This is a genomic window from Oculatella sp. LEGE 06141 (assembly GCF_015207605.1).
GTDB lineage: Bacteria > Cyanobacteriota > Cyanobacteriia > Elainellales > Elainellaceae > Oculatella.
In genome coordinates, this window is record NZ_JADEWO010000001.1 from 57672 (window position 1) to 173014 (window position 115343).

Here is a 115343-nt window from a genome sequence, read left to right on the forward strand (position 1 = left end):
GGATACGCCAACGGGTTCCCGCTAGAGCTGTGGTACATGCCTGTTTCTCGCCCGTATTTCCCAACGCCAAAGCCGATCGCTGAAGCATTTGCGGCTGATTTGAGCGAAATCGGCATCACCATCACCTTCAACACGAAGGACTGGGCTACTTACATCGAAGACAGTAAGAAAGCGCCGGGATACCAATCCTTCATGCTGGGTTGGACAGGGGACTACGGCGATCCAGACAACTTCTATTACTACCACTTTGGCCCCGGTGGAACCTCTGACCTGGGCAATTGGAAGAACGATCGCGTCATTCAACTGCTCAACGAGGCGCGGGCAACAGATGACCAGGGCGAGCGAGAAACCATGTACGCTGAGGTCGATAAAATCCTCTACGACGAAGTCGTCCGGATTCCTATTGTCCATTCCCAGCCACTGCTGGCTCAGCGCACCAACATCAGCGGTTGGCAGCCTAGCCCCTTAGGGTCTGAGCCGTTCAACCTGATTAGCAAAGATTGAGGAGAACGAAGAGAAATAAAGAGGATGTTTCAAACGTCCTCTTGCGCTGGCAAAACGTTCTGATTCCATCAATTTCATGTCGCGCCACTAACTTAAAACGGGGAATCAACCCAATGGCAAGACCACAGCGAACGGCTACTTAAGCCAGTTCCGGGCGATCGCGGCACAACCTTGTCTGGGCGATTCGCGCTCCTGCGTCCCTTTTTCCATATCTCGTCCGTTCTTAGTGCCATGATTCGATATATATTCCAACGGTTGCTGGGTCTGCTACCCGTCCTTTTGGGCATTACGCTGCTGATTTTCGTTTTGCTCCGCTTGATTCCTGGCGATCCTGCCGTTGCTTTGATGGGAGAAAGAGCGACCCCCGCTCAACTAGACGCATTCCGCGAACAGATGGGGCTAAACGAACCGCTGCCGTTGCAATACCTTTCCTTTCTAGGAAATCTACTGCGGCTGGATTTTGGCTACAGCATCGTCACCGGCATTCCAATCGTGGCTGAAATTGGCCGACGCTGGGCTGCCAGCTTTGAGCTAGCAACCGCAGCGCTGCTGTTTGCCATCGTGGTTGGCATTCCTGCCGGAGTAATTGCTGCCGTCCGCAAAGATAAATGGGTCGATAATCTTGCCATGACCGGATCGTTAATCGGTGTCTCGATGCCCGTTTACTGGTTAGGGTTGCTGCTTATTTACCTGTTTGCCGTCAACCTGGGATGGCTGCCGCCCAGCGGACGGTTGGGCATCAGCGTTGGGTCAAATTTTCAGACATTCACAGGTCTGTATGTGCTGGATGCCATATTGCAGCTAAATTTCACAGCACTGATAGATGTGTTGGCGCATCTGGTCTTGCCAGCGATCGCTCTGGGTACCATTCCGTTGGCGATCGTGGCTCGTCTCACCCGTAGCGCCATGCTAGAGGTATTGTCGCAAGACTACATTCGCACGGCCAGAGCCAAAGGGCTGCTAGAGCGATGGGTTGTACTCAAACATGCGCTCAAAAATGCGCTGCTTCCGGTTATTACCATCATTGGTCTGCAATTTGGCGCGCTTTTAAGCAGCGCTATCTTAACCGAAATCATTTTTTCGTGGCCTGGAATTGGCTCCTGGGTTTACAAGGGCATCCTAGAGCGAGACTATCCGGTGGTTCAAGGCGGTGTATTTTTTGTGTCTGTCACCTTTGTGTTGATTAACTTGCTGGTCGATATTTCCTACGCCTTGTTTGACCCCAGAATTCAATACAAATAGGTTGCTCGTCAACATTGACCCTTGTCTCTATTCCTACAGTCACCCCAAGTCCTTAGATCAAGATGGATTCTCTTTCCCCTGAGAAAACAATTCAAGGCCAGGCACAAGCCACCACGTTGCGCCGCGTATATCAACAGTTTCTCAAATCGCTGTCTGGCAAAATTGGTCTCTTTTTAAGCGTTGCCTTAGGATTGCTTGCCCTTCTAGCGCCACTGATTCGCCCATACAATGCCGCAACTGCCAGGGATTTTAGCTCACGACTCGCCCCACCAGGGCTAGAACACTTGCTTGGTGCCGACGGTTTGGGGCGAGACATCTTGACGCTAATCATCTACGGACTCCGGATCTCGCTGGTAGTAAGCTTGGTGTCGGTTGGGTTAGGGCTAGTTGTGGGCACATCACTGGGACTGGTAGCTGGCTACTTTCGTGGCTGGCTCGATATTTTGATCGGTTGGTTGACCGACATTCTCCTGGCCTTTCCGCCCATTTTGTTGGCGATCGCGCTGGTCACTGTCGCAGGTTCCAGTTTACAAAGCGTTATTATTGCCGTTGGTGTAATTCAAATTCCCATCTTCATTCGCCTCACTCGCAGCATGGTGCTATCGTTGCGAGAGCAAGAGTTTATTCAAACCGTGAGAGCCTTTGGCGCAAAACCAGGACGCATTATTTTTTACCACATCCTGCCCGCCAGTCTGGCTCCCCTCATTGTGCAAGCAACCCTATCATTAGGAACAGCCACCCTGGAATCGGCTGGACTCGGTTTTTTGGGCTTAGGTGCCCAACCCCCAACCCCAGAATTAGGCACCATGCTGTCGGACTCATTCCGCAGCGGCTACTCGCTATCCTCACCCTGGACGATCGTCTTCCCCGGCTTAATGATTACCCTGGTTGTGCTGGCCTTTAATCTGCTGGGCGATGGTTTACGCGACAGTCTCGACCCACGCCTCAACCGTTAGGGTTTAGCCGTTAATGCTTGGCGATCGCGCCACCGTTCCACCACAGAACCTCGGTTCGGCCAATATTCAGCCGGAGCCATGCACGATCGCTCCATAGGTCGCTACAATTTGCTCTATTCGATCGCCCCAACCTGCAATGGCCTCAACCAAAATTTGGCTACTTCGCCTCCGCTCATCCCAGCGACTTAGCCTCTCCGTTCAAATGATGTGGGTAGGAATCGTGATCACCCTGCTGTTTGTGCTGGTTGCCCTTTTTGCCCCAACCCTGCAAGCGTGGGGATGGCTGCAAAACCCAATGACCACGCTAACAAACCCCATTCACGAACCACCCTCTGCCGCACATTGGTTTGGCACCAGTCGGCAGGGCTACGATGTTTTTTCCCGTACCCTGTTTGGCACCCGTGCTGCGCTGCAAGTCGTGGTTCTGGCAACCGCCTTAAGCCTGGTGGTGGGCGTGCCCCTGGGAATGCTCAGCGGCTACCTGGGCGGACGGCTCGATCGCCTCCTGCTCTTTTTGATGGACACGATCTACACGCTGCCAGGATTACTGCTGTCGGTGACGCTGGCGTTTGTGGTGGGGCGAGGAGTGCTGAATGCCGCGATCGCCCTTAGCATTGCCTATGTACCGCAATATTATCGAGTGGTTCGCAACCACACGGTCAGCGTTAAAACCGAGCTGTTCATTGAAGCTGCACAGGCAATGGGAGCATCAACCTGGACGGTACTATCCCGCTACCTGTTTCTCAACGTCATCCAGAGTGTTCCGGTGTTATTTACCCTAAACGCAGCAGATGCGGTGCTGGTGCTGGGGGGCTTGGGCTTTTTGGGGTTGGGTCTACCCGAACAAACGCCCGAATGGGGCATGGATTTGCGGCAAGCGCTGGATGCGCTGCCCACAGGCATTTGGTGGACAGCACTGTTTCCGGGTCTAGCTTTAACCTCGCTAGTAGTGGGGCTTTCTTTGGTGGGTGAAGGGTTAAACGAATTCGTCAACCCGCTGCTTCGGCGGGAGTAGATGCGGCATCGTAGCTGAATTGGAATGGACATTCCCCCATGCGGACTCTGGCCGAGATCAACGACAAAATTCAAGCGCGCAAGGCGGTAGTCTGGACGGTTGAGGAAGTAAAAGCTCGCGTTCAAGAGTCGAGTGTAGCTCGTGTAGCCAAAGAGGTTGATGTCATCACCACGGGCACCTTCGAGCCGATGGAGTCTTCTGGAGCCATTATTAACCTGGGACAAACCGACCCACCCATTAAAATCCGTCAGTGTTGGCTGGATGGAGTTTCAGCCTATTCTGGCTTCGGTGCGGTCGATTTGTATCTGGGCGCAACCCAGGTGGCGGAATACATCGGAGCCGGAGATGTGCCCGATGCAGAAGAGTTTCGCGATCGCGGTGGAGGCCATGTCATTGCCGATTTAATTGCTGGAAAACAGGTTCACCTGCGGGCGCTGGGGCACATTACAGACTGTTACTCGCGTGCGTCCTTTGAAACCACAATCACCTGCGACACCATCAACCAGTTTTATTTGTTCAATCCGCGCAATCTTTACCAAAACTTTATTGTCGGCGTGAATGGGGGCGATCGCCCTCTCTTTACCTACCTGGGGCCGCTTCAGCCCCGCCTGGGCAATGCGGTCTACTCCAACCCAGGGGCGCTTTCTCCGTTAATGAACGATCCTGATCTGGAGACGATAGGCATTGGCACGCGGATTTTTCTGGGGGGTGGCGTTGGCTACATCGCCTGGGAAGGAACCCAACACTTTCCCTTGCAAAAACGCTTACCCAACCGAACGCCGATTGGGCCAGCCGCTACTTTAGCCCTGGTGGGAGACGCAAAGCAAATGGATGCACGTTGGGTTAGGGGCTGCTATTTCAAAAGCTACGGCCCATCGCTAATGCTGGGCGTTGGCATTCCGTTACCGGTTTTGAATGAAGCAATCGTCGCCCGATGTGCCGTCACCGATCAGGACTTGGTGGCTCCGGTGGTTGATTTTTCCATTCCCCGACGAGTGCGGCCTACCTTTGGGTTAGTCAGCTACGCCCAACTCAAAACTGGACGGGTTCGCATTGATGGCAAAGCGGTGCGGGTCGCCCCTCTTGCCAGTCTATTTCTGTCGAAACAAGTAGCGATCGAGCTAAAACAATGGATCGAGGCCGGACAGTTTACCCTAACTGAACCCGTCGCCTCGATCCCAATGGACAGAGCATTCCTGGCACAAGACCGCTGGGGCAGTCAAATCACCATAGACTAAGTTGATTCCTTATCCTTGCGTTTAATTGGCTTGCTCAGGGGTTCGCGGCGCGGTTGAGATGCCTGTGGAGAAGGACTTGGCCGATCTCCCTGCCGACGGTTAGGAGGCCCAGGTCTTCTACCGCCACCACCGCCACCACCTGGCCTTCTGCGGTTACCAAATTTAGACTGCCGCTTCTTCGGCGGAACCGCCGCAATCATGGTGCCATCCTGTACAACCAGGGTGTTGTCTTGTCGTTGCACGTTGAGATCCCAGAAATAGCCCACCGCTTTTCCCTGCACCGTACCTTTTAGCGCCAGCTTAAACGCTTTAGGACTCTCGGTTGGCCGCCGGGGCGCTTGCTGAATTTTAATTAGCAACTGTTCCTGCTCGATCGACTGGAAAATGATTTCTCCCCGAACCGAAAAATAATTTTCGTCTGGTTCGGTTTCGTCCGCCGCAATCGATGGCTTCGTTTCCGCAGAAACAACCGCTGGCTCAGCCTCAGGGCTATCTGGTTCACCAGAGGATTCTTCAGCAGATTCAGCAGATTCAGCAGATTCAGCCAAAGCCACAAACGGTTCGTCGTCATCTATGTCTGCTTCTGTGTCTGTTTCTATGTCTGCTTCTGTGTCTGCTTCCGTTTCGGCCAACTCAGAAGCCAGTTCTTCCTCTGTCAAGTCTTCATCAGATTGAGCCGAAGTCCGGTTTAAATTCTCAGGCTCCCAAACCCCGACGATTTGCAAATGCAGATCATCAACATTGGCACGGGTACGCGGATACACGACCCACAAGTGCGGTTCAGCCAGGTCAAGATGTTTTTTCACTAAGCTCATAACACGACCCAGCAACACAGCGTTAATGACAACGCCCTCCTGGGTCAGAATCGTCCCCCGCGTGAACTGTTCATCCGATGGCGTATAAACACCACGGGTTAACCCAATGGCGCGATACTGCATCGGCTCACTCGCTGGAGGAATCGGTTGCTGGCGTGGAATGGCAGTCTGCTCGTCAGCAGCGATGTCTACGGTAGTAGCAGCATCTGGAGACGCAGACTCAGCGGGGGCAGAATTGGGCTGAGTAGGTGTAGATGACATTATCGGGTCAGAAGGAGGCGGAGAAGCGGGGGAGGTCATTGAGAGGGTGGAATCTGAATGCTGATCCATATCGGTTTCTGCTGAGGGCACAAGCTCAGAGTTTAGCTTTTCCTGAGCGTCAGGTTGAGCTTTGGTGGGCGAAGCCGACTCGGGCGGCTGAGGGGGTTGATTCTGAGCAGAACTCATAAATCCTCCTTGCAGCGGAAACCAATCCGCTCATTATTGACCACTGCAATGGCATGTCATTGCAGAATTAAACACTAGGTTAGCATTCACGCTAAATCAACTCAGCCATAGGCTCGGAGGAAGTTACGAGGACTACTCAGGTTGGATATTCTTTTTGTTTATACAACTGCGATCGCTCTCGTCAGGGATTTTACGGCAAGTTAACGTAATCCAAACAAATTGGAGATCAATCATTAGCCATTGGTTGAGCGTTCGTCACACCTCGACGATGGAATCAAGTTTAGGCACACAAGCCTGCTCCTGAATTGTGAACCATAATGCCAGGGTCGCCATCACGAAGTAAGGATTCTTAGACATTCTGGCGATCGTGTAACGATCTTGACCATCTTTAACGATTGATTTACAAAGCCTTCAAGACTGTACAGGCAACGCGTTGAAGCTACTTCATCCCCACTTTAAAATCCCCGATCATAGCTGAAAGATCCTGAAGGAGTGGAAGCTTCCAACTTGTAGAGTTGATAATGACATTAGAGTTTGGGACAGTTGTGTGTTTGATAAACGCAATCGTTGGATTGTCAATACGATTTTGATCATTGCGACGCTCGCCTTCGTCGGCTTGCTCATTCTTCCGTTTTTAGGAGCATTCCAAGAAAATTCACGGTTGGCGGGTTCTACACCGGCTTCTCCCAGTGCATCTCCGGCATCACGGCAGGCAGAGTTAGAAGCACAGGCACGCGGTTATGAAGCCGTATTGCAACGAGAGCCAGAGAACCAAACCGCACTGCGCGGGTTGCTAGATGCCCGTCTAGAACTGGGCGATTTGCAGGGGGTGACAGCACCGCTAGAAAAGCTGGCAGGTCTTAATCCTGACCAGCCAGACTATGCCATTTTGCTGGCTCAAGTCAGGCAGCGCACGGGCGATCGCGAAGGTGCCGTACAGGCCTATCGCACTATCTTATCGACTCAGCCCGGTAATCCAAGGGCATTGCAAGGGTTAGTCACCTTGATGCTCCAGCAAGACCGTCCCCAGGCAGCGATCGGGCTGCTGCAAGACACGCTTGAAACGGCAGATGAAGCGAATCAAGTCACCCCCAACAGTGTTGATGTCAATACGGTTAGAGTGCTGCTGGGAGGAGTGTATGCAGAAGAAGAGCGGTATGACGAGGCGATCGCGGTTTACGACCAGGTAATTGCCAGCGCTCAGCAAGATTTTCGCCCCGTTCTTGGCAAGGCGATGGTGCTACAAAAGCAAGGAAAAGACGCAGAGGCCGATCCGCTGTTTGCCTCAGCCGCATCCCTGGCACCCGCTGATTTTAGAGATCAGATCAATCAAATTGCAGCAGGTGAACCGCCAACCGCCGCACCTACGGTAATCGAGGGAACCAACGAACCCGCTACGTCGAGTGATGCAGCGGATGCCCCCACCGCCGAGCCATCCCCTGAATAAAGGGTGCCGTCACTATGATGGAAAATGGCAGCGGCCTCAGGCTGAAGCCTGTCTTCCCTGAGTTGATCCCATCTCTCAAAGGGTGTTTTAAAGCTAGCAAATGTGCTGCATTCACCCCTCAACTCCCCGATTCTGGCTTCGACGTGAGCGCTCAGCCGAACGGGGGCTTGGAAGCAGAATCGGCTCGGAAGTTCTGCAATGTTGGGGGCTTGGCGGCGGCAAGTCAGCAACGAGGGCGGTTCGAGAGCATTAGCCCTTTTCAAACACTTTAGATTCTGCCGTTAGGAGCCTGGATTTGAGGGATTGTTTCCAGGCTAGACCACCTGATGCTGTTTACATCCTCCCGACTGACTCATGAATTTTTCTAGTGACAATGTAACCGGGGTATCACCAGAAATTATGGCTGCGATCGTGGCGGCAAACGAGGGTGATGCCGTTTCCTATGGTGCAGATCAGTACACTCAGCGTCTTCAAGGTCAACTGGCAGAGATATTTGAAAAAGATGTGGCTGTTTTTCCGGTGGCTACGGGTTCGGCAGCAAATGCACTGGCGCTTTCCGTGGTCACACCACCGTTTGGAGCCATTTATTGCCACAGCGATTCTCATATCAATGTAGATGAATGCGGCGCGCCTGAGTTTTATGCCGGGGGCGCAAAGTTAGTTACGATCGCAGGCGATGGGGGCAAAATTCAAGCCGCAGAGTTAGGAGCAGTACTGACGGGGGCAGGGCAAGGGATTGTCCATCATGTACAGCCAGCGGCGGTTAGCATTACTCAGGCGACCGAAGCAGGTACCGTGTATCGCGTTGAAGAAGTGGAAGCGATCGCACAAGTCGCCCACCACTATGGGTTAAGTCTCCATATGGATGGCGCTCGCTTTGCCAATGCTCTGGTTCATTTGGGGTGTTCTCCTGCCAAAATCACCTGGCAAGCCGGAGTCGATGTGCTGTCGTTTGGAGCGACCAAAAACGGAGCAATGGCCGCCGAAGCGGTGATCTTCTTTAATCAAGAGTTGGTTCAGAGTTTTGAATATCGACGGAAGCGGGGCGGGCACCTGTTTTCCAAGATGCGATTTTTGTCAGCTCAGCTCAATGCATACCTCACTAATGAGGTGTGGTTGAGTAACGCGGCACACGCGAATCGCATGGCATCAAAGCTAGCCGCTGGCTTAAATACGATTCCAGCCGCCACGATTTGTTATCCCGTAGAAGCCAACGAGCTGTTTGTGCAAATGCCAGAAACCATGATTTCAGGTCTGCTGGCAGACGGCTTCCAGTTTTATCGCTGGGGAAACGAATCCGCCACGACCATTCGGCTAGTGACGGCCTTCAATACGAAAGAGGCAGACGTAGATACATTTCTTCAAGCGGCACAGCGTCACGCGGGGAAAACCCCGGCCTTTGTCGAAGCGGCTTGCTAGTCATCGGATCAAACCACTCCAATCCTCGGTTCTGGAGGCGGCGGTTGCGGTAGCCTTTCGTTTTTGTGAATCAGAGGCCACTTTCTTCCAGTGCAATTCCCCATCGAAGTGGTGGGCTAAGCTGAAAACCGTGCTTCAATAATCAAGATATAGCCACATCAGGAGTTATCGCCAGGGTAGATTGATGCTGGGGTTACATCCCTCGCTAACCCTGAAAAGACTAGCTCCTCGCCCTGCTAATCAAAGGTTTGAGATGGAGTACTGGGAATTTCTAATCCAGAAAGAGGGCGATCGCTCATGGTTGCCCATTGAACCCCCTGATGTTGAAATTCTGGAGGGGCGGTATCGAGTTGTCGCTCGCTCTAGCCGCATCAACACCGCTGTAGAAATCCGCATCAGCCACCAGGCGATCGCAGAAATTCCGCCCAAACGCCGAACGCAACGACGCTTTGGCAAAACCAATCGAGACGGTTTGCTCGTAGTCACCCCCTTTACACGGCTCCAACCTGGCCTATGGGAACTTCGCTGTGCGGGTGATTTGATGTCAGACATGATGGGCGAGGGATGGCAACGTACCATCAAGCTCCAGGTTCTTTCCCAGGAAGCCGGAGAAGAGGAATGGGAGACAACCTGGCAAGACGGTAGTGCAGAGCCAGAGTTGGACGATGCATCAGCCCTGTCCGAGTCGTCTTTGATTCCCTCTAGAGACGGCGTAGCTCTACCTGTGTCCATTTCAGAGCTATCCAATCCTACGGAATCGCCTCCAGAGCCAGATCAAACCGTTCCATTGGCTGCACCCTCAGTTTCCCCAGCAGCGGCAAATAGACCTGCGGATTCAGATCGAGAGAGCAACGCACCCGTTTCGCCAATGGCGGAGCGGCCTGAGCCAATAGCCGAGCCAGACATGCAGCCGTTAGAAACAGACGCAGATGTTCCTACTGCGCCAGAAGATGAGCCGATACCAGAACCGCTAATACGGTCAGCCACCCTGGCCAATGTGTCTTCTCTGTTTCACATGGCCGAAGAAACATCGGAACAGATGGTTGATTCGATCTTTGGCGAGTTAGACCCGCTCGAATTGCCGCTGGATGATCCAGATGCCTTGCCTGAACCGCCGAGCTTAGAACCAGAGGACGCTGCGGCTAACGATCGATTTCGGCTCATCCTTGACCAAGAAACCTATATGGCTCACCGAGGGCAGCCGTTCACCATCTTGGGGCAGGTGGAAGCCCTAGATGAACAAACCACTACAATCGACACCACCCTTGAGTTACGAGTACGGTTACTCGATCCTCAAACCGCACAAACTCTCAACGAAGTCAGGCAGGCACTGCCGAGCCAGAGCCTGCCAACGCCGTTTTCATGTACGATCGCCCTGCCAGACCACCGCGAAACGCACCTGGCTCTGGGTGAACTCATCCTGTACGACCTGGCCTCAAACACCGCCGAATTGCCCGTGCTGGCGACTCAGTCGTTTACGGTTACTACCGATTTAGAGGAACTGTTAGAGGCGATCGCAGATGAGTTTGCCGAAGAAGCAGACCTTGTTGCCACTGAACCGGAGCCAGTTGCCCCAGAGGAAGACAGGGTGCCGTCAGTTAGCCTGGGCTTAGAATTTCTCAATTTGCTGTCTGCCCCGCAACCCCAGCTTCAGTTTCGTTCGGCATCAACGCAACCGCTACCGCCTCAGATTCGTCGCCCTACTGCCGAAAAAATAGCCAATAGACCACCAGAGCTACCCGTTTTTGGCAGCAGTCGCACTGCTAGCAGCCCCGATTCTGCATCCCCAGTCGATGCAGCCGAGACCACAGCAGACTTGTCTTCTCTAACACCTGAGGGCGTAGAAGAGCAAGAACAACCCGCCGAGCCATTCCTGGAATCGGGCGATGCTGCGGTGTCTGGCGACGCTGCTAACCAGGAACTTCCCCCAATCACAGCCTTCGACCACAACGCTCCAGCCAGCCAATCTGCGGTTCGCGCATCGCTGCCGTCTCCAGAAGATGCAGCATTTAATGCACTGAAACTTCAGGATAAGTTCTGGGGAAGGCTGAACGCTTTAGCAACCGATCCTGAATTGTCCAACTGGCTCCGTCCGCTAGAGAGTGAAGCACCTGCCGCTGCTGAAGATGAGGCAGATAACCCACCATTCCTTGAGGCTCCAGACGCTGATATCGCTCCCCCTACTACCAAAGCCGAAGAGCCTCTGGAATACGTCGATAATTTCACTTCAGGGGGAACCAGCCCAGACGTTTCCAGCTCAACCGAAGCCGACCTTGTGGCACAAGAGTTTGTGGTTGATGATGAGATTGACCCGCAAACAAACCCGGTTGGCGATCGCACGGACTCGGTTCCCACGTCTGCCCAGCGGCTAGAGGACGAGGCTCCCGTGCCGACTCCGCATCTAGAAATTGATTTTGCAGAACTAACGGCAGGCAACCCGATTTATGTAACGGTTACCCTACCTGAAACGGCATCGCAAACCTATGTCAAGCTGTGGATGCACGATCGCCAAACGCGATCGCTGCTAGATGGCCCCCATTGGCTGGTAGACTTTCTGCCCGACGGCGATGGCAACCTTTTCAGCCAGATTCCAGTGACGGTTCCCTATGGCTGCCTGGAAGTACAGTTTGAGGCGATCGCGGTTGATGTCTCCACACAGCGCGAAAGCCACAAGGTCAATCTCGATCGTCCGGTGATTCCACCCAACCTGCCCAAGCTGGAGCCAGATGGGTTAAACGACATTGATGAACTAGACGTTTAAACTCAGTACGTTTCTCTACCTTTGTTAAAAATTCTTAGCAGTCAATTATTTGAACCCAATTCGCAGTAAATTTGGCACTAACGCTTGTAATCTCGCATAGGAAACCTGATTATGGCAGCCTCTTATTTGCCTTCCATTTTTGTTCCGCTAATTGGCTGGGTCTTTCCTGCCGTCACAATGGCTTTGTTGTTCATCTACATTGAGCGTGAAGATCCCAGCGGTCTTTAAGTTGAGCCATTGAAAAATAACCGTTTTGAGAGATAAACCAATATGACAAATGTACCCCCGGCACGCGCCAATCTAGAAGTAGTTCATCCGGCTGGAGATCCGCAGATTGGCAATTTGGCCACCCCAATCAATTCCTCTGACTTCACCAAGGCACTGATCAACAACCTGCCAGCTTACCGGGCTGGCCTATCTCCCCAGCGGCGGGGATTAGAAATTGGTATGGCTCATGGCTATTTGCTGTTTGGCCCATTTGCCTACACCAGCCAGTTTCGCAATTCCGCCATTTCTGACACCGTTGGTCTCATCGAAGCCGTCATCCTGATTGTCATTTTGACACTCTGTCTGTCGTTGTACAGCAGTGTCGGCGTTCCAAAACCGATTGCGACGGTGACGACTCCTAACCCACCAGAGGCACTGTCCCACTCGGAAGGGTGGAGCGAGTTTGCTGGGAGTTTCTTAGTGGGTGGGATTGGTGGAGCGGCCTTCGCCTACATCATCCTACAAATCTTCAGATCAGGCGTTTTGGAGAATGTTGGCAGTTTCCTGAACTAAGTTCAGTCAGCTCTCACGTTCTAGTTGGCTATCCTTAAGTTTTTCATTATGAAGGTCATCCAGTAACTGGATGGCCTTTATTTCTTTTGGGAGAGATCTGCCGTTCAGCTTGCCGTTTGCCTTCCGAAGTTCGAGACACATTCCCAACGCAAAAAGGGCACAACCGACGGTTGTACCCTTAATAGCCATTCCAAAAGAATGTTGATATGACTCTTTGTCTTATCCTGCCAGGTTGATCTGAGCTTAGAGCCTTATACCGACGAACCTAAGCCTGCATAGGCACCGTAAAAGAAAAGACCCAATACAGCAATTACGCCCAGGCCAGCGATCGTTGCTACTACCCACAAAGGAATTCTGCCAGTTCCAGACATTGCTTTAGCCTCCTAACACAATCAAACGAACGAATTTTATTAGCTAACCAGAAAAAGCCAACGTGAACTGCAACCAGCTTAAACCGCAGTAATGGTAGGTTGGAAACCCCCAATCAAGGAGTGGATGCCATCATTACAACGTCCAGTTTCAGTTAGTTGAAGAAGTAGCTAGAAAACAGGATACCCAGAACAAAAACTAACAACAGACCCAGGTAGAGTGATGTCCGATTTAACTCGACAGGCTGCTTGTTAGGGTTAGAACTTCTAGTAGGCACAATCTTTGCTCCTAACGCTGAATAAACTGCATTGAGGCGATCGCTCCCAAGAAGAAAACCGTGGGAACAGCCAGGGTGTGAACAGCCAGCCATCTGACCGTAAAAATTGGATAAGAAACAGGTTGATTTGGTGTATTGCTCGTCATAACTTAGCGGCTAATATGCTACCGATGAAACTACTTTGTAGAAAATTCTTGAATCTGGTCTTTTGATTCAAATCGATCGCTCACGATGGGCAACTCTACACGGGTTTGCGTGTAGTACTCGTTAGGTCTTGGCGTTCCAAACGCATCGTAAGCCAAGCCTGTGCTGACAAACAGCCAACCCGCAATAAATAACGCCGGGATGGTGATGCTATGAATTACCCAATAGCGCACGCTTGTAATAATGTCTGAAAACGGGCGCTCTCCTGTAGTACCAGCCATTAGAATCCTCTCAATAAAACAACTAAGCCCTTGTTTCCTATCATACGAGAGTGGGCAAATAGTCACAAGCAAAACCACATGGATCAACAGACTTAATGGATGCCTATTAGACCGAATGGTGAGCTTATTTCTAGTTGCGCCCCACTCAGATCATCCATTACGCTGCCTCAACATTTTTCTGATATTTCAGCAGTGTTCCTCGTTGACCCAAAATGAAGCCTTGCTCAGGCGTTACAAACACAATTCGGTACAAATTAGAAGGAACGTTCTCCACAGCCCGATCTTTCTCCCACGTCTGTCCGCCATCAAAGCTACAGAGCAAATTGCCGCTGCCTCCTGCCACCCAAATCTCATCGGGCGTGCGGTAGGCTACATCCAATAGGCCCCAACTCGTTGCAAACTCGGGGTTGATTGGGTCTTCCCAATTCTCCAAGTCGTCTACATTACTGGTAAATTGCAACAGGCCACCCCGTGCCAGTAGCCACAGTTTACCGTTCTTGCCAAAGCCCATGTTTTGCAAACGGCGGGAACTGGTGCGATTGTGCTGTTCCCACGCCACCTGTCCAGGTTCCCATGTGGAATAGAAGTTCCCTCGGGATGATACCGCCACATATTTGCCCTCTGGCGATCGCGAGATGTTACGCAACACCCCCAGCGACTCCTGCACCATTGCCTTCCAGGTACTGCCACCATCCGCCGTTTGATAAATTGCGCCGATATCCGTCGTCATTTCAGCCGACTGAGGCCCCAGCGCTGTAATCATGCGCGGAGAACCGGGCAGTTTGTCGCTCAGAGGAATCCGCAGCCACGATTGGCCACCGTCTGTCGTGTGCAGCAGAACGTTAGGTTCACCCGCCACCCAGCCCTCATCGCCCGAGAAGCTAACCGATGTAAACGTGTATCCCTGCTCAGTCCCCAGGTCAAGCGTGCGAGACTGCCATGATTCACCGCCATCCGTTGTCTCTAGCAGCGCAGATTTTGTACCCACCAGCCAGCCATGCTGTGGGTCATCTGTAAAGGCAATATCCGAAAGCGTTACGTCCGTTGGCAGCGTCACCGGCTGCCAGGGATTGTACCCAATCGAGGGCAAGTAAGCCTTGGTACAGCCGCTACAAAGTAAAACAGCCGCCAGAAGTATAACAATTTGTTTCAGAGGATTCAGAATAGAATGCATTGGATTTCAATCTGCGACTTCAGGCATTTCAAATAACGAGCGTCAAACTCACTCTGCCTCACCAGGCTCAGTCCTCACCATCAGTTAAGTTCTGGTTGCAGATCAAGCAGTTGGCAGTTAATCTGCCCTATTGCAAACCATACAGACTGAGGAAGAATAAGAAACCCAGCGCCAGAGCACCAAAAATGAGAAGGTTCTTTTGGGTTGGCGTTAACGTGTTGACCCCAAAGCCATACCCCAAGTTCTCCTTAAATCCAGACGGGTTGCCTACAGGCCCTAGATTGCTAAATTGGCGTTTACGAGCGCCACACACCGGACAGCGCCAATCATCAGACAACGACTCAAACGCAGTACCCGCAGGGACGCTGGCTCTATCATCACCTTTTAGCGGCTCATACACATAGCCACAGGCATTGCATTCAAAACGGTCAAGCTGATCGTGGGCATCAGCTTCAGAAGGTGCTTGCGTGTTCTTAGGATCGGTAGCTTCAGGACTCATTCTGAAGAATGACTTGATGTCATCAAAGATTAAAATATCTGTTAAAGATTATGACATAAGTGGGAAGTTAGATACGCCTCTTCTCACAAGATCATCAGCAATGAGACGTGTAAAGTCATTGAAACGGGTTGATTATCTTGAATTTGCCTTCGCTTGCGGCGGTTTATGAAACGCAGCAATGAGCAAGCAAACAATACCAACATTAATAAATACATCCGCCAGGTTGAAGACCGGAAACCGGATGAGCCGGAAATCGAGGAAATCGACCACCTCACCTGCAAAGAAGCGATCGATTCCATTTCCCAACGCCCCAGCCAGGATAAAGCCATATCCAGCCTGTTCCCAGCGGTTCATGGCAGGGCCAACCCAGGCCAGCAACACTAAGCCAACGCTAACGAGCAGTGATAGCCAGCGCAGCCACGTACCGCTCTCGCTGAATAAGCTAAAGGCCGCACCAGTATTGGTGACATAGGTAAAATGAAACACACCGTCCCAGATAGGGCGACTCTCGGTTAGCTCAAAGGTACGAACAATCCACTGCTTGGTGATTTGGTCGAGAACGACCCCTACAAAAGCAGCCACCCAAAATAATCGGTTCTTAATATCCATCGCTGACAAGTGAGGCTAGCTGTAACGGTTGAATATACCCACTACCCCAAGCCCGGAATTGGATCGTAGTCATAGTTCGAGGTTAGTAAAACATGAGGTGCCGTAGGACATACGACAAGACAGCCACAGCACAAACTACGGCGAGTTGTCCGGGCAGACGATCAACAGAATAACTAACAATCAGTTGCCCTAGAGGAGAGGCTGTTACATCCACCCAGTTGAATGAATACATCATTAGCAAATAGCTCAACCCGGTCAAGTGAATCGTTAGCAGCCCCATGACACAGCTAAAGGCCAGCGATTCTAACCGGGTGGGAACCCGAAATGCTAATAGCCCACAGACCCAGGCACCCGGAATAAATCCTAAAAGGTAGCCAAAGCTGGGGCGATAGATATAGTCTATGCCGTGCCCTTCAGTAAAAACGTTGAACCCAACCAGCCCTAACAGTATGTAGGCAATTTGAGAGATCGCTGCGGCATTTTTGCCCCCCAAGCAGCCCACCAACAAAACAGCTCCAATTTGGTAACTGACGCCCAGTGAAAGGACATGCATCCCACCACCGCCCCAACTCCAGGGAGGGCTGGTAATGAATGCCTCTAGCAGGGTGCCACCAATGGTCAGGATAAGGCCGATCAGTGCCCACAACAATTCCGTGGGAGCAAACACAGTCACGTGAGGTTAAAGGGTAAAAGAATGAGCTGGCACGTTGAAATCAAACTATTGAACCGTTTAGCTGTGCCAACCGGAAGCAATAAAGAGTTCAGCTTATCACCATAACTCAACAATTGAGAGTTTCATCCTTCATCTTTTACGTAAAAAGGGGACTAAGGCTCGGTACGATAGTGCCCCGGAATTGGAGCTTCGCCGCCGATCAACCCAAGCTGGTGCAGCATCGCTTGATCGTGTTCTGGTGGCTGCCCCAGGGTAGTGAGATAGTGACCAACCAGCATGGCGTTGATGCCTGCCTTCAAACCCAGGGCTTGCCATTCACCCATGACGGCTTCTCGTCCGCCAGCGTAACGAATGATTTGTTCAGGCAAGATGATGCGAAAGATGGCGATCGCTTTCAAGGCTTCGTAGGGATTAAGCTTAGGGCGATCGCCCAATGGCGTACCTTCCCTGGGGTTCAGCAAATTCAGCGGTACTGATTCAACGGCCAGGTCTCGCAGCGCCAATGCTAGATCAACCCGGTCTTCCCAGCTTTCGCCCATGCCAATAATGCCGCCTGTACACGCCTGAATCCCCGATGCTTTCAGGTTTTTGACCGTCTCAACGCGATCGCGCCAGCTATGGGTTGTGACGATACTGGGATAAAACTGCTCAGACGCTTCTAGGTTGTGGTTGTAGCGGGTTACGCCAGCCTCACGCAACGCCGCTGCCTGTTCAAGCGTGATTTCGCCTAACGCGCAACAAGGCTTGATATTCGTTTCCGCAATCACTTGACGGACAGTTGCTAAAATCTGTTCAAACTCACCCGATTTCGGGCTGCTGTATTTAGGGCCTCGTCCCTGGCTCACCAGACAAAACCGCTTTGCGCCAGCGGCTTCAGCCGCCCGTGCCTGCGCTAAAATTTCGTCTGCGGCTTTCAGCCCATAGGTCGGAGACGCATCTCCCGGATGATGCGCCGATTGAGAACAGAAACCACAGTTTTCGGAGCAGTTGCCCGATTTGACGTTAATAATGCTGCATAGATCAACCGTGTTGCCGCAACAAGCCTGACGAATGCGATCGGCAGCTTCGCACAGTTGCAAGATATGGGCTTCGCCTTCAACCTGGGTAAGCGCGATCGCCTCATCTCGACTGATGCGGTATCCAGCAATAATTCGATCGGCTAACGTTTGCAGTTGAACAGCGAACGATACGGGCGCATCATCGTTGATTTGTGTTTGCTCGCCAACGGGGGATAAGGGGGTTTGAACCACAGTCAACCTTCCAATTTGCCACACAAGGGATTTTCTAGAGATTGTCCCACACCGAGAGGAGCACTTTGAACATCAACGCTCAGACCGTTCAATTTGCTCAAGGCGTAATCCTTGCTGCCCTAGATGTGGCGATCGCGTTCCAGGTCAAACATTACTTTCTCCCAGTACCAATGCTCAGTCTGTCCAGGATGGTGCTGTCGAGCATGAGCAAGCAGCCGCTCAGCCGTTTTGCGATCGCCATTCAACAATTGAAACAGGCGATTCTGCACTTGAGGATGTACAGACCTTTGTAACGCTAATGGCAGCGCGGTGAGTTGTCGATTACCACGTTGAGAGACGTTAGAAACCCGTTTGTTTGACTGCACACAGGCTTGGCTTCTTAGAACGATGCAAACAATACCAAACGTTAGAACACTAAAAAATAGAAGGGTAACGACAATCGCTTGAGCCATAGTCTGGATCGACACATTTCACTATAAAGTGCCCAACCAGTAACGGAGATTAACGAGTTACATCCCGCAGAGAGGAAGCCAATTCCGCTGTAGCGATCGCCCACAGGTCAACGAATGGAGGTTAACGCTTCCGTCGTCCGTCGAGGGATTTCGTAGGTCAAAAAGTCGTGTGCCATGATAGTGTTCGGAAAAATGGCCTTTGCTTCGGTTAACAAATCCTCTAGCACGATCGCATTTCCGGGCGCATAACGAGGGCTAAAGTGAGTCAGTATCAGCCGCTTTGCTTGCGCCCCTAACGCCACCTGTGCCGCCATAGTTGACGTAGAATGCAACCGTTGATAGGCCAACTCTGCATCCTGATGCGAGAAGGTAGACTCATGCACCAAGGCATCGGCATCTTGCGCTAGTTCAACAGCATTGTCACAGTAAATCGTGTCCGTACAGTAGACAAACTTACGCCCAACCTGCGTTGGCCCACATAGCTCGGCACCGTTAACCACTCGCCCGTTGGGTAAGGTAACACGTTCACCCCGTTTCAACTGGCCGTACAGTGGCCCAGACGGAATCCCCAGCGCGATCGCCCGCTCAACATCAAATCGCCCTGGCTTGTCTTTTTCAACAACGCGATAGCCAAATGCAGGCACACGATGCGTTAAAGGGCTGCAACTCACTGTAAACTCATCGTCTTCAAACACCAGACCTGGCTGCACCGTATGAACTTTGACCGGATAGGAAAAATGCGTCTGAGAATAGCGACCGCAGGCTTTGAGGTACTCTTCAAGCTTCGGTGGCCCATACACATCAATGCGACTGGGATTACCCGCCAGACCGCAACTGGCTAACAACCCCATCAAGCCATAAACGTGATCGCCGTGCATGTGCGTCACAAAGATGCGGGTAATTTGGCTGACTTTTAAGTCGCTTCGCAAAATCTGGTGTTGAGTCCCTTCCCCACAGTCGAACAACCAAACCTCTGCTCGTTGCGGCAACCGCAACGCCAGGCTAGACACGTTGCGCGATCGCGTTGGTACGCCCGAACTGGTTCCTAAAAACGTGACTTGCAAAATTTAGCCAACCTGACCTTAAGCTCTCATCGTTCCACTTAATCTTTACACAAACCGACTTCGGCGTGAGCAGTTGACTCACTTGACACCGTTCTCAAGGTTCGACCAGTATGGAACGGCAAGAAACCTTCATCCAGATTCTACAGTCCATAAATACCTGAAGGGGAAACCACCTCTGCCTGAGTGTAGATCGATAGGCAGACTGCTGCATTGTGAATACTAATGTAAACACCAAGTTAATACTTCCAAAATTAAATTGGCTTATAGTGGGCAGAGTTAAGTTTTTCGTTCAAAATTGTCTTCTGTCCAGGAGATCCCTTTCCTTCTGTCCACCTTTCTAGACCCTGTGAGGAGAAAGCAAACATGACCTCTGGACTACGCCCCGCGTCCCAACTGTTACCGTGGATGAAACTCGCCAGGTTTGGGAAGAAATCGTGGTGGGCTGCGATGTTGCTGTGGTTTGTAGCGATCGCCGAGCTTACCGTTGGCACCGCTCCGGCTCGTGCCCAAGAAGAACTTGAAATGCGAGTTGCCGTTGAGCGAGGGGTTGAGCAAGTCACGGTTGGCAGCTCAACTGGCGCTATCTTGCGCAACGAATCGGGGCAGGTCTTAGCAGAGCTACCCGCCCAAAAGGCATTTGTTCTAGATGCTGATGTGGGTAGAGTCATTGTCAACACAGCGCAAAGTCAGCAACCCGCTGGATTGGTTTGGCTCGAACCCTCAGACGGCGGCTATGTTTACATTGGCGACAAATGGTATCGCGGACGAGCCTTAGTCGTCCCAACCGGGCAGGAAGAACTCACTGCCGTTAACTATGTCGATCTAGAAGAGTATCTTTATAGCGTCGTTGGGGCTGAAGTGCCCACTAGCTGGCCGATTGAAGCCTTAAAAGCGCAGGCCGTCGCTGCCCGCACCTATGCACTCCATCAGCGCCAAACCAGCGCGAATGAAGTGTTTGATGTCGGCGACACCACATCCTGGCAAGTCTATGGAGGGTTGTCGGAAGAAGCGGTTAGTACGCAAATGGCAGTCAACGCAACCAAGGGGCAGGTGTTAACCTACAGCGGTCGCATTATTGATGCGGTGTTCCATGCGTGCGCTGGCGGCCATACCGAAAACGTAGAAGATGTATGGAGAAACCCTCTCCCCTATTTGCGTGGGGTTCCTGCCTATGATGCAGACGTTCCTGCTTGCCAGTGGAGCAGGAACTTCACAGCAGCGGAGTTATCAAACAATTTACCGGGGTTAGGAAACATCATTGCGATCGTTCCCCAAAGCCAAACCGCCAGTGGACGAATTGTGAGGATGGAAGTGCGTGGAGACGCTGGCACACGGGTGATGACGGGTGAAGAAATTCGTCGAGCCTTGGGACTCAGAAGCAGTAAATTTAGAATTTCTGCTCCTCGTATGGCTCAAATTGCCAGTACAGGGGGAGGGCCTACCGTTCCCACCGATTTTTTATTTGAAGGAAGCGGTTATGGACATGGCCTGGGAATGAGTCAGTGGGGCGCTTATACGTTGGCGCTGCAAGGTAGCACTTATCAGCAAATTCTCAATCACTATTACACTGGAACCGCTTTAGCCAGAATTCAAATCCAGTAGCCTCAGGTTGAATATCACTTGATAGATACGGTGAGTGTGGAGTTGGCGATCGACGCTCATCCGCTTCAAATTGAACACAAAACAGGGGATGTAATCTACATCCCCTGCTTTTATTTTTATTGAGTGATGGGGCGATCGGTTAACGAACCGATTCTATGCCCCATCAGCCACGTCTCTATTTGGTTTCAGAGAACTCAGCATCGATCACTTCATCATCGCCACCGCTACCGCTACCGCCATCGGAAGGAGCACTTGCGCCACCAGCCCCATCGCTTGGAGGAGTCGGCCCGCCATCTCCACCACCCTGCTGATAGAGATTGCTGCTAATGCTATAAAGCGCTTGCTGCAATTCGCTGGTAAGAGCTTTGATCTTGTCAAAGTCTTCCGTGGTGATGGACTCGCGTAAGTCCTTAATTAAGCCGTCAACTCGGCTCTTGTCGGCAGCAGGAACCTTATCGCCAAGTTCGCTCATCTGCTTCTCGGCTTGATAAGACAACGAATCGGCCTGGTTTTTGAGGTCAATCCGTTCACGACGCTCACGGTCGTTCGCGGCGTTAGATTCCGCTTCATTCACCATCCGCTCAACCTCATCTTGAGGCAGAGTGGACGCGCCAGTGATGCTAATCGACTGCTCTTTACCCGTGCCTTTGTCCTTAGCACGAACATTGAGAATACCGTTGGCATCAATATCGAAGGTGACTTCAATCTGTGGAACGCCACGCGGAGCAGGTGGAATACCGTCCAAACGGAAGGTTCCCAGGCTCTTGTTATCGCCCGACATTTCACGCTCACCCTGGAGGACATGAATTTCAACGTTGGTCTGTCCATCCGCAGCCGTTGAGAACACTTCTGACTTCTTGGTCGGGATGGTGGTGTTGCGAGGAATAATCTTGGTCATGACACCACCCAGTGTCTCAACCCCCAACGATAGCGGCGTTACGTCTAGCAGCAGGATATCTTTAACTTCACCTGCCAATACACCCGCCTGAATCGCGGCACCGACTGCAACCACTTCGTCAGGGTTAACCGTCTGGTTGGGTTCCTTAGCTAAAACCCGCTTCACCAATTCTTTTACAGCAGGAATCCGGGTTGAACCACCCACCAATACCACTTCATCGATCGCGCTTTTATCAATCTTGGCATCGCGCAGAGCATTCTCGACAGGGATACGAGAGCGATCGATCAAATCAGAGCAAAGCTCCTCAAATTTAGCGCGGGTCAGCGTTGTGTCCAGGTGCTTGGGGCCGTCCTGGGTAGCCGTGATGAACGGCAGGTTTACTTCTGCCTGAGTGACGCTAGATAGCTCAATCTTGGCTTTCTCAGCGGCTTCAGTCAAACGCTGCAACGCCTGCTTATCCTTACGCAGATCGATGCCCTCTGCCTTTCTAAACTCCTCTGCCAGGTAGTCCACGATCTTCTTGTCGAAGTCGTCACCACCCAGGTGAGTGTCACCGGAGGTTGCCAATACTTCAAACACCCCGTCACCCACTTCCAGGATGGATACGTCAAACGTACCACCACCCAGGTCAAATACCAGGACGGTTTCGTTGGTTTTCTTATCAAGGCCGTAGGCCAGAGAAGCAGCCGTCGGCTCGTTGATAATCCGCAGTACTTCAATTCCGGCGATCTTACCGGCATCTTTGGTCGCTTGCCGCTGCGAGTCGTTGAAGTATGCAGGAACCGTAATAACAGCCTGGGTAACAGTTTCACCCAGATACTTACTGGCATCCTCGACTAGCTTGCGGAGCACCTGCGCCGAAATTTCCTCCGGTGCAAACTGCTTGCCTACGGAAGGACAGTCAATCTTGACGTTGCCGTTGACGTTGAGGACTTTATAAGAAACTTCGGTTGTTTCGTGCGTTACTTCGTCTTGACGGCGACCGATGAATCGTTTCACCGAGTAAAACGTATTCTCAGGGTTCATCACCGCCTGACGCTTTGCGATCTGCCCAACCAGGCGATCGCCGTTTTTTGCATAGGCAACAACCGAGGGAGTCGTGCGGAACCCCTCTGCATTAGCAATAACAGTAGGCTTTCCTCCCTCCATTACTGCGACGCATGAGTTGGTTGTTCCTAAGTCAATTCCAACAACTTTTGCCATACTACCTACTTGCTCCGGTTCTACTACAAAATCTGGCTCTCATCAGCCAGGCTGCTCGAGGTTTGCACGCCCCTCAGTTGGCAGGAAAACTTCCAAATCGCTCTAACGTTCCACATCGGCAGCCAGCACAGAACTGATACATACCGCGTTAGAACATCACTCAATCTCAATCTATATACTGCGTATCTTTCTCCCCTCCTATGAAGGGGTATTTACCGAACCAGATGTTGGACGGTCATAGATGAAAGAAGGCTCAGAATTAATGCGCTAGCATTGCGAATGAGATTGGGGGTTAGAAACTCATTGTTGCGTGTTGTTTCACTCAAAACGGTTTCAAATGACTCTCGTTGACTCCAGTGTAGAAACTTCACCGTCTAATAGAATTGGTGTGAACCGTAAACAAACAGGTGTATTTGCCGCCGTTCGAGCAACCTGGCTAACTATTTTGAGAGTGCAACTAGTCGCAAAAAGCAGTGAATACCGCTTTGGAGGGAGAAACAGAGGCTACGCTTCAGCGCTCACCCCAGCAACCTTCGTTGCTATCCTTCTTCTGGCGCGGTCATCAGACCTTGTAGCCTAGTCGTCAGATGTTTGGTCGATTTCCAGGGCATCCAACTGATGCTCGATCGATCGCAGCAAGTGGCTCAGAGCCGGTAGAGCATCAAGTTTAGACCCCAATAGGGTTGAGCCAGAACGAGCGCGATCGCGAATTTCGTTGATCTTCAACTGAAGCTGTTTTGCAATTCCCAGCGCATCTCGCTCTAAAGTTGAGAGCCGTTGCTGCTGATAAAATTTCAGCGCTGCTCCGCGCAGCACTTGCAGCGTGGCTTCTTCACCATGCTGCGTCGGCATGAACCGAAAGCGCAACAACAACCGAGTTTGATGGTAGAGTTGCTCGATCTCTGTATTCTTGGGCTGGCTGACCGGAAACAACGGCAGGTGCGTCATCCGTTTTAGTTCATTAATCACGCCTTGAAATACCGCTGGATCGAGCTTGTCAATGACCGATTGCAATACGCCATTCTGGCTCCACAACACTCGCCCATACTGCGCCTGTCGTTCAAAGTAAAGTCGTCCAATTCCACCCACCAGTACCCGTCCTAGCAATTCCTCCAATAATTCATTGGGCGGCAGCGTCGCTAATATCTCAATCGGGCTAGAGAGATGCTTGGCTTCAATATCCAGAGTCGGCAAAGAATTCATTAACGGAGAAGGCGCATGAGGAGGGTGCTTCTGCCGATGCATCAATGGCGCTTCATCGTCGTCTGGTGTCAAATCCTCCAGAATCTTGGTCGATGGCAAATCGGGTGTCGGTGCCGCAGGCGTGAATGAAAACGGAGGGGGTGGAGCCGGAGATGGCGGTTCAGGTTCGCTATTGGATTCAGCCTCTTCCAAATCATCAGGACTATCAACAATTAGAGTCTGTTGAATGTTGCGATCGATGGGTTGTTCTACCCGAGTTCTGACTGTATGACGTTGAACTCGGGTTGTAGAGGTTAGCTGCTGTCGCTGGGCGATCGCGGCTTGCTGGGTACCAATATGGTTGAGATAAGCCGTCAAAATGGCCTGGTGAACCTCCGACGAAATCGCCCGGGGAATCAAGGAGTAGTTGAGGTACGAAATAATGCGACGGACATACTCCAGAGCGCCCATGTCTTGTGGGCTAACCATACCCAAGCTCAAGCGGCTTCCTTCCAGAAATAAAGGAATCACCTGATAATACAAGCAAGCTTCAAACGGTAAGACACCGTCAATCAGCATGAACATCTGCTCAACGTTCAGCCGCTCGGCCCATTCATCTTGAAACTGGGCTAAAATTCGCTGGTGGCTTGGGTTAGATGGGTTAGGTTCAGGCTGGCTGCTCAAGGGAGATGTCATAGGAAGTGACTAAGCTGAAATTCTGAAAATTTGCGGCTATGAGCTGCGCCCTTAACGTAGAGCAGCCCAGCTAGCAGTCACAGTTTTGGTAACGATCGCACCAGGGCGATCGCTCAGAGGAACGTTAAAAACTAATCCTACACGCTGAATTGTTGGGTATCCACCTCGGTTGAACTCTGTTGGAGAGAACAGAGGGAATTAGACAGCCTGTAGCCCTTCTCAACCATCCTCTAGATGACGGTACACCTTACCCTAGAACCAACACTAGGACACACTTCGCAGTGACTGAGCCGCTAGATAAAGTCTAATCCATTCTCCGGTAACCTGATGAACCTTTAGGTTGAGGTCTTTGGCAACAGCCTCAACACTTTGCCCCGACTTCAGGTATTCTATCAACTGCCGCTGCTCGGGAGTCAGCGTCTCTAAATACTGCTGCCATTGCTCCAGAGTCAGCCCAAGCCTATGTTCTTGTAAGGATGTGCCTAACCAGGTTGTTACTAACTCAGGCTGAACCTTGAGCGTAAATACACGGGTAGCGTGATAACTAATTTTCTCTCGCAGCCGATACACCTGCTTGATGGGCATATTAAGCGATTGGGCAATCATCTCTTGAGACTGTCCCTGCAAATGCAGTTCCAGCCATCGCGCCGCCAGGGGATCAACCTCTTGTTCGAGGTACGTCATAAACTCTTGCTTAACAGAAGTGCGTAACGACTGCTGCTCTTCCCATACCTGATCATCTTGATATTGAGCGATCGCCTGGGAGTCGAGCAAGCTTACCGCACTATCGCTCTCATCTTGAGTAATCTCTTCCGAAACCAGCCGCACCAGGTCGCCTGTTGGCACCTGGGTCATTCCCCCTCGCTGCGATCGGCGCAGATAGTTGACAAATCGATAAACCAGCAGCGGCTGATTTCGAATAGGCCGAAGACAATACTCTTCAATGCTGGTGAGCAGCAATGCATTGCGAAGCCGTGGATTATCAGTACATTGCCCAATCCAGGCGACCTGCTGCCGAATGTAGCTGTCACCCTGAATTAGCTCTTGAATGACTTCTTGCAGAACGTCCATCACCGTTCGCCGACGATCGCGCGAAAGAGCAACCCAGGTTCGAATCTTGCTTCGGATCAAAAACAAACTGCTCAGTCGTTGAATCAGTTGGCGGTAGGCTTGCTCCGGGCCGGCCTTTAGATACCGTTGCTGCAAAATACGGTAACGGTAATCCATGGCTTGCTTGGCGATCGCAAGCTGATCGGGCAGAAGCTGATCGAAATGCTCTGGATCATTTCCCAAAAGCCAGCGGACGACACTTTCTCGCACCGATGACGGTTGGTCTGGGTAGTCCGCCTGAAGCCTTGACTGCCAGTCTTGCCGAAGTTCTTCAGCCAGCACCATTGGAGAATAACCCTTGATTGCCAATGTCTTCAGCCATATATCTACACGCCTACTACTGTTTGTCTCACATTATTGGTTTTCCTAACTCACCCAGATGGGTCAACTGGAACAAATCGAACGTCGTGTTTACAACCACCTCAAGGATGGGGTTCATCAGTCTCTTCGATCGCCGCGACTAAACGCTGCAATGCTTCTGTCAACCGTCCAATTCGTTCAAGAGCGCTATCTTGATTTTCTGCCAGGGTTTGTACAGCATCACTAAGGGCAAAAATCTGATAGCCCTGCTGCTGCACCTGGGCAGCCAATGCATCAACCTGGGCAGAAAGCCGATCAACCGTGTCGGTTGTAGCCAGAACAGCTTCACCAATTTGCTGTACAACAGCCTCTAAACGACTTGATTGTACTTCCACTCTTAAGAGCCTTACTTACACTAATTTGCGTTCAACCTGATGCGTTGCATTGTCATGAAGTCAAACTTCACTCCGCTTGGCAACATGGCTAAGACGTATCCCTAACGGCTTTACCACAAGGGCAAAACGCACCTTAGAGAAAACTAACGATATCATAATCTGACCGTTTTTTTCGGCCATTTAGCAAATCGTACCGCACGCACGGCAGAATCGAGCTTACTGCTTGAGGTTCGGTTGTGCTGGAAAGCGATCGCCGTTTGTCGCACCTAGATAAGTTTGCAAGTAGGGCGAAAACACCTCGTAAATCAGGGTAATGGGCTGTCCATGATGCCAAAACAAATAGTGCCGTCCCCAAAATGGCCCTGCTTGCTCAAACGCCAGTTCAAGCGCCTCAGAATGTCCGTAGTGAATTCCTTGCACATCTCGATATAGCTCGGTTCGCAAGCGAGTCAGGTTAGCCCAAATTGGCAGCGATCGATTTTGCAGGTATTCATCGACATGACTCGCCTCCCACCAGGATGTGGCGTAGGCCAGTCGCTGCCCGGAAGGGGTTCTTAGCCATACCTGCCGCCTCAGGCGAGGGCCTGGAACCACCTGAATCACCTCAGGTGCCCCATCCAGATCGTTGCCGACCAACGACATATCGATGACATCTACCTCTGTTTGCTCTCCAGTCAACAACTGGAGATGGCGAGTAGGTGAACCATCTCCCAACAGCAACATCTGCCATGCAGGAGAGAGCTGGCTGTGCGGCAGCCCGCGTTGAACATCCGCTTCTGCACCCTGCCAAAGCGGATACAGCGCATACCAGGCCGTTGGAAGCGATAGACTGTGAGTTGATTGAAACGCTGGAGTCAATGGATTTACAAAACTTTATCCTTCTACATGCATCATAGTACGATGCCGAGCCGTCTGCCCATCTTAATTGACAGACTCGAAGAACAGTTTTGCTAAATGAGTGGTGCTGAATAAGTTAATGCGGATGGCGAGACTCGAACTCGCAAGGCGTGAGCCACACGCCCCTCAAGCGTGCGTGTCTACCGATTCCACCACATCCGCGAACTAAAAAGAGCAGGCTTAAACGGAGCCTTGCACTTCAGATTCTAAGCATAAACCATAACGGAGCGCCTTGTACACTGAAGCTAATGCTGGGTCAGCAAATTCTAAACGAATGAGCACAGGATCTCAACGCATTCAAAACCTGTTCATTACAAAATAAGGCGACCTGAGGAATGAACAAGGGGCAACGATGGCTGCGTTATTTCTATTTGCGGTTTATCCGGCTGCGTGCCACTCCGAGTGAAATCTCTCTGGGCTTTGCATTGGGCATTTTCTGGGGCATGTTCCCACTACCGGGACTGCAAATGGCGATCGCTGTGCTCTCAGCCGCTCTCATTCGCGGCAACAAGTTTGCGGCAGCGGCAGGCACGTGGTTCAGCAATCCACTCACAACGCTGCCGCTGACCGCATTTAACTTTCACGTTGGGCAAGTGGTGTTGGGTAGTCAAATTAGCGACTTCCCGATTAAAGATGTTCGATCGCTCAGCAATGTTATGCAGTTGGGCAAAAAGTTTTTAGTCAGCTATCTTCTGGGCTGTTTGATTGTGGGATGCGGTAGCGGCGTTCTCAGCTATTTCCTCAGTCTTCCCATCATTCTTGCCATTCAGAAACGAACTCTAGCACGACGCATTAAGAAAAAACATCGTTAATCGTTGTCCTGCGTCAAGGTATCAACGTCGTATCGCAGGTCTTGCAACGCTTGACGCTGAGCGCGGCGAGAAGGACGGCGATATTTCTTGGGAGCCAACTTCGGTTCATACTGAATCTGTCCTTCATCGCCAGTTTTTGCTTTTGTTGCCGATTCAGCATCAGTAGATTGATCAATTGACTCCTGACGAGCCACAACATCTGCCAAAAAGCTGGAATAATGCTCGTACCGTTCCCACTCCGCAGAAACAGCACAATTGGGTTCGTCTTGATGCAAACAGTCACTGAATTGACAGGCTGCTTCTGCCAACTGTTGCCGAATTTCGGGAAAATAGCCCGCCAGCTCATGGGGAGCATAATTCAAGTCAGGCTGGTTGAACCCTGGAGTATCAGCCAATAAGCCACCCGTCGGCAATTCAAATAGCTCCACATGACGGGTCGTGTGCCGTCCTCTGCCCAACTTGCCTGAAACAGCACCAATACGCAGGTCAATCGTGGGAATCAGGTTGTTAATTAAACTAGATTTACCCACTCCAGACGGCCCAGAAACAACTGTGATTTTTTGATCAAGCTGGTCTTGCAGACTCATGAGGCCGCTTCGGGTTTGCACACTAACGACAAGCGGCGAGTAGCCCCACTTGCTAATGCGATCGCACCAGTACTGCTGCTCGTTAAGCGACACCAAATCGCTTTTGTTGAAACAGAGACAAATCTCTAACCCCGTTGATTCAGCTTTGACTAAAAAGCGGCTTAACTGAAAGGGATCTAAGGATGGCTCCGCTAACGAAAAGATGAGCAGAATTTGATCAACATTGGCAATGGGTGGGCGATCGAGCTGGCTTCTGCGAGGAAAAACCTGGGCGATAGCACCTCGGCCATCGGTCCAATCAGGTTCTTCAACCCGGACGCGATCGCCTACAATCACCTGCTGCCCAATTTTCTTGAGACGAGCACGACGTGTACACAGCAGGGTCGTTTTCTCAACCGACAGAGGAATGCCCGTGTCCAGCTTGACCCAATAATAGTTAGCCTGAACAGCCAACACCGTTCCTAAAAGCGTACCCACTTCCAGGGAATGAACCTTGAGCCGATTAGCTGACTCAGCATTCATAAGTCAACATGCAGAATGTTCTAATTGGGGCCGCCGGATGCTGATCGCAAAAAAATCAGAGCGATCTTCGATCTGTTCAACGGTATACCCCTCCATCGTCAGGCTATCAGGCACCTGTTCAATCGGTTCTCCAGGGTCTAGCCACACCTCCAGCAACGACCCTGGAGCCATTCGCTCTAGTTGAAGTTTCGTCCGTACGAAGTTGATTGGGCAGGGGGTACCACGCAGGTCGAGATGGGCATCCGGCAGGAGGTTAGAAACGGTAGCACCACTCATCCTCGAAATAGCCCTCCTAAAAACCCTTCAATTCCGCCTCCCTTACTGAGGCGATCGCCACGAATCTTAGCCAACTTTTCCAACAGTTCTCGTTCTTCAGCATTGATCTTGGTTGGAATCTCAATCAGCACTGTAATTAAATGGTCGCCTCGACTAACAGGATTCCCTAGACGGGGTACGCCTCTGTTTTCCAGTGTGATCACCGTGTTGGGTTGAGTCCCAGGGGCGATCGTTACCTCAACAGGGCCATCAACAGTATTAACCTCAATGCGATCCCCTAAAACGGCCTGAAGGTAGCTGATTTTCACCTCAGACAGAATGTTGATGCCATCTCGCTGGAATTCGGAATCGTCGTTGACAAACAGGTAGACGTACAAGTCGCCGGGTGGGCCAGCACGCAGACCCGCATCTCCTTCAGAGGAAACCCGCAACCGAGTACCATTATCAACCCCCGCTGGGATTGTAATTTTCAACTTTTTGGCTTCTTGCTTTTGCCCACTACCGCCACAAACCTCGCACTTTTCCTCAATCACCTGCCCATTGCCATTACACGTTGGGCAAACCGAGACCTGAGTAAAACTGCCAAAGGGAGTACGCGTAGCTCGACGCACCTGTCCCGAGCCAGAACAGGTAGGACATGTACGGGGACGAGTACCTGGCTTAGCTCCGGAGCCTGTACAGGTTATGCAGGTTTCCAGGTGGCTAATTCGAATTTCCTTTTCACCACCAAAAACGGCTTCCCGGAAATCTAGCGTTAAATCAAGCCGCAGATCGTCGCCACGTACCGGGCCACCCCGACGGCGAGTTTGCTGTCCCATGCCCCCCGAGAAACCGCTGAAGAAACTCTCGAAAATATCCGCAAAGCCGCCAAAGTCACCAAAATCTTGGAACCCAGCACCCGCACCAGACCCCACTCCGGCTTCGCCGAAGCGATCGTAGCGTGCTCGCATCTCTGGTTCGGACAGCACTTCATAGGCGCGATTAATCTCCTTGAAGCGCTCCTCTGCCCCTGATTCTTTATTTACATCAGGATGATACTTTCGAGCAAGCCGTCGATAAGCTCGCTTGATTTCCTCTTTGTCCGCGTCACGAGAGACACCGAGAATTTCATAGTAATCACCAGCCATAGGGCGCTGCTTAAGAAGTAGGAGAAACGATAATACAATAAGCGTCGAGCATTAGGCCACGATCACACCATCATAACCAAGAACCTAACACCCTACACCTATTACCCTACACTCTAAACTAATCAACTGCCTCGTAATCGGCTGTAACCGTGTCATCATTTTCAAAACCATACTCTTCAACTTCATCTGAAACAGGCTCAGCGTTCCCATTCGTCCACGGTGCTGCATGGTTATCAGCGGGGCTAAAGCCGTTCAGGTCATCTTGACCTGCCTGCTGGTAAACCGAGGCACCAATCGTCAGCAACATCTGTTGGAGAGCGTCGATTTTCTGCTGCATCACCTCCACTGAGATAGAGCGATCGGCGATCGCTGCCCGCAATTCTGCCATTTTCGTGTTAGCTTGCTCCTTCAGGTCATCGCTGATGAAGCTAGCGTTGTCTCTAATGGTCGATTCGTAACTGTACAGCAAACTGTCGGCCTGATTGCGGAGTTCAATCAGCTTCTTGCGCCGCAGATCATCCTCAGCAAAGAGTTCGGCTTCCTGGCGCATACGCTGCACTTCTGTGTCATTCAAGCCACCCGTGTTGGTAATCCGCACACTTTGCTCACGTCCTGTTCCTTTGTCCCGTGCAGACACCTGTAGAATACCGTTTGCATCAATCTCAAACGAAACCTCAATCTGAGGAACGCCTCTCGGAGCAGGAGGAATACCCGTCAGTTGAAACTTACCCAGGCTCTTGTTGTCCTTTGCCATTGCCCGTTCACCTTGAAGGGCATGAATCTCAACCGACGTTTGTCCATCAGTAGCAGTTGAGAAGGTTTGAGTCTTGCTGGTTGGAATAGTAGTGTTCCGCTCAATAATTTTAGTAAACACCTCACCCAGGGTTTCAATGCCGAGCGACAGGGGAGTTACATCTAGCAACAGTAAATCTTTAACTTCTCCACCCAGCACCCCTGCTTGAATGGCAGCTCCTAACGCCACCGCTTCATCGGGGTTAACCGAGCGGTCGGGCACTTTACCGCTAAAGTGAGTTTGAATCGCTTCTTGAACCGCTGGAATTCGGGTTGACCCTCCAACCAGAATAATTCGATCGATATCTTGAGCTGTTAAATCACAATCTTTCAAAGATTGAGTAACCGGTTCAATAGTATCTTGGATCAACTGATGAACCAGTTCTTCAAAAGTAGCGCGGGTAAATTCAGTTTCAAGATGCTTAGGCCCTGATTCGTCTGCTGTAATAAACGGCAGATTGATCGTAGTCGTCAGCATACTAGAAAGCTCGATTTTTGCCTTCTCAGCCGCTTCTCGGAGTCGCTGAAGCGCCATTTTGTCAACGGAGAGATCAATCCCTTCTTGTTCACGAAAATTATCGATGAGCCAACGAACCAGAACGTTATCAAAATCATCGCCACCCAGGTGGTTATTTCCAGACGTGGCTTTAACTTCGAAAACACCGTCTCCTAACTGCAATACTGACACGTCAAACGTGCCGCCACCGAGGTCAAACACTAAAACGGTTTGGTCTTGATCTTGCTTATCCAAGCCATAGGAGAGGGCTGCCGCTGTGGGTTCATTGATAATACGCAGCACTTCTAAGCCAGCGATCGTTCCAGCGTCTTTTGTAGCTTGCCGCTGAGCATCCGTAAAATAAGCAGGCACAGTAATAACAGCCTGCGTCACTGGTTCTCCTAAGTAATTTTCGGCATCCTGCTTCAGCTTTTGCAGAATCATTGCCGAAACTTCTTGTGGAGTATAGGTACGACCGCGAATTTGAACGTCAACGGTATCGTCTTTGCCTTTAACGCAATTATAGGGAACGCGACCCCGCTCATCGGAGGTATCGTCCCAACGGCGACCAATAAATCGCTTGATGCTGAAGACCGTATTTTCCGCATTAGTCACCGCTTGTCGCTTTGCTAGCTGGCCAACAAGGCGTTCACCGGTTTTTCCAAATCCAACAATACTCGGAGTCGTCCGCCCACCCTCAGAGTTTGAGATGACAACAGGATGACCGCCCTCTAGTACAGCAACACAGCTATTTGTTGTGCCTAGGTCGATGCCAATGACTTTTCCCATAATTTGCGGCTACTAACGTGTTCAATTGAATGAGTACGCGAAGCAATCAAGTTGGACTCATTTCCAGCAAGTATTCCGCAATCTTTCGGGAATCTAATCAGTACAGGCCAAAAATATTTGCAAAGCGACGTAAAGTTTAGGAAATAGCGGTGAAATGAGGATGGGCAACCGTGCAATTAGCTCTCTGAACTACTCGGATTTTCGTCATCTGGAGCAGATGCGGGTTCTGGAGCCGCAGCCACTTTAACCATTGCGTGGCGTAGCACCCGTTCTCCTAGTAAATACCCTCGTACTAGCTCTTCAATGACGGTTCCCTCAGGATATTCGTCCGTAGCTTCACGCATGATAGCCTCATGCAAGTTAGGGTCAAACTCCTTGCCTTCCGATCGCATCGGCCCAACACCTATACGCTTAAGACAATCGACTAACTGCTTGTAGATGCCCTGGTAGCTCTTGTGAATATTCATCTCCGCATCAGTTTGCGGTTTGATTTGCGATCGCGCTCGTTCAAAGTTGTCAACAACCGGGAGTAACTCTACAATCGTTGAGCACTTAACCTGCTGCTCTAGATCTTCTTTTTCTTTCTGGGTTCGCTTGCGGAAGTTATCGAAATCTGCGGCAATACGTACGTACTGACCCGTTCGATCTTCAAGCTGAGCTTTCAGCGACTCAACCATCTGAGACATCTCACTCAACGCCGCCTGGTTAGTAACCGTTTCTGACCCGCTATCTGCACCATCGGGGGCAGCAACCGTATCATCAGCCTCTGCATCTAAAGCTTTCCACGCGTCAGAAAAGTCTGCACCTGCTGATTCCCCAGAAATACCAACGTCGCTAGATGGTGTGGTTTCACTCATCGTCTCCTCCACAGTCTCCGAAGTAGCTTCAACCACTGGTTCTTGAGTATTCTCTAACTGCTTCTCTTCTTCAGTCATCGTGCGTCAATCCAGATCAGAAATTGTTCAATCTAACCGCTTATTGCGTTTCTACAACATTAAAGCTCCCCAATCGATGGACAGCTTCATTCTAGGTATAGCGTATCCGTATACGGATACTGCAATTATTGCTTCTCCTCCGGGGCATCTTAGCATTTAGTGGCGATCGCAATTAACGCCAGGTCTCCACTCAAAGCCCCCTTCTGCAATGGCACAGCCTGAAACGTCGATTCAAATCAGTACTTTTGTCCAGGCAAATTATCGACATTATTCGCCTTTAAAGCAAATGCTCCATGCAGCAAAGCCACGTGATTTGCAACTGTAATTCACGATTCTGTTAAACCACCCGCATCGGGTTACCATTTGAGCGCTACTACCTCGTTCAAACTCCAATCGACTTCTACAGGAGAGTTACGGTCGGCCAATCCATTCAACAGTTGCCATTGGCCTTACGACTTGCCCACAACTTGCATGGATTTGCATGGGTTTCGGTGACTTCTAGCCGAAAAATCTGGGAACACTTTATAAGGAAATCTTTCTGCATCAGCTATGGCTAACTCCTCGTCTCAGCGGCGTGCCCTGGTCGTACAACATAACTTCTCACCCTTTAGCAACAAGCTAGTTCAAGCTGGCTACGTTGACACTGAACAGATGCAGCAGGCTCTAGTCGAGAGCCGTAAGTCCGGGAAACCCCTGACTGAGGTTCTAGAAACGCTGACAGGTCGCCAGCTTCCTGCGGATCTGCTCCGTCAATACAAGAAACAGCAACTATTTGAGCTAAAGATTCTCTATGGTGTCGAGTCGCTTGACCCAGAGCTTAACCAGATCAGCAACAACCAGCTGAGCCAGTTAATCGATACGCTGATTCCAGTAGATATCTGTCGTCGTTACCGACTCATTCCTTTATCTCGCAGCAATACTGAACCTCCGTTTGTTCTAGTAGCGATGGTCAATCCTGATGACCTCGCGGCTCAAGACGATCTCAATCGTATTCTCCGGCCACAGGGGTTGGGATTGCAGCGGATGGTCATCACTGCTGAAGATTACCAACGATTAATTTCCCAGTATTTAGATGAACAGGTTGAGCGCCAGAAGATTCTGGAACTGCAATCTAAGGTAGATGTCAAGGCAGATTTAGAAGGGCTGGAATACCTCGACTTAGAGGAGCCTGAAGACGATTCAGAAGCCAACCTGGATGCTGCACTTCAAGATCCAGAAGCGGCTCCTGTCATTGCTTTAGTAAATAAAATCCTGGTCAAAGCATTGCAGGAAGGTGTCTCAGACATTCACATTGAGCCGCAAGAAGAGTCGCTACGAATTCGCTTCCGCAAAGATGGCGTACTTCGAGAGGCGTTTGATCCGCTCCCCAAGAAGATTGTGCCTTCTGTTACAGCCCGCTTTAAAATTATCGCCAGTTTAGACATTGCTGAACGGCGGCAACCTCAGGATGGCCGCATCCGTCGAATTTTTGACGGTCGTAAAGTTGACTTTCGGGTTAGTACTCTACCCAGTCGATACGGCGAAAAGGTCGTTCTCCGAATCTTAGACAACTCAGCGACCCAGCTAGGACTGGATAAACTGATCGCAGATCCTGAAACGTTGTCTATCGTTCAGGACATGGTTAAACGGCCTTTTGGGCTGATTTTGGTAACAGGGCCAACGGGATCAGGTAAAACAACAACCCTTTATTCAGCTCTATCAGAACGTAACGATCCGGGGGTTAACATCAGCACGGCAGAAGATCCGATTGAGTATTCTCTGCCGGGCATCACCCAAGTTCAGGTGATTCGTGAAAAGGGGATGGACTTTGCTTCTATCCTCCGTGCCTTTCTCCGACAAGACCCCGATGTGATTCTGGTGGGTGAAACGCGAGACAGAGAAACTGCCAAAACAGCGATCGAAGCAGCTTTAACTGGACACCTTGTCTTAACAACGCTCCACACCAACGATGCGGCCAGTGCGATCGCTCGTCTGGAAGAAATGGGTGTTGAGTCCTTCATGGTATCCAGTTCGTTGATTGGCGTATTGGCTCAACGTCTGATGCGGCGGGTTTGTCAAACATGCCGCATTCCCTATACTCCAACCGCAGAGGAACTCGCTAGATTTGGGCTTTCCACCTCTAGAGATAGCGATATCAGTATCTACAAAGCGAATACTTTGCATCAAGATGAGTTTCAAGCGCAAAAAGAGGCAGGCACCCTCTGCCCCGCATGCAAAGGGGTTGGTTATAAAGGACGTTGCGGCGTTTACGAAGTGATGCGGGTGACTGAACGGCTACAAACCCTGATTACTGAAGGGGCACCCACTGAGCGCATCAAAGAAGTAGCAGTAGAGGAAGGGATGAAGACACTGCTGGCATACAGCTTAAACCTGGTACATGAAGGGATGACCACCTTAGAAGAAGTAGAACGGGTCACGTTCACTGACACCGGGTTAGAAGCAGAGCTAAAAGCCAAACGCAAGAGTTCGCTCACATGTCGAGTTTGTGCGGCAGAACATAAACCAGAGTGGCTCGATTGCCCCTACTGCATGACTCCTCGCTTCCAAGATTAATTATTTTGGAGGAGCCATCGTTCAGACGCTATTCAAGGTTACTAGTGATTGGTATCACCCTAAATTTCCATACTGCCAAGTCGTCCAACCGCTATAAGGAGTGCTCAACATGGAGTTAATGATTGAAGACCTGATGGAACAGCTCATCGAGATGGGCGGTTCCGATCTACATTTATCCGCAGGAGTACCGCCCTATTTCCGGATTAGCGGCCATTTAACCCCCATCGGGGATGAACCGATGACAGCGGATCAGTGTCAACGGCTGATCTTCAGCATGCTCAACAACACTCAGCGCAAAAACCTGGAGCAAAACTGGGAGCTTGACTGTTCGTACGGCGTAAAAGGGTTAGCCCGATTCCGGGTCAACGTCTACAAAGACCGAGGCACATATGCTGCATGTTTGCGGGCATTAAGCTCTAAAATTCCTAACTTCGACAAGCTAGGGTTACCAGATGTGGTTCGAGAGATGGCTGAAAAGCCAAGAGGGTTGATTTTGGTGACTGGGCCGACCGGTTCCGGCAAAACGACCACCCTGGCCGCCATGATTGACCTGATTAACCGTACCCGCGCAGAACACATTCTGACCATTGAAGACCCGATTGAATTTGTCTATGAGCCAATCAAAAGCTTGATTCACCAGCGACAGTTAGGCGAAGATACCAAGAGTTTTGCTAACGCACTAAAAGCAGCTCTGCGGGAAGATCCGGATATTGTGCTGGTTGGTGAAATGCGTGATCTAGAAACTATCTCCCTAGCAATTTCTGCCGCAGAGACAGGGCACCTGGTTTTTGGAACCCTGCACACCAGTTCAGCCGCACAAACCGTTGACCGGATGATCGACGTTTTCCCATCTGAACGACAAACTCAAGTACGTGTGCAACTCTCTAACTCCCTCGTTGCGGTGTTTAGCCAAACTCTCGTGTCCAAGAAAAATCCGAAGCCAGGTGAATTTGGCCGGGTGATGGCGCAGGAGATCATGGTAATTACACCTGCCATTTCTAACCTGATCCGTGAAGGTAAGACCTCACAAATCTATTCCGCTATCCAAACTGGCGGTAAGTTAGGTATGCAGACATTGGAGAAGGTCTTAGCCGACCTTTATAAGTCAGGAGGGATCTCGTTTGAGGCAGCGATGTCCAAAACCTCTCGACCAGACGAGTTGCAGCGTTTGATTGGTGCAGTACCAGGGGCTGCTAAACCTGGAACCGCTGCAGCGGCAAAACATTAGACCCCTAAGAAGTCACGCAGACGATGCTGGTCACTAATTTTGCTGTGCCTAACGGTAGCGATCGGAACCTGCAACAGAAACTCATTGCATCTTTGATTCTTTTACAGTATCTATTCAGAGAGGTTAGGCCAAGCACGGCAACCTAATCTTCTCTTCGATCAAGTTTCTAACTATCCCTTCATGAAAGTGTGAGCTATGCCTACCTATGTTGTTCGCGCCCGCGATACAAAGGGAAACCCTAGACGGCAAAAAATAACAGCAGACTCTCCTGCTGAAGCCCGCTCCACCCTGAGAGAGCAGGGGCTATTTGTCCAAGAATTGACAGAAGACCGAGGATTATTCGATAAGCTCAGCAGCTTTGATTTGAAAGATATCCAGGGTGCAATGACCAGCGTTACGGTCAAAGACAAGGCTATCTTCTCGCGACAGTTTGCCGTACTGATTAACGCAGGTGTAGCACTGGTCAGAGGTCTTGGCGTGCTGTCCGACCAGTGCGCCAACCCGAAGCTGAAGAAAGCGCTTCAGGAGATCAGTTCTGATGTACAGCAAGGCACCAACTTGTCTGACTCCATGCGGAAGCATCCTAAGTGCTTCGACGGACTTTATACGAGCATGGTTCAGGCTGGAGAAGTTGGAGGTGTGCTAGACGAAGTCATGAACCGTTTAGCCAAATTGTTGGAAGATACAGCACGATTGCAAAACCAGATTAAATCAGCCATGACGTACCCCATGGCGGTTGGCTTCATTGCGGTCAGCGTCTTTGTGGGTATGACGGTCTTTCTACTGCCTATTTTTGCCAACATCTTTGAAGAGCTAGATGCGGAACTGCCTCCTTTCACGGCTTTCATGATGCTGATTAGTCAAGTTCTGAGGACTCCAATTTACTCAGTTACCATCATCGTTCTCATCATCGTTCTGGCGTTTGCTTACAAGCAGTACTACAAAACGGCAGTAGGAAGGGAAACGATGGATCGGTTCTTTTTGAAGATGCCGCTGTTTGGTGATTTGATCCAGAAGACGGCTACCGCTCGATTCTGTCGTACATTTGGGGCACTGTCCCGCTCTGGAGTACCAATTCTAACGGCTCTAGAAATTGTTAGAGATACGGCTGGCAATCAAGTTATTGCCAATGCTGTGGACGAAGCACGACGAGAAGTCCAAACCGGAGGCATGATCAGCCTTGCACTTCAGCGTGAGCAGGTGTTTCCAGTGATGGCGATTCAGATGATCAGTATTGGTGAGGAAACCGGAGAAATCGATACCATGCTGATGAAAGTTGCCGACTTTTATGAAGATGAAGTTGAACAGGCGGTAAAAGGACTGACAAGCATTATGGAACCCATCATGATTGTCGTCATCGGCGGTATGGTAGGCTCCATTCTTGTGGCAATGTACTTACCTATGTTTAAGGTAATGGACGCTATCAAGTAAGGACGATTCAGTCATCCCTTTGGTAGCTCGACATCGATAGGGCATGGCATTTGGGCGATACGTCTGTTTTTTTTCAAGGAATATCTGCCGAATGTTATGTCCTTGCAGGAGACATTTAACGCTTTTCAAATTAGACAAGCTCTAAACACTACTTAAGAGCGATCGCTTGTTGCTGCGGTTAGCGTCTAGCTTGTTTTCTATGCTGACGCTGACCGCTTACTTATGACGTGACGAAACAGCACAGGCTTTGCCTTGCTAACATTTTAAAGTCAAGTACAGCTTTCAGCAGGTTCGCAAACTATGACTGTTGAGCAGTCTCAGTACGAAGAGCTACTGGCACAGTACAGTGACCATTTTGGTGCGATCGCACTCCTGCAACAGTTTCGACCCTATTTGGAACTGATTCCAAGTATGCGTCGGCCTCAGGAGAGCATTATTACGATTCCGCTACCGCTGATTCGAATTCGTCACTATGCCGCATCGGCAGGAGCAAATCATCTTGCATCTGACGCTAAAGCGTTAGTTCAATTGCCGTGCGATGTTGCTATTTTGATGTGTGACCCAGAGTGGAAGGTCAAGACTGGTGTTGAAATCTTCGTTTTTATCCATCGTCCCCAGGAAGACTTCTCTGAGTTGCTTAATCGCTGGAGACAAACGCAAACTTGCCTGGATAAAGGATACGAGTGGCTCATGCCAGCCCGTTATCGCCATGTGATCAGCGAAAGCGCAGACGAAACCTATCCACTGTTTGTGATTTTTCCAGAAACACCGGAACGAATTGCACGGGGCTTACGAGGAGCCGGGCTGCCGTTTGTCACTCAAGCCGTTTTCGACCCTGAAGCGGATACAAAATCTGAGATTGAAGCGATCGAACCAAAAATTTCAGCTATGGATGACTTGACTGACTCATAAAGCCGTTAGGAGCTGACGTAGGCTGCTGCTAGAAACAGGCAGCAGGACAAAGATCGCTACAGATCACTGGCCTGCCGCCTATCTGGGAGTTGGTGAACTACTGAGTTAACGCTACATCTAGCGAGTAGGGGCCAGAACCGGCAACTCGGATGAGATAATTGCCATCGGCTGAAATGGTGCCGCTCCAGTTCAAAGTTTGACGAGCAACTACATCAACTTGCTGGTGACTGGGTTGCAAAAGCGTCATTGCGACATCTGCACCCCGCACCAGAACGGTTAACGTCTGCCCTTTAACAACTTGAACAACATAGGTTTCTACCACGGCGTCTTGCAGTTGCCCTTGCATCGTGGCGTTGGATGCGTTTGCAGCAAACTCTACCGTTTGCAGATGCGGACTGCCTTGGAATAAAGCAAGGGTTCGCGACGGTAGGTTCGCTACAGAAGCCGATGGCTGGAGATTGCTTTCAACTTCTGACGATTCTTTACCCGGCGGCTCGTGGTCAGCCCCCGCAAGAATTTTAGACGCTTCTAACTGTGAAACTTGAATACCAGAAACCCATACCTGACTGCTTGAATCGGCGGGAGACAGATGAGAAGCTAATATCCCAATGACCCCCAACACAACTGTGACGGTACCAAGGCTAAAGTGAGCCAAACTGCGATCGCTCTTACGACTGGATCCAACCCGGTCAACACCGCAAGGCACACTGACTAGATGAGAATCAGGACGGTCTCCAGACGATTCAAGGGATTCCCCTGGCTGCAACTGGAATGCTGCTCGAATTCTGTGAAGAGAGGACATCATGACTAATGCAATGGACTAAACAACGATTGCACGGCAGCAAGGTAGAGATTGGTTACAACTTGCTCATGTAATAATCATCACAAAACCACAGCGACGTTGCCACGGACTATAACCCCTCACAGTAATAACACGGTGAGGGATTGTAGCCTGTTGGTTAAGCTGGCTCTCCTAACTAGAGAAAAGTCCGGATTGAAACGTTCCTGATTAGAAAAACAGGGCAGATAGGGTAGCCGTCAGGGGTTTGACTCCTACGGAGTCGTCTCAGTGATATCACGGCGATCGCAAAATAATCAGCCAAAATATACCGACATACACGTAGGTTCTTAGTCGCGCTAATTTCGTCTTAGACCCTTTCCCTCAATGGAATGAGAGCTTTACTTGACAAACTGAGGCATTACTTCTGCTGCCGTAAATAAACCGTGTACGCCACGTTGTTGCAGTTTCGCACCCGCTTTGAGATAGCCAAAGGCAGGCCCACAGACATTAGCTGCCATGCTTGTTTCGTCCCCCAAGGTAAAGGTATGGGTAGAGATTTTGCCTTCGAAGGTGCGTCCTGTGACCTGGACATTAGTGCTGAGAGGTTTTTTAGAATGCCGTGTATCCACAACTCCGCCGACCGTGACGCGATCGCGGGAGCAGATTCCAGCTAGCTCCAGCATCAAATCGTCAGCATGTTCCATATTTTCTAGCGTCAACAACCCGTTCGTTTGATTGAGTAACGCTTCAACCTCAGCATCGGTCATTTTTCTAGCCCGTTCGACATCGTATCCCGGCAGGTGGGCAATGTCTTCTCGAATAGTGGCTCGGTAGGCTTCCCAATTCGCAATGCCAACGCCAAAGGTGATGTTGACGCTATGAATTTCGGTATAGCTCTGCGCTGCGATTGCAGCGGCAGCGGTTAACAAGCCAGGGGTTGCACCACACCCCGTCAGGTAAGTAATGCCAGATGCCTTTAGCTCATCTTCCATTTGAAATAAATGTTCCATTGCGGTAGTGCGTTTGATGGCATCTACCACAACGCCCTGCCATCCCAGGTCAATTAACTGGCGCACAACAGTTGCCATGAACGTGTTGGGGAGATTGGGTAACGCCAGAAATAACCCTTGCACCTGAACCGTTTGAGCAAGCAAATCGTGAATGCTGTTGTTGCTGAGAACTCCAAAAGGTTCCAGATAGCCCAGCGAACCTTGCGTCTGATAGGTTTTGACACAGTCTTCCACGCTCAGGCCGGATGGGGCAAATACATATCCTTTGTGATCGGCAGCGGCTACCCATTGCATTTCTTGCTTCAGCGCAAGTACCCGCGCCGCCGCCTGCCCCAACCCACCAAACCCTAAAACACCGACTCGAATGGGAGAGTGTTGCAGTGAATTAGCGTTACGGCCATCTTCGATCGCGTCTCTGTTCATATGTGGTATGCCAAATGGAACAACCTCTCATTATCGAGGGTTGTCTTGCCGACAACACACCGAACCAAAAAACTCTATTTGCTGGATCTCTGTTCGTTTGACTCACAAACAACGGCATGTTTTCTGTTTGTCTGTGACTTGACGGCATCCGGAAGTTAAGCGACACTGACTTAACAAAAGCAACGACTCACAGAATTAATAACTTTTTTTACGTTTTAAGCCTGCTTAGTTAACTTCGAGTGGGAGAGTTTAATAAAATCACTCTGTAGGTCGAGTATCACGCCATCCACTCTCAATTAAGTTGTTAACAACATTAAGTGTTTTTTAATATTTAGCCGATAGCGGTTGGTTAGCTAGTTCACAGGATCATCGAACGCATGGAAACGCTAGAGTTCGTCATTCATCCAGACGGTCGAGTAGAAGAAAAGGTTACAGGAATCGTAGGCGCAACCTGTGCCGAAGTAACGGCTGCGATCGAAGCTCAGCTAGGTCGAGTTGTTGCTCAGGAAACCACTTCTGACTTTTACGCTCAGGCAGTCGTGCAGGCTGAGTCCACCGTCGTTCAGTCTGCTCATAGCCGCTGGTAATTTTAACGGCTGTTTTCAGCCAGTTGCCCTTTTTGTTCCACATCCACTTTAAGCCAAAGCCCATGTCACACTTTAGCCAGATTAAAACTCAAATTCGCGATCTTACTTCGTTGCAATCCGCTTTAACCGATCTAGGCGTTGATTGGAAGCCCGGACCTCAAGCCGTTAGAGGATACCGTGGTCAAACCCAGACTGCTGAAGTAGCCATCGAACAGGACAATGGTTACGACATCGGCTTTAAGTGGAATGGTCAAGAATATGAACTGGTTGCCGACCTGCAATATTGGAAGCAGACTCTCACCGTGGATGGATTCATCAGCCAAGTGACCCAGCGCTATGCTTACTGTACTGTTCTAAACGAAACAGCCAAGCAAGGATTCCAGGTTTCTGAGCAGCAGCAGAATCAGGATGGCTCTATTCGTGTGGTCTTGCAGCGTTGGAATGGATAATGGCTGATTTTTTCACGTCTTCCCCGCATTGGTCAGTGGAGTATTCCGCAACTACACCCGTAACCGGCCTAGAGCCAGAGCTAGGGGGCTATCTAAGAGATGCTCCAGAGCGGAGTGGGCTAGAGCCAGAGTTGGGCGGCTTTAACCGCCAAAAAGGGGTTTACGTTGATGAAGTGACTTGCATTGGCTGTAAGCATTGCGCTCATGTTGCGCGCAATACGTTTTACATTGAGCCTGACTATGGGCGATCGCGGGTGGTTCGCCAGGATGGTGACACGGAAGAGGTGATTCAAGAAGCGATCGATACCTGCCCGGTAGATTGCATCCACTGGGTTGAATACACTGAGCTAAAGACCTTAGAGGAAAACCGCAAGTATCAAGTTATTCCGGTAGCTGGATTCCCGGTTGACCGGGCGATTGCCGCTGCTGCCGAGCGCCGACAAAAGCGAAAGGTTCGGTCTAAGCCGCATTTGACAGAGTGAGGCAGCGCGGTTGGGTTGCATTAAAGCCCAACCAAGGGCATAACCCCATCCCCCGGCAGCGATCGCTGCCGGGGGATAAATTTTATCTAAAGTTACATCAGAGTCAGCGGATCAATGTCGATCGTCAGGCTGACCGAGCTGGGGCAAACGGTGCGGAGGGATTCAAGCGCAGGCAGCTTACCTGGTGATTGCAGCGATCGCTTCAGCAAGATTTGCCAACGGTAGCGCCGCGAGACTCGAATGACTGCCGCAGGGGCAGGTCCCAACAATTCATAGCCTGCATCGTCAATAGTCGGACGCAACCGCTCGGCTATCTGTTCTGCCGCTTGCTGCACGGCATCGGCGTTAATGCTGCTGAGCCGAATTAACACCAACTGACCATAGGGCGGATAACTAAGTGCTGCTCGCTTGTCTAATTCAGCTTCGACAAACGATTGATAATCATGCTGCTGTACGGCCTGAATGACCGTGTGTTGAGGCGAGTAGGTTTGCAAAATGACCTGCCCTGGCTCCTCTCCCCGACCTGAGCGTCCAGCAACTTGCAGCAGCGTTTGGAACGCCCGCTCGCTGGCGCGATAATCGGCAAGATGAAGCAAACCATCTGCCGCCACAACGCCAACCAACGTCACCTGGGGTAAGTCAATCCCTTTGGTGAGCATCTGCGTTCCAACCAGCAGATCGGCTTCTCCTTGGGCAAACTGAGTCAGCAAGGTTCGATGTGCCCCTTTAGTACGGGTTGTATCGCTATCAAACCGGATACTTTTCAACTCTGGAAACTGCTCAGCCAGCTCTTGCATCACTCGCTGAGTACCGCTACCAAAATGTTTTAGATAAGGAGAACCGCAGTCTGGGCATTGGCGAGGGTGCGATCGGCTGTAGCCGCAATAGTGGCATCGTAACGAATCAAAGCCGCCAGAGTGGATTTGGTGATAGGACAGCGAAACATCACAGTTTGGGCATTCGACGACATAGCCACAACTGCGGCAGGAAACAAAGGTGCTGTGCCCCCGCCGATGGATAAAAAGTAAGCCCTGCTGCCCTCGTTCCTTAAGCTGCTTTAGCGCCAGTTGAAGCGATCGACTAAAAATAGAGCGATTTCCCTGCTGCAATTCTTGCCGCATATCAACCACCTGGATCGGCGGCATTGGGCGAGCCTGAACACGCTCGGGCAGGGAAAGATAAAGGGCCGCAGGCGCAGTTGATTCAGAAACACACTGCTCATTACCTGTTTGCACCAGATCAGGCGGGTTAACCTTGATCCAACTCTCCAGGGACGGAGTGGCAGACCCTAAAACCAATGGACACTGAGCCAATGTCGCTCGCCATTCAGCCACCATTCGGGCGTGATAGCAGGGAGCGGGTTGGTCTTGCTTAAAACTGCTGTCGTGTTCCTCATCTAAAATGATCAACCCTAAATGATGCAACGGCGCAAAGATAGCCGAGCGAGTGCCAATTACCACTTGAGGGGTACCGCTGAGCATCTGCCGCCAGGTGTCATAGCGCTCGCCATCGGATAAAGCGCTATGATACACCCGCACATTAGAACCAAAGCGTGCCCGAAATCGATCGGTGAGCTGAGGGGTCAAGCCGATTTCGGGAACCAGCACCAGAGCAGATTTTCCCTGTTGCAATATTGGCGTAATTGCCTGGAGGTACACTTCCGTTTTTCCAGAGCCAGTTACGCCATGCAGCAAAACGGAGCTGTATCCTGTCAGCGCGGTAATGGTGGCTAATGCGGTGGACTGAGCGGAGGTCAGGCGTTTGGGGCGATCGCTACCCATCTCTAGCCCTGCTTCAAAGCGCAACACCTCTCGCGGTTGAATCACCACATATCCTTTCTGAGCCAGGGCTTTTACAACGGACGAACTCACATGACAGACTTGCAATAGCTCTTGCAACCAGAGGTCACCCCCTCGTCGCTTTAACACATCTAAAATTTCTTGTTGCCGGGGACTCAGCGAGGCAAGAGGTGGCTCGGCAACCAACGTTACAGCCTGCTGCTGCTTGGGGCGAATGGTGGCAGGAGGCTCTAAATAGCTCTCGACCCAGCCACGTGCCAGCAAATCTCGCAATCCTCGGTTAGCATTGCGGACTTGACGCTGTAAGTAGTGCCAGGTGTAATCTCCCTGTTTTTGTTCCCTGAGGCAAGATAACAGGTGTTGAGCCGCCGCAGGTAAAAATACATCGGCTCCGGGGGGAATGGTTTCGGGCTTGAGCCGGATACGCCGCTGCGATCGCCCCAGCAAACCAGGCGGCAGGGCAACGCGCACCACCTGCATGAACGACGTGCAGTAATAGTCAGCAACCTGGTGCAGTAATGCCCAATAAGAGGGCGGGAAAAAGCCCGAACTAACAATGTCCTCAACCCAGCGAATCGAGCTACGGTCGAGATCGGCAGGAAGCTGATGCACAACCCGAATGGCGATCGCTCCCACCTGCTGAGTACCAAATGGAACAGTGAGAATATCACCCGGATGAACCGATAGGTTTAAGGGCACCTGATACGTGTAAAGTCCCTGGACACCAGAGCAATCTACCAGGACTTCCACCCACCGAGATGTTGGCACTGTAGCCTCATAGATGCCGTTCGACTCAGCTACATCGGCTAACACAGAGCGAGTTCCAGATACAAGCTGACGATCAGGATCAAACTGCATTGAGAGACTTAGACCATAACCATAGACATAAAACAGACGAAATAAAACAGAACCGCTCTTAAACACCCAGGCACTCAGGATAGAGCCAGAACTAGATTTAGGGGGTTCGAGTGACACTCTACCCTTCTAAAACCATCCTTCAAAAACGGTGTGCCCTGTCTCAACAGTTTAATCCAGGAATTGAACGAGTAGCGGAGGAGGCTATTTCAGTTCACCTGTAATTCAGTTCACCTGTAAACTTTTATTCGACAGAAACGGAATCCTTTAAAGAATGTTCAAAAAGATGACTCAACTCAGACCAACAACAAACCAACAACAAGGGGCACTGGCATATTCATAAAGCTCTTTTTTTCAGCAAAGTTAATTATTTCTAAAGACTATTTTAGTCTCATTTTTTCTACAAACGCAAATTGCACTCTGCACGCACTGCAATTTTAACAACAACGAACTCCGTAAAATTGACTAATGCCCTGAACAAATAATTAATACCAAACAAATCGTCAGGCCGCCTGAAATGGCCTGGAATCAGGGAAAACGGCATCAATGTTGATTATGAGCCGATAGAGGCTGTAGTGTAACACTTAGCAATGTTAACCTCAAAAAACTAGCGTGACTAAATTTTATTTTGCAATCAATGTAAATCTAAATCTGTAATTATCTGCTTTAAATTTCACCAAAATGAGTGATTGCCAATCCCTGCCGTTAAACCGAATCTCTAGGGTGAGTGCAAAAACCAACTAACAGCTAACAGCTCAGACAGACTAAAACGATTGACCTTTTCATTCCATTGGTAGATAGAAACTCTCTTACGGTCATGCAAAGCTATTCTTGGGTCAGGTTGGTGTAGTAAATTCAACTTGAATATGCTAACTGTCTCAACGAACGAATCGTTCCTCTGCTGATGTTCAGCAGCGTTTAAACAACCGAGAAGTGCCTCAATAACCTCTATCAACTAACTTACAGTTGATGTTTTTTGTTTTCAATTTCTGCCAGCGACGCACTGCCACTCCGCTTTTTAGAACTGGGAGGAGTTGGATTGCAGCGTCGTGTACGCCGAAAGTTTGAATTTTGTAGTTAGAAGAACAATCGTAAGTTCAATATCAGGTAGTTTTAGCAAAAGACGTTTCATCTGCCTCTGTTCTGTCTCTTAGTAGCTTGTCGTTCGCAACTTCGCGTGTTAGCAACTTGAATAGTTTGCTTCCCTGAGAAGAGCCATCTACTTTGCTGTTGACTGTGAGAAGAGCTGAGAAGCAAGCCTGGATTTTATTCAACGACACCAAAGCAAGACTCATTGTGATAGTCCATTTGGCGCTATCGCTGCTTTAGATATACAAACAACGGAACCACCAACGTTAGAACAGCGACTTTAAACATGACAACGGTATTCAATCACAATTCCAAACAAGCAACGGACGATCGCAGAGATAACTCCGCTGACTTACTTCAACTGGATTTACCCTCTGAAGACGATTTTCTAAACACAGGTATTAGCGAACCTGAACTGGATGTTTCTCCGGATCAAATCGATCCACCTGATGCAGGAGTAACGGTTGAGTTTGATTCAGATTCTGACGATATTAATGCCTTATTTGGCGATGCTTCTCCTGGCTACCGCAAATCTGTTTCGGATGATGCGGTAGGTGCCTTTTTTAAAGAGATGGCACGGTATCCATTACTGAAAGCAAACGAAGAGATAGAGTTGGCGCGGAGCGTTAAGCTGCTGGCCGAAATGGAAGAGTTGCGCGATCGCCTCACTGAAGAACTGGGACACAAACCCAGCAAAGCAGAAATCGCTGCAACCTTGGAGCTAACCGAGCGGCAGTTGGAGCACCGGCTTTACCAGAGCCGGGTTGCCAAGCGCAAGATGATTCGGTCTAATCTGCGCTTAGTGGTTTCAATTGCAAAACGCTATCTTAATCGCGGTGTGCCGTTTCTAGATCTGATTCAGGAGGGCGCTTTAGGACTTAACCGGGCAACCGAAAAGTTTGACCCAGATAAAGGCTACAAGTTCTCAACGTATGCCTACTGGTGGATTCGGCAGGGCATTACCCGCACGATCGCCAACGATGCCCGCACTATCCGGTTGCCCATTCACATTGTTGAGAAGCTTAACAAGCTGAAAAAAGCCCACCGCGACCTGCGAAAAGAGTTAAACCGCAACCCAACAGAAGAGGAACTGGCTGAAGTGTTAGAAGTAACACCCGACCAGCTTCGCAACTTACAGCAGGTGCGGCGGCGATCGCTCTCGCTGAACCACCGGGTAGGCAAGGGTGAAGACACCGAGCTAATGGAACTGTTGGAAGACAACAGCACCCAGTCGCCCGAAGCGCAAATGAGCGAATCGATGATGCGGCAGGAGATTTACAACGTTTTAGGAGAAGTCTTAACCGAGCGCGAGAAGGATATCATTGCCCTGCGTTATGGCCTAACCACTGGCGAACCTCACACGCTTGAAGAAGTAGGTGGCCTATTCAATCTCTCGCGTGAACGGGTACGGCAAATTCAAACCAAAGCCATGCGAAAACTTCGGCGTCCTCAGGTTGCAGCTCGATTAAAGGGCTGGCTGAGATAAGGCTGCCTCTAATTCCTGTGGTACGCTCAGGTCAGTTGACCTGAGATTGCCATGTCTGATGCTGTGACCCAGATCCATCAGCAAATCAGCATACGAGTTGCTGAGCCTGCGGATGCTGCTACCCTGTTCCAGTTGGTTTGCTCATTAGCCGAGTATGAAAACCTGCTACATGAAGTGACTGGTAGCGCAGAGGCATTAAAGGAGCATCTGTTTGGGGCACATCCTTACGCTGAAGCGCTGTTAGCTGAAGTGGATGGAACGACCGCTGGCTTTGCCCTGTTTTTCCCAACCTACTCACCGATCCTGGGGAAACCCAGTTTTTATCTCGAAGATTTGTTTGTGCAGTCAAGGTATCGAGGCCAGGGAGTCGGCAAAGCGCTACTTCAGCATCTGGCAACGCTGGCTCGCGATCGCCACTGTGGGCAATTAGAGTGGAGCGTTTTGGACTGGAACGAACCTGCGATCGCCTTCTATCGCCGCATAGGCGCTAAACTGTTGGACACCGTGCGTGTCTGCCGAGTCGCCGGAGCTAGTTTATCTAACCTGGCAAGCGGCACAGCCCAATCAGTTCGGTTCGCTACGGTAGCAGACGTACCAGAGTTATTCGCTTTAGTTAGAGCCAACGCAGACTATCACCACATGTCGGCTAATTTCACTGCTACACCCGAACGGTTAACCCAGGCTCTATTTGGCTCCCATCCGTTTGCAGAAGCCGTTGTAGCAGAACGCAACGGTGAAATGGCCGGAGGTGCGTTGTTTTTCCATAACTACTCTACGTTTTTGATTAAACCAGGCATCTGTATGGAAGACCTGTTTGTTCAGCCAAACTATAGGCGGCAGGGAGTTGGACGGGAACTGCTGACATATCTGGCTCAACAGGCGCTCAGCCGCCAATGTGGCCGGTTGGAATGGCTGGTTCAACAGTGGAACAGTGACGCGGTGGCATTTTATCAGCATCTGGGAGCCGTTATCTTAGTAGACTGGCGGATTTGTTGTCTCGATCAAGAAGCGATCGCAGCGCTAGCCGCATCCCGTTAATCAACCGTTGCTCACGGCAATGTCTGGCTGAACCGCTGGTCGTCACCGAGCCAATCCATCTAGCAAACCGCCCCTTCACGACCACCAGGAGTTTAGTGTGATTATTTGGGTCAACGAACAGATCGATCCGTCTGGAATCATATATTCCTGCATTGCCTGCTGTGACGAAACCCAGGCGCAGGAATGCCACGATTCATTTAAAGCCAACCTCACTTCCGAGCAAAAAGCCGCCGGTTGGGTTGCTCGTCTCCGCACCGTTGAATCCTGGGATGACGTGCCTGTGAGCGCTCTCAAACTGAACTAACGAAACGAACGGAACGAACAGTTCTCTGGCTCAGCTCAAGCAAACTAGCGCCAAACCGCTGTTTCGGCATGGGCATGAGCCGCTTTCCGTCCAAACCACGTCTTGAGGATAGTCAAATTGCTCGATCGGCGGTTAAAAAGTCCGCTGTGGGTGTTTATGACGCAACCACCCCAATCACCACATTTGTGGCCAGTTCAGTTAAATCGGCACGGTAGAGCGGCTTGCGCCTGGAACCTGTAGTGGAGTAGAGATGGTGGAGTAGAGGAAGTAGAGACAAGCTGACAAATTTCTATCTATAGAGCGGTGTCAGACAAAGCAAGTGACTGACTGGATAGTCCGATCGGTCAGTTTTGGGCAAAAGGTTTTACTTTTATAAATCTTAACCACTACATTAATGAGTAAGAGCCTCCCCGTTCATCTCTACCTGGCAGAACAGCACCATGCAATCTACTTTTTCTACTCCCCCAGCTAATCGGCGTTTATCTACCGCCGCCCGTCAGTTGCTGTTGGTTGGATTGCTTATCACTACGACCGGATGTGGCTGGTTGCCCAAGCAGGAAGCCCAGGCACAATCCTCTGGTGAACGAGGGGAAAGAGACCAATCTGCCGCTGTTGAAACCGCGATCGCCCAGGCGGGAAGCATCGAAGAAACGCTCGAATATACCGGCACCACCGAACCTGTGAGCCAGGTCGTTGTGCGCCCCCAGGTAGAAGGGCAGCTTTTGGCACTGAATGTAGACGTGGGCGATCGCATTCAACGGGGACAAACGATTGCGCGTCTGGATGATGGCTTGCTGGTGGCCGCTGTGCGCGAAGCCGAAGCCGAACTTGCCGCCAGAAGGTCGGAAGTAGCGCAAGCCCAGGCTCAGGTTAGCGATGCTCAAACGCTGGTTGAACAAGCCCGGTTGCAATATCAGCAAGCCACTGCCGATGCCCGCCGTTTACAGTCGCTAGCTGGGGAGGGTGCCATTTCGATACAAGAAGCTGAAACGGCTCAAACCGCCATGCAAACCGCAGAGCAAGCTGTTCGATCAGCGCAGGAACAAGTTCGAACACGCCAGCAAGCGATCGTGGCTGCTCAGGGTCGGGTTAATGCCCAGGAAGCAATTGTGGACGAGGCATCACGGCGGCGCTCTTATACACAGTTGTCCTCGCCTATTACTGGATTGGTACTAGAACGAGCGGCAGAACCGGGCAATCTAATCCAACCGGGAGACAGCCTGTTGCAGCTTGGCGATTTCAGCTCGGTTAAGGTGATTGTGCAGGTGTCCGATCGCGCCGTGTCCAGTGTGCAGGTAGGGCAATCTGCCACCGTTCGGCTGGATGCGTTTGCCAATCAAGCATTTGACGGCAGAATTACTCGCATTTCTCCAGCAGCCAACCCAGTAGCGCGTCTTATACCGATTGAAGTCACCATTCCCAACCCGGACGGGCGCATTGGCAGTGGGATGTTAGCTCGCGTCAGCTTTGAATCCAGTAATGCCGATCGCGTTGTTGTACCCGAAGCCGCACTCAATGCCAGCGAAGGTGAAACCCCTTCGACCCTATTTGTGGTGGAAGGCGAAGGCGAAAACGCCAGAGCGATCGCCCGTCGCGTCCAGGTTGGCGAGAGAGCCAATGGTCAGGTTGAAATTTTGTCGGGGTTAGAACCGGGTGAAGCCTTCATTGCCCGTAGCAGTGATTCACTGACCGATGGGCAATCGGTACGGCTGAGCATTCTTTCTGAAACGCAGACAAACGAGGCCGCCAATGCGGTCAACTAAGCGCTTCAGTGACAGAGCCAGCGATCGCTCTCTTCCAGAGTTGCGCTGGTTTTGAGATAGTCGGACAGGCGATCGCATCCCCGTTCAACTAACTGATCTAAATCTAAATCCCAAAGTAATGCTCCAGACGCTTCGCTAGTGCTGAGTAACGTTTTGCCATCCGGACTAAAGCTAAGGCTAAGCACCGTATCTGATTCTCCGAGCAAGGTTTTTAGCAGCTTGCCATTGGCCGCGTTCCACAGCTTCACTGTCCGGTCAGCACTACCAGACGCTAACACCCTACCGTTGGGGCTAAAGTCGATGCTGGTGACCCCATCTAAATGTCCGGTCAACGTTTGCAGCAGGGCACCATCCCGGACTCGCCATAGTTTGATGGTGTTGTCCCAACTGGCAGATGCCAGCAACTTACCGTCTGGACTAAAGCTCAGGGCGGCAATGCTTAAACGGTGACCTGTGAGCGATCGCTGTAATGTTCCATCGAGGTGCCACAGTTTAATGGTGGTGTCGTGGCTACCCGATGCCAGCACACCACCAGCAGGGCTGAATGCCACACTGGTGACGCCATCTTGATGACCGCTCAATGTCGCCAACAGGCGATCGTCCGCTACATTCCACAGGCGAACGGTGCGATCGTCACTTCCCGACGCTAAGAGGGTTGCGTCTGGACTGAGGCTCAGGCTGGTAATGCTGTCTTGATGAGCATCCCAGCGATGCCGTTGCGTTCCTGTTGCAGTATCCCAGAGGGCAATCGACGAGTCAGCACCTGCCGCTGCCAGCCAGTCGCCCCTGGCGTTGAACCGTACAGAGGCGATCGGTGCGTCGCTGGCCTGGATCGTCTGCACAAGCTGGTTTTGTCCGGCTCCGTTCCGGTACCATAGCCGAATTTGTCCATCCCATCCCGCTACTGCAAAGCGGTTCCCATCTGGACTAAAGCTGGCAGCGATCGCCGGGGTGGATTCATCTATCGATGGTGAAACCGCTGACGAAACGTCCCAAACGTGAATTAACTTATCCGCTCCAGCCGAGATTAGTTGCTGTCCATCTGGGCTAAAGGTCGTATTGTTCATGGCCGAGCCTGAACTGCTCAGCGTTTCGATGGGTGACCATTGAGCCGTTGACCAGAGCTGAATCGTTCCATCGGCACTGGTTGAGGCTAACATCTGCCCATCTGGACTAAAGTGAACGCTAGTAACGCGATCGCCATGACTGTGCTGATCTGCAAACTCCTGCTGTAGCACCTCTGAAGTGCCCCTCGCCAGATTCCATACCCGCACCGTGCGATCGTCACTGGCCGAGGCTAGAGTGTCACCGCTGGGGCTAAACGCAATACTGTTGACGCGATCGCTATGTCCTGCCAGGGTACGAATCAACGTACCGCTGCTCAGGTTCCACAGGGCAATCGTACCGTCTTCGCCCACTGCGGCCAGCCATTGTCCATCGGCGCGGATGCTGATGCCGTTCACCCAGCTATTCTGAACAAGCGTGCGGAGCAACTTGCCGTTCGTCGCATTCCAGAGTTTCACGGTGCGATCGCGACTGGCCGTTGCCACGATGCGGCTATCAGGACTAAAGGCGATCGCCGTTGCCCAATCGCTGTGTTGTAAGGTCAACGGCAAGCGATCGTCCGTTGAACGACCCACATAAACGGCACCATCCGCACTGGCGGCAGCAAGCAATAAGCCATCCGGACTAAATACCACCGAGGTGACGCGATCGGGCAAGTCTAGCTGCTTTACAACAGTGCCATCCGGTAGCCACAATCGCACCGTTGCGTCATCACTTCCCGATGCCAACCGTTGTCCGTCTGGACTCAGGCTCACACTATTTACCGCCTGGCTGTGCCCTGCCAAACGATTGCGTTCATATGCGTTCTCAACCGCTTGCTGCAAGGTACCTGCTGTTTGGGTTTGAATTGCCGTTAAACGGGTTGACCCAACTCCAAAGCCGCTCATCTGCTGCAACTGCTGGCTGGCTTTTACACTGGTCACTAATGCGTCAAGCGATTGGTGCGACAGCAGTTGCGCTTCAGACAAGGCATTGAGGGCTGCAATTTCGTTCAGTTGCGCTTGCTGACGTTGCAGATAGGCCAGTCCTGCAAAACTCGCAGCAGTTAGTCCCAGTGTGCTAATTAAGGCGATCGCCCGTTGCGCTTGCTTCAGGCGACGTTTTGCCTGTTGTTGGTCGCGATCGCGCTGATGTAACCCCGCTTCAATAAACTGCTGCACCTCCGGCGACAGTTCGTCAGTGTACTTAACGTAAAGTTCTTCTGCCGCATCAAGCCGCACCCCACGCAGCAAAAAGTCGGAGTGATGTCCGCTTTGCTTCCATTGAGCCGTAGCCTGTTCGATCTGCCGTTGGGCGCGTAACCGGGCGCGGTTTTCCTCTAACCACCAGCGCAGAGTTGACCAGTGACGAATCAAAATTTCGTGAGCCACTTCCACCGTGACATCGTGCTGGAGCAGATGCAGCAATGGATCGGGTGCAGACCGAGCGGGTGCAACCTCGTTTCCCTTACTGCGGCGATCGCCCTCTGGTAATGGCTGCGGCTCGTCATCCACGCTCACAATCACCAACTTAGCCGCCGTGAGAGCTTGCAGCGTGTGTTCCACCAACGCCAGGGGATATCTGGCAACCACCAGGTCTGATTTAGAGACACGACGACGCGTATCTTCTGTGCCTTCCCCCAGTTGCGTTAACGCCAGAAAAATCCAACGGGCACAGGCTTGAGTATCCGGATCTAGACCTTCGTAAACCGCCTGCGCTTTCCGTTCCAGTGCCCCTTTTAATCCCCTAATTTGCTGCTGGTAGACGGCAAGCGACAGTTTTCCAGGCTGGCGATGTTCCCAAAGCTGCTCCAACACAAACTCTAATAGCGGCAAGTCGCCCGCCAGGTGGCTGAGTTCCTGTAACAGTACCTCAACCAGTTCAGGATCAACCGTTAATCCTACCTTCTCAGCAGGTTTCGTGATGACTTGACGATAATCCGTTTCGTTCAGCCGAGGTGGCACCAAAACGCTGGATTGCTGCAATTCTCGAGCCAGTGCCGGATAGTTTAAACAGGGGGCAATAAAGTCTGTTCGCAGCGTTAAAACTAGCTTGAAGCGATCGCCCGCATGTTCCACCCCCCCCAGAACGAGATCCAGGAATCGTTGGCGTTCCTCTGCGGCGGCCAGCGTAAACAGTTCTTCAAACTGGTCGATCACAAGAACGAGCATGGGTTCAGGACGCGATCGCAACCAGTGAACCCAACCCTCAACCCCTTGATAAAGCAACCCTTCTAGCTGAAGCTGCTGATACTTCCGCTCCGATTCTGTGCCGCCATCGACCCATTGTTGCACGAGTGCTTCTAGCGGTCGCTCACCAGGACGAAAGCTGCGAATCCACCAGTGTTCGCTTCCCGGAAGCTGTTTGCCCTGTCGCAGTTGAGCCATTAACCCAGCCTGCACCACCGACGATTTGCCGCTGCCCGATGCACCCACCATGGCTAAAAGCGATCGCTGTCTCAGTTGATTAACCAATTGCTGCGTTAACCCGTCCCGCCCAAAGAAAAACGGCGCATCATCTTCAGTAAAGGCACGCAGTCCGCGATAGGGGCACAACCCTAAATCAAAGTCATTCGCTTCCTCGCCCCGTGAACCAACCCGTCCGGGCAACACTTCGATCACCCCTTGAGTTCCCGAAAGCCAGAGATGAGGAGTCATGCCGGCGGTGGCACAGCTTGCCTGAATTTGAGCTATCCATCCGGCGATCGGCAATCCCACTTGAGGGTCAGCCGCCGCTAGCGTTTCCAGTAAAATCTCAGCAAACCCGTCTGGCCGATCCGGTGGTGATGATGAGGCGATGAGACACTGGCCTCGCCCTGTATTCAACTGCAAGTCTTCCACCCACTCGGCGAGGTCGGTAGCGCCGGGGCAATCGAGAATAACCACCTGATGAGCGATCGGCGATCGCCGCAACTCCTGCCGCAGCCACGATCGGCTGATGGCAACGCCGTCTTTTAAGGCAATCTGCGCTTCTCCGGTATCGGTTTGCAGCGATCGCCCCCGCAAATACAGTAGCGCCGTTGCCGTATCCGGAATGAGAGGAGCCGACGATCCTACAGAGCGAAGGCAAGTTTGAATCGTTTCTCGCACGCAGTCCCATTCTTTACCCGGTTGAGGAACATAGCTCAGTTGAAATCCACCCGCTCCGCGCAGCAGTTTACAGAGAGATAACGTTGTTGGATTGCTGACTAATCCTTCAACCACCAATGCCTGACGAGGATGGCGCGGTAGACTCGCAGCAGGCATGATGCCAAGAATCAGTTCTCCAATGCCTTCGACAATTCGTTTCGGCGTTTGCAGCGGATATTCTGGCTGAAGTTGAGTGTCACCGCGTCCTCGCTGCTGTTGGTTAATCAGCCGTAACTGTTGATTGGTTTTGTCGATATAGCGAAGCGTTTGATAATAGACGTATTTGTAAAGCGCATCGGCTTCAATTAAGCCCTGAGCATCCGCCGCTTCACCCATCAGCCCCCGCATTAAGTAGTAGGTAAAGACACCATGTCCCAGTTCTGGAAACTCCCAGGATTGCTGGGTTTGGTCGCAGGAAAGCAGTGCATAAAAGCCATTACTTTGGGCGGCTCGTTGCCGCAGCAGGTTAACCAGTTGCAGCGTGGGATTGGGTAAAGCCGTTGCAGCCTCATCTTTACTGCCGCGAAAGGTCATGCCGCCGCTATGGCACGCATCCAGCCAGACAATCTGCTGGCGAGCCGCCGACTGGCTCAGAAGTTGGAGCAGGTCTTGAACGCCTAGCCCGGTATGCAGCAAATCAGCCTTGCAGGTATCGGCCAGGCACAGCACCGCCTGTTGACGGTCGGGAGCTAAAACTCCATGCCCTGAGAAATAAAATAGCACCGTATCCTGAGCCGCCGCTTCTGCAACAATGTGCTTTAGACTATGCCACACCTGCGCCCGTTGCGGCGGCTGTACCGGAAAGCACTGCCGTCTGGCGTGGTCGAGTGATCGGCTGGTTGCCGCCACTTGAGCCGCCACTTGAGCCGATAGCGATCGCCCCTCTTCGGCATTCGTACACGGGGTTACTGTTGCCGTATCCTGTCCAGCAACATCGTGATGCATCACCACAGAGCGCTGGGGAAAAACCTGGGTTGCTGCTGCGATCGCCTCGCCTAAGCCCTGGCAGTCCACTGCCGAAAAGGCCAAATTGGGCAATTGCTCGTCGTGATATTGGTTCACGCCAACCAGCAACACCCACAGCTTAGCGTCGCCTGTTTCAAGGGCACGACTGGCACGACTGGTACCCACACTGGCTGGACACATAGGTCTGACTCACAGGGATGAACTGAATTCTATAACCAGAGGAATGAATGTAGCGAATAGCCTCAGCCTCAAATCACCACCCGATCTCTCTAACTTCAGCAAACTGACCGATCATTTCGTTCGCTGCCGTCTGCTTGCTTACCGTTGCTTATCACCGAGCCGCCAGCACAACAGGGGCTTGCAGCGAGAGAACATAAACACTGCCCTGAGGAATTTGGACAATACGAGTGTTTTCCGGATTGCGTAATCCCGCCAAAGCTCCCACAGCACTACCCAGCATCGCGCCTCGATCGAACTGATCGGGATTCCCCTGATTCATGAATCCAAACCCGCTTCCCAAAATTCTGCCCCAAACAGCACCATTTTCAACGGCGCGATCGTTGGCCCGCATGTGCGTTACGGTTGTTCCCGGAATCATAGGACTAGCCGCATCAATGGGCACAATTTGACCTGCCACCACCAACGACTGCGCCGCAATTTCTACCCCGCCGTCTACTGGCTTCAGCAGTACGCTCACAGGTGTGTTCTCTGGCACAACCAGATTACCCTGATCATCAAAAATAGCTTGAGCCAGGGGCAGAGTCAGCGGATAATCCTGGTCTTGCCCAACATCTACCACTACACTGGCCGGAAATGAAACAATCACTGCCGTTGACTGCGGAATGGTGCGGGGCTGCTGCACTACTTCATTCAATTGCTGCTGGGGTAGCAGGGCTTCTGGCTGGCCTGGTAGTTGCTGTGCGGATGCAGATGCCATTACGCTACCCACCACCGAAATAGAAACAGCAAAACTCAACCACATCGACTTATTCATATTTTGTCTCCTGATGAAGCAACGAGGGGTACGGTGAATGTCTTCCCTCTCTTCATAGGAGCAACATGAAGCATTTATGCATGTCTCAGTATCTCAGTAGTACTGAGGCAGCCAGTATCAATCATCCACTGGGGCGGATCGGTCAGGTGAAGTGCGATCGCGCCGCGTTAAAGAAAAATTAAAGATACAGCCATTTTCATTTTCATTCACCACGCCTTAAACCCTATACCCCACACCCATCTTGGCGAGACTGTGGCTTACTCGACTAAGAACTGCTGTAAATTTGAATAGAACAAGTGTACGCTTTAGGCTACAAATTGCTATAAGGGAAGAAGATCCATCATCAATCCTCCACCCAGTTTTTATCCCTCCAGTGGCTCATCCGCTACGTTCATCCTCTAACTCGCCTCGCAGTACCGATCGGCTACTGTCAGTTGCGCGATCGCCACAGCACGTACCGCAGCCTGTCTCCGAACCCAAAAACGTTCAGCCAGATCCACCAGCCGATGCATCCTCCTCGCCCGATTCCGAATGGCTAGACGAGTCGAGCCTTAATACAGTGTTGGATATGCTGGCTGCCATGAAAACCGCAGAAGAGCTAGATATTTTAGAGTCATTAACAGAGGCTCAGAAGCGGCAAATCTGGGCAGCAACGCCACGAGACATCAAGGCAAAGCTATGGAACCTTCGGCAGGCCGCGATCGCGGAGGCCTCCCCACCAACCATTGAGCTGGCTTCTAAACCGTTAGAGTCTTCACCTTCCGTATCATATTTGCCCGATCCAATCAACACGGTTGGCAGCCAAACTCCTATTGGTGTGGGCGATCGCGTTGTGCTTAAAGCGAAACCAGACCTCACGGTTGCAGAGCTAAAAGCCATTTTTGAGGTTGTCGCTATTGAAGCGGAGCAGGTTCGGGTCAAAACAGTGGGTGTTGAACCCAAAGCTTATCCGCTCGACTGGCTTGTACTCTATGCAAAGCACTCGAACTAACTCGTTCGAGCGCAAATAAGGGACGGAAACAGTGTTTCCGTCCCTTATTTTTTAGGTCTGTTTTCTTAGAGCTGTTTTTTGCAGGCCAGGTCTCTTCTCTACCACCAACGCAGTTCTAAATAGCCCTGTTCGGGACGATTCAGTTCATCTTCCGTCAGCCAGTCTACCGACTTGTAGGTGCCAAATACATGATCCCACCAATCGACCCCCAACCCGAAATTGTGATGCCACATGCCGTACTTATGATGTACATAATGAACGGGCATCTTCATCCAAAAGCACTTTCTAGGGTTGTCGTGCTGAAGCTGATGGGCATAGGCAGAAAAGGCTGCATACGTAAACGCCCCTACTACCCAGCCTAAACCTGCTTCAAGCGAAATTAAGAACATTGGAAATAGCGCGATCGCACCCCCAAGGATGTAATCTCGAAACTCCCAAAGCACTCCTTGCCCTACATTCCGGCGATGGTGATCTCGGTGGCGTGCGCCAATCGTCGGCGAAACATGCATTAACCGATGCAACCAGTACTCCACAAAGCTGCCGAAAATAGCTGCACCAACGCAGCAGGCAACGAAAATCATGGCAAACTCTCTCCCGACACACCAAAAGCAATACGTCTTCTATTGTGACATTACCCAGTCGTCTCGTAGTGTGGCACGTATGACAGTTAAGCCATCCTGCTAGCGACAGATTAACGGGCACTAAACAGTACAATTTGACAACGTTCTAGAGTATGATTTTCAGTATTGTGTAGACACGTTCCAAAGCATTAAGAATATTAAGTAATTTATAGTTTTACGCAGGACGACTCTTCGTCATCCTTTACAGCTAAAGTCTCTACATTCACTTTTCTCTCTATGCAGCCATCAATCCCGACCCGTGGGCAACTGGAGCGCACTCTTTCACAACAAGTTGAGGCGTTATATGCCAGCGAACTAGGTCACCGTCCTGGAAAGGTGACTTGTCATATCTTTGGCGAACAAATCACTGTGATCGTCGAAGAAGCCATTACTCAGCCTGAACAACTCTTGACCAACTCTGGACAAGAGGACTTAGCTGAAAAAGTTCGTATGGATTTAGACAAAGCGCTGCAACCCAAAATGGCTGAGTTAATTGCAGAGGTAACCGGTATTCGGGTCAGCGATTTGTTGAGCGATGCCAAGCTTGAGACCGGTCGCAACGGTATCATTGCTATTTTAGAAACGGCACCAAAACTACGTGAACCCGCTAGCCGTGCTTCGAGTCGAAAACAGATGGCAGCAGGCTCAAGCAATTTAGATGGTAGCAGTGAATCAGTTTAGTTACGAAACGCCGACCGGGCTGTAATAAGAGCGCTACCCACGTTACAATGCCGTGCTGTTTACGGCACAATCAACACGCCACCTCAGATGCAGACAGCACTGGGTGAAGGTAGTGTTCTAGCAGTACTTGTAAAGCATTGATGTCGTAGGGCTTAGACAAACAATCGTTACAACCAATATCTAACATCTGCCTTCGATCTTCGACGCTGGCTAGCGCTGTCACCGCCACGATCGGAATTTGTTCCGTTCGTAAATTCCGCCTCAACTGCTGCACGATATCGATTCCGTTGGAATCAACCATCACAATATCCAGCAAGATCAGATCGGGCTGATGGGTTTCTGCTAAGGCTAAGACGGCTTGTCCTTCTAGCGTGCTAATACTAGCGAACCCAAACAGTTCCAGGGCATGAACCAACATCAACAGATTATCTTCGTTGTCGTCTACCGCCAACACAAGGGGGCGACGAACAACCGATTTTGAGCCAATCAAACGTGACACCGACATGTCCATACTCTTTCAGGGAAAGCTGCTACAAGTGGGACGCCCTTCGAGAAGAATAGACGAGGCATTCACGTGGCGGCGATCTGGCACCATACGTGCAAATGGCTCGAACCGTTTAACCCATGCAACGGCTACATACTGGCGTTGCTGCTTGTGTCCTCAAAGCTGAGTTGACAAGCTTTATATTATCTTAAGGTTTTACTTAAGGCTTTGCAATCTAGCGTAACAGTTTAACTCGCAACTGTAAGTCTGCATCATACCCCAAAGTTTTGGGCTTTTTTTCATATTCTGTTGGGTTTACGACTCAAACAAGAGCCTGTGACGGTGTTTACATCATAGCCACGATAGCAAAAGCCGATCGCCTCTGACAGCGATCGGCTTTTGCCCCAATCAAATCCCTAATCAAATTAGATGTTGATGCTATTCGGGATCTGAGACGGTAATAGATACGGGTAGTCAATCCCATCGCGATCGAGTCGTTGGCGATTGCGCTGTTGAATCGTTTGCTCAACGGATTGTAATTCGGCCTGAAACTGTTGTAGCACCTGGCGATCGCCTGCTTCCGTAAATCCAATCAAGTCATCGTTGCCAAGTTGTCCCCACTTGATGCCGCTCAAGGCAAACGTTAACTCCATCTGTTTTATGTCTTGCTCACGGGGTGGCAGCATATCCGTTGCTGTAGCAGCAATGTCAGGTTTGATGTAGGTGGACAGGGGCATGTTGGGCGTGTAGCCAGCGTAATCAAATTGGGCAAAGTTGACGGCAGCATGTTGCGCGGTGCAGGTAAAGATAATTTGGGTCGCCACATCAACCAACTGCTGCACGCTACTGAGAGTACCCGCTGCATGGTTAGCGCTCAGCACCGGGAACTCAGGCACACGCGGATAATCGGGTAACTCTTTCACATCAATGTTCGTCTGCGCTACCAGATCTGCCGGGAGCCAGTGGGGCAGTTGCGGAAACTCATGGGTCGATCGCAAATTCAGCGGTTGCCCTAATTCTGCTGCCCAGGCTTGCAGGTAGGGGTCGTGCTGCACAGCTTGATCGCTGGAGTAATACCGACGCAGATAGGCAGCCGTATAGTTGGCGATCGCCGTCCACACGAGCTGGGCATCGTCTCGATAGGGAAATTCTGGCAAAAACTCCGCTTCTAATCCTCGACTAGCAATATTATGAGGCAATGCATAGTCAGCAAACGGACGGCGGCGGTATGCCTGGTTAATCAACCCCACCGAGACTTCCCGCGTGGGAGCCAGTAACACTTCGATTGCTGCATCGTCTGCCAGCAAAATCTGATTACCACGGGTATTAATCGCCAACAAAAACCGAAAATGCGGGTAGAGCAGGCGGTAAAACGGATGAGCTGTGGGCAACTGGCGCGGTGTGGCGATCGCAAATGCCTCCATCGCCAGGTGCGTGTTGCCGAGATGGTCGATTAACTCATGGTGAGTAATATCAGCCGTTTGGGTGTAAAGTTTAGCCCGCATCCAGTCGTCTGGGGCGCTGTCGGGAGTGAATACTTTGCCACCGGGTTCTAGCTGTACCAGCACCGGCAGCAATCCACGAGCCGCCCGATAAAACAACGCCTGTGGACTGCCCACATACCGACCCACTTGCAAATCAGCGGTGGTTAGATCCCGCAGTTGCGGGTAGTCTACGATGAACAGGCGATTTTGAGCAGCGGCTTCTGGCAGGTTAATTGTTTCACCCTCCACAGCGTACGGCTGATACGCCCACGATTCGATCTGGTCGCGTTCTGTCTCGCGCGCCCGACGCACCATCATCGGATTGGTGCCAGCAATTCGTTGCCGACCAAACTCACGATCGCTTAACATCCCATCGCGTTCAATAATCTGGCTCACCTTGGGACGTGAGCGACCCCGCGCTTCTAGCACCGCGTAGAAGTTTGCACGTGCATCCTTGGCAGTCATCCCAGTCAGAGCCGCTTCCCGTGCCGCTAACAAAATTTGACCCATGTTGCGGCGATCGCCCACGTAAACGCTGTTGAACTGTTCCCCTGGAGGCAACGTGAGATTAAACCAACCCGACTGAAACACCTGCCAATCGGCTAGCAACGTTCCAACTTGATTCCACAGGTTGTCTAACGTATCAGAGGCCATCATCAGTTGATGCAGGATGAGATCCAGCGGTTCAGACACGCGCCCATGCTCTTTTACCATCCGAAACCATTGCAGCAAACCGTAGCGCAACCACCCATCTTCACCGCTAAACGGGAATAGACGAGCTGGGCCTTGCTGCTCTAAGCCAGCAGACTCATAGCGGTACGCTCCTTGAGCCTGGGTGGGAGGAAAATAAAAAGCCATAGTTTCAAGCCTTGCTTTAGCGTGAGGTAAGGTTGACTCGATTGATGCTCAACAGATCGTTCCTAGTCCAGGGCAAATTTAGACGCTAACTCTAACAGGGTAAATCCCATTTGATCGACCGACTGATCGCCTGCAAACACATCACCATAGTTCGACAGCACAACAACGCCAGTTTGATTCATTTTATTGAAGCCAACAAAGCTGACATACCCGCCTGTGCCGCCGTTGTGCCAGTACACTAAACCGCCTGGGGTATCAAAAATTTGCCACGCCAGGCCAATTCCAGCCGTATCTTGCTGAAACTGAGGCTGCTGAGACAACTCGATCGCCTCTGCTAACTCCCCATCCCCATCGCTCAGGTTGGCTTCCAGTAACGTCAACAAATCAGCCGCCGTAGAGCGAAATGCCGCAGCGGGGGCTAGCACGTCAAACTCCCAAGGGGTCGCCAGTTCTCCCTCCGGAGTGTGTCCTGCACTCAAACGATGCATCTGGTGATCAGAGAGGGTAATAGTGGTATCTGGCATCGCCAACGGTTCTGCGATCGTAGCCTTAACCAACCGTTCGTAGGGGGTTCCTGTCTTGAGTTCCAATAGGTGCCCCAATAGCCCCATGCCAAAGTTTGAGTACTCCATCTGTTCACCAGGATTGTGGCTCAGTTGCACGTCCGCAAGCGCCTGATACAAATCGTCTGCTTTGTACTTCGCATAGGGATTAGCCGGATCAGCCACGCTTAACAAATTGTCAGGCAAGCGGGGCAACCCAGAGGTATGGGTTGCCAAATGACGCAAGGTAATAGCTTGTACTGGCTCAGACAGACGCAGTTCTTCCGGCAAATAGCGGCAAATTGGATCATCCAACCGAACGGTTCCATCTACCACCCGTTGGGCGAGCGTCAGGCCAGTCAGCACCTTGGTCACCGAACCAATTTCAAATAGGGTGTTGCCATCAGGCACTTCGCCCGATGCAGAATGAACCTGACCAAATCCCTTCACGTCATAGTGCCCCTGGTGCAGAACACCAATCGCTAACCCCGCATTGTCGCGCTTCGCCACATAGGCGGCAGCCAGTTCCTCAATCTGAGGCATAAGAGGAGTCTCTACTATTGGAGCATCCTGATAGGCATGGGAACGCTGGTGCAGAGGAACGACACCCAGAGCGATCGCCATTCCTAAAATAACCAAAGCGCCATAGCACAGAGTTTTGAGCGTTTGGAAAAGCATAAGCATGACTTCGATCTACACATCACAGCCACACGGCTTCGGAAATTTACACTATCGTCCAGAAAGCTGTTGACCTGGCATGACTAACGGATATTACCAAACGGGTAGCAGAGCCAGCCTTACTATCCTGGCGGTAGGCGGTACTTTAGGGGTGAACTGTGTTGTATCTGTTCTAACAAAACTGCACCCAGCCACATCGCCCACAACTAACAACAACACCGTCCTGCACGGTTCGCCGTTCCAACGCAGTTGAACCAGGGCTGGATCGGGTTTCAAAGGATGATTTCATACAAAAACGGTGAGTGCAAAACACTCACCGAGTCAGTACCAACTTTGTTAGAAACGCTATTCTTGAGGATTCGTGGGAGGAGTCGCGATCGCATCTTTCGCTTTAGCGCGTTCCTCTTTCTTTTTGCGATCGGCTTTCAGGATATCTTCCATCACTATTTGCGCCTGAGCCATTTTTTCCAGATTGCTGCGGTATAGTTCCAAATCTTTTTGCACCTTATCCTGGGGCAAATTCAACGCCTCAGCCACCTGCTGAAGCGCACTATTACGCTGCTTCTCATCCTTAACGACATCCGCATTCATCCGCTCTAGTAACGTATATAGCCCAATAGCAAACAGGCGGCTGTACTTAAACTGCGCGTTCTCAGCAACCGGACGGAAATGGGCGGCAATTCCCTGCCCATCTGAGGCTTGCAACTGCTTCAGTTGAGAAACAAATTCATCAACCGAAAGACCATTTGCATCAACACACAATTGCTCGGCGTTTTGTCGGTAAGTGTGCGGGTCTTTCTCAATCGCTCGACAGAGTGCATCAAAAACAGAGTCTTTGTCGCCCTCCGGACGATAGCCCTGCATAAAGCGGTCGAACGCAGTTACAACACCCAACGCATAGATCGCGTCGTAGCGGAAGTCTGCGTTAACAGACAGCAAATGCATCTCTACCATCAACTCTTCCACAACGCGACGGTAGATAGAGTTAATGGGGCGAGTGTGCAAGTTGTAGAAGGCTCGCTTCGTGTCGGAGACAGTGCGGACGTTGTTCACAAGAGACTCTAAAAATACTGTGATCTTTATTGTCTCGCTTAGGTGCTAGTTTGCCAACCCGATCTGGTTTGATCTAGCTTGCAATACCACGAGGAACTCCTTCCAATGCCTCTGATTCAGTATTGAAGATTTCAAATACAGAATCCATCATGGTCACCTCAAACACCAGTTTGGCTTCGGGATGAACATTGCAAATTCGAAAGCTGCCTTTCACTTTGTCGGCATCTCGCATTCCAGCGACTAAGGATGTCAAACCAGAACTGTCAATAAAGTTTACCTGACCCAAATTAACCACAACGTGCGGACTCAACCGAGAAATACACTCTTGCAGCTTAAGGCGAAACTGCCAGGCTGTCGTGATGTCTAATCTCCCGGTTGGGGTTAGAACAATGACCGTTTTGCCATCCTGGGTCGTGTGCGCTATTTGCTCCATGTGGATTCCCCTTCCTGGGATTGACGGTGCTTAAACAACAATTAGCAAGAGTAAGCGTGCAGCCAATGATTTAACACGGCGTAACTTACCCGTTTTTAGGTTGCCCAATGTCAGCATCGTTCTCACATCTACAGCAGGAGTTCTATCCATTGAGGCTGAAGGTCATTCGCCGTTAATTTCTCTCAGCAGAGACACAATTACTCGCGTTCTTGCAGGCTCTCGTAGCAGAAAGTGGATCGTGAACGAGCCGTCAGAGACCAAACCCTGTCCGCAAGAGTGAAGCAGCCTTATACGGTTTAACCGTGGCAATTGCAACATGCCACGGTCGATATTAAAGGAGCTGTCGCAGCCGTTAAGCCCTCAATATTGGGACGACTTTGAAACAGAACTGGCTCAGTCTCCCAAAAGTAGGGAATTGCGCCGCGGCGTTGCCCCTGCAATCAGAATGAACACAGACGTAACCCCGCCTCCTAGTTATACCTAGGAGGCATCTGGCCGCCAATTGACCCAATCTTGCGGTTTGAGAAACACCTCGTACAGCTCTGCCTCGGGAGTTCCGGGTTCTGGCGCGTAGCTGTATTCCCAACGCACCAGTGGCGGTAACGACATCAGAATAGATTCTGTCCGTCCGTTCGTTTGCAGACCAAAGATGGTACCCCGGTCGTAGATTAAGTTGAACTCGACATAGCGCCCACGACGGTAGAGTTGGAAGTCTCGCTGGCGATCGCCATACTCCATGTCCTTCCGGCGCTCGACAATGGGCAAATAGGCTGGCAAAAAAGCTTGTCCACACGACTGCACCAGCCCAAACAGGTCATCCCAGGTACGCGGTTCGACATCCCCGACAGCATTGCTGTAAGCCGCTGCTGCCCCGTTTTCATCAGAACCGTGATAGAGCTTACCCCGGCCATCTTGATAGTCAAAGAACAGCCCGCCCACACCACGAGTTTCCTGACGGTGCTTGAGATAAAAGTACTCGTCACACCAGCGTTTGAATGTAGGGTAATACTCGGAATGATGGCGATCGCACGCCTGCTTCAGCGTCTGATGAAAATGGGCTGCATCTTCTGCAAACGGATAATAGGGAGTCAGGTCGGCTCCTCCACCAAACCACCACACCGGGCCAGCCTCGAAATAGCGGTAGTTTAAGTGAACAGTGGGCACATAAGGATTTCGAGGGTGCAACACCATTGAAGTTCCCGTCGCAAAAAATCGATGCCCAGCCGCCTCTGGCCGCTGCACCAAGATTGAAGGAGGCAGATCATTCCCCCATACCTCTGAGAAATTGACACCGCCTTGCTCAAACACGCCTCCCGACTTAAGCACCCGTGACCGACCACCCCCGCCTTCATCACGCACCCAACTGTCTTCCTGAAACGTTGCTTGACCATCCAGTTGTTCTAACGTCTGACAGATCTGGTCTTGCAGACTCTTCATGAACTGACGAACCCGCTCCCGTGAATCAGCAGGGGGAAGGGCACTTGAAGACGCGATGGTAGGGGTTGAAAAATTTGTCATGGTCGTTTCTAAAAAGTCAATACTGAACCGTCTGGGATACTGGGTTGAGGTTTGATCTAGCCTGTCCTGAGATGAACTTAGCAAGGAATGGGCAACACAAGTGTGAAGAACCCTAAAGAATGCTTTCAAATTGAAAGTTCATCGTTATCGATGCAACATCTATGCAACAGTTGTTTACCCTGATTCTGTCCTCAAAGTGACTTAGACTACAATGAGAAGCTTAGAGGTTATTTGGAACGTAGCAAAGGAGCGGCATTTGCTCACCAGATCTCCCAACCTGGAGAACTTTCAGCTCAGTTCTGTTTCAAAATCCCCGCTTGGTTGAGCGCTCAGGTCGAAGCCCAGAATTGGCAGCTTAGCGACTGCGGCAGACCAGAAAAGGGCGGTTCGAGTCACAATCAACACATTTTAGAGAAAGTTACTTTATTAGAGAAAAGTAGAAGTAGATATGCAGAGAATGTCAGCCGTTTCAGTCTTCTTCTAACTTAAGGTTTAGCAATAACGATAGCATCTGCTATCTAAGTACGACGGCAAGAGTACGACGGCAAAAGAGGAGTGATTTGATGCTGGGCTTTTGGTCTAGATTTGTCCACCGAGACTTGGGCTGGTTTCGTCCACTGGTAGAGACGTATCAAGTTATCAGTTCAGCATCTGTTGATGATTTGTGGCGAAAAGTAGTCAACATCGCTGATGTATCCTGGCATCCACTCCTGGCTAGCACTAACGTCCCTAAGGGGTTGCTGCCAAAGCCAGGGCTAATTTATCGAGCAGTTACTCGGCTGTTTCCGTTTCCAATTCGAATTTTTGTGGAGCGAGTCACCCCTCGAGAATTGCTCAGCGTCAGAATTTTGGCTCTCCCTGGGATTGAAGAGCGAGTGACTTATCGAGTCGAATCGACGGTTTGGGGAACGCGTGTATCCTATTCTGTGACGCTTAGAGGCTGGTTATCTCCGTTAATTTGGTCGATCATTCGCCCTTATGCCGCCAGAGTGGCAAGCGAACTAGCCAGCGCCGCAGAGCAAGAACGGTCTGAAATGGGTTCAACGAAACCGAAGACGACGAAACGAAACTCGCACGGATTGTTGGGGGTTGTGCTGATAGCCTTTAGCATCGGCAATAGCATTAGTGGTTTGATAGTCGTGCCCAGATAATCCTTCCCTGGAGAGTTTTCAAATCGTTACGGCTGTTGACGAACGGTTAAGATCAAAATAGCGGTTAATACCTAGCATTTCCCCAAGTTGTGATGGCTGGGATTGGAGAACACATGGCTAAAAATCTGGAAACCAGCACTGTCCTAGAGGTGTTGCGACCTGTGCAAGATCCCGAACTTCAAAAGAGTTTGGTGGAACTGAACATGATTCGCGATGTCAAGATTGATGACGGCGATGTCAGGTTTACGTTGGTGCTAACCACACCAGCCTGTCCCTTACGCGAGTTCATTGTTGAAGAATGCCAACAGGTGGTTAAAACCATCCCTGGCGTGAAGACAGTATCGGTCGAGGTAACCGCCGAAACGCCTCAGCAAAAAGCGTTGCCCGATCGCACAGGCATTGCTGGTGTGAAAAATATTTTGGCTGTTTCCAGTGGGAAGGGGGGCGTGGGTAAAAGCACGATCGCCGTTAATGTTGCCGTAGCCCTGGCACAATCGGGAGCCAAAGTGGGACTCATTGATGCCGATATTTATGGCCCCAACACACCCACAATGTTGGGTTTGGCAGATGCTAAAGTAACCGTGCAGAAAGGAGCCAACGGCGATGTGTTGGAACCCGCATTCAACTATGGAGTTAAGCTCGTGTCGATGGGTTTTCTGATTGACCCCGACCAGCCCGTGATTTGGCGAGGGCCAATGCTAAACGGCATCATTCGCCAGTTTCTGTATCAAGCAAACTGGGGCGAGTTAGATTACCTGATTGTAGATATGCCCCCCGGCACCGGAGATGCCCAACTAACGCTGGCGCAGGCCGTTCCAATGGCGGGAGCCGTGATTGTGACTACACCGCAAACAGTGGCGCTGCAAGATGCTCGACGGGGACTGCGAATGTTCCAGCAGATGCAAGTGCCCGTGCTGGGGATTGTCGAGAATATGAGCTATTTCATTCCGCCGGATAGACCCGATCAGCAGTACGACATTTTTGGGTCCGGTGGTGGTGAAAGAACCTCCAAGGAGTTGGGGTTACCGCTGCTGGGCTGTGTACCGCTCGAAATTTCATTACGACAAGGGGGCGATCGCGGCATCCCGATGGTGATTGATGACCCTGATTCCGCTTCGGCAAAAGCGCTAACGGCGATCGCCAAACAAATTGCCGCTAGAGTATCTGTAGCAGCTCTGGCATAAACCTTTGACTGACTCTACCTTAATTGGTCGTTCCATTGTCTCTCCTACTGGCTCCTGTGTATGTTGCAACGCTCCTTTGGTCGCATTAGCTGGAAGTCCCTCTTTCAACCCTGGCAAGAAGTAGATTGGCTGCTGCTGCTGTTAGCCATTGGCTTAACGGCTGTGGGAGGAGTTGCTATTCGCAGTGCTGAACTGCATTTGGGGTTAACCGACTGGCGACTGCACTGGATTACGGGTGGGGCAGGGCTGGTGTTAGCAATGGCGATCGCCCGCTGGCGCTACGAAATCCTAATTCAGTGGCAGTGGATTATCTACGGCCTGACCAACGTGGTACTGCTCTCAGTTATTTTCTTAGGAACAACGGCCAACGGTGCCCAGAGCTGGATTACCCTGGGGGATTTCAACGTTCAGCCCTCTGAATTTGCCAAAGTAGGGGTCATTATTACACTGGCAGCATCGTTACAGGAGCGTGCCGCTGCTACCATTCCAAGCGTGATTCGAACGATCGCCATTACCGCCGTTCCCTGGACGTTAATCATGCTCCAACCCGATTTGGGTACCTCCCTCGTCTTTGGAGCCATTACCCTGGGGATGCTGTACTGGAGCAACACCAATCCGGGTTGGCTGGTTCTCTTACTGTCGCCGTTGGTATCTGCCATTCTGTTTGGTGTCTTTCTACCGGGTTGGTTTGCCTGGGCAGCATTGATGATTGTCATTGCCTGGCGCACGCTGCCGTGGAGTTGGTATGGGGCACTGGGAGTCGCTACGGTTAACCTGATCTCAGGCGGCTTAGGACGGGTCATGTGGGGATTGCTGCAAGACTACCAGAAGGATCGGTTGACCTTATTTCTCAACCCCGATCAAGACCCCTTGGGTGGGGGTTATCACCTGATCCAGTCTCGAATTGCGATTGGGGCAGGTCAGCTTTTAGGGCGAGGATTGAATCAAGGAACCCAAACCCAACTCAATTTCATTCCAGAGCAGCACACTGACTTTATTTTTTCGGCAGTAGGTGAAGAATTTGGCTTCGTTGGCTGTTTAGTGGTGCTGGTGCTGTTTTGGCTAGTCTGTCTGCGATTGGTGATTATTGCCCAAAACGCCAAAGATAATTTTGGTTCCTTGCTGGCGATCGGCGTTTTGTCGATGATTGTCTTTCAGGTTCTCGTCAATATTGGCATGACAATTGGTCTGGCTCCCATTACGGGCATTCCGTTACCCTGGCTGAGCTATGGGCGATCGGCGCTTCTCACTAACTTCATTGCCCTTGGGTTAGCCGAATCGGTTAATAATCATCGCCATCGCCTCCGCTTTTAACCCAATCTCCAGGCCGCGAATTTAAGCCGCTATTTGTTGATCGCGATTTAATGGGGATGCTCTAAGCTAAATTGAAAGACGACTGTTGTTACTTTTCTCTAACACTATGATTCTGCCAGGTTCAGCCGTTCGCGTCAAAAATGAGAACGATACTTACTACGCCTTCCAGGGGTTAGTGCAACGGGTTAGTGATGGTAAAGCTGCCGTGCTGTTTGAAGGCGGCAACTGGGACAAGCTGGTGACGTTTAATTTGTCAGAGCTAGAGCTAGTGGATGCGAAGGCCGGACGGGTCAAAAAGTAGCGTATTGCCTGACTTAGTTCACTCTTTAAAGACAACATGCGCTTACCTTTGCCGCAATTTGGCACGCAAAATCGCCCTCCCAACTACATTGCCGAGGTGATTGAAACGTCTACGACCGAGTTTTTGGCGCAGTGTCTAGAACCCGACGACCTCAATTTTGCCGTGATGCCCCCATTTGGCAGTTGGGTTAAAGCGGCAGATGAGGAATCGGGAAACCAGATCTATGCCGTGGTATATCACGCCACGACTAGCCCCATTGACTCGGTTCATCGGGCACGGGCGCTGGGGCTATCGCTCCACGATCTGCGGGAACAGCAGCCACAAATTTTTGCGATGCTGAAGACCGAATTTCGAGCGGCGATCGTCGGTTTCCAGCCGCGTCAGTCCACGACAAACGGTTCTAGCCGCCTCACTACCGTTTATCAGCATCTTCCTCCACGTCCGCCTCAAATTCATCAGGCCGTTTACTACTGCGCTCCAGCCGAAGTCATTCACTTCAGCGAACAGCTCGATTTTTTGCGAACGCTGTTACAGGTGAACGGTGCCCCCATCGATAGCCTGGTCGCCGCTGCCATTCGAGAGATTTACCAACTTCGGAAAGCCGATCGCGCCTGGTTAGTAGCAGCAGGGCGATCGCTTAGCGTGCTATTGAAAGATGACTACGATCGCCTCCGCATGGTCTTAAGTCAGATCCATCTTTAGATATCTTTTTAAGCTGGCGGCTTGCAAACCCCGTAGATTTGATCTAAAGCTTTGTAAGCAACACTCATGCTTTTGAAATTCTCTACGTTCAAAGCCTGAGATCCTTTCGCTCAATGTTGGTGGCATCTGCCGTTTTTAGCCCTTCACAAACTATATGCACATCGAACCGATTGTCTCCTTTGCGATTCTGCTGGCAGTCATTCTAATCGTCCCGCTTTGCTTTGAACGACTAAGATTACCTGGATTGTTGGGTCTATTACTAGCAGGGGTTGCGTTAGGGCCAAACGGTCTAAACGTGTTTGAGACCGAGAGCGAAACCATTCGGCTCCTATCCGATATTGGCCTGGTCTATCTGCTGTTTATGTCTGGTCTAGAAATTGACATTGAACAGTTTCAGGCCACCAAACACCGTTCCGCAAGTTTCGGTTTCTTCACCTTTATTGTTCCGTTGATAACTGGAACTATAGTTGGGCGGCTTTTTGGATTTGACTGGAATGCTTCAATCCTGATCGGTTCCCTATTCGCCTCCCATACGCTCCTGGCTTATCCGATTGTCAGCCGCTTGGGAGTGGTCAACAACGAGGCGGTTTTAATTACAATCGGCGCAACAATTTTCACAGACATTGGAGCACTGTTGGTGCTTGCCATCTGTATTGGAGTAAATCAGGGAGAATTCACCGTGTTCAGCCTGGTCAGGCTGTTACTGTCGCTTATAATTTACTCCGCCATTGTTCTGTTTGGCTTCAACTGGCTCGGTAAAGAATTCTTCCGCCGTTCTGGAGATGAAGAGGGCAACCAATTTCTGTTCGTCTTGCTGGCTGTGTTTGTTGCTGCCCTGGGAGCTGAGGTTATCGGCATTGAAAAGATTGTGGGTGCCTTCCTGGCCGGGCTGGCTGTCAATAGCGTCGTGGGAGATGGGCCTGTCAAAGAAAAAGTGCTGTTTGTCGGCAGCGTTCTCTTCGTCCCTGTTTTCTTTATTGATTTAGGATTGCTAATTGACGTTCCAGCGTTTATCAGCAGTCTTGGCGCTATTTGGCTAACACTGGCTATCCTGGTGGGCTTAATTAGCAGTAAGTTTGTAGCGGCTTTATTGGCAAAGTTAGCCTTTCGCTATAGCTGGCGCGAAATGGTGACCATGTGGTCATTGTCGATTCCGCAAGTAGCGGCAACGCTGGCGGCAACGCTCGTTGGGTATCGAGCCGGAATTTTGTCGGAGGGAGTGCTAAACGGCGTGATTGTTCTCATGCTGGTCACTGCCACCCTTGGCCCGGTGATTACGGCTCGTAGTGCAATAGGGTTGACGGTTCCCGAAACCAATATTGTTGAGCCGGAAGAACCGATTCTAGACACTGAAAGCACGGTAGAGAAGCGATCGCTTTCCATTGTGGTTCCAGTTTATAACCCTCAGACAGAGCGTTATTTGATTGAAATGGCAGCCATGCTGGTGCGCTATGAAACAGGTAAAATTGTCCCCCTCTCGGTTACTACCGCCCATGCCCACATGGATGCACCGCAATTGCAAGTAGCGCTGGCTAGAAGCACAACACTACTGCAACGAGCTACCGAAATGAGCCAGAGCTTAGGGGTCAAAGCTGAGCCGCTTTACCGCATTGATGACAGTACCGCTCAGGGGATTAGTCGCGCTAGCCGCGAACAAAATGCTGACCTGATTATCATGGGGTGGGGAAAGACAACCGGGTTACGCGCTCGCCTGTTTGGAAATGTAATTGATAGCGTACTGTGGGCATCGCACTGTCCGGTTGCGGTTACCCGGTTGCTCGATCCGCCCGCGAATATCCGCCGAATTTTGGTACCGATCGAAAACTTATCGCAACGGGCGGGTGGCGTCATTCGGTTTGCCGATATTTTAGCCGCGGCGAGCAACGCCCAGGTCACGCTGCTACACATCTGCGATACGCGCACCACGTCCAACCGAATTGAGTGGATTGAGTCTCAGCTCAAGCTACTGGTTTCGCGGTACTCCCCAGACAGCAATTCGGAGATTCAGATTGTTAAAGACGACCACATTGCAGGCGCAATCTTGAACGAGGCCAAGTCCTATGACCTGGTGGTGCTGCGATCGGTGCGGCGACGGATGAGCTTCGGCGAACTCGCCATTAGCGATGTCACGACCGAGGTAGTCAAGCAGCTCAATTGCTCTATTGTCATGCTGGGAGAACCGCAGCGGTTTGGCACGTTGCTGCCCAGAACGCGTGATGGTGCGATGCACAATTTTCCAGAGCAAGCCTCTGAACAAGGGGCGATCGTAGAATAGGCACCCGTAACGCTCAGGCTCTCACCTGGCTCTGCTGAATCTGCTCCTGTAGCTGAACGAAGCTGCGGGCAGGTTCTTTGCAGCTTAACCCCTGGCAAACCAAACCAACCGTGTCGGGCGGCAGGTTGGGTTCAATGGTGCAAACAACCGATGGCAAGTATTGCTGGCTGAGTCCGTTAAACGTCTCAGCCGTCGTTCGCAGCAGCGTATGGTTGCGGTACCAATCCAACGCGCCAAACAGGGTAGGGCATGATTGCGGCGATCGCTCCATCACCCCGCTAAACGACTGCAAGGCTCGTTCAGCCCGATCGAGATGCTGGAGGTCTTCAGTTCGGAGAGCCAAACGCACCAGATTAGCGATCGCTACCCCATTGGCAGACGGGGTGGCGTTGTCCTCGTAACTGCGCTCGCGAATCACCAAATCCTGGCTAACATCCCCAGGCGTATTGAAATAACCGCCCAAATCGACGCTCCATAGCCAGTCATCAAATTCATCTTGCAGGGCGATCGCTCGTTCTAGCCACTGAGAAGGAGCGGTTGGTGTTGTCAAACTCATCGTGGCCTGATCCAGATCAAGCAACGCTTTAATGAACAGGGCATAATCTTCCGACTGAGCCAATACCGAAGCCTGCCCGTCATAATTGAGCCGATGGAATCGTTTATCTATCCACTTGTGTTCCACAATGAACCTTGCAGCTTGAGCCGCTAGCTCCAAATAATCTGCCTTTTGGAGTGCGATCGCAGCCCTGGCTAAACCCGAGATCATCAGGCTGTTCCAGGCAACAATCATTTTGGTATCCGTCACGGGTGGAATCCGCCCAGGCCAAGGGTGTGTCTTAGCGTCCTGGTTGCTGCGGGCGGGCGGAAAGGTTGACCCTTGAGATGGAAGTGTCCCATAGCGAAGCTTAAACAGTTTTGCCAGTGCCGTTTCCAGGGCATCAGTGAGTTGTCCTGCATGGCGACGCTGCAACACAATCTGTCCCTCAAAGTTGCCTCGCTCTGCCACCATAAACTGGTCTGCCAGTTCTGCCAGCTCTGCGTCAGCCAAAACCCCAGCCAGTTGGCTGTATTTCCACACATAAAACGCGCCCTCTTCAGGCTCAAGCTCATCTGGAGTGACAAAACTATCGGCATCTTGCGCGGCGTAAAAGTAGCCCTCAGGCGCAGTCATTTCCCGTTGCAACCAGGCTACGGTTCCGGCGATCGCCCGTTCAAAGGCAGGGTCTTGCATTCCGGCACAGCACAGATCGGCTAAGAACTCGACAATCTGTCCGTTGTCGTAAAGCATCTTCTCAAAATGCGGCACCGTCCAGGTAGGGTCAACGGTGTAACGATGGAAGCCACCCCCCACATGATCATAAATGCCGCCTAAAGCCAGGTTTAAACCTCGTTGCTGGCAGACCTGTGCCGGATTGTACATGGCCTCATCTGGCTTAAACCGCATGCCTCGCAGTGCCGTCATCGCGTAGGGAATCATCGGAAAACTCTGCCCCATGCCTCTAGCAGAAATGACTCCAGCACTGTACTGCAACCCCTGTCCTAACAGCGCATCGTCCAGCGTTTCAACAGCCTGCAACACTGTGGATTGTTGCAGACGGCTCAAGATTTTGCCCTTCACCGCTTCAACCTGATTCATTTCGGTATCATAGAGCCGCCGAATACCTTGCAGAATTTGCAAAAATCCCGGTCGCCCATATTTAGGCTCAACCGGAAAATAGGTACCGCCATAGAACGGCACCAAATCCCCTGGCGTTAGAAACACGTTGAGCGGCCACCCACCCTGCCCGGTCATCAATTGCAGCGCCTGCATATAGATGCTGTCTAAATCTGGGCGTTCTTCCCGGTCTACCTTGATTGGTAAAAAGTGGGCGTTCATGTAATCGGCGATCGCCTCATTTGAGAAAGCCTCACCTTCCATGACGGTGCACCAATGGCAGCTAGAGTAACCAATGGAAAGAAAAATAGGTTTGTTGGCGTGTGCGGCAGCCTTTAACGCTTCCTCCGACCACGGCCACCAGTCAATCGGATTCTCGGCATGTTTACGCAAATAGAGGCTTTGGGTGTGGGCAAGGCGGTTGGTCATGGGGCAATGGTAAAACTCGGTAGACAAATGTCTATACTCTGAGTCTATCGAAGTCAGCGGTTACTGTGCCGCTCCTCGTACCAGGGCGCGATCGCCAGAAAACTCAATCTCACTGATGTCAACGCCACCAACGCCCAGACCCACAGTGATGCCGTGCCGTAATTCCTGTTCAGAAATCCCCAATCGATTCGCAACCTCTGCCAGTGGGAACTTCAGTTCCCCAATCTGAATCGTCGTGCTGTCGTCTAGCATGAGCACATCGTTGGCAACGGTAGGCTGCCCCTCAAGTCCGACATAAATTTCCCGATCGACCAGATCGGGAAAGGTGTCTGTCAAGCGTTGCAAAAACTCGCGCTCACGGGGTTGCAGTTGGTTGGGTGAAATATCAGCCAGATTCACCACTGCTCCTGTCCGGAGTTGATCGCCTTCAATGGTAGTATTGAATCCTTTTGCCCCAGCCAACAAAGGACTGTAGGAAGAGTTATCTGCGATCGCCGTCATCATCAGTTCATTAAACTCGGCGCTATCTAATGCTTCATCCACTTCCGCCCGGTCAGAGGCGATCGTCAATCGTTGAGTAACCCTGTCTCTGGCCGCTTCAATTGTCTCTTCCGTTGGCACCACAACGTCCTGCGTGCTGTACCAGGCGGGCAAGCGAGTCGCTTGGCTCCAGTAATAATAAACGGCAGTAGCCGCGCCAACAATGCCTCCTGAAATGATTAGCGCAATGACTAGTCCTATGTTTTTCACGGCAGTTTCAAATCGACTCTCCTTGGACTAGTATGGCCGATCAACAGAAAAAGCTGGAAGCTTAACGCTTCCAGCTTTTTACAAAAAGGGAGAGATCATGTATCTGCTAACTTTAGGCTAGACCTAACCAATGGAAGAAGCCCTGACCGGTCGTTAACTCAACAATCAACGCAGCCAGGAAGCCAATCATCGCTAGACGACCGTTCCAGATTTCAGCGCTTGGATTAGAGCCAAACTGGAACTTTGTAGCAAACTCGCCGTACTTACGCTCAGACTGCTGCTCGTAATAGTCCTGATTGTTCGGTGTGTTTTGCATGGTTAAAGTCTCTGGTAGCTGTGCTTGGTTTGTGATGCCATAAAATGTAACGAAATGTTACTGTGCCTTGTCTCTCTCTAAAGATAGAGATAAGAACGGTGGTGCAGATTCAGAAGGTCAAATTGGCTCAATCGTCAAGCAGGCTCAACAAACTAAGGTGCTGCAACACAAAAACAAGATTGCAGCACCGCAGCATGCTGTCCAGGTGGCTTTAGCCATTGATGTCGCTTGGTACTAGAGGCTCCGGCAGAAATCCACCCGCCATGGGTCAATTCGACCCAAAACGGAATGACCCATGACCCATGATGAATGATGGAGCAAGAACAGTATGCTCACTGCCGCCTTAGCGGACTAGGGCTTTAGTTGATTAGAGTAACGGCGATGTTCCAGCCAATAGGAAAATCCTACCCAGGCCACCACGATCGCCAGCGCCACAAAAGCAAACTGGGCGACCCAGGTAATCAACTGCTCTAGTGCAACCAATCGTCCGGCAAAATAAGCAAGGCTCACCATCACCGAAGCCCAAATACTAGCGCCGGCCAGATTGCAAAGAATGAACTTGGAATAGGGCATTCCGGCAATGCCAGCCAGTGGCCCCGCAAAGATGCGTAGCAATGCCACAAAACGCCCAAAAAATACCGCTTTTGCGGCATTTTGACTGAACTGTTCTCGCAGTTCTAACAGCCGCTCATCATCAATACGGAAGATCTGCCCAATCCGAATTAGCAACGACCAACCGCCATAAAAACCGAGCCAGTAGCCAAAGTTGTCTCCGATTACGGCTCCAGCGATCGCGCAACCCAACACAACCCAATAGTCCAGTTCACCGCTACCGGCCAAAAATCCACCCACAAGCGTGATTGTCTCACCTGGAATGGGAACCCCTGCATTCTCCAGCATGATTCCCACGAAGACTGCCCAGTAGCCATACTGTCGCGCAATTTCCTGGATCGTTTCAAGGGATACTAGCTCTATCGACATGTATGTGTCTTTACAAAGTTTAATGAAGCTCTCTCATGATCTTGGCGCACTTTCAGGAAAAGTGTCAATCTGTATACCTACACAGATCGTAAAAATTCGGTTCAATGCCGCCCAATACCGCCCAACAACAGCCGCTATGGATTACCAGAGGTCAACGCCGAGGACACAGGTTGATAAACCTGATAGTTAGATGAGGTAATCACCAAATCCAGGATGGGCTGATGAGCCAAACACCGCCAATAGCAGGTAAACAAATCTGGGGTTTGAATTCCCAGACTGGCGATCGCAGGCTCTGCCGGAAACGGTAACAGCCGATCAAAACAAACGGCTTCCCCCTCAAATCCAAATTGAACAAGATACACTGAAGGCAACAGTTTGAGCGATCGCGACAGCCATTGTCCTAAACGATACAGGGGTTGCCGCCAACGGTCGGGTAAATGCACAGGTTGATAGTAACCAGACGGGTATAGTTCAGTTTTATCCGGGTCGTGTTGAACCGCGATCACCTCACCATAGAGCGGTCCCTTCCGTGTCAGCACCAGTGGCAACCATAAACACCCAGTTCCAGTAGCATAGCCTAAAGAATCAGCCACCCGCCGTCTCAGACTGGTTATATCCCGACATGCCTGGTAAATGGCTCGGTAGGGAAACGGAAGATGTTCCGGCAACTCTAATGTGAGTGGACACAGCACGCCTTCAGGTTCCCAACGAGAAGCCGGAAGGGCAGCCAACGCTTGTGCAGAGATAACGTTAACCGCATCAACCTGACCTGAATTGTCCTGCTGGGTTGAACTGATGCTAAATCCTGGCGATGCCAAAATAGATTGATTGAGTGCAGCCACGCCTGGTGAAAACGATGCAGGTGTCAAGCAGTCTTGTCCATGCCGTTCGCCATCCACCACAATAAAAGCAGTAGTCACTATACGCTGCCGAAAGTAGGAACCGGAGCTGGAGCCGCCGCCATACGCGGAAAGGTGGGCAAATCAATCTGGGTCGTTCGTCGGGTTCTCACGGCTAGCCGATAACTCACGCTTTGCAACTCGGCATGAAGCTGACGATTCTCGCGCTGAATCCTGGCGATCTTCTCCTTGACCGGAACCATGCGCTCTGCAAATTTTTCGCGATAGATCCGGGGCAGTTCTTGAACGACCTGCTCTAACATGCGAGAGCGATCGGTTAACTCTTGAACAGATTGCCGCAACTGATAAATTTCAGTATCTCGCGCAGAAATTTGCTGTTGATAGAACTGCACTTGCTGCTCTACACCTTGGAGCTGTTCGCGCAATGCCCGCACTTCTGCCAGGTGCCGCTCAGACGCTTCCGGGCTAGGCATGAAGTTGGCATTGCCTTTCACCAGTCGAAACAACTCTTGAGATAGCTGTTGAACTAGCTGATCTCGTATTTGCAACTCTTCGCGTAAACGAGCAACTTCTGCTTGAAGCTCAGGGATTCTAAGGACGTCAGCGTTGGTCACGGCATTACAGCTCCAATAAGGTTACTTTCCCAACGACGGGGAGGGGAAGCACGACGGATATCTTTCCATATTGCGGTTGCAGCTAATGTACCATCTGCAACCGCAATTGACACTTGATTTATTCCCTCTTTTAAATCTCCTACGGCAAAAAGTCGAGGATGAGAGGTGCGACACATGGAATCTGTCGCTAGGTTGCCCCCTTTCCACTCCAAATCCAACCCCTGAAGATACTCATTGTAATAATGCGACCCCATGGCTATTAAACCCGTTTCCAGCGGAATGGTTGAACCGTCGGCCAGTTCAACTCCTGTCATTTCGTGGTTTTCTCCCACAAATCGCTGAATCGGCGTTTCGATCAGAGGATAGCCATAATCCTCCAGTTTCTGCCGCATCTCTTTGCCCACCTCTGCCAGCCCGTGAGTAAAGACCGTAATGTACGGCGTAAACCAATTCAAGACAAACGCTGTATTGATGGCTTTTTCTGAATTGACAAACAAACCACACCGTTTGTTGGCGATCTCATAGCCATCGCAAATCATGCAGACATGCAGGTTATATCCTGCGTAGTCAAACACGTTTTGCATATCCGGTAAGCTGGGCAGATGGTCGATCACGCCACTGGCGGCAATCACATATTTGGAACGGAAGACGGGCTGGATACTGTCTTGCTTGCCAACTTTGACCTTAACAGCGAACGTCTCTCCTTCATCTTCGACGTTCTCAACATAGCCTCGCAGGTAGTCACCTCCGAGCGAGAGAACATGCTCTTGACCTTGCTGTAGTAGATCTCGACCCGGTGTATCTGGTGGCAATCCCAGATAATTTCGCAGGTCTTGCATCCAAAAAGAACGTCCCCGTCCTTTCTCAATGACCAAGCACGACAAAAGATAGCGCTGCAAATATAGTGCGGCTGACAGCCCACCTGCTCCCCCCCCCACGATGATGACATCATAGACGTGATCCAGACGTTGCTCCAGGTTTTTCTTCGTGAGCTTCATGGACTCTATTGGGTAAGTGACTACAAAACGACCGCAACAGGGCAGCAGGTGTCAGCATCAGCCATTGGCAGATTAGGCTTCGACTACCGCTTCCTCTGCTTGCATTTTAGGCACGTCTTGCTTAACTGTGAGATAGCGAATCACATCTTCGCTCAAACGCATCGCCCGCTCTAAAACAGCAACAGCAGCAGCACCATTGGTGTAGTTCATTTGAACATAAATTCCTTCGCGATGCTTCTTAATTTCGTAAGCCAGCCTGCGTCTACCGCGATGCTGCGTGTCGATATCTTGTGCGCCATGCTCTTGCAAGATATTTTGGTATTTCTCGATCGCCTGATCGGTTAGTTCGTCACCCAAATCAGCACGAAGGATATACATGGTCTCGTAAATAAAATTCACAGTAGTTCTCTCCTTATGGACGTCAGTCCTCTATTGTCAACCGCTTCAATCCGAAGAAAATGAGAACAGTCTGACGACTGAGGCATCTTCTGGCAGAAATCTAGACTTAGAGGCAAGGAATTACAATCATATACCAGGTTAAACTGAATCTACTATGGCGCAACGCTACGTCCGAGTTGAAACTACGACAGGGCAGCTTCACTATGGCTTGCTGCACCTGGATCGACGAGTGCAGGTTTTAGATGCTCCCCCCTGGTTGAAAGGGCAGCTAACCAATTTAGAGCTACCGTCTGACAGCTATCGATTGCTGGCTCCATGCGCTCCTTCAAAGATTGTGGCGGTTGGTAAAAACTATGCGAAGCATGCGGCTGAAATGGGAGGCGATGTCCCCAAGGAACCGTTGCTGTTTATCAAGCCTTCCACTAGTGTGATTGCAGCAGAAACAGAAATCCACTACCCGCCGCAATCTCAGCGCATCGACTATGAGGGCGAATTGGCTCTGGTCATCGGTGACCATTGTGTTGACTGCACTCCTGAACAAGCCCAAACAAAAATTTGGGGATACACGATCGCCAACGATGTCACAGCACGCGATTTACAGAAACGGGATGGACAATGGACACGGGCCAAGGGATTCGACACGTTTTGCCCGTTAGGCCCGTGGATTGTGCGGGAGCTGAGTCCGGGAGCACGACTGCAAACATTCATCAACCACGAGGCGCATCCAACTCAATCGGCAACGATTGACGAGATGATATTTTCGCCAGACCTGCTGGTGTCGTTTATTAGTCAGGCGATGACACTGTTACCAGGGGACGTGGTACTGACAGGAACACCAGACGGAATAGGGCCGCTTCAGGTGGGCGATCGCGTTCGCATTGAAATCGAGGGCATTGGCTCGCTCGAAAACTCAGTGGTACTCAGGCAACCCCTGGAAGAAGCGATTCCCGAACATCTGTAGCCCTATCTAGCTGGGATCAGGATTTTGATTGCGGGTTCACGGTTACAGATCCCCCTTTCCAAGCCCGTCTTCCGTTCCGGTCTAGCGAACCTGCATATGTACTGCGTCTGACAGCGTTGGAATTTCAGCATAGCGACCCAGAATTGACTGCACCACCGAATAAACGACTGCGGCGATCGCACCCAGGAAGATCACGTTGTATAGCGTTTCTACAATTAACCCTCCACCCAACGCAGACCCAAGCAAACCCAGAATCAGGTTGCACAAAATTAGCAGAATATCGAGCAAGATTGCCTGCATCGCGTTGAAACGAATGAAACGGTTGATACTCTCGTTTCTAACCACCAGCAAGAATAGAGCAAAGAAGACGATCAGCCCAACAAAAGGAATGCTGTTGTAGAGTGCAACAATCGGCAGTATAGGGAGAAAAACAACGCCGAATTGAGGAAACTGATTAAAGAGAAACACGCCAAACGCTAGGGCATCGATTAGAGGCAGCAAATACGGGAGACAAGCAAATGTTCGATCTAAAGGAGTAATGGAGCCTCGCCAAGTCATTAGTATTTCTCCGAATCAAAATGTTATGTCGTTGAATGTCCTGCTAAGCCCAGAATAACGTACTCATCCAGAAGGACATTGCATCCAACGTTTAAAGAAGACTTTTTATGAAGTTATGAAGCCAGGGGTTTAACGAGCTGAATGCCTGAGGCTGTGGTCATTCATTCGATATTGGCGATTCTAAACCCCATTTGACACTCAAACTGCTCTGGCAAGTTTTCGGCTGAGCTGTGGAGCACCCGACCGCAGCGAAGTTGCCCGCCGCGCCAGCGAGGCTGGCCGCTTTGGTCGGCCATCAAGCAGCTTTGACAGACATGCTGCGGTGAAAGAAGCTGGTTGTCCATCAGGATGACTAACATAAAAACACCTCGTGGCGAGCCCGCGATCCTGCTAGACCTATTCTATGTCAACCGTTTTGAGCGATCGCTTAACCAACACATAGTGTAACGGGTCAATCTATGCTTGAAAGTATCCATTGCATCAGTCCGATTCGCGACAGCGCGAACCAGAGTTATGATCAGTAATCCATGCCTATAGTAAAAAATTGGTGCTGTAGGTTAACCGCCATAGACAAACCATAGAGAAATCGATTTTCTATAGGTGAATGGGTCAATGGGTAGGGTGAGTGATTCACCAGCGTCTGCGCTTAATTGTTGATAGTTATTGGGGGTTGTTGTGACTAAACAAAATCTAGATTTTCTGGCGAACACCGATCCTGTCGTAGCAGACCTCCTCCAGCAGGAATTAAAGCGGCAGCAGGATCACTTAGAACTTATCGCCAGCGAGAACTTTACCTCATCGTCTGTGTTAGCCGCTCAAGGCTCGGTTCTCACGAACAAGTATGCTGAGGGGTTGCCTGGGAAGCGATATTACGGGGGCTGCGAGGTCATCGACCGAGTTGAGCAGTTGGCGATCGATCGAGCCAAACAGCTATTTGGTGCCGCCCATGCTAACGTACAGCCCCATTCTGGCGCTCAAGCCAATTTTGCCGTTTTTCTATCCCTGTTAGAGCCAGGTGACACCATCATGGGTATGGATTTGTCCCACGGCGGACACCTGACCCACGGTTCTCCGGTGAATGTATCTGGCAAATGGTTCAAGGTTTCCCATTACGGAGTCAACCCTGAAACCGAACAAATTGACTTTGCTCAGGTGCGAGAGTTGGCGCGGCAGCATCGACCAAAGCTCATGATTTGTGGCTATTCTGCCTACCCTAGAGTGATTGATTTTGAGCAGTTTCGGGCGATCGCCGACGAAGTTGGGGCGTATCTGTTGGCAGACATTGCACATATTGCTGGCCTGGTTGCCACTGGGCATCATCCCAACCCCATCCCCTACTGTGATGTGGTGACGACCACCACCCATAAAACGTTGCGGGGGCCCCGCGGTGGTCTTATTCTTACCCGCGATGCTGAGTTAGGTAAGAAGCTAGACAAGGGAGTATTTCCGGGCACCCAGGGCGGCCCGCTAGAGCATGTCATTGCAGCAAAAGCCGTGGCCTTTGGTGAAGCGCTACAACCCGATTTCAAAACGTATTCGGGTCAAGTTATAGAGAACGCTCAGGCTATGGCAGCTCAACTACAAAAGCGGGGTCTTAAGCTGGTTTCCAACGGCACAGATAACCATCTGATGCTCGTAGACTTACGCTCCATTAGCATGACTGGCAAGCGCGCCGACCAGCTCGTGAGCGGGGTCAACATTACGGCAAATAAGAACACGGTTCCCTTTGACCCAGAATCGCCGTTTGTAACCAGCGGATTGCGGCTCGGCTCGCCTGCAATGACCACACGCGGCATGGGAATACCGGAGTTCACCGAAATAGCCAACATTATTGCCGATCGCCTGCTGCATCCAGAAGATGACACCGTGGCGCAAGAGTGCCGCAAGAGAGTGGCGGCGTTGTGCGATCGCTTCCCCCTATACCCTCATTTAACCACTCCAGTTCCAGTGCTGGCTTAGGCGACCTCGCTTAGTCAACCGTCAGTCTAATTTACTGCTCATCGCTACTTGCAGAGTCTATCTCCAAGCGGTGAGTTTTTTTTGGCGATCGCTCAGAAATTGAACGGACGGCTATCAGGGTCAGCCATAAACCTTTCTTTAAGAAAAACTACGTAATATAAAGGAGTGTAAACCAAAAGGAATCAAGCAATTCATGGTCGGATTCATTCGGGGTTTTCTTAGATCCAAATCTCAGAAGCAAGACGAAACAACGCCAGATGCTAAGGAGCCTGCTGCTAAACTTCAGAAGAAAGCGGCAGCCTTCTTTTTGGAGCCAGATGATGCCAAAACCTTTGGCGACATTGAATACATGCGGACAACAAAATCCATCAGGCGCACCTTTCCAAAGCTTGGCAACAGTAGCGAAGCCTTTGAAACCATCAGCCAGGTTTCGGCTTTGCAGGATGGTAACGGCAATCTATCAGAACAGTTGCCAGTAATTATTGAATCGGTTGAGCCCGACTTAAAAGCCGATTTGTCGCCGTCTGGTTCGGCTCAACAGCAAGAGCAGCAAAAACGCCCTGAGACGCGACGGGCAGACAGCAGTATGGACATGTTCCGCAGCATGGCAAAAGAGATCAGGAAGCGTTAACTCTTCCCATCTCTATAATCTGGTCATGTCAGGGGTAGAGCATTGGTCTGGAAGGTGCCCTATCTCACAACCAATGCTTCACTCCCTGAGTCAATCGGTGCGATCGCACCCAGCTTCCCCCGGTAGGCTCCGGCAAACATCCACACACCATTGGTTAAGTTGAACAAAAGTACGACCAGTGACGGGGCAGGAATAGCAGGCTCACTCGCGCCTCAGCAGACTAGAGTAGCTGATTTAGGATCATGAATTGATCAGGATACGAGTGTTTGGATAAAAATATGGCAGTGCCATATCCCACCGGTGTCTTACAGTTGACAGGTATCTAATTCACAATTCTTGGAATGTGACGGTCAGCAATCAAGAATGGATAGCTGTAGGAATCGGCAACACCTGGTTTAACTTGCCGCTACGATATCCCTCTAAATCCAAAGAAACGTACAGAAAACCATAGGATTGCAGGGCTGTAACCAGGGTTGGTAAATCGGTCGTCTGCACAAACTCTTTGATTTGTTCAGAGGGTAGCTCAATCCGTGCAGTATCACCCTCGGAACGAACACGAAGGTTCTTTAGTCCCAGGCTGCGAAGATACCGTTCGGCTCGGCCTACTCGTTGAAGTTTGCCGACGGTAATTTCTTCCCCATACGGGAATCGGGAACTTAAGCAGGGCTGGGCTGGTTTGTCCCACCAGGGCAACCCTAAATGTCTGGATAACTCACGCACTTCTGCTTTTGTCACCCCGACTTCAGCTAGAGGAGAACGGGCACCACGCTCTTTTGCAGCTTGAATACCGGGTCGATAATCATGCAAATCGTCTGCATTCACTCCATCTACAACATAGGGGTAACCTCGCTGCAGGGCGAGGGGTTTTAGCGTGTCGTGCAGTTCACTTTTGCAGAAGTAGCAACGGTTAACCGGATTCGACGTGTAATTGGGATTGTCCATTTCATGGGTTTGCACGACCTCATGGGCTATTTCAATCTCCGCAGCCTGGATGCGAGCATCCTCCAAATCTTCGGGCAGGAGGGACGGAGAGTCTGCCGTGACAGCCAGTGCCCGATCGCCCAACACATCGTACGCTACTTTCGCCACCAGGGTGCTATCGATACCGCCAGAATAGGCAATCAATGCCCGATCCATCTCAGTAAAGAGGTGTTTTAACTGCTCCAACTTCTCTATCACCATATCCATAGCCACCATCCAGCATGTGTCTGCTTCAACCATAACAAAAAGCCCGAAATCTAATGATTTCAGGCTCAAGCTTTTCCAACGCAAGCAGTTTTTGACGGTGCACTATGGCTCTCTAAGGTAGTTAACCAGTGCGTTTAACCCAAGCCGATAGCTGTCAATGCCAAAACCACTAATCTGCCCAATGGCGACTGGTGCAATGAAGGAGTGATGTCTAAACGCTTCGCGCTTATAGATATTGCTGAGATGAACTTCGACGGTTGGCAGGTTAACGGCTGCGATCGCATCATGCAAAGCAATACTGGTGTGCGTATAGGCTCCAGCGTTAATTAAAACGCCTTCGTGCTGCCCTAACGCTGCATGGATTGCATCAACTAGAACGCCTTCGTGGTTAGACTGCAAACAAGAAACCTTGACTCTTAAGCTCTTTGCCTCTTGCTCTAGAGTGTGATCAATGTCTGCTAAAGACGCACGACCATAAATCCCAGGCTCTCTTTGACCCAGAAGATTAAGGTTCGGCCCGTGCAGGATCAGAACACTAATTAACGGCGATGATTCTGTCAACCTGCAACTACCGACGACGACGCTCAGGATCGTTAACGGGTACTGGAATTGGCTCTGGTTCAGCCTGCGGCTCTGGCCCTAATAGTGCATCTATTAACTTGCGAGTCCACTCTTTCAGCTTTTCCACTACCTTTTCGATGTAATCCATTAATCGGATAGCTCCTTCAATGCAACCAAAAAACGAGAGCCGATCGAGGCAAGCCCGACTCAGCCAAAGTAGCTATGTGATCTTATATGTATTGATCATAACCAATTGATAGAAATGATCAAGTGTCTTTGGGGGCTAATTAAAGATTCAGTGAATTCAATTCAGCGTCACCCGGTAGATTCCGCCATTTTATAGAGAATATTAAATTTAATCTGCTGGCAGTTGCACCATCGAGTTGGCCAATTCGATATTCCGTCGCACCGCATCTGCGGATTGATGTAACGCCCCCAGTTCTTCATCCGTCAAATCTAGCGACAGAACGCTTTCAACCCCCCCACAGCCCAACCGGGATGGCACGCCGATGAAGATATCATTCAGTTGATATTCGCCCTGAAGGTACGCCGCGATCGGCAACCAGCGGGTCTGATTCAACAAGATAGTCTTAACCATGAGATAGGTGGATGAGGCAGGCGCATAAAAAGCCCCGCCCGTTTGCATCAACTCAACAATTTCGGCTCCACCATTACGCGTCCGATCAACCAGTCGGGCGATCGTTTCAGCATCCATCAATTCTGTAATCGGAATACCGCTAACCGTAGAATAGCGGGGCAGAGGCACCATCAAGTCTCCGTGGCTACCCAGCACCATTGCTTTAACGTCTGCCGTTGATACGCCCAACTCCATTGCAATGAAGGTTTGGAAGCGAGACGAGTCTAAAATACCGGCCATCCCCATGACGCGTTGGGCAGGGAAGCCACTAACCTTCCAGGTCAAATAGGTCATAACATCTAACGGGTTCGTCACCACGATTAGAATGGCTTCTGGCGAATGGGCGGCAGCTTGCTTGGCTGCATCTGCCACAATTTTGGCATTCATCTTCAGCAGGTCATCACGGGTCATACCCGGTTTACGGGGCAACCCCGCCGTGATCACCACGATGTCAGAATCAGCGGTATCTGCATAGTTGTTGGTGCCAATAATGTGGCGATCGTGCCCTTCGATCCCTCTGGCTTCCATCAAGTCAAGCGCCAACCCCTGAGGGCGACCAGTCACCACATCCAGCAGCACCACGTCCGCTAAATTGTGCTCAACGATTCGCTGTGCTAGTGTTCCACCCACATTACCAGCACCGATGATAGTCACTCGGGTTGAACGACAAGCCGCCGATGAATCAGAAACCATGATTAAAACTATTTACCCACTTTGTCTAACTGATCTGCTCGCAGCCAAATATTAGGGGTCGGAACATGGCCAAATTTAACGAGCATGTAGTCGCCCTTGGAATCAACAATCTCGCCTGCCGTTTCAAAAATGTAAGGCGGAAAGCGCGTATCGCTGGCTTTGGCCTCTACGCTATTTTCCAATTTTTCCCGCACTACCTGTACCAAATCGCCTTTTTTGACTGCCATAACTGAATTGTACTGATGTAAATCGCACTTCTCTATTCAGCATTGTAAGGTTGTTGAGCTTTTACAACACTTCTTTTCGTGACCAGTTTTGCAGGCGTTCGAAATGTAGCCGTTCAACAGGCATAGCCACACCAGCAGGGTGTGGCTTCATTCAACTCAAACATTTGCCGTAGACACTCAGCCTGGTTGACATTGGGGGCAAAAGTGAGCCGATCGCCCTGCCAGTTTCAGTCGTTCGATTGGAGTCTTGCAGATTCGGCAGGGTTGTCCCTTACGGTTGTACACCCAGGCCACATCACCATAATTACCGTTAATGCCTTGAACATCGCGAAAGTCGCTAAACGTTGTGCCTCTGGCATCAATACTGCTTTGTAACACCTGAATAATGGCTGCGTGTAATCGTTCGATTTGCTCTGGGGTTAACGTTGCACAAAGCGCTTGAGGTTGAATATGGCTCAGAAATAACGCCTCATCTGCATAGATATTGCCAACCCCTGCCACCACGGTTTGATCCAACAGCGCATTCTTGATGGGGCGTTGCCGATGACAGAGTTTTTGCTTTAAATAATCTACCGAGAAGCTGGACGACAGCGGTTCTGCTCCAAGGCGACCCAGCCCCAACATAATAGATTCTGGTGAACAGGTAGGCGGCACCCACCACATTTGCCCGAACGTGCGCTGATCCACAAACCGCAACTCTCGCTGCTCAGGAAAGAACAGCCGCACCCGACAATGTTTTTGCAGCGGCTCATTGTGCTGCAACCAGAGCAACTGCCCTGTCATTCGCAGATGAACCCCCAACCAGCCAGCCGATTGCAGCGGATCGGCTCTGTCAGGCTTCGTGAGCTGTGCCAATAAATACTTGCCCCGACGATGCCACTGGAGAATGGTTGAACCCTTCAAGCCTGCTAGAAAGGCGATCGCAGAAACAGGGTGGGCGATCGTGCGTGTTAACAACACATCCCCACCCTGAATGGTTTGATTCAGGGTCACTTGATTGAGACCCCGTCGGACTGTTTCAACCTCAGGCAGTTCGGGCACAACTTAAGATTTGAAAGAAATTGAACCTTAGCGAGCCTCAGTTCCCTGGTTAGGATCGCCCTCAACACTAGGATTGTCAGTGCCTGGGGCTTCTGCTGCCGCTCCTTTTCTGGTTTCTGTGCCGCCACCCTGGCCGGTTCTACGAGTAGCCGGCTCAATCGTGGTCTGCTTGCCACCAGATGCTGCTGCCGTTCCTTTCTTCTTGGAAGGAGCTTCAACTTCGGCCACTTCCTCCAGGCTAAAGTTGTTGGTATTAACACCGGCGTAATTAACCTTGTCAAAACGCACAATCACTGGATACTTGATGCCGCTCTGGTCGATGGAAGCGACCTGCCCTACATCTTTGTACCAGTAGGACTCTTTACGGAGAATCCGAACTTTGGAACCGCGTTGAACCATGTGTGTTTTCCTTTTATGGTATCAATGAGAACAAGTTGTTCTGACAAAATAAAGAGTCTCAAGCAAGTAAATTAAAGAACCCTTGCTAGAGGAGTATCCATAACGGTTGTGATTTTCAGCGTACTACTCGACGGGGGCATCCGTCTGCCGTCTGCCTTTAAGTTTTATTGCTACGCAGGCCGCTATCCTGTCCACCGCACGCGAACGAAGTGAACGGGTCGTCCCCCATGATCGCCCGACGAGCGGATATCGGCGATCGCTAAATTAAACGGAATTGCAGTCGTTACATAGCGCTGCGCGATGCTGCCAAGATCAGGCGATACATGAACCGCAGCCGTGGCGGCTAACCCCAATCCTAAAAGCTGCTCGATCGGGCCTTTTGGTAACAGTAATGTGACCCCAACAGCCAGCCCTGCTGTCATCAACAGGCCAACCGATAAATTCGTGCCGCATCGGGGGTGAACTGCCAAATCCCACTCTCCATTGACCATTCGATGTAGTGCGAGATGCACCGCCTGGTGCAGATCGGCATCGCTAACCCTACCGTAGAGGTAAAAACCCTCCTCAGTAGACATCCCACTAATAGAGTCATACTCTTGAGACGAGGATTGCCGCGATGAAGCCATTTCACTCAACATCCAGACCGTTGCGTGTTCCAGCGCGTGTACCTGCCGCAACATAAGAATTTCTTTGAGTCCTGGAACAAACTGAAGCTGAGTAAGCAAATCAGCATCTTGAGTGGGTTGGGGCGCAAAATCAAATGGAAATGAACTAGCCTGAGCCGAACCAGTAGCAACCATCGCGGCACTCCTCTTGCAACAATATTGAGTGGTGGAGATGAGTTCACTCTAGCGAAGCTGTATCCAACATCGGCATCTTCACAATGATTCAAAACACTTTGTAGCCACCCCTAACGCGCCGAAGGTGTTGTAACCCCTTGCAGTTGCGCCCACTCAAACAACAGCACCGGACTAAATTAGCAGGTCGCTGCTCTAGTCCGGCGCTTTAAATTGGGTTTGTTGAACGGTTGACCTACTCTAGAGAGGCTGGAAAGCAACCGACTGAGGAACAGGAACGACAGCGGTAGGGCTATCGGTTGCAGGCTGTCCACCCTCACCCACAGCGGTTGAAACTTCAATTCCATTCTGTTCCAAAATGACGATGGGCACCGCTCCGCCATTCATCTCAATCCGTTTCACCAGAACCTGACCGTTAGAGAGGCGTTGCCCCACTCTGACATAGCGACTGCTTGGCTCATTGGGGGCATTGACAATGGCATGGAGCGTACTGCCAACTTGCACAACACCTGAAACTTGAACGGCTTTAGCCAGCGTGGGTTGCGGTGGCGCGGGAGGAAGTGCTGCAACGGCAGAGGGTGAGGTTTGTCCTGGAGCGGCTCCGCCGGGGGTCGTTGCTCCCGGAGAAGCGCCAGGAACACCGCCCACTCGAGGCAAGTTGGGTAAAACTGGAATCGTCTGAGCAGTCTGCGGTGGTGATTGCTGTGGCGAGGCCGTCTCTTCAACGGGGATTTGCACAGTTGGGGTGGTTTGAATTAACGCAAACGGATCAGGACGATTACTTTGGATCGCTCGGACTCGCTGGTTTGCATCGGTAGAACCAATTAAATCTGGAGGTAATACACCAGCCGGACTGGCCTGTGCTGTAACGGTTGGTTCAGAGAAGGGAGCTTGTGCCACGGGGGAAGGAGCTTCAACCGGCACTTCTTCAACGGTCGTTTCACTACCACCCCCAAAGGGAGAAGCGCCACATCCGCCTAAACCGAGAGCAAGTAGTCCAGCATAAACGATTAATGAAGATTGACGCATTCCCAGTCCCCCACCTATTTACCGCTATAGATTTGTCATTCTAAACCTAAGAATAGTGCAACTATGCCGAATTGATACCAGCAGACTTACTGAGTTTTAGCAATGTAGACGTACCCGACGATCGCAATCTATGTTTTTTGAGCCGCTGCAATGGTGGCTGTAAACTGTCGCCCTGATTTGGTTTCGAAGTAACGATAAGTAACGGTTTTTAGACTCACCGCAATCGCTTGCTTGAATGAAGGTGGATTTTTGGCAATTGGCAAGCTATTGTCTATTCAGTCATTTAGTTTACTGATGATACAGGCGTTGAGGAGTGCAGATTCTATGGAGAGAATTCAAGACTGGAAGCAGCGGGTCTGCCGTTGGGGGGCGATCGCGCTGGGTGGGATCGGGCTGAGCGCTGGCACGCTTCTGGCAACCGCCCCCATCGCTTCAGCGCAGGCCGCCTATGGTAGCTATGTTGGGATTGGAGCGGCTGTTGGGTTGAGCAGCGGGGCAGAGGGAGAGTCCAGCAGTACAGGTGGAGTTGTCGCGGTGCGATATAAACTGCTTGAAGTGCCTATTTCACTGCGAGCGCAACTGTTAATTGATGACACGATTGCGATCGTGCCAACCGTGTCTTACGACATTCCGCTAAATTGGCAAGCCGATGCTTATATTGGTGCCGGAGTCGCGTTTCAGGATGGGAACCAAAGCACCTCCCCAATTGGTAACCAAACCAGTTTTGTGATTCAACCAGGAATTGACTATACCGTTCCATACAGCAATTTGGTTCTGTTTGGGAATGCCATCATCGCATTTGATGCTTACCGCGAAGGGGGTGGCACAGCAACGTCACTTCAGGGTGGGGTGGGCTTGAGGTTTTGAAGAGATCGAGTTGCGGCAACAGCCGCGATAGTTTAGACCTGACCCAGGTTTAGCTAAAACCTGAACGCCAATTTCCATCTCTCCTCAAAGCAAAGCAGGCGGGCTTGTGGGGTTCATGATTCCACCCAGGCTCGCCTTTATGCTGCTAATTTGTGCTAGCGATCGCAAGTTAGTCTCGACGATGGACGAGGGTAGCGCTCGATTGATCGGTCGGAAATACCAAAACCTCACTAACGTTGACATGAGGAGGACGAGTTGCACAGAAAAAGACAACCTCCGCGATGTCATCCGGGGTGAGTGGCGTTAACCCTTGATAAACCGTTTGAGCACGCTCGGCATCACCGCGAAACCGCACCTCACTGAATTCTGTTTCGACCAATCCTGGATCAACTGAACTGACGCGCACAGGTGTTCCCAATAAATCCAGCTTCAACCCTTCTGACAGAGCGCGTACAGCCGCCTTTGTGGCGCAGTAAACGTTGCCGTTTGGATAAGTTTGGTGTCCGGCAACGGAACCAATGGTGATCACATGACCCCGACCCCGACGCACCATTCCTGGCACTACTAACCGGGACATATACAACACACCCTTGATGTTAGTGTCGATCATCTCTTCCCAGTCTTGAAAGCTGCCCTCGTACAGCTTGTCTAAACCGCGACTCAAGCCAGCGTTGTTCACCAGAATATCAACATCAGCCCAGGGGGAGGGGAGTCTGTTGAGAGTGGCTTCAACCTGAGAGCGATCGCGCACATCCAATTCAACCGTATGAACTTGACTGCCTGCCGTTTTCTGCAACTCAGCCGCCATCTGCTCTAACCGATCTAAGCGTCGGGCAGCCAGCAGCAGTTTTGCGCCACTCTGAGCAAAGAGCCTGGCGCACGCGGCACCAATGCCACTGCTTGCCCCCGTAATTAAAACAACCTGATCTTGGATTGAGACCATACCTTACACGTTCAACGCCCTTATTAGCTTAAAACATGCATTGTTCTCTTCAATCCAGTAGAACTGCGTCAGTGACGATTCCCCCCCGACCAAAAGCATGGTTTAGAAGTGCAGGCGCTAAGCTCTTCCAGGCAAGGGACTTTAAGCAGAAGTGGCGAGTACTCATCTCTAGAGATGATCTTTAAAGACTGAGGGGCAAACAGGCTGCATTTGCCACCCTTCAAACATCTAAGATAGAGAGGCGATCGAAGAACTGGGCAGCCAGTGTTTAAGACGGTTGCATTCGTCTCCAAATAGTGATGGAATAGACAAGTGCTAAGTTTAGCTCGCTGAGTGACGGGGGCGTGGCGGAATGGTAGACGCTGCGGACTTAGAAAACTGAGCCTTGACAGAGAAATCCGTCAAGTGGACGCTCTCAAATTCAGGGAAACCTAAATCTGGGGAGACATTTAGAACTAAGGTCAATCTTTGCTCTGAATGGCTCATTTAACTCCAACCCAGACATGGCAATCCTGAGCCAAGCCAAGAAACAGATTACGAGTCCTGAGTTAAATCCTCAAGTCAATTGTAAACTCGTAATTTCTTGGAAGGTGCAGAGACCCGACGGGAGCTACCCTAACGTTAAGCCGAGGGTAAAGGGAGGGTCCAATTCTCAAAACCTCAAGGTACTTGAGGCAACAGCGAAAGCTGTGGGAGGATGAAAATCCGTTGACCGTTAAAGGTCGTGAGGGTTCAAGTCCCTCTGCCCCCATATACCTATATGCATTACCTCTCAAGAAACCCTGCGTTCCTGAGAGGTGGTACTTGGTTAAATATTTAGTAGATATAAGCGATCGCTCAATCGTTTGTCGAGTTGAGGCACACACCCTCATCTGCGGCAACTCGATGAAAAAACGATGAAGTATATTTAATTACTTGAATAAGTCGCATTTGCACTTAGCAAATTCCTGTTAGATTTTAGGATAAGGCAAAAAGCAATCCGCAACACCTCAGGTTTTTAGGGGCATGGTTGATAGCAAGCCCAAACTGAGTCTGCTTAAGTCGTATCCAAATCGTCTATCCCCACATGAGCCAGTATCAATAAACACAGCTACGTTACGGTGTGAATTCTACCAGTCCTCTTTGGCTGAAGCAATCGGGCTTCAGAACCGGGAGCTAAACGGATGAACAAACGTTCCGGTTAAACATCAGCAAGATTTGCACGTCACCTCAGAGCCACTTCAACTTGAATTTGGCTCTAGAACTGCATTGTATTTTTAGTTCTTGAATGTCAGTTGAAGCATCACCCGTTTTGAGTACTGCTATGATCACAGACAAATCAGTGGGCGATCGCCAAAGTCACACCTCAGGCCAGTCGCGACCGTTTCAGCGCGATGTTGGCAGAGCACAAACCATCATTTATGAGTTTTTACTAGAAATTGTCAATACCTGGCCCCCTGAAGCTGTATTGAAAGAATTTAAACAACTGTTTATTCATCACACCGACACCATTAGTTCTTCAACTTTGCCATCTCTCTACGAAATTGTATTTTCAAACCATGAAGAAGAGTTTTTAAACACATTAAAACGGTCTTGCTACATCTTAATCAACAACTGGGATTTGATTCGAAACCGCAAACCCATTCGAGATCTGATCCAGCTCTTTCACGACCCTATTATTCATCGACCCACCGTATCTCCTACTTTAAAGCGGCTCAGAACCTGGCTTTGTAAGTTTGTTAATAGTCAGGATTTTCAGGAGTTGCAGCTATTTGCAACTCGGTATGATATTGAAACAAAAACGCACTGGACAGAACGCTATACGTCCTATTTGCTAGTATCACAGTACGTTAATTTAGATAATCCAATTGAGCAACGCCGAGCGGCCAGAGCACTTTCTATCCAACTTAGAGAAAAGTTTAAGTTTGACCTGGCCATGTATAGCGCCCGGTCGCAGTCGGCTAAAGCCAACCCATCAATATTTCATAATCCAACGGGGTTAGGAGATGAAGCTTTACGGTTGATTAAGGCGATCGTTGCCCGACGAGGAACCTTTAGCTACGTCAACTTAGCCAATATCTTTATCAATCAAACCCAAAACTTAAGCTATCAAGACTTTAAACAAAGCCTGGTTGACTACCTGGCTTTTTCGGTGATGAACAACGAATTTACAAGCACTCTTAAAAAACAGCTTAGCGATAAACTTAGCGCTCTCTATCCTGAGCATCATCAAAAACCGCTCAGCAGTGCGTTATTGCTGCGGACCTGTAACCGGGTTATTGAATATTTAACGACTGAAGATCATTACAGTCCGGCACCGCTTTTTATTACTCTACTAACAAAAAGTGGCCCCATTACACCCGTTATTATTCTGTTAAAAACCATCTTAATTTGTCCCTACACTCGAACCCAGTTGGAAGCTCGAATTGCCGAGCTGATTCGGTATTACCAGGAATATCCTGAAGAAGACTGTCAATGGATCGTCAACTTCTTCGAAGTTTTCAGTGTTACAACAGCCATTTATACCGAGAACGTTGAATATAGCCTGGTTCATATGGATCGCCAGTATACCGATCATCCACAGGAAATGAATTGGAAGGCTTATCTAGATACGTGCCGAATTTTTTCGCAAATGAAGCATAACGGTAGCCCGGTTCAAGACTTGGAACTCCTGGAGACGAAAGCACTAGACGTTTTACCGGAGGAGCTAGAGCAGGCTTAGCAACACCGATGCTGCAATCGCCCCGTGCTGATTCTGGCCGATCGAGCTTGGCAGTTCAGCTTTGGGGTAATGTGTTTGATGTCGCCACGGGTTGGCCGAGGGGTGGACGCAGCGCAAGATACGCTAACGCCCCAAACAGCGGAATTAGCGTTATTGCTCCAAGAACACGGTTGTCCTCTATCCCACGTCGTGCCATATCGTCACCAATCAAAGCCGGAAACAGTACACAAAGCAGGCCAAAGTCCAGACTCATGACGTGAATAAAGCGGCTGGTTTGCCACTGGTACACAAAGTTGCTCCAGTCGCCAGCGGTCACACCGTAGAGGATAAGACCGATTGCGCTCAGGGCGATCGCCGCTCCTGTCCAGCGCGAGTCTAGCCCTTTGAGCAATCCATTCTTCTCTCCTGTGAAGGTAGGGTTGGGTTGCCGCAATGCCAGGTAGGGCAGCACCATGAATGCTCCTACGCCAAACGATGCCAGGACAAAGGGCCAGGCCGGAAGCCGTTGCCCTCGACCATCCACCAGCAGCAAACTACTGTAGGCGAGGGGCAAAACGCCCATGATATTGAATAACGCAATAACTAACGGATTAATTCCATTCCACTGCCCCGTTGCTAGATGCACAAGCAAGCTCGCGGTGTCTGGAGCGTTGGGTGGGGCAAGCAGAAAAGCATAGGCAGCAAAGCCTACCCACAGCACCCCAAAGGCTACTCGTCTGATCATTGGTTTGAGATAAATGTACGCCTTTTTCATTCTCTCAACAATTACCTAGAGTAGAAGAGATACTACGCAGGATTAGCAACATGCAGCAGTCTCATCAATATGGTGTGGTGTTAATTACAGCAGCGTCCCGGGAGGAAGCAGAAGCGATCGCCAACACATTAATTGCAGAACAACTGGCGGCTTGCGTCAGCATGATGCCCATTCACTCGATTTACCAGTGGCAAGGAGAAACCCATCACGCCGAGGAATGGCAACTGATTGTAAAAACTGATTTAGCTAAATTTTTGATTTTAGAAGCAAAAGTACGAGAACTTCATTCCTACGATGTACCAGAAATTCTTGCTCTACCTGTCTTGGCAGGCTCTCAACCTTACCTGCATTGGCTTTCTAACCAGATGGGTGAGTGAACCTGGTGCCTGTGCGATCGAAGGCGTAGGTTGAGCGTAGCCAAAGCGTGGGAAAGTCAGCAGTTCAGACGGTTTGTCGGTTGCTTGGGTGAGTAAACAGGGAACAACCAGATGAAATGGTGGAGAGACTGGGTAACGTTATTGAGATCCGTTGTTGTAGGAGTTCTCGGCAACTAAAGGCTGTTGCAAATCATCAACGTATGTCCATTCACTCCCAAATATATGACCCATCACATTCATCGATTCAGTCATGGTTAATCGATTGGGCGAAAACCGGATCATTCGTCTCTCTGCCCAACCGAGGGGGGTTTCTAGCTTGAGAAAGACTAATCCTTCTGCTTCATTCACCAGGGTGATCTCATAATCCATGACCTGCGCGTACTGCTGGGCAGGTTGTTCACGACCTGGCAACGTATTGACGACCGTTACTTGCCCCTGATTGAAAAAATAATGGGTAGTGCCACCATTTGTCGTCCACTGGCCTAACAATGCCTCTCGAATAGAGGTGGGTCTTGCAGCCGTATTACGGTTAGCAGCCATGCGAAAATGGTTGGTTGAGTTTGCTCCAGACGGGAGGCCGGGATCTGCAAGCACCGGACTGTAACCACCCAAAACAGTTAGAACAGTCAGACCTAACGCTGACCAGTAGCCAATATCCCTCATTACATTTTCCCTTGAGTGCGGGTTTTCAGATCGTGCAGACAAGACTTTTATGAACGATCGCCCTAACGGCTCGGAAATCACTGAGCTTGTCGTGCTTCATATACCAATAAAGATTAGTGACCGCCACTCCTGGCACACCTAAACGGTAAGCTCTCACACCTTAGCTAGACTTCAAGCTCATGTCTCTACTTTCCCGATAGTGTCTCATTTTTGAGAACTAAACGAACTCGCCCAACTGGACAATCCGGCTGAGAGAAATAAGATTGCGTCAACAGTTGATACCAGAAATATGCTCTGGAAGCTGTCAAGAAGACTACACTGTGGCGCTTTCGATGTGTTGCTATCCGTTGAGCCAGGATGAGGCGAAGCAAAAAGCAGGCGATCGCTGCTAGCGCTAACAACTACCGTCTTGCCTCTTTATATAAATACAGGAATCACTGCTGGTACGGTGCCTTGGTTCGCAGCCTTTTAAGCTAACCACAGATAGGTCACCAGGGGGCAGCATTTTGCTGTCGCTCCATAGGTCAGGCTAGCTCAGGCTGAACATCTAACCAAGGATAGCTGAACCAGAACGAATCCCACTCCAGAATCAGAGTAGTCAGTCTTTATGGTCAATGAACCTGCTCTCCCGATACGCTTACTCGTTGCCCTTCCCTATATCAGGTGAGCAACCGAGCAATATCTGTGTCGGCAGAATCAGGGTTGATCAAGTGGCTATTAAACAACGTTTTGCAAAACCTTGCAAGAAGCCGTTGGGTTGTTGCATGAGCTGAATAAATCCTGCGGCAATTCAACCCTTAATTAAACCTATTTTTTACGGAGGAGAACCAACATGGTTACAACACTAGATGACACAAAACGGCAGGCGATCGCTGAGAAACTGGCCGATACCAAAGCATTGCAGAACTTAATCATCTCTAACGAGCAGAAACTAATGAGCGATTGTCCCGATCAAGACGTTCGGGAGCGCCTTCAAAACATGCTCAACGATGATCAAAAAAATCTGGGTATTTTAGAAACGGCCATTGTGCAGTATGGCATTCAGTTTGAACCCAGTGATGCTACCAAGACCTACCTTAAACAATTTGAGCAGATGATGTCTGGCGGGTCGCTGAGTTTTTATCAAAAACTGGCTCAGCACGAATTGCTTAAGCATGGGCAAGCGATGAGTGGAATTGTAATCCACAAAGCGGCTCAAAAAGTAGGAGCGGACATTGAACTGGCGATCGGCCCTCTGAACACCGTTAATTTCGAGAACCGCGCTCACCAGGAGCAGCTTAAGGGGATGCTGGAACTGGTTGGAGTGCGCGAACTGACAGGACAGGATGCCGACCAGGGACTTTGGGCACGGGTACAGGATGCGATCGCGGCCTTCTCAGGTGTTGCGGGTAGCGTCATGACTCAGAATTCAGACAAAGATGACATGAACATCCAGACCATCATCCGGCTGGATCACAACAAAGTGAACACCATCTTTACCGAAATTGGGGCAACGAACGATCCGCAAAAGCTGCAAGAGTATTTTGGACAACTCTACAAAGATTTGTTGGCTCATGCTCAGGCAGAAGAAGAAATCGTCTACCCAAGAGTTCGTTCGTTCTACGGCAACGACAATACTCAAGAGCTGTATGACGAGCAAGCCGAAATGAAGCGAATGCTCGACGAAATTAAGGCGATCGACCCTGCTACATCGACGGACGCATTCAAGTCGAAAGTGAAACAGTTAATGGATGCAGTGGGTGACCACATTCGCCAGGAAGAAAGCACCATGTTCGCGGCCATTGATAACAATTGCAGTAGCGATCAAAAAGAGCAAATGGCTAGTGAATTCAAGGCGGCTAAGAGCAAGATTCAGCAAGATATGGCCGCCTCTGTATAAGACTTGATTGAGAAGAGTTGATTGAGCAGGTGCCAAAGTAGAGGACGCTAAAAACGAGTTTTGTTAACCACCTAGCCCGCTAGCAGCGCTTCAGTATCACGGCACTGATCTCAAGTAACCCTCCAGTCGAAACCCCGGATTCTTGCAGAATCCGGGGTTCTCCAATGTTTTGAGTCAGCGCCTTCTTCAGGATTCATTTTCGTTGCAGCAGTTGAAGGCAACCTTCGCGACTACGCTTCAGCTTTTAGGGAAACTTGTCCACTAGTGGCTAACGCTCGCGCACTCACGCCAAAAACGCGCAGTAGCCCTTCAGAATCAGAATGATTATAGTCACCGACTCCTTCCATTGAGGCATTCTCTTCCGAATACAGGGAATGGGGCGTATCGGTTGCTGAAAGAAACGAAATATTTCCTTTATATAGAGACACGGCGATCGTGCCTGTGGTTAGCTCAGCCGTTTGTTGAATTGCCTGAAGCGCCATTTTGGTTGCCAAGTCGAACCAATAGCCTTGATAAATTTGTTTCGCCACCAACAGAGACAGTTGATCATAAAATTCACGGGCACGGCGATCGAGAATCAGTTGCAGCAGCAGTGCATAACAGGTACCCAGTAATTCAACGCCGGGGCTTTCGTAAACTCCGCGCGATTTGATCCCCACAAAGCGGTTTTCTACCAGGTGAGTACCAATCCCAATGCCATGCCGTCCGCCGATCGCATTCGTTTGCAGAATCGCATCCACTAAATTGACCGACTTGCCATTCACAGCAACGGGTCGCCCCTTCTCGAACTGGATCGTCACCTCTTCTGGTTCATTGGCCGCATCAGCGGGATAACATCCCATCACCGGAGTGACAAAATGAGCCGGAGTCGTCAACGACTCCAGCAATCCCGACTCATGGGTTAACCCCAATAAATTGGCATCGGTAGAATAGGGTTTGTCTTTGGTGGCTGAGATGGATAATCCCTTCTCCTGACAAAAATCAATCATTTCGCTGCGGCCAGGAAACCGAGCCAGAAACTCTTCATCTCGCCAGGGTGCATAAACGTCAAAGTCTGGAGCCAGCATATTGGTAATGAGCTGAAACCGCACCTGGTCGTTACCGCGCCCGGTTGCGCCATGACTAAAAATAGTTAACCCCCGCTTTCGCATCTCCCGCACCATCGCTTCGGTGAGAACACATCGGGCAATACCAGTGGTATTCCAGTAGCGCCCTTCGTAACACGCCTGAGATTGAATGACGCTCAAGCCTGCTTCAGCGATCGCCTCTCTAGCCGGTAGCAAGACAAAATCGGTGGCACCTGCCATCAACATTCGCTGGCGGATAGCTTCCGTATCGTCTTCATCGGGCTGGCCTAAATCCGCCGTGAAGCAAACCACCTGGATGCCTTTGTCAGTCAACCAGCGAGTGATAGTACAACTATCTAGACCGCCGGACCCGGCAAACGCGACGGTTTTCCCCTTCAAATCCTGAGCTTTCATTCCAATTCTCCCCCAAGTGGCATAGCTGCATTAAATCAATGCCGTCCATCCAGCGCAGTCATCAATGCACTGACCACGCTCGACAAAGTTTTCATTATGCCTCTAAATCCTGGTGAATTCCTGTCTGAACCTGTACAGAATCTTGGGGCACATTAAAGATCCAAACGGCACAAAGGTATCCAGGTCACCGACTATGAAGTAGGGTGAAGCCTGGTTGCAGCGATCGCCAACACCATGCGTTGTGGAAGTCGATCGCCAGAGTTCAATCATGACTTGATACGCTAGAAGAGCATCATTTCTAGCGGCAGACCATAACGGGCTGCCCTCAAAACGAACCCATTGCACTGTCAACTCAGAGGCATTCGTGTTTTTTAGCGTTGTTATTCCAACTTACAACCGCAAACCTATTCTAGAAAAGTGCCTGAAGGCGCTGGAACAGCAATTGCTAGCTGAACCCAACGAGGTGACGGGTTACGAAGTGGTGCTGGTCGATGATGGCTCTACAGATAGCACCGTTGACTGGCTCCAGACCCATAGCGCTGAGTTTCCTCATGTCCGCTTGTTTCAGCAAAACCATCAAGGACCTGCCGCTGCTCGCAACCTGGGAGTAGAGCAGGCGATCGGAGACACCATCATCTTTATTGATAGTGACCTGGTTGTGACAGAGCATTTTTTGCAAGCCCATGCCACTGCGCTTACTGAAGGACGAAAAACCCTGGGTAGCGATCGCCTCTTTACCTACGGAGCGGTCATTAATACGGCAAACTTTGACCACCCAACCAGCGAACCTTACAAACTCACCGATTTCTCGGCAGCTTACTTTGCCACGGGCAATGTGGCGATCGCCCGCCAATGGCTCGACCAGGCTGGACTGTTTGACACCCGCTTCCAGCTCTACGGCTGGGAAGATTTAGAACTGGGTGTCCGTTTGAAACAGTTAGGACTCAAACTCATCAAATGTCCCGAAGCCGTAGGTTATCACTGGCATCCCCCCTTCGCTCTCGAGCAAATCCCTAAACTAATCGATCGGGAAATTCAGCGGGGGCGGATGGGCGTTTTGTTTTATCAAAAGCATCCCACCTGGGAAGTCAGGATGATGATTCAAATGACCTGGCTGCATCGCCTTCTATGGGGACTCCTATCCCTGGGTGGGCGGTTAAACGAACGGACAATGGCTCCGTTTCTGCAATGGTTAATCGATCAGGGCAAACCGCAACTCGCGCTTGAAATCGCTCGCATCTTTTTGAACTGGTACAACGTTCGGGGCGTTTATGCCGCTTACAGAGAAATTCGGCAAACCACCTAACGCATCCCGGCTCCAATTGCGTTATTCTAGTAGGGTTGTCTAAATTCACACATCCAGGGTTTCGGGTGTTTTTGAACCAGTATGTCTGTTCAAAAGTGCGCCTGGATGGAGGATAAACCCGAACGGAGATAAATTCATGCCTGTTGTTTCTTTGGCTCAGCTATTAGAGTCTGGTGTTCACTTTGGGCACCAAACTCGTCGTTGGAATCCCAAGATGTCACCGTACATCTACACGTCTCGTAACGGGGTTCACATTATTGATCTCGTTCAAACCGCCCAACTGATGGAAGAAGCGTATACCTACATGCGGAACGCTTCGGAACAGGGTAAGCGGGTTTTGTTTGTGGGTACGAAGCGGCAAGCAGCCGGAATTGTAGCTCAAGAAGCTAGCCGCTGCGGTTCTTACTACGTTAACCAGCGCTGGCTCGGCGGTATGTTAACCAACTGGGCCACGATTAAAACTCGGGTCGATCGCCTCAAAGATCTGGAGCGTCGTCAAGAGACTGGAGCGCTCGATTTGCTTCCCAAAAAAGAAGCATCCGTATTGCGGCGCGAATTGGAAAAGCTGCAAAAGTATCTCGGCGGCATCAAGTCAATGCGTAAGCTGCCCGACATGGTCGTTATCATTGACCAGCGGCGAGAATACAACGCAGTTCAGGAATGTCAAAAACTGGGAATTCCAATTGTGTCACTGCTCGACACCAACTGCGATCCCGATACTGTAGATATTCCAATTCCGGCAAATGATGACGCAATCCGGTCGATTAAGCTAATAGTAGGTCGGTTAGCAGATGCGATTTATGAAGGTCGCCACGGTCAGCTAGAAGCCGATGAGGACTACGAAGACTACGAAGGCGGCGAAGAAGACTTTGACTACGAAGAGAGCGAGTTTTCTGAACCGGAAGAAGAAACAGAAGAGCAGTAAGCGGGAAGAGTTTTGGGTGATGAGTGATGAGTTGCCTTAACCCACACCGCAAAGCCCAAAACTCGGCGTTGCTAAAATTTGATGGATGACATTCGTAGGGACGGTAGCAATGCCATCTCCCTACAGCAGGAATGAACACACCGCTTTCATACCGTCATTTAGCAACGCCCAAAACTCAGCACTGCAATCACTCAATACTGATTTAGAGGAACTGAATCACAATGGCGGAGATATCAGCAAAAGTTGTAAAAGAACTGCGCGAAAAAACGGGCGCAGGCATGATGGACTGCAAAAAAGCTCTCCAGGAAACGGAGGGCGATATGGATAAAGCAGTCGAGTGGCTCCGGCAAAAGGGGATTACCTCCGCTGAGAAAAAAGCCGGAAAGGTTGCGGCAGAAGGGCTGGTTGACAGCTACATTCACACAGGCGGACGCGTTGGCGTTTTGGTTGAGGTGAATTGCCAAACCGACTTTGTAGCACGGAATCAGGCATTCAAAGAACTCGTTCGCAACATTGCCATGCAAATCGCGGCAACGCCGAACGTGGAATATGTGCGAGTCAGCGATATTCCTACCCATCTGATTGAAAAAGAGAAAGAGATTGAAATGGGTCGGGAAGACCTGGCTAGCAAGCCCGTTAACGTCCGCGAAAAGATTGTTCAAGGGCGAATTGACAAGCGTGTCAAAGAGCTATCACTGATGGATCAGCCCTACATTAAGGATCAAAGCATCACAGTAGAGGAGCTGGTCAAGCAGCAAGTTGCACAGTTAGGTGAGAACATTCAAGTGCGTCGGTTTGCTCGGTTTGTGCTGGGTGAAGGCATTGAAAAGGAAGAAACCGACTTTGCGAGTGAAGTTGCAGCCCAAACGGGTAAAGCTTAAGGGTATACCTGTAGCGTCTCCCTGGCTTCTGCCCTTGAGGGAGCCACACAAGGCACTGGTCAACCAGAATGCTTTTTGAATGTGGTAGCTGTAAGCGATCGCGCCAAAACGAGGTGCGCTACAAGTCAATTTGCAGGAGCAAACAGGCTTGAAGACGAATGACCTTTCTAGCTGTAGACCGCTTAGCCCCTTCCAACTGGAAAACGGGTTGAATTAAATTTAGGTTTGGAAGAGGCAGGTCACTCCTTACGGTGTTAAGTTTGACCTGCCTTCTTTCTTTTTGAACCGATCGTTGTCAACCGCTCCTTTGGACACGGTTAGAAAATTAAGCGTTGCTGAATCACGGTATGAATTCGCCCCTATCCCCTAACTGTTGGGAAGCAAGAGGGGTTTAGAGACCGCACATCTCAAAGAGTCCATACACCCATTCAGCCACATCGACCATTGCAGGCTGTTGTTTCACTACATGTTTGACCTATGGCGAAAGGAGTTGAGCAGATCGAACAAGATATTGCCGTGCTAGAGCAGGCTGTCGTGGCGATCGCCCAAGAATTTTACGACACGTATCACCAGTACTTAAGCGAACTGGGGCAGGCCGTTCGTCAACAGTTAATTCAAGCGGGGTATCATCTTTGTACCCGTGGCTGCCCAGAACGGTTCTTGCAGCTTAGCCTCAACCAGCGACAACAGTTGCAGCAATCGCTGCAACAGCTCGCCAAACAAGCCAAACCTCAGCTGCTAGGCTCACTTCAGTTTCCCAGTGCTGTGGTGGATGAACCCGACTCTCCAGAGGTGTTGATAGCCTCTGATTCTACTGACGCGTTGGCAGCATTCAACTTACTGCTGGACGATAGGGAAGAACAGCCCGTAGAACCAGAACCAGAACCAGAACCAGAACCAGAAAAGAGTACAGAAGAGAGTCCCGATCGCCCCATGAATCCTGTAGACCTGGCTAAATGGCAAGATCGCCTGGAAAAACTGGTTGGTGAAGAACTACAAACGATTTCTCATGCCGCCAACTGTCTGTTGCAGCAGTCTAATATTTTGCCACGGCAGCTACCCGAACCTGTTTTAGAAGTGGCTGCTAAATCCGACCTGGCAGGGGAAGCGGCAGGCCCACCCAATCTACTCAATCTGCTGATTGAAGCGGAAGGGGGTCATCAACAAGAATCGTCCGTCACCCACATCGTTGCCATTCGGCTGCGGCTTTCAGAAATTGAGTTTGCCAATCCAACGCTGTCAAGCTGGCGATCGAACATTCGCAGCCTCTCAAATCGCCTGGGGCAACTGGGGCAAGAGTATCAGAAAAAACAGCGCGAAAAGGCGATCGCAGAAGCCGAAGCGGCCTGGCGGTCGAGCTGGTACGAAGACCCATCTTAATGAGTGAGTGGGGTGGGGAAAGCAACATGACGGGCGATCGTCAATCTTGAATCACTGTCCCTTAAACCGCTGCTCAATTGTTACACTACTCTCTAAGTCCTTAGCTCCTCTTCAAATGGATTGGTCGCGATTGCAGAAGGCATTGTCGGTTGAGGCAGAGCGGGGCTTCAATGATTTAATGGGAAATCACTATCGCTTCAGCGAATTTCTCAGCCTCAGCCTCAACCAGCCGTCCAGTGAATTACCCATAGAAGACCAACAGCGGTTACAGACGATCGCCACCCAGTTTGCTAACTATTCAGATATGACGTTTGCCCAACGTCAGCATTTAGTAGCCGATACGCGTCGGTTTCTATATCAAACGAAACGGGTGGCTGAGGATCACCAACCAGAACCCAGTGAATCGACCGTCGCAACCGTCGGTAACGGAAGGGCAAAAGCAACAGGTACCCAAACCAGGACAAAACAGCCACGCACCACGCCTCTGGTCACGGGCGATCGCAGTGCGGCCATTACGCTGGATCAACTGGTAACATACTTGCCGGGAATTGGGCCACGAAATAGCGAACGGTTAGCCAAGCTGGGACTGTATACGGTTCGAGATTTGCTCTACTATTACCCGCGCGACCATGTAGATTATGCTCGTCAGGTCAACATTCGAGATTTAACCGCAGGGGAAACCGTCACAATCATCGGCACGGTAAAGCGCTGCACCTGCTTTAACAGCCCACGCAACGCCAAACTCACCATTTTTGAACTGGTAATGAAAGACCATAGCGGTCAGATTAAGCTCAGCCGTTTTTTGGCGGGCAATCGTTACCGCAATCGAGGCTGGCAAGAACAGCAGCGACGGCTTTACCCCCCCGGAGCCATCATTGCCGCATCGGGACTGGTCAAAGAAAGTAAATATGGCATGACGCTAGACGATCCGCAAATTGAAGTAATTGAGCATTCCGGCGACACGATCGAATCCATGAAAGTGGGGCGGGTGGTTCCCATCTATCCCTTAACCGAAGGCATCACGGCAGATTTTGTCCGGCGAGCCGTTGTAGCTGCATTGCCTGCTGTAACTCAGCTTCAAGACCCGCTACCAGAGGCACTACGGACAAAATATGGTTTGATTGGAGCGCAGGAGGCGATCGCCCATATTCACTTCCCACCCAACAGCGAAGCGCTGGATGCGGCGCGACATCGGTTGGTGTTTGACGAATTCTTTTATCTTCAGCTAGGGCTATTAAGGCGACGGTTAAACCAGCGTCAGGAGCAAACCAGCGCTGTGCTTGCGCCCACGGGACAATTAATCGAACAGTTTTATCAAGGCTTGCCGTTTAAGCTCACCAATGCCCAACAGCGAGTAATTAACGACATTTTGAACGATTTGCAAAAGCCAATTCCGATGAATCGGTTAGTTCAAGGAGATGTGGGTTCTGGAAAGACCGTAGTGGCAGTAGTGGCGGTATTGGCGGCGATTCAATCTGGCTATCAAGCTGCGCTGATGGCACCCACCGAAGTGCTGGCAGAACAGCACTATCGCAAACTGGTGGAATGGTTTAACCTGCTGCATTTGTCGGTTGAATTGCTGACAGGCTCGACCAAAACGGCGAAACGCAAACAAATTCATTCCCACCTGGAAACCGGCGAACTGCCGCTACTGGTTGGCACCCATGCGTTAATTGAAGATCCGGTTCAGTTTCAGCAGCTTGGTTTGGTGGTGATTGATGAACAGCATCGATTTGGGGTACAGCAACGGGCACGGCTACAGCAAAAGGGCGATCATCCCCACGTGTTGACCATGACGGCAACCCCCATTCCGCGAACGCTGGCATTGACCCTGCACGGTGATTTGGATGTGAGTCAAATTGACGAATTGCCACCGGGACGAAAAGCGATTCACACGACGGTACTGACCGGGCGCGATCGCTCCCACGCCTATGATTTAATCCACCGAGAGATTGCCCAAGGTCGGCAAGCCTATGTGGTGTTGCCGTTAGTCGAAGAGTCGGAAAAGCTAGATTTGCGATCGGCCATTGACGAATATCAGCGCTTGCAGGAAACGATCTTTCCCAACTTCAAGGTTGGGTTGTTGCATGGACGCATGACCTCTGCCGAGAAGGAAGAGGCGATCGCTCACTTCCGAAATGCCGCAACGCAGATTCTAGTCTCTACCACCGTGGTTGAAGTTGGGGTAGATGTCCCCAATGCCAGTGTCATGTTAATTGAACATGCCGAACGGTTTGGACTCTCGCAATTACACCAGTTGCGTGGGCGGGTGGGTCGCGGAGCCGATCAATCCTTTTGTCTACTAATGAGCAGTTCTAAAACCGAAACCGCCAAGCAGCGGCTCAAAGTATTAGAACAGTCGCAGGACGGATTTTTTATCTCCGAAATGGATATGCGATTCCGGGGGCCAGGAGCCGTACTGGGCACACGCCAATCGGGTCTACCCGACTTTGCCCTGGCCAGCCTGGTTGAAGACCAGGACGTATTGGAAGTGGCCAGAGACGCAGCCGAAAAAGTGATTGAAAAAGATCCGACTCTAGAGCGCTGGTCGCTAATGCAAGCAGAACTGGAGTATCGCTACAAGCGGCTGATGGGTGGTGCAATTTTAACGTAGGCGTGAGGGCAGAGAGGGCGATCGCTTCCGCCTGAAAAGCGGCACAAAGCGTTCGCACCCCATCTAAACCAAACTAGCGGTGCATCTCTCTTCTAAACGCTCTTCAGCATTTAACCGTCTTAGCGCCCCGTCTAAATCGGCAGTCAGACGTTTAGCGTCTTGCTTGGCAGCACCCTTAGCGTATTTGGAAACGTTTAACGGAGCGCCAATCTGGATCGAAACATCGCAACCCCAACGGGGACAGGGTTCACTGTATTGCAACGTCATGGGAACGATTTTGATTCCCAATCCGGGCTGGCTGGCTTCGGCCTGAATTGCCAGGCGAGCCAAACCGGGTTTCAGCGTATGAACCTGATCGTCACGAAAGATGCCGCCTTCTGGAAAAATCACCAGCATCTCACCATTTTGGAGAATTTCCACCCCTTGTCGCAAACTGGCGATCGACGGTTTTCTGGGGTTAACCGCAAACCCACCCAAACGGCGAATAAACCAACCCTGAATACCTTTCACTTCGTCTGCGGTTACCATAAAGCGCAGATCTCGTCCTGTAACACAACGACCCGTCGCATAGGGTACCAGCAGGGCATCCCAGCGAGAACGGTGGGTTGGCGCTAAGATAACCGGCCCTTCTGTTGGTAGATGCTCTTGTCCAGATATCTCGATGCGCCCAAAGTAAAACGGCAAGACCACACGAGAACCCAGGGGATAAATCGCAGAAAGCATCCAGGGAGAAAAGTGAGGCCCAATTGGAGCTGATTTGCTGTTGTCAGTTTGTTCAGGAGCAGCAGAGATAGATTTGGAATTGAACAAAATCATAAGGGTTGACTTGGGGCTGACAAAGAACGTTAAGAACTCTGAGGAACGCTGTAAGTACAACATACGTCTTTTTCAATACGTTGCCTTCCAACGGGGGACAGTTCTGCCGCTGTCATGGGATAGATTGTTTGCCGCTTATTTCAACCCAGCGTCCTGCTCAGGAGGTAGAACCCGATCGCCTTTAGTGTGGGGTTGCGATCGCCGCAGGGCAAACCAAGACTGCAACTGCTGACGGCAGGTTGATTCTAAGATTCCGCCCATTACCGATAGTTTGTGGTTAGAACAAGCGCTGTCGGGCAGGTTCGCCACCGTGCGAATGGCACCCGTTTTGGTGTCATCCACGCCATACACTAGAGTACTAATCCGACTCTGGATAATGGCTCCTGCACACATTGCACAGGGTTCTAACGTAACGTACAGGGTACACTGCTCTAAATGCCAGGTTTGCAACACCTGTCCAGCTCTTCGCAATGCCAGGACTTCGGCATGGGCGGTGGGGTCACAGTCTCGCTCGCGGCGGTTTTCGCCCTCTGCAATCAGCTTACCGTTCGCGTCAACCAGAACCGCACCCACTGGAACATCGCCCGCATTTCCAGCCGCCGCCGCCAGAGCGATCGCCCGACTCATCCAATGGTAATGCACCAAATAATCTGGATGGTTCAGTAGGGGAGGAGGAAGGTTAAAGGACACAGATATAATGTGGGCAATTTACAATGGCAGTCCTTCCATTGACCAGCGTGACTCCTAACCTGCAACTGGTTGAGCCAGAAGGGGATCTAGCTGACCCGTGCGATCGAGTTCGTAGAGATCATCACAGCCACCAATGTGCTGATCGTTGATAAAAATTTGTGGCACCGAGCGCCGTCCGTTTGCTCGGTCGGCCATTTTAACTCTGGCGGCACCGTTGCCATCAATCTTGTATTCCGTGAACTGAACCCCTTTCCACCGCAGCAACAGCTTGGCTCGGATGCAGTAGGGACAGGTTTGCCAGGTGTAAATTTCAACGTTAGCTTTAACGTTTTCGGGGTGGCGTTCAAAAATAGATTTAAGAAAACCCAGCATAGTCAACTCACCAGCTCACTTCAACCGTTAAAGAATAATCAGGAAGGCGATCGCTCACATGGTTAGCGCAGCAGAACAGCCCATTGCTAGCGTTCAGTGAGCAGAGCCAACCCACTATTTGATCATACGCCGAAGCAAATTGATCCGGTCGTGATACGGAGCGTAGCGCAGCTTTAAATCCATCCAAAACGGCTTAAACAAGACGCTTTTCCGATGCGAGAAGGTATCAAAACTGGCCTTACCATGATAACTACCCATACCGCTATCACCCACACCACCAAACGGCAGCGTTGAAACGCCCACTTGCAAGATGGTGTCGTTAATACAGGCGTTGCCTGACGACGTTTCGTTTAACACTCGCGCCTGGAATGACTTATTTCTAGAAAAGACATACAGCGCCAGCGGCTTTGGTTTAGAGGTAATTAGATCGATCGCCTCCTGGACGGTGTCATACTCCAGGACTGGCAAAATTGGACCAAAAATCTCCTCTTGCATCACGGGGGCTTCCAACGAAACTGGCGTTATCACCGTGGGGGCGATGTAGCGATCGTCGGCGTTGGTTTGCCCGCCAATCAAGATATTGGCTCCCTCCAGCAAGGCAGATAAGCGGTTAAACTGCTTGGGGCTAACAATTCGGGCAAAGTCTGGACTGTCCGCCGGATTATCACCATAAAACTCGCGTATGGTGGCCTGAATTCGATCGAGGAGGGTTGATTTAATCCGGCGATCGACCAGTAAATAATCTGGAGCAATACAGGTCTGCCCTGCATTCAGAAACTTTCCCCACACAATGCGGCGAGCGGTGGTTTCCAGATCGATATCCGCATCAACAATACAAGGACTCTTGCCGCCTAATTCCAGGGTGACGGGCGTAAGATGCTTTGCTGCCGCTTGCATGACTCGTTTGCCAACCGCCGTTCCGCCTGTGAAAAAGATATGGTCAAACCGTTCTTCCAGAATGGCCTGACTGATTTCGACTCCACCCTCAACGATCGCAACATAGGCCGGATCAAACGTCTTCTGGATGATGTCAGCCAGCAACCGAGACGTGTGCGGTGCCGTCTCCGAGGGCTTGAGTACCGCGCAATTTCCGGCTGCGATCGCCCCCACCAGCGGCGAAATCATCAACTGGAAGGGGTAATTCCAGGGACTAATAATTAACACCACTCCTAACGGTTCCGCATAAATTTTGGCCTTACCCGGAAACTGCTGGAGCGACACTTTAACAGAGGTTGGTTTGACCCAAGTATGAAGATGCTTGATAGCGTGATCAATCTCCTGAACCACTCCAACCTCAGTTAAGTACGCCTCAAATTCTGGCTTGTGCAGATCGGCTTTCAATGCCGCCAAAATCGCGGCCTGATTGCTGATCACCGCTTGTCTTAACCGAGTGAGCTGACTCAGGCGAAAATTGATCTCTTTCGTTGTGCCACTGCCAAAGAATGTGCGTTGTTGCGCGACAATGTCGCGGATAGTAGCCGTATGGGCGCTCGTTACTTGCATTTAGCCTCAAGGAGTCAGTTTCTTCGCGGCCTGCGGTTGCTGGGTAGGAAGCTGCACTACAAAAAGACAGCCGCTCCCCAACTCCGACCTCACACTAATTGTGCCATGGTGGGCATTGACGATTTGGCTGGAAAGATGCAGCCCTAAACCGCTACCAGAGCGTTTGTGGTTCCCGTGACGAAATGGCTCGAATAGGGAGGATTGGTATTCTGGTGCAATCCCCGGCCCGGTATCTTCAACTTCAACCTTAACCCATGAGGCTTTGCTGCCGTTGGTTTGAGGAAGCTGGGTCAGGTGCAGCATCACCGAACCTGCATCGGTGAATTTGATGGCGTTACCAACCAGGTTGGTAAACACGCGACGGAGTTCCATTCGATCGCCCATCATCTCGATCGCTGCTCCGTTTAGCTCATCCAAGTTTGTTTTAAGCGCCAGTCCTTTATCTAGAGCCAGCGGCGTTAATGCCTGAATCACCTCTTCCAGCAGTTGCCGCAAATCCACTCCAATAAAGCTCAGGGTTTTGCTCCCCGCCTCGTAACAGTAGACCGCTAGCAGAGTATTCACCATTTCCAGCAAGTCCTGGTTGCTGCGAGCCATGATCGTTAGTGCTTCGCTAATTTCAGGCGAGATTTCACCCAGGGCACCCTGCTGCATCAGCGACATCATGCGATCGGCAGCAACCAGCGGCGTGCGGAGGTCGTGCGTTAGGCGCGAGACGAAATCTTCGCGTTGGCGGGCAATTCTTGTCCGTTCGTCAACGTTATGCTTCAGCTTGAGGAGCGATCGCACCCGCGCTAGCAGTTCATCTAGCTCAACGGGCTTACGAATAAAATCATCCGCTCCAGTATCTAGCCCCTGAGCCACGCTGGGCTTATCGTAAGCGGTAATTAGCAAAATTGGGATAAACGGCAGACTGGCGTTCTCGCGGATGCGCCGCGTTACTTCAAACCCGTCCATCTGCGGCATCATGACATCTAGCAAAATTAGATCGGGAGGCGACTCGTTAATGATTGCTAATGCGTCTTTGCCGTTATCGACAATTTCAATCTGATATCCTTCCTCTCGAAGGATAGATTGGATTAAGAACGAGTTGTCGGGCGCATCGTCCACAACGAGGATTCGATCGCCCTGGGTTGGCTTGTTTACGACAGACGGATGATCCATGGGGCGCGAGTAAGTCCTACAACTCTGCGGTCTGCGATTCTAGTCAAGATCATCTAGCGTGGTGAGTAATTTTACCTCTTTCTTACGAATGATTTTGAGTTATTCACTACCGAATTGCGTCAGCTGAACCACCCCTGTGGCTGTTCTGTAGCCGATCGCTACCTGCCGTCCACAGGGATTGGTTCCATCCTAGCGAATGCCTGAATGCCTACAGCCAGCCTTCAGGCTACGCCTGCGTTTCGGAACCGCTGTCCTCTACTCGGCTTTCACTAACATTGTGGAGATACCATTTCATCAACGGTGTGGTACTAATGCCGTGGAGGACAACCGAAATGACGATAGTGATATAAGTAATCCATCCTAAAACCTCAGCCGTTTCGGTAGGAACGCCTTCACCAAACGCATAGGAGAGATAGTACAGCGAGCCAACGCCTCGAATACCAAACCAGCCGTATAACAGCCGGGTAGATGGTTTGATGCGATCGCCAAACGTGCTGATCCATGCCCCTACAGGACGAATGATAAACAGCAGCGCTCCTGCGACTAATAGCCCTACACCACCATACGTCAGGATCGGCTCAACCCGCAGCATCGATCCTAATAGCAAAATGGTGCCAATTTCGAGCAGCTTTTCGATGCGTTCTGTAAATTCCAATTGAGAAATCTTCTGGTCTAGCTTTAATCGCGCCCGCCGAGTCATGACTCCTGCCACAAACACTGCAAGAAAACCATACCCGTTGATGATCTCTGCCACCGAGTAGGAAAGCAAAATAGCGCTAAGGGCAACAAAGTCTTCCATGCTTTCTTCAACACCCTTGATCTTGCGAAAGCGCCGATCTAAGCCCGAAATGACTCTGGAAACGATAACGCCAACAGCAATACCAGCTACGATCGCCCAAATCAGGTCGATCGCCACCCATTGTCCGAACCAGTTGTCTAAATTGCTGTCTTTAAGCCAATACAACCCGAAATAAACAAAGGGAAACGCCAGCGCGTCATTCAACCCGCCCTCCGAGGTCAGGCCAAACCGCAACTCGTCCTGGTCGTTGGTGTTTACCAGTTGCACTTCGGATGCGAGTACCGGGTCGGTGGGTGCCAAAATAGCGCCCAACAGAACAGCGGCTCCCCAGCCCAACCCCACCAGCCAGTGCCCTACGGCAGCAACAGCCAGAATAGAAAGGGGCATGAGAAACCAAATCAGACGGGCTGTGGAGTTCCAGGCCCACAATTGCAGCGGACGGTTCATCTTTAGCCCGCAACTGTATAGCGAGACAATGACTACAAACTCAGTTAGATGCTCCAGGAACTCAGTTTGCGGCTCGATCTGCACCAGTTGCGTGCCATAGGGACCCAGCAAAATTCCAACAACCAAATAAATTAGCGCAAAGGATAGCGGCAGTCGAGAAATCCAACCCGATCCCAGGGTCACGGCCAACAAAAGTAAGCCGATCGCCAGCAAGTCGAGAATATAAACGCTTACAGACATATCAAGCTCACGGTTTAAGACTTTTGAGCTTAACAAGCTTGTTTTCAAATCTGAATCGTCTTCCAGAGATATCCTTGCCGCTAAACCCAACGAGCAGCATTCAGTACAAATGTACTAAAATAGCAGAATAAGAACTGCAACAACGATCGCTTTAACAGATCGCTTTAGTAATGATGAACTGCACTTTGCAGACAGCAGTAATCTAACCATCCAACCAGACGAGTTGAGATACG

Annotated in this window: 107 protein-coding genes, 1 tRNA gene and 1 pseudogene (1 of these 109 only partly in view); 44 read left to right on the top strand and 65 right to left on the bottom strand. The window is 50.8% G+C overall.

Features of this window, described 5'->3' with window-relative positions; all coding sequences use genetic code 11:
- The 5 genes from IQ268_RS00250 to IQ268_RS00270 form a co-directional block, all read left to right on the top strand.
- Positions 1–504 carry the 3' end of an ABC transporter substrate-binding protein gene (locus tag IQ268_RS00250; protein ID WP_193874343.1) on the top strand. Its footprint begins 1158 nt before the window's first position, so the window shows 504 of its 1662 coding nt (coding positions 1159–1662); its start codon lies beyond the left edge, outside the window; its stop codon occupies positions 502–504.
- Positions 505–735: 231 nt separating this feature from the next.
- Entirely contained in the window at positions 736–1746 is a 1011-nt protein-coding gene (locus tag IQ268_RS00255) for an ABC transporter permease (protein ID WP_193874345.1), read from the top strand.
- A 62-nt stretch (positions 1747–1808) separates the two neighbouring features.
- The gene (locus IQ268_RS00260; RefSeq protein WP_193874347.1) at positions 1809–2702 is read left to right on the top strand and encodes an ABC transporter permease; all 894 of its coding nucleotides are present in this window, start codon (positions 1809–1811) and stop codon (positions 2700–2702) included.
- A gap of 136 nt (positions 2703–2838) precedes the next feature.
- Positions 2839–3717, top strand: a complete 879-nt coding sequence (locus tag IQ268_RS00265; protein ID WP_193874349.1) for an ABC transporter permease — start codon at positions 2839–2841, stop codon at positions 3715–3717.
- A gap of 38 nt (positions 3718–3755) precedes the next feature.
- Positions 3756–4955 carry a homocysteine biosynthesis protein gene (locus tag IQ268_RS00270; protein WP_193874351.1) on the top strand — a complete coding sequence of 400 codons (1200 nt, stop codon included), beginning with the start codon at positions 3756–3758 and terminating at the stop codon, positions 4953–4955.
- Here IQ268_RS00270 and IQ268_RS31995 read toward each other — a convergent pair.
- A complete protein-coding gene (locus IQ268_RS31995; protein ID WP_228034959.1) occupies positions 4952–6217 on the bottom strand; it encodes a hypothetical protein in 1266 nt (421 codons plus the stop codon). The two genes, IQ268_RS00270 and IQ268_RS31995, sit on opposite strands and share 4 nt — an antisense overlap.
- Before the next feature lie 547 nt (positions 6218–6764).
- Between IQ268_RS31995 and IQ268_RS00280 the strand changes: the two genes are divergently transcribed.
- The 5 genes from IQ268_RS00280 to IQ268_RS00300 all read left to right on the top strand — a co-directional run bounded on the left by IQ268_RS00280 (position 6765) and on the right by IQ268_RS00300 (position 12624).
- Entirely contained in the window at positions 6765–7664 is a 900-nt protein-coding gene (locus IQ268_RS00280; protein ID WP_193874353.1) for a tetratricopeptide repeat protein, read from the top strand.
- A 354-nt stretch (positions 7665–8018) separates the two neighbouring features.
- Positions 8019–9083: a low specificity L-threonine aldolase gene (locus IQ268_RS00285; RefSeq protein ID WP_193874355.1), complete on the top strand. Its 1065-nt coding sequence runs from the start codon at positions 8019–8021 to the stop codon at positions 9081–9083.
- A gap of 253 nt (positions 9084–9336) precedes the next feature.
- The gene (locus IQ268_RS00290) at positions 9337–11844 is read left to right on the top strand and encodes a hypothetical protein (RefSeq protein WP_193874357.1); all 2508 of its coding nucleotides are present in this window, start codon (positions 9337–9339) and stop codon (positions 11842–11844) included.
- A gap of 111 nt (positions 11845–11955) precedes the next feature.
- Complete coding sequence (psaI, locus tag IQ268_RS00295; RefSeq protein ID WP_193874359.1) at positions 11956–12072, top strand: photosystem I reaction center subunit VIII; 117 nt, start codon at positions 11956–11958, stop codon at positions 12070–12072.
- 42 nt (positions 12073–12114) lie between these two features.
- The gene (locus IQ268_RS00300) at positions 12115–12624 is read left to right on the top strand and encodes a photosystem I reaction center subunit XI (RefSeq protein WP_193874361.1); all 510 of its coding nucleotides are present in this window, start codon (positions 12115–12117) and stop codon (positions 12622–12624) included.
- 251 nt (positions 12625–12875) lie between these two features.
- Here the strand turns inward: IQ268_RS00300 and IQ268_RS00305 are convergent, their stop codons facing one another.
- From IQ268_RS00305 to IQ268_RS00355, 11 genes are all read right to left on the bottom strand, one after another.
- The gene (locus tag IQ268_RS00305) at positions 12876–12995 is read right to left on the bottom strand and encodes a photosystem II reaction center protein J (protein WP_193874363.1); all 120 of its coding nucleotides are present in this window, start codon (positions 12993–12995) and stop codon (positions 12876–12878) included.
- 152 nt (positions 12996–13147) lie between these two features.
- Entirely contained in the window at positions 13148–13270 is a 123-nt protein-coding gene (locus tag IQ268_RS00310; RefSeq protein ID WP_015150283.1) for a photosystem II reaction center protein L, read from the bottom strand.
- Between the two features lie 11 nt (positions 13271–13281).
- Complete coding sequence (psbF, locus tag IQ268_RS00315; RefSeq protein ID WP_192220318.1) at positions 13282–13416, bottom strand: cytochrome b559 subunit beta; 135 nt, start codon at positions 13414–13416, stop codon at positions 13282–13284.
- A gap of 30 nt (positions 13417–13446) precedes the next feature.
- Positions 13447–13695, bottom strand: coding sequence for a cytochrome b559 subunit alpha (psbE, locus tag IQ268_RS00320; protein WP_193874365.1), 249 nt, complete (start codon positions 13693–13695; stop codon positions 13447–13449).
- A 157-nt stretch (positions 13696–13852) separates the two neighbouring features.
- Positions 13853–14869: a photosynthesis system II assembly factor Ycf48 gene (locus IQ268_RS00325; RefSeq protein ID WP_193874367.1), complete on the bottom strand. Its 1017-nt coding sequence runs from the start codon at positions 14867–14869 to the stop codon at positions 13853–13855.
- A gap of 127 nt (positions 14870–14996) precedes the next feature.
- Entirely contained in the window at positions 14997–15368 is a 372-nt protein-coding gene (locus IQ268_RS00330; RefSeq protein WP_193874369.1) for a rubredoxin, read from the bottom strand.
- Between the two features lie 132 nt (positions 15369–15500).
- Positions 15501–15977, bottom strand: coding sequence for a signal peptidase II (lspA, locus tag IQ268_RS00335; protein WP_193874371.1), 477 nt, complete (start codon positions 15975–15977; stop codon positions 15501–15503).
- A gap of 82 nt (positions 15978–16059) precedes the next feature.
- Positions 16060–16644 (bottom strand): biotin transporter BioY, encoded by a 585-nt coding sequence (locus IQ268_RS00340; RefSeq protein WP_193874373.1) that lies wholly within the window; start codon positions 16642–16644, stop codon positions 16060–16062.
- 158 nt (positions 16645–16802) lie between these two features.
- Positions 16803–17900, bottom strand: a complete 1098-nt coding sequence (gene bioB / locus IQ268_RS00345) for a biotin synthase BioB (RefSeq protein ID WP_193874375.1) — start codon at positions 17898–17900, stop codon at positions 16803–16805.
- A gap of 119 nt (positions 17901–18019) precedes the next feature.
- A complete protein-coding gene (locus tag IQ268_RS00350) occupies positions 18020–18352 on the bottom strand; it encodes a hypothetical protein (protein WP_193874377.1) in 333 nt (110 codons plus the stop codon).
- A 107-nt stretch (positions 18353–18459) separates the two neighbouring features.
- Positions 18460–19416: a ribonuclease Z gene (locus IQ268_RS00355; RefSeq protein ID WP_193874379.1), complete on the bottom strand. Its 957-nt coding sequence runs from the start codon at positions 19414–19416 to the stop codon at positions 18460–18462.
- 363 nt (positions 19417–19779) lie between these two features.
- On the opposite strand from IQ268_RS00355, the gene IQ268_RS00360 reads away from it, so the two are divergent.
- Complete coding sequence (locus IQ268_RS00360) at positions 19780–21018, top strand: SpoIID/LytB domain-containing protein (protein WP_193874381.1); 1239 nt, start codon at positions 19780–19782, stop codon at positions 21016–21018.
- A gap of 175 nt (positions 21019–21193) precedes the next feature.
- On the opposite strand, the gene dnaK (IQ268_RS00365) is transcribed toward IQ268_RS00360, so the two are convergent.
- The 6 genes from dnaK (IQ268_RS00365) to IQ268_RS00390 all read right to left on the bottom strand — a co-directional run bounded on the left by dnaK (IQ268_RS00365) (position 21194) and on the right by IQ268_RS00390 (position 27861).
- Positions 21194–23119 (bottom strand): molecular chaperone DnaK, encoded by a 1926-nt coding sequence (gene dnaK, locus IQ268_RS00365; protein ID WP_193874383.1) that lies wholly within the window; start codon positions 23117–23119, stop codon positions 21194–21196.
- 576 nt (positions 23120–23695) lie between these two features.
- Positions 23696–24997, bottom strand: a complete 1302-nt coding sequence (locus IQ268_RS00370; RefSeq protein WP_193874385.1) for a hypothetical protein — start codon at positions 24995–24997, stop codon at positions 23696–23698.
- A 264-nt stretch (positions 24998–25261) separates the two neighbouring features.
- Complete coding sequence (locus IQ268_RS00375) at positions 25262–26392, bottom strand: HetZ-related protein 2 (RefSeq protein ID WP_193874824.1); 1131 nt, start codon at positions 26390–26392, stop codon at positions 25262–25264.
- 137 nt (positions 26393–26529) lie between these two features.
- Positions 26530–26802: a hypothetical protein gene (locus IQ268_RS00380; protein WP_193874387.1), complete on the bottom strand. Its 273-nt coding sequence runs from the start codon at positions 26800–26802 to the stop codon at positions 26530–26532.
- Between the two features lie 216 nt (positions 26803–27018).
- Complete coding sequence (locus IQ268_RS00385) at positions 27019–27660, bottom strand: chorismate lyase (RefSeq protein WP_193874389.1); 642 nt, start codon at positions 27658–27660, stop codon at positions 27019–27021.
- Between the two features lie 119 nt (positions 27661–27779).
- A tRNA-Leu gene (locus tag IQ268_RS00390) sits at positions 27780–27861 on the bottom strand.
- Between the two features lie 173 nt (positions 27862–28034).
- Between IQ268_RS00390 and IQ268_RS00395 the strand changes: the two genes are divergently transcribed.
- A complete protein-coding gene (locus tag IQ268_RS00395) occupies positions 28035–28511 on the top strand; it encodes a DUF2062 domain-containing protein (RefSeq protein WP_193874391.1) in 477 nt (158 codons plus the stop codon).
- Here the strand turns inward: IQ268_RS00395 and rsgA are convergent.
- The 5 genes from rsgA to grpE all read right to left on the bottom strand — a co-directional run bounded on the left by rsgA (position 28508) and on the right by grpE (position 34035).
- Positions 28508–29620, bottom strand: coding sequence for a small ribosomal subunit biogenesis GTPase RsgA (gene rsgA, locus IQ268_RS00400; RefSeq protein ID WP_193874393.1), 1113 nt, complete (start codon positions 29618–29620; stop codon positions 28508–28510). The two genes, IQ268_RS00395 and rsgA, sit on opposite strands and share 4 nt — an antisense overlap.
- Positions 29621–29623: 3 nt before the next feature.
- Positions 29624–29896, bottom strand: a complete 273-nt coding sequence (locus IQ268_RS00405; RefSeq protein WP_193874395.1) for a sulfurtransferase TusA family protein — start codon at positions 29894–29896, stop codon at positions 29624–29626.
- Complete coding sequence (gene dnaJ / locus IQ268_RS00410; RefSeq protein ID WP_193874396.1) at positions 29893–31023, bottom strand: molecular chaperone DnaJ; 1131 nt, start codon at positions 31021–31023, stop codon at positions 29893–29895. Before dnaJ ends, IQ268_RS00405 begins: the two co-directional genes overlap by 4 nt.
- A gap of 118 nt (positions 31024–31141) precedes the next feature.
- On the bottom strand, positions 31142–33100 hold the full coding sequence (dnaK, locus tag IQ268_RS00415) for a molecular chaperone DnaK (protein ID WP_193874398.1): 1959 nt from the start codon (positions 33098–33100) through the stop codon (positions 31142–31144).
- 176 nt (positions 33101–33276) lie between these two features.
- Positions 33277–34035, bottom strand: coding sequence for a nucleotide exchange factor GrpE (grpE, locus tag IQ268_RS00420; RefSeq protein WP_193874400.1), 759 nt, complete (start codon positions 34033–34035; stop codon positions 33277–33279).
- 549 nt (positions 34036–34584) lie between these two features.
- Between grpE and IQ268_RS00425 the strand changes: the two genes are divergently transcribed.
- The 4 genes from IQ268_RS00425 (at position 34585) to IQ268_RS00440 (ending at position 40159) form a co-directional block, all read left to right on the top strand.
- The gene (locus IQ268_RS00425) at positions 34585–36588 is read left to right on the top strand and encodes a GspE/PulE family protein (protein WP_193874402.1); all 2004 of its coding nucleotides are present in this window, start codon (positions 34585–34587) and stop codon (positions 36586–36588) included.
- A 109-nt stretch (positions 36589–36697) separates the two neighbouring features.
- A complete protein-coding gene (locus IQ268_RS00430; RefSeq protein WP_193874404.1) occupies positions 36698–37816 on the top strand; it encodes a type IV pilus twitching motility protein PilT in 1119 nt (372 codons plus the stop codon).
- A 195-nt stretch (positions 37817–38011) separates the two neighbouring features.
- Positions 38012–39247, top strand: a complete 1236-nt coding sequence (locus IQ268_RS00435; RefSeq protein WP_193874406.1) for a type II secretion system F family protein — start codon at positions 38012–38014, stop codon at positions 39245–39247.
- A gap of 300 nt (positions 39248–39547) precedes the next feature.
- Positions 39548–40159 (top strand): hypothetical protein, encoded by a 612-nt coding sequence (locus IQ268_RS00440; protein WP_193874408.1) that lies wholly within the window; start codon positions 39548–39550, stop codon positions 40157–40159.
- A 97-nt stretch (positions 40160–40256) separates the two neighbouring features.
- On the opposite strand, the gene IQ268_RS00445 is transcribed toward IQ268_RS00440, so the two are convergent.
- The gene (locus tag IQ268_RS00445; RefSeq protein ID WP_193874410.1) at positions 40257–40964 is read right to left on the bottom strand and encodes a hypothetical protein; all 708 of its coding nucleotides are present in this window, start codon (positions 40962–40964) and stop codon (positions 40257–40259) included.
- Between the two features lie 374 nt (positions 40965–41338).
- Positions 41339–42373, bottom strand: a complete 1035-nt coding sequence (locus tag IQ268_RS00450; protein WP_193874412.1) for a saccharopine dehydrogenase-like oxidoreductase — start codon at positions 42371–42373, stop codon at positions 41339–41341.
- A 377-nt stretch (positions 42374–42750) separates the two neighbouring features.
- Here IQ268_RS00450 and IQ268_RS00455 point away from each other — a divergent pair, with 377 nt between their 5' ends.
- From IQ268_RS00455 to IQ268_RS00465, 3 genes are all read left to right on the top strand, one after another.
- The gene (locus tag IQ268_RS00455) at positions 42751–42960 is read left to right on the top strand and encodes a DUF2997 domain-containing protein (protein WP_193874414.1); all 210 of its coding nucleotides are present in this window, start codon (positions 42751–42753) and stop codon (positions 42958–42960) included.
- A 62-nt stretch (positions 42961–43022) separates the two neighbouring features.
- On the top strand, positions 43023–43409 hold the full coding sequence (locus tag IQ268_RS00460) for a DUF1257 domain-containing protein (protein ID WP_193874416.1): 387 nt from the start codon (positions 43023–43025) through the stop codon (positions 43407–43409).
- Positions 43409–43891 (top strand): ferredoxin, encoded by a 483-nt coding sequence (locus tag IQ268_RS00465; RefSeq protein ID WP_193874418.1) that lies wholly within the window; start codon positions 43409–43411, stop codon positions 43889–43891. The genes IQ268_RS00460 and IQ268_RS00465 overlap by 1 nt, the downstream gene beginning before the upstream one ends.
- Before the next feature lie 92 nt (positions 43892–43983).
- Here the strand turns inward: IQ268_RS00465 and priA are convergent, their stop codons facing one another.
- Positions 43984–46548, bottom strand: a complete 2565-nt coding sequence (gene priA, locus IQ268_RS00470) for a primosomal protein N' (RefSeq protein WP_193874826.1) — start codon at positions 46546–46548, stop codon at positions 43984–43986.
- Between the two features lie 1372 nt (positions 46549–47920).
- Between priA and IQ268_RS00475 the strand changes: the two genes are divergently transcribed.
- The 5 genes and pseudogenes from IQ268_RS00475 (at position 47921) to IQ268_RS00490 (ending at position 52225) form a co-directional block, all read left to right on the top strand.
- Positions 47921–49120 (top strand): RNA polymerase sigma factor, RpoD/SigA family, encoded by a 1200-nt coding sequence (locus IQ268_RS00475; protein WP_193874420.1) that lies wholly within the window; start codon positions 47921–47923, stop codon positions 49118–49120.
- Positions 49121–49171: 51 nt separating this feature from the next.
- A pseudogene (locus tag IQ268_RS32000) lies at positions 49172–49675 on the top strand (N-acetyltransferase family protein); the annotation flags it as partial.
- Between the two features lie 84 nt (positions 49676–49759).
- Positions 49760–50158 carry a GNAT family N-acetyltransferase gene (locus IQ268_RS32005; protein ID WP_228034987.1) on the top strand — a complete coding sequence of 133 codons (399 nt, stop codon included), beginning with the start codon at positions 49760–49762 and terminating at the stop codon, positions 50156–50158.
- A 97-nt stretch (positions 50159–50255) separates the two neighbouring features.
- On the top strand, positions 50256–50462 hold the full coding sequence (locus IQ268_RS00485) for a glycogen debranching protein (RefSeq protein ID WP_193874424.1): 207 nt from the start codon (positions 50256–50258) through the stop codon (positions 50460–50462).
- A 440-nt stretch (positions 50463–50902) separates the two neighbouring features.
- Positions 50903–52225, top strand: a complete 1323-nt coding sequence (locus tag IQ268_RS00490; RefSeq protein ID WP_193874426.1) for an efflux RND transporter periplasmic adaptor subunit — start codon at positions 50903–50905, stop codon at positions 52223–52225.
- Between the two features lie 5 nt (positions 52226–52230).
- Here IQ268_RS00490 and IQ268_RS00495 read toward each other — a convergent pair whose 3' ends face one another.
- Together IQ268_RS00495 and IQ268_RS00500 are read right to left on the bottom strand one after the other, a co-directional pair.
- Entirely contained in the window at positions 52231–57543 is a 5313-nt protein-coding gene (locus IQ268_RS00495) for a caspase family protein (protein ID WP_193874428.1), read from the bottom strand.
- A gap of 151 nt (positions 57544–57694) precedes the next feature.
- Positions 57695–58357: a hypothetical protein gene (locus IQ268_RS00500; RefSeq protein ID WP_193874430.1), complete on the bottom strand. Its 663-nt coding sequence runs from the start codon at positions 58355–58357 to the stop codon at positions 57695–57697.
- A gap of 373 nt (positions 58358–58730) precedes the next feature.
- Between IQ268_RS00500 and IQ268_RS00505 the strand changes: the two genes are divergently transcribed.
- Positions 58731–59348, top strand: coding sequence for a hypothetical protein (locus IQ268_RS00505; RefSeq protein ID WP_193874432.1), 618 nt, complete (start codon positions 58731–58733; stop codon positions 59346–59348).
- A gap of 98 nt (positions 59349–59446) precedes the next feature.
- Here the strand turns inward: IQ268_RS00505 and IQ268_RS00510 are convergent, their stop codons facing one another.
- Positions 59447–59929 (bottom strand): sterol desaturase family protein, encoded by a 483-nt coding sequence (locus IQ268_RS00510; RefSeq protein WP_193874434.1) that lies wholly within the window; start codon positions 59927–59929, stop codon positions 59447–59449.
- 276 nt (positions 59930–60205) lie between these two features.
- Here IQ268_RS00510 and IQ268_RS00515 point away from each other — a divergent pair, with 276 nt between their 5' ends.
- Complete coding sequence (locus IQ268_RS00515) at positions 60206–60649, top strand: DUF2294 domain-containing protein (protein WP_193874436.1); 444 nt, start codon at positions 60206–60208, stop codon at positions 60647–60649.
- A 70-nt stretch (positions 60650–60719) separates the two neighbouring features.
- Here the strand turns inward: IQ268_RS00515 and IQ268_RS00520 are convergent, their stop codons facing one another.
- The 6 genes from IQ268_RS00520 to hemF all read right to left on the bottom strand — a co-directional run bounded on the left by IQ268_RS00520 (position 60720) and on the right by hemF (position 67699).
- Positions 60720–61154 carry a response regulator gene (locus tag IQ268_RS00520; protein WP_193874438.1) on the bottom strand — a complete coding sequence of 145 codons (435 nt, stop codon included), beginning with the start codon at positions 61152–61154 and terminating at the stop codon, positions 60720–60722.
- A 404-nt stretch (positions 61155–61558) separates the two neighbouring features.
- Positions 61559–63475: a lipoxygenase family protein gene (locus tag IQ268_RS00525; RefSeq protein ID WP_193874440.1), complete on the bottom strand. Its 1917-nt coding sequence runs from the start codon at positions 63473–63475 to the stop codon at positions 61559–61561.
- Positions 63476–63537: 62 nt separating this feature from the next.
- Entirely contained in the window at positions 63538–64701 is a 1164-nt protein-coding gene (locus IQ268_RS00530; protein ID WP_193874442.1) for a serine hydrolase, read from the bottom strand.
- A gap of 339 nt (positions 64702–65040) precedes the next feature.
- On the bottom strand, positions 65041–65748 hold the full coding sequence (psb29, locus tag IQ268_RS00535) for a photosystem II biogenesis protein Psp29 (RefSeq protein ID WP_193874444.1): 708 nt from the start codon (positions 65746–65748) through the stop codon (positions 65041–65043).
- A 73-nt stretch (positions 65749–65821) separates the two neighbouring features.
- The gene (locus IQ268_RS00540; protein WP_193874446.1) at positions 65822–66181 is read right to left on the bottom strand and encodes an STAS domain-containing protein; all 360 of its coding nucleotides are present in this window, start codon (positions 66179–66181) and stop codon (positions 65822–65824) included.
- Positions 66182–66661: 480 nt separating this feature from the next.
- Entirely contained in the window at positions 66662–67699 is a 1038-nt protein-coding gene (hemF, locus tag IQ268_RS00545; RefSeq protein WP_193874448.1) for an oxygen-dependent coproporphyrinogen oxidase, read from the bottom strand.
- A gap of 563 nt (positions 67700–68262) precedes the next feature.
- Here hemF and IQ268_RS00550 point away from each other — a divergent pair.
- The 6 genes from IQ268_RS00550 (at position 68263) to IQ268_RS00575 (ending at position 74626) form a co-directional block, all read left to right on the top strand.
- Positions 68263–68850, top strand: a complete 588-nt coding sequence (locus IQ268_RS00550) for an SRPBCC family protein (protein ID WP_228034961.1) — start codon at positions 68263–68265, stop codon at positions 68848–68850.
- A gap of 113 nt (positions 68851–68963) precedes the next feature.
- Positions 68964–70034, top strand: a complete 1071-nt coding sequence (locus IQ268_RS00555; RefSeq protein ID WP_193874450.1) for an Mrp/NBP35 family ATP-binding protein — start codon at positions 68964–68966, stop codon at positions 70032–70034.
- 60 nt (positions 70035–70094) lie between these two features.
- Entirely contained in the window at positions 70095–71348 is a 1254-nt protein-coding gene (gene rodA / locus IQ268_RS00560) for a rod shape-determining protein RodA (RefSeq protein WP_193874452.1), read from the top strand.
- Between the two features lie 106 nt (positions 71349–71454).
- The gene (locus IQ268_RS00565; RefSeq protein WP_193874454.1) at positions 71455–71649 is read left to right on the top strand and encodes an NAD(P)H dehydrogenase subunit NdhS; all 195 of its coding nucleotides are present in this window, start codon (positions 71455–71457) and stop codon (positions 71647–71649) included.
- Positions 71650–71685: 36 nt separating this feature from the next.
- Positions 71686–72351: an HAS-barrel domain-containing protein gene (locus IQ268_RS00570; RefSeq protein WP_193874456.1), complete on the top strand. Its 666-nt coding sequence runs from the start codon at positions 71686–71688 to the stop codon at positions 72349–72351.
- Between the two features lie 154 nt (positions 72352–72505).
- The gene (locus IQ268_RS00575; protein ID WP_193874458.1) at positions 72506–74626 is read left to right on the top strand and encodes a cation:proton antiporter; all 2121 of its coding nucleotides are present in this window, start codon (positions 72506–72508) and stop codon (positions 74624–74626) included.
- A 13-nt stretch (positions 74627–74639) separates the two neighbouring features.
- Here IQ268_RS00575 and IQ268_RS00580 read toward each other — a convergent pair whose 3' ends face one another.
- The 8 genes from IQ268_RS00580 to rpsF all read right to left on the bottom strand — a co-directional run bounded on the left by IQ268_RS00580 (position 74640) and on the right by rpsF (position 81627).
- Positions 74640–76709, bottom strand: coding sequence for a thioredoxin domain-containing protein (locus IQ268_RS00580; RefSeq protein ID WP_193874828.1), 2070 nt, complete (start codon positions 76707–76709; stop codon positions 74640–74642).
- Between the two features lie 60 nt (positions 76710–76769).
- Positions 76770–77459 (bottom strand): hypothetical protein, encoded by a 690-nt coding sequence (locus IQ268_RS00585; RefSeq protein WP_193874460.1) that lies wholly within the window; start codon positions 77457–77459, stop codon positions 76770–76772.
- Between the two features lie 112 nt (positions 77460–77571).
- Positions 77572–77775, bottom strand: coding sequence for a chlorophyll a/b-binding protein (locus tag IQ268_RS00590; RefSeq protein WP_193874462.1), 204 nt, complete (start codon positions 77773–77775; stop codon positions 77572–77574).
- A 351-nt stretch (positions 77776–78126) separates the two neighbouring features.
- Positions 78127–78756, bottom strand: coding sequence for a DedA family protein (locus IQ268_RS00595; RefSeq protein ID WP_193874464.1), 630 nt, complete (start codon positions 78754–78756; stop codon positions 78127–78129).
- Between the two features lie 134 nt (positions 78757–78890).
- Positions 78891–79676, bottom strand: coding sequence for a hypothetical protein (locus tag IQ268_RS00600; RefSeq protein ID WP_193874466.1), 786 nt, complete (start codon positions 79674–79676; stop codon positions 78891–78893).
- Complete coding sequence (locus IQ268_RS00605; protein ID WP_193874468.1) at positions 79676–80230, bottom strand: Npun_F5560 family protein; 555 nt, start codon at positions 80228–80230, stop codon at positions 79676–79678. The genes IQ268_RS00600 and IQ268_RS00605 overlap by 1 nt, the downstream gene beginning before the upstream one ends.
- On the bottom strand, positions 80227–81228 hold the full coding sequence (locus tag IQ268_RS00610; protein WP_193874470.1) for an NAD(P)/FAD-dependent oxidoreductase: 1002 nt from the start codon (positions 81226–81228) through the stop codon (positions 80227–80229). The genes IQ268_RS00605 and IQ268_RS00610 overlap by 4 nt, the downstream gene beginning before the upstream one ends.
- A gap of 72 nt (positions 81229–81300) precedes the next feature.
- On the bottom strand, positions 81301–81627 hold the full coding sequence (gene rpsF / locus IQ268_RS00615; protein ID WP_193874472.1) for a 30S ribosomal protein S6: 327 nt from the start codon (positions 81625–81627) through the stop codon (positions 81301–81303).
- Between the two features lie 154 nt (positions 81628–81781).
- Here rpsF and IQ268_RS00620 point away from each other — a divergent pair, with 154 nt between their 5' ends.
- The gene (locus IQ268_RS00620) at positions 81782–82588 is read left to right on the top strand and encodes a fumarylacetoacetate hydrolase family protein (protein WP_193874476.1); all 807 of its coding nucleotides are present in this window, start codon (positions 81782–81784) and stop codon (positions 82586–82588) included.
- Between the two features lie 81 nt (positions 82589–82669).
- Here the strand turns inward: IQ268_RS00620 and IQ268_RS00625 are convergent, their stop codons facing one another.
- Positions 82670–83146 (bottom strand): Tic20 family protein, encoded by a 477-nt coding sequence (locus IQ268_RS00625; protein WP_193874478.1) that lies wholly within the window; start codon positions 83144–83146, stop codon positions 82670–82672.
- 161 nt (positions 83147–83307) lie between these two features.
- A complete protein-coding gene (locus tag IQ268_RS00630; RefSeq protein WP_193874480.1) occupies positions 83308–83505 on the bottom strand; it encodes a hypothetical protein in 198 nt (65 codons plus the stop codon).
- Between the two features lie 316 nt (positions 83506–83821).
- Here IQ268_RS00630 and glyA point away from each other — a divergent pair, with 316 nt between their 5' ends.
- Together glyA and IQ268_RS00640 are read left to right on the top strand one after the other, a co-directional pair.
- Positions 83822–85105, top strand: coding sequence for a serine hydroxymethyltransferase (glyA, locus tag IQ268_RS00635; protein ID WP_193874482.1), 1284 nt, complete (start codon positions 83822–83824; stop codon positions 85103–85105).
- A 193-nt stretch (positions 85106–85298) separates the two neighbouring features.
- Positions 85299–85736 (top strand): hypothetical protein, encoded by a 438-nt coding sequence (locus IQ268_RS00640; RefSeq protein WP_193874484.1) that lies wholly within the window; start codon positions 85299–85301, stop codon positions 85734–85736.
- Between the two features lie 357 nt (positions 85737–86093).
- Here the strand turns inward: IQ268_RS00640 and larE are convergent, their stop codons facing one another.
- The 9 genes from larE to IQ268_RS00685 all read right to left on the bottom strand — a co-directional run bounded on the left by larE (position 86094) and on the right by IQ268_RS00685 (position 92308).
- Positions 86094–86918: an ATP-dependent sacrificial sulfur transferase LarE gene (larE, locus tag IQ268_RS00645; protein WP_193874830.1), complete on the bottom strand. Its 825-nt coding sequence runs from the start codon at positions 86916–86918 to the stop codon at positions 86094–86096.
- Between the two features lie 108 nt (positions 86919–87026).
- Positions 87027–87485 (bottom strand): type II 3-dehydroquinate dehydratase, encoded by a 459-nt coding sequence (gene aroQ, locus IQ268_RS00650; protein ID WP_193874486.1) that lies wholly within the window; start codon positions 87483–87485, stop codon positions 87027–87029.
- Positions 87486–87492: 7 nt separating this feature from the next.
- Positions 87493–87633 carry a hypothetical protein gene (locus IQ268_RS00655; RefSeq protein WP_193874488.1) on the bottom strand — a complete coding sequence of 47 codons (141 nt, stop codon included), beginning with the start codon at positions 87631–87633 and terminating at the stop codon, positions 87493–87495.
- Between the two features lie 207 nt (positions 87634–87840).
- Positions 87841–88815 carry a malate dehydrogenase gene (mdh, locus tag IQ268_RS00660; RefSeq protein ID WP_193874490.1) on the bottom strand — a complete coding sequence of 325 codons (975 nt, stop codon included), beginning with the start codon at positions 88813–88815 and terminating at the stop codon, positions 87841–87843.
- An 8-nt stretch (positions 88816–88823) separates the two neighbouring features.
- On the bottom strand, positions 88824–89042 hold the full coding sequence (locus tag IQ268_RS00665; RefSeq protein WP_193874492.1) for an NAD(P)H-quinone oxidoreductase subunit O: 219 nt from the start codon (positions 89040–89042) through the stop codon (positions 88824–88826).
- 177 nt (positions 89043–89219) lie between these two features.
- Complete coding sequence (locus IQ268_RS00670; RefSeq protein WP_193874494.1) at positions 89220–90083, bottom strand: DNA-formamidopyrimidine glycosylase; 864 nt, start codon at positions 90081–90083, stop codon at positions 89220–89222.
- A gap of 27 nt (positions 90084–90110) precedes the next feature.
- A complete protein-coding gene (locus tag IQ268_RS33295; RefSeq protein WP_193874496.1) occupies positions 90111–90482 on the bottom strand; it encodes a photosystem I reaction center subunit IV in 372 nt (123 codons plus the stop codon).
- Positions 90483–90664: 182 nt separating this feature from the next.
- Positions 90665–91282 (bottom strand): DUF6391 domain-containing protein, encoded by a 618-nt coding sequence (locus IQ268_RS00680; protein WP_193874498.1) that lies wholly within the window; start codon positions 91280–91282, stop codon positions 90665–90667.
- Positions 91283–91519: 237 nt separating this feature from the next.
- Positions 91520–92308: a hypothetical protein gene (locus tag IQ268_RS00685; protein ID WP_193874500.1), complete on the bottom strand. Its 789-nt coding sequence runs from the start codon at positions 92306–92308 to the stop codon at positions 91520–91522.
- Positions 92309–92632: 324 nt separating this feature from the next.
- On the opposite strand from IQ268_RS00685, the gene IQ268_RS00690 reads away from it, so the two are divergent.
- On the top strand, positions 92633–93175 hold the full coding sequence (locus tag IQ268_RS00690; protein WP_228034963.1) for a hypothetical protein: 543 nt from the start codon (positions 92633–92635) through the stop codon (positions 93173–93175).
- 169 nt (positions 93176–93344) lie between these two features.
- Here the strand turns inward: IQ268_RS00690 and IQ268_RS00695 are convergent, their stop codons facing one another.
- A complete protein-coding gene (locus IQ268_RS00695) occupies positions 93345–94118 on the bottom strand; it encodes an SDR family oxidoreductase (protein ID WP_193874502.1) in 774 nt (257 codons plus the stop codon).
- A gap of 1267 nt (positions 94119–95385) precedes the next feature.
- Between IQ268_RS00695 and IQ268_RS00700 the strand changes: the two genes are divergently transcribed.
- On the top strand, positions 95386–96819 hold the full coding sequence (locus tag IQ268_RS00700) for a hypothetical protein (protein ID WP_228034964.1): 1434 nt from the start codon (positions 95386–95388) through the stop codon (positions 96817–96819).
- Between the two features lie 55 nt (positions 96820–96874).
- Here IQ268_RS00700 and IQ268_RS00705 read toward each other — a convergent pair whose 3' ends face one another.
- Positions 96875–97543 carry a DUF2834 domain-containing protein gene (locus tag IQ268_RS00705; RefSeq protein ID WP_193874507.1) on the bottom strand — a complete coding sequence of 223 codons (669 nt, stop codon included), beginning with the start codon at positions 97541–97543 and terminating at the stop codon, positions 96875–96877.
- Positions 97544–97623: 80 nt separating this feature from the next.
- Here IQ268_RS00705 and cutA point away from each other — a divergent pair, with 80 nt between their 5' ends.
- Positions 97624–97950, top strand: a complete 327-nt coding sequence (cutA, locus tag IQ268_RS00710) for a divalent-cation tolerance protein CutA (protein WP_193874510.1) — start codon at positions 97624–97626, stop codon at positions 97948–97950.
- A 138-nt stretch (positions 97951–98088) separates the two neighbouring features.
- On the opposite strand, the gene IQ268_RS00715 is transcribed toward cutA, so the two are convergent.
- The gene (locus IQ268_RS00715; RefSeq protein ID WP_193874512.1) at positions 98089–98613 is read right to left on the bottom strand and encodes a hypothetical protein; all 525 of its coding nucleotides are present in this window, start codon (positions 98611–98613) and stop codon (positions 98089–98091) included.
- An 832-nt stretch (positions 98614–99445) separates the two neighbouring features.
- Between IQ268_RS00715 and IQ268_RS00720 the strand changes: the two genes are divergently transcribed.
- Complete coding sequence (locus IQ268_RS00720) at positions 99446–100492, top strand: hemerythrin domain-containing protein (RefSeq protein ID WP_193874514.1); 1047 nt, start codon at positions 99446–99448, stop codon at positions 100490–100492.
- A 230-nt stretch (positions 100493–100722) separates the two neighbouring features.
- Here IQ268_RS00720 and argG read toward each other — a convergent pair whose 3' ends face one another.
- Positions 100723–101973 (bottom strand): argininosuccinate synthase, encoded by a 1251-nt coding sequence (argG, locus tag IQ268_RS00725; protein ID WP_193874516.1) that lies wholly within the window; start codon positions 101971–101973, stop codon positions 100723–100725.
- Between the two features lie 102 nt (positions 101974–102075).
- On the bottom strand, positions 102076–102318 hold the full coding sequence (locus IQ268_RS00730; protein ID WP_193874518.1) for a hypothetical protein: 243 nt from the start codon (positions 102316–102318) through the stop codon (positions 102076–102078).
- A gap of 19 nt (positions 102319–102337) precedes the next feature.
- Between IQ268_RS00730 and IQ268_RS00735 the strand changes: the two genes are divergently transcribed.
- The 5 genes from IQ268_RS00735 to recG all read left to right on the top strand — a co-directional run bounded on the left by IQ268_RS00735 (position 102338) and on the right by recG (position 109079).
- Positions 102338–103279, top strand: a complete 942-nt coding sequence (locus tag IQ268_RS00735) for a glycosyltransferase family 2 protein (RefSeq protein ID WP_193874520.1) — start codon at positions 102338–102340, stop codon at positions 103277–103279.
- 136 nt (positions 103280–103415) lie between these two features.
- Positions 103416–104204: a 30S ribosomal protein S2 gene (gene rpsB / locus IQ268_RS00740; RefSeq protein ID WP_193874522.1), complete on the top strand. Its 789-nt coding sequence runs from the start codon at positions 103416–103418 to the stop codon at positions 104202–104204.
- Positions 104205–104425: 221 nt separating this feature from the next.
- Positions 104426–105085: a translation elongation factor Ts gene (gene tsf / locus IQ268_RS00745; protein ID WP_193874524.1), complete on the top strand. Its 660-nt coding sequence runs from the start codon at positions 104426–104428 to the stop codon at positions 105083–105085.
- A 477-nt stretch (positions 105086–105562) separates the two neighbouring features.
- Positions 105563–106465: a hypothetical protein gene (locus IQ268_RS00750; protein WP_193874526.1), complete on the top strand. Its 903-nt coding sequence runs from the start codon at positions 105563–105565 to the stop codon at positions 106463–106465.
- Between the two features lie 115 nt (positions 106466–106580).
- Entirely contained in the window at positions 106581–109079 is a 2499-nt protein-coding gene (recG, locus tag IQ268_RS00755) for an ATP-dependent DNA helicase RecG (RefSeq protein ID WP_193874528.1), read from the top strand.
- 63 nt (positions 109080–109142) lie between these two features.
- Here recG and IQ268_RS00760 read toward each other — a convergent pair whose 3' ends face one another.
- The 6 genes from IQ268_RS00760 to IQ268_RS00785 all read right to left on the bottom strand — a co-directional run bounded on the left by IQ268_RS00760 (position 109143) and on the right by IQ268_RS00785 (position 115110).
- Positions 109143–109895, bottom strand: a complete 753-nt coding sequence (locus IQ268_RS00760; RefSeq protein ID WP_193874834.1) for a lysophospholipid acyltransferase family protein — start codon at positions 109893–109895, stop codon at positions 109143–109145.
- A 135-nt stretch (positions 109896–110030) separates the two neighbouring features.
- Positions 110031–110522 (bottom strand): tRNA adenosine(34) deaminase TadA, encoded by a 492-nt coding sequence (gene tadA, locus IQ268_RS00765; protein WP_193874836.1) that lies wholly within the window; start codon positions 110520–110522, stop codon positions 110031–110033.
- Between the two features lie 117 nt (positions 110523–110639).
- On the bottom strand, positions 110640–110957 hold the full coding sequence (gene grxC / locus IQ268_RS00770) for a glutaredoxin 3 (RefSeq protein WP_193874530.1): 318 nt from the start codon (positions 110955–110957) through the stop codon (positions 110640–110642).
- A 114-nt stretch (positions 110958–111071) separates the two neighbouring features.
- On the bottom strand, positions 111072–112460 hold the full coding sequence (locus tag IQ268_RS00775; protein ID WP_193874532.1) for an aldehyde dehydrogenase: 1389 nt from the start codon (positions 112458–112460) through the stop codon (positions 111072–111074).
- Positions 112461–112466: 6 nt separating this feature from the next.
- On the bottom strand, positions 112467–113624 hold the full coding sequence (locus IQ268_RS00780; protein ID WP_193874534.1) for a HAMP domain-containing sensor histidine kinase: 1158 nt from the start codon (positions 113622–113624) through the stop codon (positions 112467–112469).
- Between the two features lie 226 nt (positions 113625–113850).
- Positions 113851–115110: a sodium:proton antiporter gene (locus IQ268_RS00785; protein WP_193874536.1), complete on the bottom strand. Its 1260-nt coding sequence runs from the start codon at positions 115108–115110 to the stop codon at positions 113851–113853.
- Positions 115111–115343 lie beyond the last annotated feature (233 nt).

Bases quoted from the DNA above. Each gene is read 5' to 3' on its own strand.
- IQ268_RS00490 (WP_193874426.1), top strand. From the start codon at position 50,903: ATGCAATCTACTTTTTCTACTCCCCCAGCTAATCGGCGTTTATCTACC.
- IQ268_RS00425 (WP_193874402.1), top strand. From the start codon at position 34,585: ATGGCTAACTCCTCGTCTCAGCGGCGTGCCCTGGTCGTACAACATAAC.
- IQ268_RS00720 (WP_193874514.1), top strand. From the start codon at position 99,446: ATGGTTACAACACTAGATGACACAAAACGGCAGGCGATCGCTGAGAAA.
- IQ268_RS00450 (WP_193874412.1), bottom strand. From the start codon at position 42,373: ATGAACAGAGACGCGATCGAAGATGGCCGTAACGCTAATTCACTGCAA.
- IQ268_RS00405 (WP_193874395.1), bottom strand. From the start codon at position 29,896: ATGAGTGGTGCTACCGTTTCTAACCTCCTGCCGGATGCCCATCTCGAC.
- IQ268_RS00520 (WP_193874438.1), bottom strand. From the start codon at position 61,154: ATGTCGGTGTCACGTTTGATTGGCTCAAAATCGGTTGTTCGTCGCCCC.
- recG (WP_193874528.1), top strand. From the start codon at position 106,581: ATGGATTGGTCGCGATTGCAGAAGGCATTGTCGGTTGAGGCAGAGCGG.
- rodA (WP_193874452.1), top strand. From the start codon at position 70,095: ATGTTGCAACGCTCCTTTGGTCGCATTAGCTGGAAGTCCCTCTTTCAA.
- IQ268_RS00590 (WP_193874462.1), bottom strand. From the start codon at position 77,775: ATGCAAAACACACCGAACAATCAGGACTATTACGAGCAGCAGTCTGAG.
- IQ268_RS31995 (WP_228034959.1), bottom strand. From the start codon at position 6,217: ATGAGTTCTGCTCAGAATCAACCCCCTCAGCCGCCCGAGTCGGCTTCG.
- priA (WP_193874826.1), bottom strand. From the start codon at position 46,548: ATGCAGTTTGATCCTGATCGTCAGCTTGTATCTGGAACTCGCTCTGTG.
- IQ268_RS00370 (WP_193874385.1), bottom strand. From the start codon at position 24,997: ATGACATCTCCCTTGAGCAGCCAGCCTGAACCTAACCCATCTAACCCA.
- IQ268_RS00530 (WP_193874442.1), bottom strand. From the start codon at position 64,701: ATGCTTATGCTTTTCCAAACGCTCAAAACTCTGTGCTATGGCGCTTTG.
- IQ268_RS00290 (WP_193874357.1), top strand. From the start codon at position 9,337: ATGGAGTACTGGGAATTTCTAATCCAGAAAGAGGGCGATCGCTCATGG.
- dnaK (WP_193874398.1), bottom strand. From the start codon at position 33,100: ATGGGAAAAGTCATTGGCATCGACCTAGGCACAACAAATAGCTGTGTT.
- dnaJ (WP_193874396.1), bottom strand. From the start codon at position 31,023: ATGGCTGGTGATTACTATGAAATTCTCGGTGTCTCTCGTGACGCGGAC.
- IQ268_RS00565 (WP_193874454.1), top strand. From the start codon at position 71,455: ATGATTCTGCCAGGTTCAGCCGTTCGCGTCAAAAATGAGAACGATACT.
- IQ268_RS00475 (WP_193874420.1), top strand. From the start codon at position 47,921: ATGACAACGGTATTCAATCACAATTCCAAACAAGCAACGGACGATCGC.
- IQ268_RS00360 (WP_193874381.1), top strand. From the start codon at position 19,780: ATGACCTCTGGACTACGCCCCGCGTCCCAACTGTTACCGTGGATGAAA.
- IQ268_RS00255 (WP_193874345.1), top strand. From the start codon at position 736: ATGATTCGATATATATTCCAACGGTTGCTGGGTCTGCTACCCGTCCTT.
- psaI (WP_193874359.1), top strand. From the start codon at position 11,956: ATGGCAGCCTCTTATTTGCCTTCCATTTTTGTTCCGCTAATTGGCTGG.
- IQ268_RS00775 (WP_193874532.1), bottom strand. From the start codon at position 112,460: ATGCAAGTAACGAGCGCCCATACGGCTACTATCCGCGACATTGTCGCG.
- IQ268_RS00540 (WP_193874446.1), bottom strand. From the start codon at position 66,181: ATGGAGCAAATAGCGCACACGACCCAGGATGGCAAAACGGTCATTGTT.
- IQ268_RS00500 (WP_193874430.1), bottom strand. From the start codon at position 58,357: ATGAATAAGTCGATGTGGTTGAGTTTTGCTGTTTCTATTTCGGTGGTG.
- mdh (WP_193874490.1), bottom strand. From the start codon at position 88,815: ATGGTTTCTGATTCATCGGCGGCTTGTCGTTCAACCCGAGTGACTATC.
- IQ268_RS00325 (WP_193874367.1), bottom strand. From the start codon at position 14,869: ATGCATTCTATTCTGAATCCTCTGAAACAAATTGTTATACTTCTGGCG.
- IQ268_RS00515 (WP_193874436.1), top strand. From the start codon at position 60,206: ATGCAGCCATCAATCCCGACCCGTGGGCAACTGGAGCGCACTCTTTCA.
- rpsB (WP_193874522.1), top strand. From the start codon at position 103,416: ATGCCTGTTGTTTCTTTGGCTCAGCTATTAGAGTCTGGTGTTCACTTT.
- cutA (WP_193874510.1), top strand. From the start codon at position 97,624: ATGCAGCAGTCTCATCAATATGGTGTGGTGTTAATTACAGCAGCGTCC.
- tsf (WP_193874524.1), top strand. From the start codon at position 104,426: ATGGCGGAGATATCAGCAAAAGTTGTAAAAGAACTGCGCGAAAAAACG.
- IQ268_RS00625 (WP_193874478.1), bottom strand. From the start codon at position 83,146: ATGACTTGGCGAGGCTCCATTACTCCTTTAGATCGAACATTTGCTTGT.
- argG (WP_193874516.1), bottom strand. From the start codon at position 101,973: ATGAAAGCTCAGGATTTGAAGGGGAAAACCGTCGCGTTTGCCGGGTCC.
- IQ268_RS00785 (WP_193874536.1), bottom strand. From the start codon at position 115,110: ATGTCTGTAAGCGTTTATATTCTCGACTTGCTGGCGATCGGCTTACTT.
- IQ268_RS00430 (WP_193874404.1), top strand. From the start codon at position 36,698: ATGGAGTTAATGATTGAAGACCTGATGGAACAGCTCATCGAGATGGGC.
- psbE (WP_193874365.1), bottom strand. From the start codon at position 13,695: ATGGCTGGTACTACAGGAGAGCGCCCGTTTTCAGACATTATTACAAGC.
- lspA (WP_193874371.1), bottom strand. From the start codon at position 15,977: ATGGATATTAAGAACCGATTATTTTGGGTGGCTGCTTTTGTAGGGGTC.
- IQ268_RS00525 (WP_193874440.1), bottom strand. From the start codon at position 63,475: ATGGCTTTTTATTTTCCTCCCACCCAGGCTCAAGGAGCGTACCGCTAT.
- IQ268_RS00595 (WP_193874464.1), bottom strand. From the start codon at position 78,756: ATGTCGATAGAGCTAGTATCCCTTGAAACGATCCAGGAAATTGCGCGA.
- larE (WP_193874830.1), bottom strand. From the start codon at position 86,918: ATGGTGATAGAGAAGTTGGAGCAGTTAAAACACCTCTTTACTGAGATG.
- IQ268_RS00580 (WP_193874828.1), bottom strand. From the start codon at position 76,709: ATGACCAACCGCCTTGCCCACACCCAAAGCCTCTATTTGCGTAAACAT.
- IQ268_RS00715 (WP_193874512.1), bottom strand. From the start codon at position 98,613: ATGAGGGATATTGGCTACTGGTCAGCGTTAGGTCTGACTGTTCTAACT.
- psbF (WP_192220318.1), bottom strand. From the start codon at position 13,416: ATGACGAGCAATACACCAAATCAACCTGTTTCTTATCCAATTTTTACG.
- IQ268_RS00495 (WP_193874428.1), bottom strand. From the start codon at position 57,543: ATGTGTCCAGCCAGTGTGGGTACCAGTCGTGCCAGTCGTGCCCTTGAA.
- IQ268_RS00685 (WP_193874500.1), bottom strand. From the start codon at position 92,308: ATGCGTCAATCTTCATTAATCGTTTATGCTGGACTACTTGCTCTCGGT.
- IQ268_RS00350 (WP_193874377.1), bottom strand. From the start codon at position 18,352: ATGGCTCAAGCGATTGTCGTTACCCTTCTATTTTTTAGTGTTCTAACG.
- IQ268_RS00575 (WP_193874458.1), top strand. From the start codon at position 72,506: ATGCACATCGAACCGATTGTCTCCTTTGCGATTCTGCTGGCAGTCATT.
- rsgA (WP_193874393.1), bottom strand. From the start codon at position 29,620: ATGAATGCTGAGTCAGCTAATCGGCTCAAGGTTCATTCCCTGGAAGTG.
- IQ268_RS00780 (WP_193874534.1), bottom strand. From the start codon at position 113,624: ATGGATCATCCGTCTGTCGTAAACAAGCCAACCCAGGGCGATCGAATC.
- IQ268_RS00750 (WP_193874526.1), top strand. From the start codon at position 105,563: ATGGCGAAAGGAGTTGAGCAGATCGAACAAGATATTGCCGTGCTAGAG.
- IQ268_RS00700 (WP_228034964.1), top strand. From the start codon at position 95,386: ATGTCAGTTGAAGCATCACCCGTTTTGAGTACTGCTATGATCACAGAC.
- grxC (WP_193874530.1), bottom strand. From the start codon at position 110,957: ATGCTGGGTTTTCTTAAATCTATTTTTGAACGCCACCCCGAAAACGTT.
- IQ268_RS00555 (WP_193874450.1), top strand. From the start codon at position 68,964: ATGGCTAAAAATCTGGAAACCAGCACTGTCCTAGAGGTGTTGCGACCT.
- IQ268_RS00285 (WP_193874355.1), top strand. From the start codon at position 8,019: ATGAATTTTTCTAGTGACAATGTAACCGGGGTATCACCAGAAATTATG.
- IQ268_RS32005 (WP_228034987.1), top strand. From the start codon at position 49,760: ATGTCGGCTAATTTCACTGCTACACCCGAACGGTTAACCCAGGCTCTA.
- IQ268_RS00705 (WP_193874507.1), bottom strand. From the start codon at position 97,543: ATGATCAGACGAGTAGCCTTTGGGGTGCTGTGGGTAGGCTTTGCTGCC.
- IQ268_RS00655 (WP_193874488.1), bottom strand. From the start codon at position 87,633: ATGGATTACATCGAAAAGGTAGTGGAAAAGCTGAAAGAGTGGACTCGC.
- IQ268_RS33295 (WP_193874496.1), bottom strand. From the start codon at position 90,482: ATGGTTCAACGCGGTTCCAAAGTTCGGATTCTCCGTAAAGAGTCCTAC.
- IQ268_RS00665 (WP_193874492.1), bottom strand. From the start codon at position 89,042: ATGGCAGTCAAAAAAGGCGATTTGGTACAGGTAGTGCGGGAAAAATTG.
- IQ268_RS00445 (WP_193874410.1), bottom strand. From the start codon at position 40,964: ATGATGTCCTCTCTTCACAGAATTCGAGCAGCATTCCAGTTGCAGCCA.
- IQ268_RS00510 (WP_193874434.1), bottom strand. From the start codon at position 59,929: ATGATTTTCGTTGCCTGCTGCGTTGGTGCAGCTATTTTCGGCAGCTTT.
- IQ268_RS00375 (WP_193874824.1), bottom strand. From the start codon at position 26,392: ATGGTGCTGGCTGAAGAACTTCGGCAAGACTGGCAGTCAAGGCTTCAG.
- IQ268_RS00455 (WP_193874414.1), top strand. From the start codon at position 42,751: ATGGAAACGCTAGAGTTCGTCATTCATCCAGACGGTCGAGTAGAAGAA.
- IQ268_RS00460 (WP_193874416.1), top strand. From the start codon at position 43,023: ATGTCACACTTTAGCCAGATTAAAACTCAAATTCGCGATCTTACTTCG.
- IQ268_RS00395 (WP_193874391.1), top strand. From the start codon at position 28,035: ATGAACAAGGGGCAACGATGGCTGCGTTATTTCTATTTGCGGTTTATC.
- IQ268_RS00265 (WP_193874349.1), top strand. From the start codon at position 2,839: ATGGCCTCAACCAAAATTTGGCTACTTCGCCTCCGCTCATCCCAGCGA.
- IQ268_RS00435 (WP_193874406.1), top strand. From the start codon at position 38,012: ATGCCTACCTATGTTGTTCGCGCCCGCGATACAAAGGGAAACCCTAGA.
- IQ268_RS00260 (WP_193874347.1), top strand. From the start codon at position 1,809: ATGGATTCTCTTTCCCCTGAGAAAACAATTCAAGGCCAGGCACAAGCC.
- IQ268_RS00270 (WP_193874351.1), top strand. From the start codon at position 3,756: ATGCGGACTCTGGCCGAGATCAACGACAAAATTCAAGCGCGCAAGGCG.
- IQ268_RS00640 (WP_193874484.1), top strand. From the start codon at position 85,299: ATGGTCGGATTCATTCGGGGTTTTCTTAGATCCAAATCTCAGAAGCAA.
- IQ268_RS00690 (WP_228034963.1), top strand. From the start codon at position 92,633: ATGGAGAGAATTCAAGACTGGAAGCAGCGGGTCTGCCGTTGGGGGGCG.
- IQ268_RS00630 (WP_193874480.1), bottom strand. From the start codon at position 83,505: ATGTTAGTCATCCTGATGGACAACCAGCTTCTTTCACCGCAGCATGTC.
- grpE (WP_193874400.1), bottom strand. From the start codon at position 34,035: ATGACTGAAGAAGAGAAGCAGTTAGAGAATACTCAAGAACCAGTGGTT.
- IQ268_RS00620 (WP_193874476.1), top strand. From the start codon at position 81,782: ATGGCGCAACGCTACGTCCGAGTTGAAACTACGACAGGGCAGCTTCAC.
- IQ268_RS00570 (WP_193874456.1), top strand. From the start codon at position 71,686: ATGCGCTTACCTTTGCCGCAATTTGGCACGCAAAATCGCCCTCCCAAC.
- hemF (WP_193874448.1), bottom strand. From the start codon at position 67,699: ATGACAAATTTTTCAACCCCTACCATCGCGTCTTCAAGTGCCCTTCCC.
- IQ268_RS00760 (WP_193874834.1), bottom strand. From the start codon at position 109,895: ATGATTTTGTTCAATTCCAAATCTATCTCTGCTGCTCCTGAACAAACT.
- tadA (WP_193874836.1), bottom strand. From the start codon at position 110,522: ATGAGTCGGGCGATCGCTCTGGCGGCGGCGGCTGGAAATGCGGGCGAT.
- dnaK (WP_193874383.1), bottom strand. From the start codon at position 23,119: ATGGCAAAAGTTGTTGGAATTGACTTAGGAACAACCAACTCATGCGTC.
- IQ268_RS00465 (WP_193874418.1), top strand. From the start codon at position 43,409: ATGGCTGATTTTTTCACGTCTTCCCCGCATTGGTCAGTGGAGTATTCC.
- IQ268_RS00330 (WP_193874369.1), bottom strand. From the start codon at position 15,368: ATGAGTCCTGAAGCTACCGATCCTAAGAACACGCAAGCACCTTCTGAA.
- IQ268_RS00300 (WP_193874361.1), top strand. From the start codon at position 12,115: ATGACAAATGTACCCCCGGCACGCGCCAATCTAGAAGTAGTTCATCCG.
- IQ268_RS00610 (WP_193874470.1), bottom strand. From the start codon at position 81,228: ATGAAGCTCACGAAGAAAAACCTGGAGCAACGTCTGGATCACGTCTAT.
- IQ268_RS00695 (WP_193874502.1), bottom strand. From the start codon at position 94,118: ATGGTCTCAATCCAAGATCAGGTTGTTTTAATTACGGGGGCAAGCAGT.
- IQ268_RS00305 (WP_193874363.1), bottom strand. From the start codon at position 12,995: ATGTCTGGAACTGGCAGAATTCCTTTGTGGGTAGTAGCAACGATCGCT.
- IQ268_RS00680 (WP_193874498.1), bottom strand. From the start codon at position 91,282: ATGGTTGCTACTGGTTCGGCTCAGGCTAGTTCATTTCCATTTGATTTT.
- IQ268_RS00440 (WP_193874408.1), top strand. From the start codon at position 39,548: ATGACTGTTGAGCAGTCTCAGTACGAAGAGCTACTGGCACAGTACAGT.
- IQ268_RS00550 (WP_228034961.1), top strand. From the start codon at position 68,263: ATGCTGGGCTTTTGGTCTAGATTTGTCCACCGAGACTTGGGCTGGTTT.